General features: G+C 62.8%; 109 protein-coding genes and 2 tRNA genes (2 of these 111 only partly in view). 68 read left to right on the plus strand and 43 right to left on the minus strand.

The features are described 5' to 3' along the window. From ACBG85_RS02200 to ACBG85_RS02235, 8 genes are all read left to right on the plus strand, one after another. Positions 1–1,140, plus strand: partial view of a lipid-transfer protein gene (locus ACBG85_RS02200; protein WP_372026035.1) — the 3' portion only. Its footprint begins 42 nt before the window's first position; only the last 1,140 of its 1,182 coding nucleotides appear in the window; its start codon lies off the left edge, out of view; its stop codon occupies positions 1,138–1,140. A gap of 32 nt (positions 1,141–1,172) precedes the next feature. Continuing rightward, positions 1,173–2,381 (plus strand): DegT/DnrJ/EryC1/StrS aminotransferase family protein, encoded by a 1,209-nt coding sequence (locus tag ACBG85_RS02205; RefSeq protein WP_075831915.1) that lies wholly within the window; start codon positions 1,173–1,175, stop codon positions 2,379–2,381. A gap of 1 nt (position 2,382) precedes the next feature. Beyond that, positions 2,383–3,237 (plus strand): SDR family NAD(P)-dependent oxidoreductase, encoded by an 855-nt coding sequence (locus ACBG85_RS02210; protein ID WP_372026038.1) that lies wholly within the window; start codon positions 2,383–2,385, stop codon positions 3,235–3,237. Beyond that, complete coding sequence (locus ACBG85_RS02215; RefSeq protein ID WP_372026041.1) at positions 3,234–4,364, plus strand: steroid 3-ketoacyl-CoA thiolase; 1,131 nt, start codon at positions 3,234–3,236, stop codon at positions 4,362–4,364. The genes ACBG85_RS02210 and ACBG85_RS02215 overlap by 4 nt, the downstream gene beginning before the upstream one ends. Positions 4,365–4,391: 27 nt before the next feature. Next, on the plus strand, positions 4,392–6,602 hold the full coding sequence (locus ACBG85_RS02220) for an acyl-CoA dehydrogenase (RefSeq protein ID WP_372026044.1): 2,211 nt from the start codon (positions 4,392–4,394) through the stop codon (positions 6,600–6,602). Positions 6,603–6,619: 17 nt separating this feature from the next. After that, positions 6,620–7,825 carry an acyl-CoA dehydrogenase family protein gene (locus ACBG85_RS02225; RefSeq protein WP_047271591.1) on the plus strand — a complete coding sequence of 402 codons (1,206 nt, stop codon included), beginning with the start codon at positions 6,620–6,622 and terminating at the stop codon, positions 7,823–7,825. 1 nt (position 7,826) lies between these two features. Further along, complete coding sequence (locus ACBG85_RS02230) at positions 7,827–8,954, plus strand: acyl-CoA dehydrogenase family protein (RefSeq protein WP_372026047.1); 1,128 nt, start codon at positions 7,827–7,829, stop codon at positions 8,952–8,954. A gap of 66 nt (positions 8,955–9,020) precedes the next feature. Further along, a complete protein-coding gene (locus ACBG85_RS02235; protein WP_047271595.1) occupies positions 9,021–10,184 on the plus strand; it encodes a low temperature requirement protein A in 1,164 nt (387 codons plus the stop codon). A 6-nt stretch (positions 10,185–10,190) separates the two neighbouring features. On the opposite strand, the gene ACBG85_RS02240 is transcribed toward ACBG85_RS02235, so the two are convergent. From ACBG85_RS02240 to ACBG85_RS02250, 3 genes are read right to left on the minus strand one after another with little or no spacing between them, the layout of a single operon-like run. Then, complete coding sequence (locus ACBG85_RS02240) at positions 10,191–10,904, minus strand: type 1 glutamine amidotransferase (protein ID WP_075831925.1); 714 nt, start codon at positions 10,902–10,904, stop codon at positions 10,191–10,193. Continuing rightward, positions 10,897–12,150, minus strand: a complete 1,254-nt coding sequence (locus ACBG85_RS02245; protein ID WP_003943457.1) for a MurT ligase domain-containing protein — start codon at positions 12,148–12,150, stop codon at positions 10,897–10,899. The genes ACBG85_RS02240 and ACBG85_RS02245 overlap by 8 nt, the downstream gene beginning before the upstream one ends. 25 nt (positions 12,151–12,175) lie before the next feature. Next, positions 12,176–13,117: an EamA family transporter gene (locus ACBG85_RS02250; RefSeq protein WP_372026051.1), complete on the minus strand. Its 942-nt coding sequence runs from the start codon at positions 13,115–13,117 to the stop codon at positions 12,176–12,178. Positions 13,118–13,206: 89 nt separating this feature from the next. Here ACBG85_RS02250 and ACBG85_RS02255 point away from each other — a divergent pair, with 89 nt between their 5' ends. After that, positions 13,207–14,100 (plus strand): LysR family transcriptional regulator, encoded by an 894-nt coding sequence (locus ACBG85_RS02255; RefSeq protein ID WP_372027822.1) that lies wholly within the window; start codon positions 13,207–13,209, stop codon positions 14,098–14,100. Between the two features lie 162 nt (positions 14,101–14,262). Here the strand turns inward: ACBG85_RS02255 and ACBG85_RS02260 are convergent, their stop codons facing one another. Both ACBG85_RS02260 and leuA read right to left on the minus strand, forming a co-directional pair. Beyond that, a complete protein-coding gene (locus ACBG85_RS02260) occupies positions 14,263–14,640 on the minus strand; it encodes an SHOCT domain-containing protein (protein ID WP_003943489.1) in 378 nt (125 codons plus the stop codon). A 240-nt stretch (positions 14,641–14,880) separates the two neighbouring features. Continuing rightward, the gene (leuA, locus tag ACBG85_RS02265; RefSeq protein ID WP_003943488.1) at positions 14,881–16,689 is read right to left on the minus strand and encodes a 2-isopropylmalate synthase; all 1,809 of its coding nucleotides are present in this window, start codon (positions 16,687–16,689) and stop codon (positions 14,881–14,883) included. Between the two features lie 270 nt (positions 16,690–16,959). Between leuA and ACBG85_RS02270 the strand changes: the two genes are divergently transcribed. Genes ACBG85_RS02270 through ACBG85_RS02285 form a run of 4 tightly spaced genes read left to right on the plus strand, consistent with a single transcriptional unit; the run spans position 16,960 to position 20,634 of the window. Next, positions 16,960–17,325, plus strand: coding sequence for a hypothetical protein (locus ACBG85_RS02270; RefSeq protein ID WP_042922809.1), 366 nt, complete (start codon positions 16,960–16,962; stop codon positions 17,323–17,325). Continuing rightward, entirely contained in the window at positions 17,325–18,278 is a 954-nt protein-coding gene (locus ACBG85_RS02275) for a hypothetical protein (RefSeq protein WP_007731502.1), read from the plus strand. Before ACBG85_RS02270 ends, ACBG85_RS02275 begins: the two co-directional genes overlap by 1 nt. A gap of 49 nt (positions 18,279–18,327) precedes the next feature. Next, positions 18,328–19,593, plus strand: coding sequence for an aspartate kinase (locus ACBG85_RS02280; RefSeq protein WP_003943494.1), 1,266 nt, complete (start codon positions 18,328–18,330; stop codon positions 19,591–19,593). Between the two features lie 6 nt (positions 19,594–19,599). Beyond that, positions 19,600–20,634: an aspartate-semialdehyde dehydrogenase gene (locus ACBG85_RS02285; protein WP_042447794.1), complete on the plus strand. Its 1,035-nt coding sequence runs from the start codon at positions 19,600–19,602 to the stop codon at positions 20,632–20,634. Positions 20,635–20,696: 62 nt separating this feature from the next. Here the strand turns inward: ACBG85_RS02285 and ACBG85_RS02290 are convergent, their stop codons facing one another. Both ACBG85_RS02290 and ACBG85_RS02295 read right to left on the minus strand, forming a co-directional pair. Next, the gene (locus ACBG85_RS02290; RefSeq protein WP_003943507.1) at positions 20,697–21,038 is read right to left on the minus strand and encodes an Imm51 family immunity protein; all 342 of its coding nucleotides are present in this window, start codon (positions 21,036–21,038) and stop codon (positions 20,697–20,699) included. Between the two features lie 43 nt (positions 21,039–21,081). Further along, a complete protein-coding gene (locus ACBG85_RS02295) occupies positions 21,082–21,732 on the minus strand; it encodes a TetR/AcrR family transcriptional regulator (RefSeq protein WP_007731498.1) in 651 nt (216 codons plus the stop codon). Between the two features lie 149 nt (positions 21,733–21,881). Here ACBG85_RS02295 and ACBG85_RS02300 point away from each other — a divergent pair, with 149 nt between their 5' ends. Both ACBG85_RS02300 and ACBG85_RS02305 read left to right on the plus strand, forming a co-directional pair. Next, the gene (locus ACBG85_RS02300; protein WP_063315199.1) at positions 21,882–23,663 is read left to right on the plus strand and encodes an acyl-CoA dehydrogenase; all 1,782 of its coding nucleotides are present in this window, start codon (positions 21,882–21,884) and stop codon (positions 23,661–23,663) included. Position 23,664: 1 nt separating this feature from the next. Further along, positions 23,665–24,597, plus strand: coding sequence for an oxygenase MpaB family protein (locus ACBG85_RS02305; protein WP_372026056.1), 933 nt, complete (start codon positions 23,665–23,667; stop codon positions 24,595–24,597). Between the two features lie 88 nt (positions 24,598–24,685). Here the strand turns inward: ACBG85_RS02305 and ACBG85_RS02310 are convergent, their stop codons facing one another. Further along, positions 24,686–25,990: an HNH endonuclease signature motif containing protein gene (locus ACBG85_RS02310; protein WP_058038237.1), complete on the minus strand. Its 1,305-nt coding sequence runs from the start codon at positions 25,988–25,990 to the stop codon at positions 24,686–24,688. A 49-nt stretch (positions 25,991–26,039) separates the two neighbouring features. Next, complete coding sequence (locus ACBG85_RS02315) at positions 26,040–26,816, minus strand: TetR/AcrR family transcriptional regulator (RefSeq protein ID WP_058038238.1); 777 nt, start codon at positions 26,814–26,816, stop codon at positions 26,040–26,042. Between the two features lie 65 nt (positions 26,817–26,881). Between ACBG85_RS02315 and ACBG85_RS02320 the strand changes: the two genes are divergently transcribed. Genes ACBG85_RS02320 through ACBG85_RS02335 form a run of 4 tightly spaced genes read left to right on the plus strand, consistent with a single transcriptional unit; the run spans position 26,882 to position 31,708 of the window. After that, a complete protein-coding gene (locus ACBG85_RS02320) occupies positions 26,882–27,721 on the plus strand; it encodes an alpha/beta fold hydrolase (RefSeq protein WP_058038239.1) in 840 nt (279 codons plus the stop codon). Between the two features lie 56 nt (positions 27,722–27,777). Beyond that, a complete protein-coding gene (locus ACBG85_RS02325) occupies positions 27,778–29,544 on the plus strand; it encodes a multicopper oxidase family protein (RefSeq protein WP_058038240.1) in 1,767 nt (588 codons plus the stop codon). Positions 29,545–29,580: 36 nt separating this feature from the next. Further along, positions 29,581–30,795 (plus strand): CoA transferase, encoded by a 1,215-nt coding sequence (locus tag ACBG85_RS02330; protein WP_311094262.1) that lies wholly within the window; start codon positions 29,581–29,583, stop codon positions 30,793–30,795. A gap of 16 nt (positions 30,796–30,811) precedes the next feature. After that, positions 30,812–31,708 (plus strand): hydroxymethylglutaryl-CoA lyase, encoded by an 897-nt coding sequence (locus ACBG85_RS02335; protein WP_372027823.1) that lies wholly within the window; start codon positions 30,812–30,814, stop codon positions 31,706–31,708. Between the two features lie 6 nt (positions 31,709–31,714). Here ACBG85_RS02335 and ACBG85_RS02340 read toward each other — a convergent pair whose 3' ends face one another. From ACBG85_RS02340 to ACBG85_RS02360, 5 genes are all read right to left on the minus strand, one after another. Continuing rightward, complete coding sequence (locus ACBG85_RS02340) at positions 31,715–32,020, minus strand: hypothetical protein (protein ID WP_054187015.1); 306 nt, start codon at positions 32,018–32,020, stop codon at positions 31,715–31,717. After that, a complete protein-coding gene (locus tag ACBG85_RS02345; protein WP_260457148.1) occupies positions 32,021–33,166 on the minus strand; it encodes a hypothetical protein in 1,146 nt (381 codons plus the stop codon). It abuts the gene before it with no gap. Further along, the gene (locus ACBG85_RS02350; RefSeq protein WP_372026061.1) at positions 33,163–34,230 is read right to left on the minus strand and encodes a sensor histidine kinase; all 1,068 of its coding nucleotides are present in this window, start codon (positions 34,228–34,230) and stop codon (positions 33,163–33,165) included. The genes ACBG85_RS02345 and ACBG85_RS02350 overlap by 4 nt, the downstream gene beginning before the upstream one ends. Before the next feature lie 131 nt (positions 34,231–34,361). Beyond that, entirely contained in the window at positions 34,362–34,628 is a 267-nt protein-coding gene (locus tag ACBG85_RS02355) for a response regulator transcription factor (RefSeq protein ID WP_370333094.1), read from the minus strand. Between the two features lie 143 nt (positions 34,629–34,771). After that, positions 34,772–35,482: a LuxR C-terminal-related transcriptional regulator gene (locus tag ACBG85_RS02360; protein WP_372026064.1), complete on the minus strand. Its 711-nt coding sequence runs from the start codon at positions 35,480–35,482 to the stop codon at positions 34,772–34,774. A 183-nt stretch (positions 35,483–35,665) separates the two neighbouring features. Between ACBG85_RS02360 and ACBG85_RS02365 the strand changes: the two genes are divergently transcribed. The 8 genes from ACBG85_RS02365 (at position 35,666) to ACBG85_RS02400 (ending at position 44,290) form a co-directional block, all read left to right on the plus strand. Beyond that, complete coding sequence (locus ACBG85_RS02365) at positions 35,666–36,190, plus strand: TetR/AcrR family transcriptional regulator (RefSeq protein WP_202427151.1); 525 nt, start codon at positions 35,666–35,668, stop codon at positions 36,188–36,190. Beyond that, entirely contained in the window at positions 36,187–37,671 is a 1,485-nt protein-coding gene (locus ACBG85_RS02370) for a flavin-containing monooxygenase (RefSeq protein WP_372026066.1), read from the plus strand. The genes ACBG85_RS02365 and ACBG85_RS02370 overlap by 4 nt, the downstream gene beginning before the upstream one ends. Continuing rightward, positions 37,668–39,383 carry a GMC oxidoreductase gene (locus ACBG85_RS02375; protein ID WP_007732329.1) on the plus strand — a complete coding sequence of 572 codons (1,716 nt, stop codon included), beginning with the start codon at positions 37,668–37,670 and terminating at the stop codon, positions 39,381–39,383. Before ACBG85_RS02370 ends, ACBG85_RS02375 begins: the two co-directional genes overlap by 4 nt. Continuing rightward, positions 39,367–40,014, plus strand: a complete 648-nt coding sequence (locus ACBG85_RS02380) for a hypothetical protein (protein WP_372026069.1) — start codon at positions 39,367–39,369, stop codon at positions 40,012–40,014. Before ACBG85_RS02375 ends, ACBG85_RS02380 begins: the two co-directional genes overlap by 17 nt. A 286-nt stretch (positions 40,015–40,300) precedes the next feature. Continuing rightward, positions 40,301–40,855: a Fur family transcriptional regulator gene (locus ACBG85_RS02385; RefSeq protein WP_003943517.1), complete on the plus strand. Its 555-nt coding sequence runs from the start codon at positions 40,301–40,303 to the stop codon at positions 40,853–40,855. A gap of 31 nt (positions 40,856–40,886) precedes the next feature. Then, positions 40,887–42,338: a catalase gene (locus tag ACBG85_RS02390; RefSeq protein WP_003943483.1), complete on the plus strand. Its 1,452-nt coding sequence runs from the start codon at positions 40,887–40,889 to the stop codon at positions 42,336–42,338. A 269-nt stretch (positions 42,339–42,607) separates the two neighbouring features. Further along, complete coding sequence (locus ACBG85_RS02395; protein ID WP_372026071.1) at positions 42,608–43,294, plus strand: HAD family hydrolase; 687 nt, start codon at positions 42,608–42,610, stop codon at positions 43,292–43,294. 6 nt (positions 43,295–43,300) lie between these two features. Beyond that, positions 43,301–44,290, plus strand: coding sequence for an LLM class F420-dependent oxidoreductase (locus ACBG85_RS02400; protein WP_007732341.1), 990 nt, complete (start codon positions 43,301–43,303; stop codon positions 44,288–44,290). Here ACBG85_RS02400 and ACBG85_RS02405 read toward each other — a convergent pair. Together ACBG85_RS02405 and ACBG85_RS02410 are read right to left on the minus strand one after the other, a co-directional pair. Beyond that, a complete protein-coding gene (locus ACBG85_RS02405; protein ID WP_070160537.1) occupies positions 44,187–45,566 on the minus strand; it encodes a sensor histidine kinase KdpD in 1,380 nt (459 codons plus the stop codon). The two genes, ACBG85_RS02400 and ACBG85_RS02405, sit on opposite strands and share 104 nt — an antisense overlap. Then, a complete protein-coding gene (locus ACBG85_RS02410; protein ID WP_003943475.1) occupies positions 45,563–46,267 on the minus strand; it encodes a response regulator transcription factor in 705 nt (234 codons plus the stop codon). The genes ACBG85_RS02405 and ACBG85_RS02410 overlap by 4 nt, the downstream gene beginning before the upstream one ends. Positions 46,268–46,434: 167 nt before the next feature. On the opposite strand from ACBG85_RS02410, the gene ACBG85_RS02415 reads away from it, so the two are divergent. The 3 genes from ACBG85_RS02415 (at position 46,435) to ACBG85_RS02425 (ending at position 49,787) form a co-directional block, all read left to right on the plus strand. Beyond that, positions 46,435–46,899, plus strand: a complete 465-nt coding sequence (locus ACBG85_RS02415) for a hypothetical protein (protein WP_003943487.1) — start codon at positions 46,435–46,437, stop codon at positions 46,897–46,899. A 220-nt stretch (positions 46,900–47,119) separates the two neighbouring features. Then, positions 47,120–47,923 carry a metal-dependent hydrolase gene (locus tag ACBG85_RS02420; RefSeq protein WP_007732353.1) on the plus strand — a complete coding sequence of 268 codons (804 nt, stop codon included), beginning with the start codon at positions 47,120–47,122 and terminating at the stop codon, positions 47,921–47,923. A gap of 118 nt (positions 47,924–48,041) precedes the next feature. Beyond that, the gene (locus ACBG85_RS02425) at positions 48,042–49,787 is read left to right on the plus strand and encodes a cholesterol oxidase substrate-binding domain-containing protein (protein WP_372026076.1); all 1,746 of its coding nucleotides are present in this window, start codon (positions 48,042–48,044) and stop codon (positions 49,785–49,787) included. A gap of 5 nt (positions 49,788–49,792) precedes the next feature. Here the strand turns inward: ACBG85_RS02425 and ACBG85_RS02430 are convergent, their stop codons facing one another. Both ACBG85_RS02430 and ACBG85_RS02435 read right to left on the minus strand, forming a co-directional pair. Beyond that, entirely contained in the window at positions 49,793–50,506 is a 714-nt protein-coding gene (locus tag ACBG85_RS02430; RefSeq protein ID WP_083059355.1) for a hypothetical protein, read from the minus strand. 29 nt (positions 50,507–50,535) lie between these two features. Further along, entirely contained in the window at positions 50,536–52,152 is a 1,617-nt protein-coding gene (locus ACBG85_RS02435; protein ID WP_058038247.1) for a DHA2 family efflux MFS transporter permease subunit, read from the minus strand. A 120-nt stretch (positions 52,153–52,272) separates the two neighbouring features. Between ACBG85_RS02435 and ACBG85_RS02440 the strand changes: the two genes are divergently transcribed. Next, complete coding sequence (locus tag ACBG85_RS02440; RefSeq protein ID WP_003943458.1) at positions 52,273–52,749, plus strand: MarR family winged helix-turn-helix transcriptional regulator; 477 nt, start codon at positions 52,273–52,275, stop codon at positions 52,747–52,749. 57 nt (positions 52,750–52,806) lie between these two features. Here ACBG85_RS02440 and ACBG85_RS02445 read toward each other — a convergent pair whose 3' ends face one another. After that, positions 52,807–53,838: an ABC transporter substrate-binding protein gene (locus ACBG85_RS02445; protein WP_003943522.1), complete on the minus strand. Its 1,032-nt coding sequence runs from the start codon at positions 53,836–53,838 to the stop codon at positions 52,807–52,809. 189 nt (positions 53,839–54,027) lie between these two features. On the opposite strand from ACBG85_RS02445, the gene ACBG85_RS02450 reads away from it, so the two are divergent. Further along, the gene (locus tag ACBG85_RS02450) at positions 54,028–55,584 is read left to right on the plus strand and encodes an acyl-CoA synthetase (RefSeq protein WP_372026078.1); all 1,557 of its coding nucleotides are present in this window, start codon (positions 54,028–54,030) and stop codon (positions 55,582–55,584) included. Between the two features lies 1 nt (position 55,585). On the opposite strand, the gene ACBG85_RS02455 is transcribed toward ACBG85_RS02450, so the two are convergent. The 4 genes from ACBG85_RS02455 to ACBG85_RS02470 all read right to left on the minus strand — a co-directional run bounded on the left by ACBG85_RS02455 (position 55,586) and on the right by ACBG85_RS02470 (position 57,535). Beyond that, the gene (locus ACBG85_RS02455; protein ID WP_073513339.1) at positions 55,586–55,939 is read right to left on the minus strand and encodes a VOC family protein; all 354 of its coding nucleotides are present in this window, start codon (positions 55,937–55,939) and stop codon (positions 55,586–55,588) included. A 100-nt stretch (positions 55,940–56,039) separates the two neighbouring features. Continuing rightward, positions 56,040–56,363 carry a hypothetical protein gene (locus ACBG85_RS02460; RefSeq protein WP_003943496.1) on the minus strand — a complete coding sequence of 108 codons (324 nt, stop codon included), beginning with the start codon at positions 56,361–56,363 and terminating at the stop codon, positions 56,040–56,042. A gap of 75 nt (positions 56,364–56,438) precedes the next feature. Beyond that, positions 56,439–56,512, minus strand: a tRNA-Pro gene (locus ACBG85_RS02465). A 54-nt stretch (positions 56,513–56,566) separates the two neighbouring features. Continuing rightward, on the minus strand, positions 56,567–57,535 hold the full coding sequence (locus tag ACBG85_RS02470) for a metallophosphoesterase (RefSeq protein ID WP_003943461.1): 969 nt from the start codon (positions 57,533–57,535) through the stop codon (positions 56,567–56,569). A gap of 132 nt (positions 57,536–57,667) precedes the next feature. Between ACBG85_RS02470 and ACBG85_RS02475 the strand changes: the two genes are divergently transcribed. Continuing rightward, the gene (locus ACBG85_RS02475) at positions 57,668–58,144 is read left to right on the plus strand and encodes a GatB/YqeY domain-containing protein (RefSeq protein ID WP_003943491.1); all 477 of its coding nucleotides are present in this window, start codon (positions 57,668–57,670) and stop codon (positions 58,142–58,144) included. A 95-nt stretch (positions 58,145–58,239) separates the two neighbouring features. Here the strand turns inward: ACBG85_RS02475 and ACBG85_RS02480 are convergent, their stop codons facing one another. Further along, on the minus strand, positions 58,240–60,600 hold the full coding sequence (locus ACBG85_RS02480; protein ID WP_047270021.1) for a transglycosylase domain-containing protein: 2,361 nt from the start codon (positions 60,598–60,600) through the stop codon (positions 58,240–58,242). Between the two features lie 291 nt (positions 60,601–60,891). Between ACBG85_RS02480 and ACBG85_RS02485 the strand changes: the two genes are divergently transcribed. Continuing rightward, a complete protein-coding gene (locus ACBG85_RS02485) occupies positions 60,892–61,215 on the plus strand; it encodes a WhiB family transcriptional regulator (RefSeq protein ID WP_007732375.1) in 324 nt (107 codons plus the stop codon). Between the two features lie 18 nt (positions 61,216–61,233). Here ACBG85_RS02485 and ACBG85_RS02490 read toward each other — a convergent pair whose 3' ends face one another. Both ACBG85_RS02490 and ACBG85_RS02495 read right to left on the minus strand, forming a co-directional pair. Further along, the gene (locus tag ACBG85_RS02490) at positions 61,234–62,412 is read right to left on the minus strand and encodes an ArsA family ATPase (RefSeq protein ID WP_007732380.1); all 1,179 of its coding nucleotides are present in this window, start codon (positions 62,410–62,412) and stop codon (positions 61,234–61,236) included. Next, a complete protein-coding gene (locus tag ACBG85_RS02495; RefSeq protein ID WP_037130910.1) occupies positions 62,412–63,425 on the minus strand; it encodes an ArsA-related P-loop ATPase in 1,014 nt (337 codons plus the stop codon). The genes ACBG85_RS02490 and ACBG85_RS02495 overlap by 1 nt, the downstream gene beginning before the upstream one ends. Before the next feature lie 53 nt (positions 63,426–63,478). Here ACBG85_RS02495 and ACBG85_RS02500 point away from each other — a divergent pair, with 53 nt between their 5' ends. From ACBG85_RS02500 to ACBG85_RS02540, 9 genes are all read left to right on the plus strand, one after another. Beyond that, positions 63,479–63,643, plus strand: a complete 165-nt coding sequence (locus ACBG85_RS02500) for a hypothetical protein (RefSeq protein WP_003943454.1) — start codon at positions 63,479–63,481, stop codon at positions 63,641–63,643. Positions 63,644–63,648: 5 nt separating this feature from the next. Further along, positions 63,649–64,119, plus strand: a complete 471-nt coding sequence (locus ACBG85_RS02505) for a RidA family protein (protein ID WP_003943508.1) — start codon at positions 63,649–63,651, stop codon at positions 64,117–64,119. Next, entirely contained in the window at positions 64,119–64,904 is a 786-nt protein-coding gene (locus ACBG85_RS02510) for an MBL fold metallo-hydrolase (RefSeq protein ID WP_007732381.1), read from the plus strand. Before ACBG85_RS02505 ends, ACBG85_RS02510 begins: the two co-directional genes overlap by 1 nt. 126 nt (positions 64,905–65,030) lie before the next feature. Next, complete coding sequence (locus ACBG85_RS02515) at positions 65,031–66,506, plus strand: 2-hydroxymuconic semialdehyde dehydrogenase (protein WP_217018286.1); 1,476 nt, start codon at positions 65,031–65,033, stop codon at positions 66,504–66,506. Positions 66,507–66,548: 42 nt separating this feature from the next. After that, positions 66,549–67,322, plus strand: a complete 774-nt coding sequence (locus ACBG85_RS02520; RefSeq protein ID WP_042446669.1) for a 2-keto-4-pentenoate hydratase — start codon at positions 66,549–66,551, stop codon at positions 67,320–67,322. Further along, the gene (locus tag ACBG85_RS02525) at positions 67,319–67,771 is read left to right on the plus strand and encodes a RidA family protein (protein ID WP_372026085.1); all 453 of its coding nucleotides are present in this window, start codon (positions 67,319–67,321) and stop codon (positions 67,769–67,771) included. Before ACBG85_RS02520 ends, ACBG85_RS02525 begins: the two co-directional genes overlap by 4 nt. Then, positions 67,768–68,289 (plus strand): 3-hydroxyanthranilate 3,4-dioxygenase, encoded by a 522-nt coding sequence (locus ACBG85_RS02530; RefSeq protein ID WP_372026087.1) that lies wholly within the window; start codon positions 67,768–67,770, stop codon positions 68,287–68,289. Before ACBG85_RS02525 ends, ACBG85_RS02530 begins: the two co-directional genes overlap by 4 nt. A gap of 3 nt (positions 68,290–68,292) precedes the next feature. Then, positions 68,293–69,288, plus strand: coding sequence for an amidohydrolase family protein (locus ACBG85_RS02535; RefSeq protein WP_042922846.1), 996 nt, complete (start codon positions 68,293–68,295; stop codon positions 69,286–69,288). 184 nt (positions 69,289–69,472) lie between these two features. After that, positions 69,473–70,831 (plus strand): MFS transporter, encoded by a 1,359-nt coding sequence (locus ACBG85_RS02540; protein WP_042446679.1) that lies wholly within the window; start codon positions 69,473–69,475, stop codon positions 70,829–70,831. 58 nt (positions 70,832–70,889) lie between these two features. Here ACBG85_RS02540 and ACBG85_RS02545 read toward each other — a convergent pair whose 3' ends face one another. The 6 genes from ACBG85_RS02545 to ACBG85_RS02570 form a co-directional block, all read right to left on the minus strand. Continuing rightward, positions 70,890–71,816, minus strand: a complete 927-nt coding sequence (locus ACBG85_RS02545) for a LysR substrate-binding domain-containing protein (protein WP_003943516.1) — start codon at positions 71,814–71,816, stop codon at positions 70,890–70,892. Between the two features lie 50 nt (positions 71,817–71,866). Continuing rightward, complete coding sequence (locus ACBG85_RS02550; protein WP_063315189.1) at positions 71,867–73,159, minus strand: carboxylesterase family protein; 1,293 nt, start codon at positions 73,157–73,159, stop codon at positions 71,867–71,869. An 85-nt stretch (positions 73,160–73,244) separates the two neighbouring features. Beyond that, the gene (locus ACBG85_RS02555) at positions 73,245–73,805 is read right to left on the minus strand and encodes a TetR/AcrR family transcriptional regulator (protein WP_003943459.1); all 561 of its coding nucleotides are present in this window, start codon (positions 73,803–73,805) and stop codon (positions 73,245–73,247) included. Between the two features lie 15 nt (positions 73,806–73,820). Next, positions 73,821–74,291, minus strand: coding sequence for a nuclear transport factor 2 family protein (locus ACBG85_RS02560; protein WP_007732407.1), 471 nt, complete (start codon positions 74,289–74,291; stop codon positions 73,821–73,823). A 129-nt stretch (positions 74,292–74,420) separates the two neighbouring features. Further along, on the minus strand, positions 74,421–75,095 hold the full coding sequence (locus ACBG85_RS02565) for a Crp/Fnr family transcriptional regulator (RefSeq protein WP_003943506.1): 675 nt from the start codon (positions 75,093–75,095) through the stop codon (positions 74,421–74,423). Between the two features lie 255 nt (positions 75,096–75,350). Then, complete coding sequence (locus tag ACBG85_RS02570) at positions 75,351–75,623, minus strand: hypothetical protein (protein ID WP_019746620.1); 273 nt, start codon at positions 75,621–75,623, stop codon at positions 75,351–75,353. A gap of 80 nt (positions 75,624–75,703) precedes the next feature. Between ACBG85_RS02570 and nth the strand changes: the two genes are divergently transcribed. Genes nth through ACBG85_RS02590 form a run of 4 tightly spaced genes read left to right on the plus strand, consistent with a single transcriptional unit; the run spans position 75,704 to position 79,052 of the window. Next, positions 75,704–76,489 carry an endonuclease III gene (nth, locus tag ACBG85_RS02575; protein ID WP_003943471.1) on the plus strand — a complete coding sequence of 262 codons (786 nt, stop codon included), beginning with the start codon at positions 75,704–75,706 and terminating at the stop codon, positions 76,487–76,489. Positions 76,490–76,495: 6 nt separating this feature from the next. Further along, complete coding sequence (locus ACBG85_RS02580) at positions 76,496–77,149, plus strand: TlpA disulfide reductase family protein (protein WP_003943500.1); 654 nt, start codon at positions 76,496–76,498, stop codon at positions 77,147–77,149. Beyond that, positions 77,146–77,865: a CoA pyrophosphatase gene (locus ACBG85_RS02585; RefSeq protein ID WP_058038253.1), complete on the plus strand. Its 720-nt coding sequence runs from the start codon at positions 77,146–77,148 to the stop codon at positions 77,863–77,865. The genes ACBG85_RS02580 and ACBG85_RS02585 overlap by 4 nt, the downstream gene beginning before the upstream one ends. After that, complete coding sequence (locus ACBG85_RS02590; RefSeq protein WP_003946095.1) at positions 77,862–79,052, plus strand: MarP family serine protease; 1,191 nt, start codon at positions 77,862–77,864, stop codon at positions 79,050–79,052. The genes ACBG85_RS02585 and ACBG85_RS02590 overlap by 4 nt, the downstream gene beginning before the upstream one ends. Positions 79,053–79,055: 3 nt before the next feature. On the opposite strand, the gene ACBG85_RS02595 is transcribed toward ACBG85_RS02590, so the two are convergent. Genes ACBG85_RS02595 through nhaA form a run of 3 tightly spaced genes read right to left on the minus strand, consistent with a single transcriptional unit; the run spans position 79,056 to position 81,847 of the window. Beyond that, entirely contained in the window at positions 79,056–79,991 is a 936-nt protein-coding gene (locus tag ACBG85_RS02595; RefSeq protein WP_007732412.1) for an alpha/beta fold hydrolase, read from the minus strand. A 15-nt stretch (positions 79,992–80,006) separates the two neighbouring features. Beyond that, positions 80,007–80,516, minus strand: coding sequence for a phage holin family protein (locus ACBG85_RS02600; protein ID WP_007732413.1), 510 nt, complete (start codon positions 80,514–80,516; stop codon positions 80,007–80,009). Beyond that, positions 80,513–81,847, minus strand: a complete 1,335-nt coding sequence (gene nhaA, locus ACBG85_RS02605) for a Na+/H+ antiporter NhaA (protein ID WP_007732414.1) — start codon at positions 81,845–81,847, stop codon at positions 80,513–80,515. Before nhaA ends, ACBG85_RS02600 begins: the two co-directional genes overlap by 4 nt. Before the next feature lie 173 nt (positions 81,848–82,020). On the opposite strand from nhaA, the gene ACBG85_RS02610 reads away from it, so the two are divergent. Next, entirely contained in the window at positions 82,021–83,412 is a 1,392-nt protein-coding gene (locus ACBG85_RS02610) for an MFS transporter (RefSeq protein ID WP_063315960.1), read from the plus strand. A gap of 55 nt (positions 83,413–83,467) precedes the next feature. On the opposite strand, the gene ACBG85_RS02615 is transcribed toward ACBG85_RS02610, so the two are convergent. From ACBG85_RS02615 to ACBG85_RS02635, 5 genes are all read right to left on the minus strand, one after another. Then, on the minus strand, positions 83,468–85,153 hold the full coding sequence (locus ACBG85_RS02615) for a cytosine permease (RefSeq protein WP_063315186.1): 1,686 nt from the start codon (positions 85,151–85,153) through the stop codon (positions 83,468–83,470). 135 nt (positions 85,154–85,288) lie between these two features. Continuing rightward, positions 85,289–86,347, minus strand: a complete 1,059-nt coding sequence (locus ACBG85_RS02620; RefSeq protein ID WP_063315185.1) for an AAA family ATPase — start codon at positions 86,345–86,347, stop codon at positions 85,289–85,291. 10 nt (positions 86,348–86,357) lie between these two features. Beyond that, the gene (locus tag ACBG85_RS02625) at positions 86,358–87,395 is read right to left on the minus strand and encodes an aliphatic amidase (protein ID WP_372026092.1); all 1,038 of its coding nucleotides are present in this window, start codon (positions 87,393–87,395) and stop codon (positions 86,358–86,360) included. 26 nt (positions 87,396–87,421) lie between these two features. After that, positions 87,422–88,042, minus strand: a complete 621-nt coding sequence (locus ACBG85_RS02630; RefSeq protein ID WP_003946099.1) for an AmiS/UreI family transporter — start codon at positions 88,040–88,042, stop codon at positions 87,422–87,424. A gap of 121 nt (positions 88,043–88,163) precedes the next feature. Next, positions 88,164–89,243 (minus strand): substrate-binding domain-containing protein, encoded by a 1,080-nt coding sequence (locus tag ACBG85_RS02635; protein WP_063315183.1) that lies wholly within the window; start codon positions 89,241–89,243, stop codon positions 88,164–88,166. Between the two features lie 107 nt (positions 89,244–89,350). Between ACBG85_RS02635 and ACBG85_RS02640 the strand changes: the two genes are divergently transcribed. Next, positions 89,351–89,776 (plus strand): MarR family transcriptional regulator, encoded by a 426-nt coding sequence (locus tag ACBG85_RS02640; protein ID WP_063315182.1) that lies wholly within the window; start codon positions 89,351–89,353, stop codon positions 89,774–89,776. A gap of 37 nt (positions 89,777–89,813) precedes the next feature. Here the strand turns inward: ACBG85_RS02640 and acs are convergent, their stop codons facing one another. Further along, positions 89,814–91,745: an acetate--CoA ligase gene (gene acs, locus ACBG85_RS02645; RefSeq protein WP_007732429.1), complete on the minus strand. Its 1,932-nt coding sequence runs from the start codon at positions 91,743–91,745 to the stop codon at positions 89,814–89,816. Between the two features lie 364 nt (positions 91,746–92,109). Here acs and ACBG85_RS02650 point away from each other — a divergent pair, with 364 nt between their 5' ends. From ACBG85_RS02650 to ACBG85_RS02670, 5 genes are all read left to right on the plus strand, one after another. Beyond that, complete coding sequence (locus tag ACBG85_RS02650) at positions 92,110–93,726, plus strand: ABC transporter substrate-binding protein (protein ID WP_007732431.1); 1,617 nt, start codon at positions 92,110–92,112, stop codon at positions 93,724–93,726. A gap of 125 nt (positions 93,727–93,851) precedes the next feature. Further along, positions 93,852–94,778 carry an ABC transporter permease gene (locus ACBG85_RS02655; RefSeq protein ID WP_019746637.1) on the plus strand — a complete coding sequence of 309 codons (927 nt, stop codon included), beginning with the start codon at positions 93,852–93,854 and terminating at the stop codon, positions 94,776–94,778. Beyond that, complete coding sequence (locus ACBG85_RS02660) at positions 94,771–95,727, plus strand: ABC transporter permease (protein ID WP_019746638.1); 957 nt, start codon at positions 94,771–94,773, stop codon at positions 95,725–95,727. Before ACBG85_RS02655 ends, ACBG85_RS02660 begins: the two co-directional genes overlap by 8 nt. Before the next feature lie 5 nt (positions 95,728–95,732). Continuing rightward, positions 95,733–97,457 carry an ABC transporter ATP-binding protein gene (locus ACBG85_RS02665; protein WP_156423165.1) on the plus strand — a complete coding sequence of 575 codons (1,725 nt, stop codon included), beginning with the start codon at positions 95,733–95,735 and terminating at the stop codon, positions 97,455–97,457. 56 nt (positions 97,458–97,513) lie between these two features. Then, positions 97,514–98,263, plus strand: coding sequence for a hypothetical protein (locus tag ACBG85_RS02670; protein WP_003946100.1), 750 nt, complete (start codon positions 97,514–97,516; stop codon positions 98,261–98,263). 391 nt (positions 98,264–98,654) lie between these two features. Here the strand turns inward: ACBG85_RS02670 and ACBG85_RS02675 are convergent, their stop codons facing one another. Next, complete coding sequence (locus tag ACBG85_RS02675) at positions 98,655–99,473, minus strand: HAD-IB family hydrolase (RefSeq protein WP_003946123.1); 819 nt, start codon at positions 99,471–99,473, stop codon at positions 98,655–98,657. 312 nt (positions 99,474–99,785) lie between these two features. On the opposite strand from ACBG85_RS02675, the gene ssd reads away from it, so the two are divergent. The 7 genes from ssd (at position 99,786) to ACBG85_RS02710 (ending at position 104,399) form a co-directional block, all read left to right on the plus strand. After that, complete coding sequence (gene ssd / locus ACBG85_RS02680) at positions 99,786–100,880, plus strand: septum site-determining protein Ssd (protein ID WP_372026099.1); 1,095 nt, start codon at positions 99,786–99,788, stop codon at positions 100,878–100,880. Further along, positions 100,877–102,058, plus strand: coding sequence for a TadA family conjugal transfer-associated ATPase (locus tag ACBG85_RS02685; RefSeq protein ID WP_042446712.1), 1,182 nt, complete (start codon positions 100,877–100,879; stop codon positions 102,056–102,058). The genes ssd and ACBG85_RS02685 overlap by 4 nt, the downstream gene beginning before the upstream one ends. Then, positions 102,055–102,843, plus strand: a complete 789-nt coding sequence (locus ACBG85_RS02690) for a type II secretion system F family protein (protein ID WP_372026102.1) — start codon at positions 102,055–102,057, stop codon at positions 102,841–102,843. Before ACBG85_RS02685 ends, ACBG85_RS02690 begins: the two co-directional genes overlap by 4 nt. Next, positions 102,840–103,424 carry a type II secretion system F family protein gene (locus ACBG85_RS02695; protein WP_372026105.1) on the plus strand — a complete coding sequence of 195 codons (585 nt, stop codon included), beginning with the start codon at positions 102,840–102,842 and terminating at the stop codon, positions 103,422–103,424. Before ACBG85_RS02690 ends, ACBG85_RS02695 begins: the two co-directional genes overlap by 4 nt. Before the next feature lie 65 nt (positions 103,425–103,489). Beyond that, complete coding sequence (locus ACBG85_RS02700) at positions 103,490–103,693, plus strand: DUF4244 domain-containing protein (protein ID WP_042446719.1); 204 nt, start codon at positions 103,490–103,492, stop codon at positions 103,691–103,693. Next, the gene (locus ACBG85_RS02705; RefSeq protein WP_007732449.1) at positions 103,693–104,052 is read left to right on the plus strand and encodes a TadE family type IV pilus minor pilin; all 360 of its coding nucleotides are present in this window, start codon (positions 103,693–103,695) and stop codon (positions 104,050–104,052) included. Before ACBG85_RS02700 ends, ACBG85_RS02705 begins: the two co-directional genes overlap by 1 nt. Next, entirely contained in the window at positions 104,049–104,399 is a 351-nt protein-coding gene (locus ACBG85_RS02710; protein ID WP_064112056.1) for an Rv3654c family TadE-like protein, read from the plus strand. Before ACBG85_RS02705 ends, ACBG85_RS02710 begins: the two co-directional genes overlap by 4 nt. On the opposite strand, the gene ACBG85_RS02715 is transcribed toward ACBG85_RS02710, so the two are convergent. Next, entirely contained in the window at positions 104,392–106,680 is a 2,289-nt protein-coding gene (locus ACBG85_RS02715) for a DEAD/DEAH box helicase (protein ID WP_003946107.1), read from the minus strand. The two genes, ACBG85_RS02710 and ACBG85_RS02715, sit on opposite strands and share 8 nt — an antisense overlap. Before the next feature lie 456 nt (positions 106,681–107,136). Here ACBG85_RS02715 and ACBG85_RS02720 point away from each other — a divergent pair, with 456 nt between their 5' ends. The 7 genes from ACBG85_RS02720 to ACBG85_RS02750 form a co-directional block, all read left to right on the plus strand. Beyond that, positions 107,137–107,340 (plus strand): cold-shock protein, encoded by a 204-nt coding sequence (locus tag ACBG85_RS02720; protein WP_003946117.1) that lies wholly within the window; start codon positions 107,137–107,139, stop codon positions 107,338–107,340. Positions 107,341–107,525: 185 nt separating this feature from the next. After that, positions 107,526–108,110: a hypothetical protein gene (locus ACBG85_RS02725; protein WP_003946106.1), complete on the plus strand. Its 585-nt coding sequence runs from the start codon at positions 107,526–107,528 to the stop codon at positions 108,108–108,110. A 192-nt stretch (positions 108,111–108,302) separates the two neighbouring features. Then, positions 108,303–111,239, plus strand: a complete 2,937-nt coding sequence (topA, locus tag ACBG85_RS02730; protein WP_003946104.1) for a type I DNA topoisomerase — start codon at positions 108,303–108,305, stop codon at positions 111,237–111,239. A 33-nt stretch (positions 111,240–111,272) separates the two neighbouring features. After that, positions 111,273–112,502 carry a DNA polymerase III subunit delta' gene (locus ACBG85_RS02735; RefSeq protein ID WP_019746652.1) on the plus strand — a complete coding sequence of 410 codons (1,230 nt, stop codon included), beginning with the start codon at positions 111,273–111,275 and terminating at the stop codon, positions 112,500–112,502. A gap of 30 nt (positions 112,503–112,532) precedes the next feature. Further along, positions 112,533–112,605 (plus strand) — tRNA-Thr (locus ACBG85_RS02740). Positions 112,606–112,726: 121 nt separating this feature from the next. Further along, positions 112,727–113,296, plus strand: a complete 570-nt coding sequence (locus ACBG85_RS02745) for an RDD family protein (protein ID WP_047270004.1) — start codon at positions 112,727–112,729, stop codon at positions 113,294–113,296. A 30-nt stretch (positions 113,297–113,326) separates the two neighbouring features. Beyond that, positions 113,327–113,627, plus strand: the 5' portion of a protein-coding gene (locus ACBG85_RS02750; RefSeq protein ID WP_007732476.1) for a DUF2752 domain-containing protein. It continues 122 nt past the right edge of the window; only the first 301 of its 423 coding nucleotides appear in the window; its start codon is at positions 113,327–113,329; its stop codon lies off the right edge, out of view.

Genomic DNA, 113,627 nt, shown 5'->3' on the forward strand with positions numbered 1-113,627 from the left:
GGCGCAACCGAGTTCTCCAAGAACTCCGGCCGCAGCGAATGGCAGTTGGCGTGCGAATCCGTGATCGCCGCACTCGACGACGCTCACATCGAGGCAGAAGAGGTGAACGGATTTGCGCTGTTCACCATGGAGAACAATCCCGAGATTGCGGTCGCACGCGCCCTCGGGATCCCGGAACTGACGTTCTTCAGTCGAATTCCACACGGCGGCGGCGGTGCCTGCGCACCGGTTCAACAAGCAGCGCTTGCCGTCTCCAGCGGAGTTGCCGACGTTGTGGTCGTCTACCGCGCCTTCAACGAAAGATCCGGTCACCGATTCGGCGCCGGGCCGCCACCTTTTGCGTACAACGCGTCGACGGACCAGGAGTATCGGAACTGGATCAACCCGTACGGGCTTCTGACCCCGGCGCAGCAGGAAGCCTTCCTCGCCAAGCTGTACATGCACAAGTACGGGGCAACAAGCGCCGACTTCGGCCAGGTCTCGGTCCTCTCACGCAAGCATGCGGCGAACAACCCCAAGGCCTGGTTCTACGAACGCCCGATCACTATCGAGGACCATCAGAACTCACGCATGATCGCTGACCCCATCCGCCTGCTCGACTGCTGCCAGGAAAGTGACGGCGGACAGGCGCTGGTCATCGTCAGTGCGGAGCGCGCCCGCGACCTGCCGCACAAACCTGCGGTCATCAGTGGCGCTGCGCAAGGTGTAGGTCCGCAACAGATTTCGATGAGCAGCTACTACCGCGACGACATCGACAGCATGCCGGAAGTCGAACTCGTGGCGCGCCAACTGTGGGACCAGGCCGGTATCGGGCCGGACGACATCGATGCCGCAATTCTCTACGACGCCTTCACTCCGATGGTTCTGCTTCAACTCGAGGAGTACGGATTCTGCGGTCGGGGCGAGGCAAAAGACTTCATCGCCGACGGCAATCTCGAGCTGGACGGTCGCCTGCCGATCAACACCCACGGCGGTCAACTCGGTGAGGGATACATCCACGGCGTCAACGGTATTGCCGAAGGTGTTCGCCTGATCCGCGGCACCTCCACCAATCAACCGACCAAAACTCTGGACAACGTGCTCGTGACCGGCGGCTCTCCCGTCCCGCACAGTGCGCTCGTCATCTCGGCAGATCGCTGAATCTGCCGCCTATTCGAGAAAGCAGGAACAAGATGAGCGAGCGGATCACCTACGCCAGGGCCACCCACGGCGAGGAAGAAATACAGGCTGTTGTCGACGTCTTGCGCAGCGGGCATCAAGGATTGCGCATCGGCAAGAACGTCTTCGAGATGGAAGAACGTATCGCGGCCTTGGCCGGCAAGAAGTTCGGCGTCATGTGCAACTCGGGATCCTCGGGTTTGTACTTGGCAGTCGAGCTGCTCGGACTGCCTGCCGGCAGTGAGATCATCACGTCGCCGTTGACGTTCTCCACCGACATCGCACCGATCGTGCGTGCCGGTCTGGTGCCGGTGTTCGTGGACGTGGAACCCAACACGTTCAACGTCGACGTCACCAAGATCGAAGCCATGGTCACCGCGAAGACCGGTGCCATCCTGATGCCGAACCTGGCCGGCAACTGCCCAGACTGGGACGTCATCCGTGATATCGCTGATCGCCATGGACTCAAGGTGATCGAGGATTCGTGTGACGCGATCGGCGCCACGCTCCGCGGTACTCCCACCGGGTCTCGGGCGGACATCGTCGTCACCAGTTTCTCGATGGCACACATCATCACGTGCGCGGGAACCGGTGGAATGGTGTGCGTCGACGACGAAGCCAGCCGTGACAAGGCTTTGCTGCTTCGCCGCTGGGGCCGTCGTAGCGAGCCGAACCTGTTCGGCAGTACCAAGTCCGGCCGAGTCTTCCGTGAAGAACTCGACGGCGTCGACTACGACAACGACTTCATCTTCGAGCTCATGTCGTGGAACTTCGAGCCCTCCGAACTCGGCGCAGCTTACGGCGTCGTGCAGCTCGACAAGCTGGAACAGAACTACAAGACGCGTAAGGCAACATTTGCGGCCTTCTCGGCGGCATACGGCGCCCACCCTGAATTCTTCACGACGCCGGTAGAACTCGACGGTCTCGACACGGCGTGGCTGTGTTACCCGGTGATGATCAACGAGAACGCCCCCTTCACGCGCAGCGACCTGCAGGAAGCCATCGAGGCCGACGGCATCGACACCCGAACCGTGTGGAGCGGCAACGTCACTCGTCACCCCATGATGAACAACATCGAATTTCGCCAGCCGGCCGAAGGTTTGCCGGAAGCGGACGCAGTTTTTGCCCGCGGCATGACACTCGGCATGAGCCACGGTTTGCGTGACGACGAAGTTGCTCGGATTGCGGAGAGCATCAATCGCTTCGCCGCGAAGTTCAAATAGCATGACGAGGCGCTTTGACGGCCGCCGAGCGCTTGTCACCGGTTCCAGTCGCGGAATCGGTGCGGGCGTCGCGGAGCGACTGGCAGCGGAAGGTGCCGACGTCGCTCTCGTGGCTCGGACGCTCGGTGCACACGCAACCCTGCCGGGCAGTCTCGAAGAGACTGCGGCTCGAATTGCCAAGTACGGAACCAAAGTCGAGATAGTTGTCGCAGATCTGACGGACGAGCAGCAGCGCGACACCGTTGTGCCGCTGGCGATCGAGAAGCTTGGCGGGACTATAGACATCCTGGTGAACAACGCGGCAGCGGCGATCTATCAGCCGCTCTCGGATTACCCACTGCGGCGGCGACGGTTGATGTTCGAGGCAAATGTCCATGCACCGCTCGATCTGATGCAAGCCGTGGTGCCGGGGATGGTGGCAAACGGACATGGCTGGATCGTGAACGTGTCCAGTGGCACCGTCAAACCGTGGCATGGCCCGCCGTTCACGTGGGTCGAACCGGGAACTGCCATGACCGTGTACGGCGCCTCCAAAGCAGCGCTCAACAGGATGAGCAACGGCATGGGCGTGGAGCTTTACGGCCAGGGGGTTCGCGTCAACACGGTTCAACCGCGGGCAGCGGTGCTCAGTGAGGGCGCCAGGGTCCTGGTCGGTGAGACTATCCGGCCGGATCAGGTCGAATCTATGGAAGAAATGGTGGAAGCGGTCACAGCGCTGTGTGATTGCGACACCGAGTTCACCGCGCGCTCGAGCGTCAGCTTGGACCTGATCGACGAGTGGTCCCTTACCGTGCGTGGTCTGGACGGAACGGCATTACCGGAGAACCCGGCATTACGAACCGAGGAGTTGGCATGAAGCCCGTCATCGTGGACGCAGCACGAACGCCGTTCGGCAAGCGTGAGGGTTGTCTGTCCGGAGTCCACGCGGCGGAACTGTTGGGTTATGCGCAGAAAGGCGTGCTGGATCGGGTGGGCGTGGATCCTGGCGCGGTCGACCAGGTCATCGGCGGCTGTGTGACGCCTCTCGGTGAGCAGTTCGGAAACATCGTGCGTACGTCCTGGATGCATGCGGGCCTTCCGTTGAAAGCGGGCTGCACCACGATCGACGCGCAGTGCGGAACCGCGCAGCAATCGGTGCAGTTGATTGCCGGGCAGATTGCCATCGGTGCAGTCGACGTGGGTGTGGCGTGCGGTGTGGAACTGATGTCCCGCGCTCCGTTGACGTACAAGGTGGGTACCGGCCTCGGAACACCACGTCCGGAGTCGTGGTCACTCGATACCGTCGATCAGTACACCGCGGCCGATCGGATTGCTGTCAAGCGCGGTTTCAGCCGCGAGGATCTCGACTCCTTCGGGCTGCGCTCGCAGCAGCGAGCCGCAGCAGCATGGGAGGCAGGACGCTTCGACTCGCACATCATCGATGTGGTCGCTCCGGGCTCTGACGCTCCGGTCCATCGGGATCAGGGTCTGCGCGAATCGAGTCTCGAAGGACTCGCGAAACTGCGGACCGTTCAAGAGGGCGGATTGCACACCGCTGGAACGTCTTCGCAGGTCTCGGACGGTGCGAGTGCCGCTCTACTGATGTCCGAGGATCGAGCCAGGATGCTCGGCGTGCGGCCGCGGGCAAAGATATTGGCGCAGTGCGTCATCGGCGGAGACATCGAGTTCATGCTCGACGGTCCCGTGGACGCGGCAAACATCGTGCTCGGCCGCACCGGTCTGACGATCGACGACATCGACCTGTTCGAGGTCAACGAGGCATTTGCTTCGGTACCGATGTCGTTCGCGCAGGTTCACGGCGTCGATCCCGAATTGCTGAACGTCAACGGTGGTGCAATCGCACTGGGCCATCCGGCCGGTGCAACCGGAATCAGACTGTTGGCCAATGTCATCGACGAACTGGAGCGCCGGGACAAGTCCATCGCACTGATCGCGATCTGCGCGTCCGCCGCAACCACCTGCCTGATTCTCGAACGCATCTGACAAGAACCGAAGATTGAGGAACCTGCCATGGCACTGCCCCTGCTCGAAGATCACCGTGACCTGGCGGAAGCGGTAGCCGCATTCGCGAACCGCTTCGGTGGAATCGCCGACACGCGCAGCAACGTCAAGCGGTACGCCGCCGGTGATCGGCCGGACTCGTGGGATGGATTGGTCCGTCAGGGACTGCACGCAGTGCACCTGCCGGAGCAGTACGGCGGTGACGGGGCAGGTCTTGCCGAACTGGCGGTGGTAGTCGAGCAATTGGGTGATGCGCTTTACCCGGGACCGTACGTTCCGACGGTCATCGCCAGTGGGATCCTCGCAACAGCTGCCGGCCCGGCTGCGGAATCAATGCTGATCGAATTGGCTGCCGGTGCAACCGGAGCAGTCTGCACCGGCGTGGGATTGCGCGCGGCTCGCAGCGATGCAGGGTGGACCGTGAGCGGTTCTGCCGACCCGGCTCTAGGTCTACCTGGAGCCGATGTCGTTCTCGTGCAAGCGAACAGCGAAGACGGCGAGTTGTGGTTCCGGCTCGAGCAGTCGTCTTCCGCTGCGGTGGAGGTCGAAGACGGAGTGGATCTGACACGCTCGATCGGGACGCTGACGTTGACCGATCACAAGGTCGACGCTGGGCTGATCGTCGAGGGTCTCCAGGCGCACCGAGTCGAACTGATCGTCAACACGGTGTTGGCTGCGGAGGCGAGCGGTATCGCCGGGTGGGCGCTACGCACCGCGGTCGACTACGTGAAGTCCCGGCAGCAGTTCGGCCGTCCGGTCGGAAGCTTCCAGGCAGTTCAGCACAAGGCGGCCATGATGCTGGTCCGCTCCGAGATTGCCTGTGCCGCAGCGTGGGACGCCGCTCGGTCCGAAGAGCACGACGAGGATCAGCACAGACTTGTCTCGGCTCAAGCTGCGTTGGCCGCTTTGCCCGTCGGCATCGAGAACGCCCTCGAATGTGTCACGTTGCTCGGCGGAATCGGATTTACCTGGGAGCATGACGCGCATCTGTACTGGCGCCGGGCAATCAGTATCGCTGCGGTGGCGGGATCCGAGGTGAAGTGGGCACACACGTTGGGAGACCGGTCCGCCGATTCGGAACGGGATTTCTCCTTTGTCGACCCGGACATGCTGCCGGAACTACGAGAGCAGGTTCGCAGGGTTCTGGACGAGGTTGCGCTGCTGCCCGACGACGGAACCACCAGCGCCAGTTGGGCGCCGGCCAAGGGGAGTGCTCGACGCGCCCGATTTGCCGACGCCAAACTGGTAGCCCCACACTATCGGGCGCCGTACGGGCTGGGAGCAGGACCGAGAGAACAGGCCGTCATCGCACACGAATTCGCGATGCGAGGTTGGGCTCAACCGTCCACGGTGATCGGGGAATGGGTGCTGCCCACGATTCTCGAACACGGCAACGCCGAGCAGCAGGACAGGTTCGTCGAGCCTTCGCTGCGCGCCGACATCATCTGGTGCCAGCTGTTCAGTGAGCCGGGCGCGGGATCAGACCTGGCCGGTCTGAGCACGAAAGCGCGCAAGGTCGACGGTGGCTGGGTCCTGTCGGGTCAGAAAGTGTGGAACTCGGGCGCGCACGAGGCCGATTGGGGAGTATGCCTGGCGCGTTCCGACGCCGACGCTCCGAAACATCGTGGGCTGTCGTACTTCCTGGTCGACATGACCTCGAAAGGCATCGACGTACGTCCGCTGAAACAAGCCACCGGTAAGTCGGAGTTCAACGAGGTATTCCTCGACGACGTCTTCGTCCCGGACGACTGCCTGGTGGCGGAGCCGGGGCAAGGGTGGAAGCTTGCTGCGACAACGCTGTCCAACGAACGCCTGAGTATGGGCAGCACGCTGCACCACGGTTCGAGTCGGCTGTTCCGTCAGGTTATTGCCGACGCGAGCCACGACTGCCCTCGCGAAGACGCAGTGGAAGGCCTCGGCCGCAGTATCTCTCGTGAGTTGGCACTGTCCGCGATGAATCTACGCGGGGTGTCGGCGCGACTGGCGGGTCAGGAACCGGGCTCCGAGATCAGCGTGTCGAAGGTGTACAACGCCCTGGCGCAGCGTGAGGGCTCGCGGGATCTGTTGCGACTGCTCGGACCTCGTGCCGCCGTTGTCGACCCGTCGGCGAATTACGCGATAGACCACATCGGACTTCCCTCGATTCTGTTCGGCGGCGGAACCGTCGAAATTCAACTCAACGTCATCGCGCAGCGCGTACTCGGCCTGCCGCGTTCGTAGATCTTAGGAGTTTCACCATGTACTTGGATTTGTCGGAGGAGTCGAAGACTCTGCGCAAGGAATTGCGGGCGTACTTCGCGGAGATCATCAACGACGAAGACCGCCGTGCTCTCGTGGATCAGACCGAAGGCGGCCCCGTCTTCGATCGCATTCTGCGCCGAATGGGTAAAGACGGTTGGTTGGGCTTGGGGTGGCCGGAGGAATTCGGCGGTCGGGGTGAGAACCCCGAAGCTCTGTACGTGTTCTACGACGAAGTGATTCGCGCCAATGCGCCGCTGTCGCTGGTCACGCTGAACACCGTCGGACCCGCTCTGATCAAGCACGGGACGCAAGCTCAGAAGGACTTCTTCCTACGTCCGATCCTGGCGGGCGAGTTGATCTTTGCCATCGGCTACACCGAACCCAATGCGGGCACCGATCTCGCGGCCCTCGAAACACGCGCCCGCATCGAGGGTGACGAGCTTGTCATCAACGGCAACAAGATCTTCACCAGCGCCGGTGTGTTTGCCGACTGGGTCTGGCTTGCCGTTCGCACCGATCCCGACGCGCCTACGCATCAGGGCATTTCCGTGGTCCTGGTACCGACCAGCTCGCCGGGGTTCTCGGTCACCGAAATTCATACCGTGGGCGGAATCAGCACTTCGGCAACCTATTACGAAGATGTTCGGGTGCCGATCACCAATGTCGTCGGTGAGCTCAATCAAGGGTGGAAGCTCATCACCAACCAGCTCAACCACGAACGTGTTGCCCTGGCGGCACGCGGTGGTATAGCCAACGAGCTCTTTGCCGAGGTGGTCGAATGGGCAAAGACCGAACCCGCCGGTGACGGCCACGTCTACGACATCGGCTGGGTACGTGAGAAATTGGCGGAAGTCTACGCGCTGCTCAGTGCTGCCGACCTGATGAACCTACGACTGGTGGCGGACGTCGCCGCCAACACCTTGGGCGGCGGGGATTCGGCCGCGGCCAAGATCTTCGGTACCGAAGCTGTCGTCAGTGCGTACGGCATGCTGCAGGAAGTGCTGGGCGCCAAGGGCTTACTGCGCCCCGGCACACCCGGAGCGGTATTGGAAGGGCGAGTCGAGAACCTGGGTCGACGCGCCCAGAACAACACCTTCGGCGGTGGTACCAACGAAGTGATGCGTGAAATCGTCGCCGCAAAATGTCTGGGCATGGCGCTTGCTGCGCGTCGCCGGCCCGCTGCACAGAACGAAAAGAGCTGACATGGAATTCGAATTCGACGACAACTTGTCCGCCGTGCGGGATCTGAGTGAATCGATCTTCTCGGCGAAGTCCGGAGTGGACCGCCTGCGGGAAGTGGAGGGCGCCGGCGGTTTCGACGCCGAACTGTGGAAGCTCCTCGCCGACTCCGACGTTCTGGGAATTCCTCTGCCAGAGGAAGTCGGGGGAGCGGGACTCGGAATGCTAGGCCTGGCAGCGGTGCTCGAACAACAAGGCCGCCGGGTCGCCCAGGTGCCGCTCTGGTCGGTGATTTCGACGGCAGCGCTGCCGATTGCCGAGTTCGGCAGTACGGAGCAGAAAGCGTCGTGGCTTCCGGGACTGCTCGACGGCTCGGTGATCGTCACCGGCGCCTTCGACACCGGCTACAACGCCGAGACGGCAGTTCGCGCCGAGCCGGCTCCTGACGGCTGGGTTCTGTCGGGCCACGTCGACTCCGTACCGGCCGCCGAGTTCGCTGCCGCACTGGTGGTTCCGGTGACGATGCCGGACGGCAGTGTCACCGTGATGATCGTGCCGACGGACCGGGACGCGCTGGTGCGTACACCGCTTGCGGTGACGAACCGCGAGAGCAACAGCGCTGTGCAGTTCGACGGGGTTGCGGTTACTGCAGCTGACGCACTTCCCGCGGACGGCGCGGTGGTTCGAGACTGGACGTTACGACGTGCGCGGGTCGCTCTGGCGGCCCTGGCTACCGGCGTCTGCGAGGAAGCGCTGGCGATGACGGCGAAATACACCTCCGAGCGAGTGCAATTCGGACGTCCACTCTCGACCAACCAGGCAGTTGCCGTCCGGGCCGCCGACGCGTACCTCGACACCGAGAGCACAAGATTGACCACCCACCGCGCTGCCTGGCTGATGGACAGCGGAGTCGAGAGTGAAGCGGAAGCAACGGCGCTGGTCGCCAAATGGTGGGCGTCGCGCGGCGGTTTGCGCGTGGTGCACGCGACCCAGCACATGCACGGCGGAATCGGCGCGGATGTCGACTATCCGATTCACCGCTATTTCCTGTGGGGACGGCAGATCGCCTTCACTTTGGGGAGCGCGGGGGCGATAGGCGCCGAACTCGCCGATCAGTTGGAGATCCGAGCCCAGATCGGGGCGTCGGCGTGAATATCTGAGACGACAGGTTCCAGTCACGGGCAGCGCGCCGGCAATCATCGCGCTACTCTGCCCTTCGTGAATCGCACCAGTTCGTTCATCAGGCCGTTGGTTCCGCGGGACCCGCACGAGCCGCACCGGGTGGCGACGCCGCTCGAACTGCTCACCGACCTCTGCTTCGTCGTGGCGGTCGCTCAAGCGGCCACCGGCCTGCACCACGCGATCAGCGAAGGGCACGCGGCTTCGGGCGTCGGGCACTTCGCGATGGCGTTTTTCGCGATCTGGTGGACGTGGCTGAATTTCACGTGGTTCACCTCGGCGTACGACAACGACGACGGAATCGCCCGGCTGCTGACCATATTCCAGATCCTCGGATCGCTGGTCCTTGCAGCCGGCATCGTCCGCTTCTTCAACGACGACGCCCTGCTGATCATCGTCGGCTACGTCATCATGCGAATAGCCCTGGTCATCCAATGGCTCAGGGTCTCGCGGAACGACCCCGAACATGCGCTCACGGCGCGTCGATACGCTCTCGGAATCGTGTTGGTCCAGATCGGTTGGATCGGTTTCTACTTCGTGCCGTCCGCCGTTTACGTCCCGACGTTCCTGGTGTTGGTTCTGTGCGAATTCGCGGTACCGATCTGGTCGGAGAAGCCGGGCATGACGCCGTGGCACCCGCATCACATCGCGGAGCGGTACTCGTTGTTCTTCATCATCGTTCTGGGCGAGACGATCCTTTCGACCACCATCGCGATCCAGGACGCGGTCGACGGTGAGCATCCGGCAGCGCAGGTCACCTACGTCGTGATCGGCGGCATTCTGATTGTCTTCAGCCTGTGGTGGTTGTACTTCCAACGCAATGCAGGCGAAGTGATCGGCGGTGACAACGTCTCACCCTTCGTCTGGGGGTTCGGTCACTACTTCATCTTCGCCGCCGCTGCCGCCATCGGTGCGGGGTTGGCCTCGCGCGTCGACTTCTGGACTCATCACGGTGACGGCAGCGCGTTGGTGACGGGTGCTGCCGTCACCGTTCCGGTCGCGGTCATCCTTGCCGCCTTGTGGTTCATCCACATTCGACTACACGACTCCTCGGTACGCACCCTCGTGCCGTTCTCGGTCGCGATAGTCGTCGTGCTCGGTGGTACCTACACCGCGGTGCCCGAGCTGGTCGCGGGACTGGCCTGCGCCGCGCTGTTGGCCGTGGAACTGATTCTGACCGAGGGCAAATCCGAAACCGTCTGAACCTGGTCAGCGAATCGCGAGTCGCTCCTTGCGGAGCCTGTCGACCTCGGGCAGATGCAGGGGTTCAAGCTCGTTCACACCCAAGGCGCGCATGAGCAGGAGGTCCGCGAGTTCGGGGTTGCGAGCCAAAGCGGGTCCGTGCATGTACGTCCCGATCACCGAACCCTGCACGACGCCTTCGAATCCGTCGCCGACGCCGTTTCCGACACCATGGGTGACACGTGCGAATCCAGAGGCTGAGCTACCCAGAGTTGTTCCGCCGCGGTGATTCTCGAAACCTGAGAGGGGCGCGGTGAGTCCGTCGATCAGCGGCTTCGTGATGACTTCGCCGATGGAACGCTTCTCCTGCGGCGAGGTTGTGACGTCGAGCATCGAGACACCGTCGACGCGTTCGCCGCTGGAGGTTTCGTACCAGTTGCCGAGCACCTGAATGGCCGCGCAGATCGCCAGAACCGGTGCGCCACGCTCGGCGGCACGTTGCAGACCAGGGTATTTCGCGAGGTGACGCGTGGCGAGGCGCTGAGCAGAATCCTCGGCGCCACCCAACGTGTACACGTCGAGCGAATCGGGGACCGGATCGCTGAGGGTGATGTCCACGATTTCGGCGTCGTAGCCGCGCATCCGCAGACGCTGACGCAGGATCAGGGCATTGCCGCCGTCGCCGTAGGTGCCCATGACGTCGGGGAGTACCAGACCGATGCGAACTGTCGAGTCAGACATTGCGAGACTCCTTCGCGATGGCAGTGTTGAGGTCACGGAAGGCCGTGTAGTTCGCCAGTACCTCCACACGTCCGGGAGGGCAGGAAGCGATGGCGCGCAACGGGTCCGGGTCGAGAGTGTGCTCGACGCCCGCGTACGTGAGGCGAACTGCCAGATCTGTTCCGCGTTCACCGGCGGCCACTACCTTGACACCTTCGAAGTGCTCGAACTTCACGTCCCACAGCCAGGAGAGGTCCTCGCCGTCCGGCACCTGACCGTTCACCGCGATGACCAGACCGTCCACCGTGGGATCGATCATCGACAGCGCTTCCTGCCAGCCGGCGGGATTCTTCGCGAGCAGCATGTGAACGGAGTGCGGTCCGACCTCGACGGTGCTGTATCGACCTGCGACTTCTTGAACCGTCGATGCGGCGGCAACTGCCCCGACCGGATCTGCACCCAAAGCCGCTGCAGCCGCTACGGCCTGAGCTGCGTTGCCGCGGTTGGCTTTTCCGGGGAGGGTCAACGTCATCGGAATCTTCAGGCCGTCGGGGCCGTAGAGATTGTCGTCGTCGAGCCACCAGGTCGGCTCGGGCCGCGCGAAGTCGGAACCGGTACTGCGCCAGTGCTTTCCCTCCCACACGATGGGTTCGCCGGTGCGCGGGCAGCTGACGGAATCGCCGGCCCAACCGCCGCCGGCAGCAACCCACACGACGTTGGTGGCGTCGTATGCCACGGAGGTGACCAGTACGTCGTCGCAGTTGGCGACGATCACCGCATTCGGATGCGCGTTGACGCACGCGCGCAGTTTCCGTTCGATCATGTTGATCTCGCCGACCCGGTCGAGTTGATCGCGGCTGAGGTTGAGCAGCACGATCACTTCCGGGTTCACGGCGTCGGCTACGTGGGGGACGTGCAGTTCGTCGACCTCGAGTGCCGCCAGCGTCGCATCGGTACGGGCGGCCAGAGCGGCAACGATCCCGGCATCCATGTTGGCGCCGTCGGCCTGGGTCGCGACGTCACCGAGTGTGGCGAGCGCTGCAGCGGTCATACGCGTGGTCGTCGACTTGCCGTTGGTGCCGGTGACCACGACGGTGCGCTTGCCGCGTCCGAGCTGAGTCATGAGCGTCGGGTCGATCTTGAGGGCGATCAGCCCGCCGATCATCGAACCCTTGCCGCGACCGGCCTTCTGCGATGCCCAAGATGCTGCTGCGGCAGCTCGCATGGCGAGCTTTCCGCGCGCTGTGATCGATAGTCCAGTTCCCACGGCCCGAGTTTGGCACAGGGCGTCGTCAGACGCCGAGTCGCGCCGGTGGTGAGGCTGCAGGTGTGTCCGAGAAAACAGTGTTCGCGGGCTTACGTCTCATCTGTGCGGCGCTCGCTCCGGCGATCACGATGACCGCCCCGACCAGTGACAACGGGCTCGGATCCTCGTGCAGGAACAGCCAGGACGCGCCGATTCCCACGACTGGCACCAGCAAGGAGAGCGGCGCCACCACGCCGGCGGGATAGCGGCCCATGAGCATCGTCCAGAGCCCGGATCCGGCGATGGTGCCGAGCAGAATGATGTAGGCCAGTCCGACCAGCGACGGCCAGGCGTCGGCGCTGAATGCGGTGCCGAGTGCGTGCCAGCCGACTGTGGGGCCTTCGACCACGGCTGACAGTGCGAGCATCGGTAACGGCGGGATGACACACATCCACAACATCAAGCGCATCGGTGCAGGCTCGCCGACGGTGTTTGCCGCAGCCAAGCGGCTGCCGAGATTGCCGAACGCCCAGGACAGGCCGCCGAGGAGTGTGAGGACGACGGGCAGCAGTGCCGCGTGGTGCGAGCGGTCCCAGCCGATCAAGGACATCCCGCCAACGGCGACGGCGATACCGGAGACCTGCCAGACGCTGAGCTTCTCGCGGAGCAGGAAAGCGCCGAGTAGGACGGTGAACGGTGCTGACGACTGCAGGACAAGTGATGCAAGGCCCGTCGGCATCCCCGAATGCATCGCCCAGAAGAGGAAGACGAACTGGCCGAATCCGAAACCGAATCCGTAGAGCAGCAGCCAGCGGAGCGGCACCTGTGGACGCGGCACGAAGATGACCACCGGAATCGCGATGATCAGAAACCGCAGCGCTGCGAAGAAGAACGGCGGGAAATGATCCAGGCCGACGCGAATGGCCAGGAAGTTCAGACCCCACAAGACGATCACGGTCAGGCCGAGGAGACGGTCGCGGGGAGTCATGCGTTAATCGTGAGCCGTACGAAGCATCAGAACAAGCGAATATAGATGCACTATCCATGTAGTTTTGCTACATGGATATTCGTCACCGTATGGATGCCACGCGCCTGCGAATCCTCCGCGAGCTCGCCGACCGAGGAACCGTCGGCGCTACTGCTCTCGCCCTCTCGATGACGCCGTCCGCCGTCTCGCAACAACTCAAGATCCTCGGACGAGAAGCGGGGGTCTCGCTCCTCGAACCGGACGGGCGCACGCTGCGCCTCACCGACGCGGGCAGAGCGCTGGTGCTTCGCGCCGACGACGTTTTGGCGGCGCTAGACCGGGCGGCGGACGAGATGGCGTCGTACCGAGGCTCGCCGCGGGGAAAGGTGCGAGTCGCGTTCTTTCCCTCCGGCGCGGCGCTCCTGCTGCCCGGTGTCCTGACGGCGCTGAAGAACTCGGACGTGGACATCGACGCCTACGACGTCGACAAACCGGCGTCGGCCGTCCCTGGGCTGTTGGCCGATCACGATGTGATCCTCACTCACCGTGACGAACGCGGAGCCGAGACGTCGTTTCCCCGGGTCAGCGTGCAACCGCTGATGCGTGAACCGATCGATCTGGTGCTGCGGCCTGATCATCCACTCGCCGAGCAGGATTCGGTCCGGCTGGAACAATTGGCCGACGAGAACTGGATAAGCGTGCGCGGCGGGTTTCCGGTCGACGACGTTCTGCTGTCGGTTGCGTCGGTAACCGGCGTCCAGCCTCGCGTCGCTCATCGGATCAACGATTTCCGCGTCATCGAAGAACTGGTGGCGGCGGGCCACGGCGTGGCTTTGATGCCGCGATACGCGATCACACATCCCGGAGTGTCGAGGAAACCGGTGGCGGGAGTGCGCGCTGCACGAGTTTATGAATTGGCAACTCGGTTACACGCCAACCGCAGTCCGGCTATCGGAGTCGTGCTCGACGCCTTTCGTGACGTCGCGCGTGCTGTCGGTGAATGAAGGCTGTCGGTGAATGAAGGGCCGTTGGTGAATGAACGGCTGTCGGTGAATGGGCAGCTGTTGGTGAATGAACACAAAACGGGAGCGACACGATTAGTGTCGCTCCCGTTTCGGTAGTGCAATCCTCACGGATTAGTGAGAGCCGCTTAGTGAGGGCCGGTATCAGGCGAGAGCCTTGGCCTTCAGTGCTGCGAATTCTTCTTCACTGATGGTGCCGGCGTCGAGAAGTGCCTTTGCATCTGCGATGGATTCGGCCGGGGACTTTCCGGCAACCTCACGAATGTAGCTGTCCTGTGCGTTCTTGACCTGCTGCGCAGCCTCGAGGGACCGCTGTGCCATTCCGTCACTGCGAACGATCAGGTAGACGAGCGAGGTGAGCAGCGGAATGAAGAACAGGAAGACGATCCAGATTGCCTTCACCCAGCCGGAGGTCTTGTGATCGCGGAACAGGTCGGTGATGATCGAGAAGAGCAGGATCAAGTACGCGATGAACGCGAAGCTGATGATGATCAGCCAGAGGAAGTCCCAAAAGGAATCCATTGTCGAGCTCCATTTCACAAGTCGGATTTGTCTGAGCTGACTATCTCACGCGCACGTGGCGTCTGCATCATCCTCGATGGGTGAATTCTTTTTGTTAACTTCGCTAACCGACTCTTTCGGGACCAATGTCATACCGAATCGAAAACATCGACCGAAAATCTTCAGTGCTCTGAAAACGACCCTGGCCCCACCCGAAAATCGGGTGAGACCAGGGATTGTTCACGAGTCAGGAGCTGAGTGTCAGCTGGCGCGGTTCACTGCCGAGACCACAGCGCGCAGCGAGGCCGTCGTGATCGACGTGGCGATACCCACACCCCAGACGACGGTGCTCTGACCCTCCGGGCCCGTCACGGCGCACTCGACGTAGGCCGCGGCCTGGGCGTCGTCACCGGCGGACATGGCGTGCTCGGAGTAGTCGAGGACACGAACGTCGAAGTTGATGCTTCCCAGCGCGTCGACGAAGGCAGCGAGCGGGCCGTTGCCGGTTCCCGAGATCTCCTGCTCCTTGCCGTTCACCTTGACGATTGCGGTGATCGCATCGGTGCCGCCGTCCTCCTCGGACGCGGTGACCTTCTGCTTCATGCGCTCGAGCGGGGTGATGGGAGCGAGGTACTCCTCGTGGAAGACGTCCCACATTTCCTTCGGCGAGACCTCGCCGCCCTCGCCGTCGGTGATCTTCTGGACCGACTGCGAGAACTCGACCTGCAGACGACGCGGCAGCACCAGACCGTGATCGGCCTTCATGATGTATGCGACGCCGCCCTTGCCGGACTGCGAGTTCACACGGATGACGGCCTCGTAGCTGCGGCCGACGTCCTTCGGGTCGATCGGCAGGTAGGGGACCTGCCAGAGAATGTCGTCGACGTCGGAGTTCTGGCTGTCGGCGTCGACCTTCATGGCGTCGAGGCCCTTGTTGATCGCGTCCTGGTGGCTGCCGGAGAACGCGGTGTAGACCAGGTCGCCGCCGTACGGATGACGCTCGTGGACGGGCAGCTGGTTGCAGTACTCGACCGTGCGACGGATCTCGTCGATGTTCGAGAAATCGATCTGCGGGTCGACGCCGCGCGTGAACATGTTCAGAGCGAGAGTGACCAGGCAGACGTTGCCGGTGCGCTCACCGTTGCCGAACAGGCAGCCTTCGATGCGGTCCGCGCCGGCCTGGTAGCCCAGCTCGGCTGCAGCGACACCCGTGCCGCGGTCGTTGTGGGGGTGCAGCGACAGGATGACCGAATCGCGGCGGGCCAGGTTGCGGTGCATCCACTCGATGGAGTCGGCATACACGTTGGGTGTAGCCATCTCGACGGTGGCGGGCAGGTTCAGGATGACCGGGTTGGCCGGCGTCGCACCCAGGGTTTCGGTGACGGCGTCACATACTTCCTTGGCGTACTCGAGCTCGGTGCCGGTGTAGGACTCGGGCGAGTATTCCCAGCGCCAGTTCGTGTCCGGGTACTTCTTCGACTCGGCGAGGACCAGTTCGGCGGCGTCGGTGGCGATCTTCTTGATCGTGTCCTTGTCGGCGCGGAACACGACGCGGCGCTGCAGAATCGAGGTGGAGTTGTAGAAGTGCACGATCGCGTTCTCGGCACCTTCACAGGCCTCGAACGTGCGCTTGATCAGCTCGGGACGCGACTGCGTCAGCACCTGGATGGTGACGTCGGACGGGATGGCGCCGTCCTCGATGATCTCGCGAACGAAATCGAAGTCCGTCTGGCTCGCGGACGGGAAGCCGACCTCGATCTCCTTGTAGCCCATACGAACCAGGAGATCGAACATACGACGCTTGCGCGCCGGGCTCATCGGATCGATCAGCGCCTGGTTGCCGTCGCGCAGGTCAACGGCACACCACTGGGGTGCTCGGTCGATGATCTTGTCCGGCCAGGTGCGGTCGGGCAGCGTGACCGTCTCGACCTCTTCGGCGAACGGGCGGTAGCGGAACGTCGGCATCGACGAGTTCTTCTGCGTGTTCCACGCAGGCTGGTCGGACGGTGCCGGCTTCGTGGGCGGGGTGATGGTGCGAGTGCCGGTGGTGAATGCGTCAGCGGGGGACATGGGTGTGATCTCCAGGATTGTGGACCCGGCCTGTTGACCTGTTGGTCAAGACCATGAGTCCGGAAGGCTTGGTCGACCGGCGCACAAAAACCCCGCGGCGGGAGGCCAGTCTGGATCAGACCCCGTCGCGGCAACCAAGAAGGAGTGCGCGCTGCATGCACAGCACTCTACTCCTGGATTTCGCGAGAAATCGGTGGGGTTCGCCCTCATGTCCAATTTGTCGCCGAATTGTGCTGCCGTTTCGGCCCCGAAAATGGTGGACTGTCGTCCATGGATCCCCGAATCGCCGTGGCGAGGACGTACCTCGACGCGCTCCGCAGTCACGATGGCAGTTCCGTACCGCTGGCTCCGGACGCGGTACGCCACGAGGTCGGGCTCAAGACCGGATTTTCGGGGAATCATTTGCGGCGCAGCCTTTCCGGAGGTCCTCAGTATCGCGTGATCCGCGACATTCGTGAGGTGGAGTGGACGGTCGACGGGGACGACCTGACGGCTGACTACCTCCTCGACGCCGGGTTGTTCGGGCGGAACCTGATGACCGTTCGGGTTACCGAGACCTTCCGGATACCCGCTGACGATCACCGCATTCACCACATCACCGCGAAGATTCGACCGGCGCGCGCCAAGCACACGTGATGCGCTCGATCCGCTGGATCGTCTGTTCACTGCTGATCGTTCTCGCTGGTCTCGGTGCTGCCGGCTCGGTGCTCGCGCTGTTCGTCCACACCCAGGTGAACGACACCGACAGTTACGTCGAGACGGTTGCCCCGTTGGCTTCCGAACCTGCTGTCCAAGCGGCTGTCGTTGATCGGCTGACCGAGGAACTGACGCAGCGGTTGGACCGGTTTCCGCAGGTGGTGACGAGACAAGCCGAGAAACTTGTTCGGGAGGCGGCTCAGTCGTTGGTCTCCAGCGACCAGTTCGCGACGCTCTGGACCGCGGCCAACCGTCAGGCGCACGCGCAACTTGCTGCGATGGTGACCGGCAGAGCCACCGACGGCATCGTTCGGTCCGACGACAGCGGAACAGTCACCTTGTCCCTCGAGCCGATCATGACAGAACTGCGGACGAACCTCCGCGATCGCGGATTCACCGTCGTCGATCGTCTTCCGACGTTCGATCCGCAGTTCGAGATCCTGCAATCCGACGAGCTGGTGCGGGCCCAGGACCTCTCGAACACTCTCGACCGGGCAGCGGCCTGGCTGCCGTGGGTGTCGCTGGCCTGTGCGATCGCGGCCGTCGCAGTTGCGCCGAGGAGAATGCGCGCACTGTCCCTGGTCGGGCTGGCGACGGCGGTGGCGATGATCGCCCTGTTGGTGGCGCTGGCCGTCGTGCGGCGGGTCTATTTACAGAATTCAGACATACCGTCATCTGAGGCGGCAGTCGCGGTGTACGACGCGCTGGCAGTTTCGCTGGTCAGCAGTATCCGCGTGCTTCTCGCCTGCGGAGTTGCCGTCACGGTGGTCGGTTACGTTGCCGGTGGCTCGCGTTCTGCGACGTTGATGCGATCGCGGATCTCGCAACTGATCCCGCGCGGATCTGAGGCGAACAGCAGTACGCATCGGGAAGTCCCAGGACCACCTCGGTAAGCTCGACCTCTGGTATCTGTAAACAATTTCGACCTGGAGGTAGAAACGCGTGGCTCTCGTCGTCCAGAAGTACGGCGGATCCTCGGTGGCAACCGCCGAGCGCATCCGACGAGTCGCTGAACGGATCGTCGAGACCAAGAAGGCCGGCAATGATGTCGTCGTCGTGGTGTCAGCGATGGGCGATACCACCGATGAGCTGCTCGATCTGGCTCAGCAGGTGTGCCCTTCCCCGCCGGCCCGTGAAATGGACATGCTGCTGACCTCGGGTGAGCGCATCTCCAACTCCTTGGTAGCGATGGCAATTCACTCCCTCGGCGCCGAAGCTCGTTCGTTCTCGGGCTCACAAGCCGGAGTCATCACGACCGGCAGCCACGGAAACGCCAAGATCATCGACGTCACGCCGGGCCGTGTTCGCACTGCGCTGGACGAAGGCTCGATCGTTCTGGTCGCCGGATTCCAAGGCGTCAGCCAGGACAGCAAGGACATCACGACGCTCGGACGCGGTGGCTCGGACACCACTGCCGTGGCGTTGGCAGCTGCACTCAACGCCGACGTCTGCGAGATCTACACCGACGTCGACGGCGTTTTCTCCGCCGATCCGCGCATCGTCCCCGACGCTCACCGCCTCGAGACGGTTTCCTTCGAGGAAATGCTCGAACTCGCAGCGTGTGGTGCCAAGGTGCTCATGCTCCGGTGCGTCGAGTACGCCCGTCGTTACAACGTGCCTGTGCACGTCCGTTCGTCATACACCACCAAGCCCGGAACAATCGTGTCCGGATCGATGGAGGACATTCCTGTGGAAGAGGCCCTGATCACCGGAGTCGCGCACGATCGCGGCGAAGCCAAGATCACCGTTGTCGGATTGCCGGACACACCGGGACACGCTGCCAAGGTGTTCCGCGCAGTCTCCGATGCCGAGATCAACATCGACATGGTGCTGCAGAACATCTCCAAGGTGGAGACAAACAAGACGGACATCACCTTCACGCTTCCGACGGCCGACGGCCCCCGCGCCGTCGAGATCCTGACCAAGCGTCAGGAAGACATCGGCTTCACGCAGATCTTGTTCGACGACCACATCGGCAAGGTTTCCCTGGTCGGCGCCGGAATGCGGAGCCACCCGGGCGTCACCGCCACGTTCTGCGAGGCGCTGGCCAAGGCAGACATCAACATCGACCTCATCTCGACCTCTGAGATCCGCATCTCAGTGCTGGTCAAGGACACCGAATTGGACGACGCTGTACGTGTCATCCACGACGCTTTCGGGCTCGGTGGCGAAGAAGAAGCAGTAGTACACGCTGGAACGGGACGGTAATTTCTCATGACGACTATCGCTGTTGTCGGTGCGACCGGTCAGGTCGGCATCGTCATGCGCACTTTGCTCGAAGAGCGGAACTTCCCCGCGGACAAGGTGCGGTTCTTCGCATCTGCACGCTCCGCCGGTAAGAAGCTGCCCTTCCGCGGCGAAGAGATCATCGTCGAGGATGCGGCCGCCACATCGGATGAGGACCTGAAGGGCATCGACATCGCCCTGTTCTCAGCCGGTGCGACGCTCTCGCGCGCCCAGGCTCCTCGCTTCGCTGCTGCCGGCGCGACCGTTGTCGACAACTCTTCGGCATGGCGCAAGGATCCCGAGGTTCCCCTCGTGGTCAGCGAGGTCAACCCGCAGGACACGAAGAACCTGGTCAAGGGCATTATCGCGAACCCCAACTGCACCACCATGGCAGCGATGCCGGTGCTGAAGGTTCTGCACGACGAAGCCGGTCTGCAGCGTCTGATCGTCTCCAGCTACCAGGCCGTGTCCGGTAGCGGCATCGCCGGCGTCGAGGAACTCCTCGGCCAGGTGCGCGCCGTAGTCGGAGACGCGGAGAAGCTGGTTCACGACGGCAGTGCCGTCGACTTCCCGGCCCCGAACAACTACGTCGCCCCCATCGCGTTCAACGTCCTGCCTCTCGCAGGTTCGCTGGTCGACGACGGAAGCGGCGAGACCGACGAGGATCAGAAGCTCCGCAACGAGAGCCGCAAGATCCTCGGACTTCCCGATCTGTTGGTTTCGGGTACGTGCGTGCGCGTTCCCGTCGTGACCGGGCACTCGCTCGCGATCAACGCAGAGTTCGCCAACCCGCTCTCGGTTGCTCGCGCCAAGGAGATCCTCGCCGACGCTCCGGGCGTCGAGCTGGTCGAGGTTCCGACGCCGCTGGCCGCTGCCGGTGGCAACGCGTCGCTGGTCGGTCGTATCCGTCAGGATCCGGGTGTCCCGGAGGGACGCGGACTCGCGCTCTTCGTTTCGGGCGACAACCTGCGTAAGGGTGCCGCGCTCAACACGATTCAGATTGCCGAGCTGTTGGTCGGCTAGATCTTTCGTTCGGTACCGGCCCCGCACCTAGGTGTGGGGCCGGTGTCGTTTCGACAGGCGCTCTAGTCGAGTTCGGAAATGGCGACCAGGCCACCGAGGTACTCGGCATCCGAATACGCTTTGGCGAGTAGCGCTCCGAGCTCACCGAGAGCTCCGTTGTCGCTGCCGTACGCAACAAACATGCCCGCTTCGGGATCGGTGCCGAAGCGGCCCTCCAGATGCGGTGCATCGCGGCCTACCACTGCGTGGGCGACCGACGCCCAGTCGTAACCGGAGCCTTCGAAACCCTCTACCTGCTCGAATATCGATGCCACCTTGCCGAAATGCTGGTCGGTGAGCATCAGTGACCAGTTGCCCGGAGACGTTTCGAAAAGCTGTAGCGGTTCGATCGATGGTGATGTCATGCGTGTATTGAAGCAGATCCGACCGACAGGTTTCAGTCGGCCGCTAACGCCCGACCGATTGTGCGAGAGCCACGGCAAAACTGGAAAGTCGTTCTCGGGTATAGGTTTCGGGATCACTGACGGCCAGTCGTCCGAGCATTTCGGCGAACGACATCATGGTGTGTGCGAGGAGAACCGGATCAAGGCCTTCGAGCTTCGACTCGAGGGCAATCCCGGCGCGGGCCAGTTCTTCGGCGCGGGCGAAGACAGCTCCGCGAGAGAGCTTCAACAAGCCGTGATACTCGCTGGGGGCGTTCTCGACAGACGTCAGAATCAGGCGCCAGCGCGTCGGGTTCTCCAGTACGGCGTCGACGAAGGCGCCGACGGTCCCGGTGTACGACGCCGCTGGGCCGAGTTCGCTCAGATCTGTCGGCATGGTTTCGAGCACCTGAGCGATGGCTCGCTCGTGCTCGCGGCGCAGCAGTGCAGCGACGAGATCGGTCCTGGTATCGAAAATCGTGTAGAGGACGGGCTTGCCGACACCGGCTTCGGCAGCGACGGATTCCATGCTGAGGTTGTGCAGGCCAACGCGGCCGGTGACCTCGAATGCTGCGTCGAGGAGCTGCTCGCGACGTTGCTCCGGCGCCATGCGAGGGGCGTACTTGCGCCGCGGTGTATCCGTTGCGTCAGCTTGTGACCTGGTCATCGTGTGCATCACCTCCGCTCTCACCCTAATCTGCCTGCCACTTCTTCGTGAATAATACGCAACCGTTGTATTCATCGTCTGCAATTGTTACGGTGGCGTTGTATTCGAATGGTGCTCAGTGAGGCGCCTCTGCCGAGATCTCGAGGAGAACAACCGCTATGACAGCGTCGACCTCTTTAGTGCCGAATGATCTGCTGCTCCATCCCTCCACGTACGATCGGCCGGAGTTCGACGCGACCACGCGGAGACTGCTGGGCGCGACCGTCGACTGGTTCGAGGCGCGTGGAAAGAACCGACTCCTGGCCGACTATCACGACAAGATCTTCTACTCCGATTTCCTCGATTTCGCGGCGAAGGAAGGTCTGTTCGCCACATTTCTGACGCCCGCCCGCGACAGTGGTGGCGACTCTGACAAGCGCTGGGATACCAGTCGTATCGCCGCGCTGTCCGAGATCCTCGGCTTCTACGGACTCAACTACTGGTACCCGTGGCAGGTGACCATCCTCGGTCTCGGGCCGGTGTGGCAGAGCGACAACGAGACGGCAAGGGCGCGAGCAGCTTCCGCTTTGGCTTCCGGAGGCGTTGCGGCATTCGGACTGTCCGAGAAAGAGCATGGCGCGGACGTCTACTCCACGGACATGGTCTTGACGCCCAACGGCAGCGGCGGGTACCTGGCCAGCGGTTCGAAGTACTACATCGGAAATGGCAACTGCGCCAACACGGTCTCTGTCTTCGGCCGTGTCGACGGAGTGGAGGGCACTGATCAGTACGTCTTCTTTTACGCCGACTCGGACCATCCGGCATTCACCGTGGTGAAGAACATCGTTCCGGCCCAGATGTACGTAGCGGAGTTCTCACTCGTCGACTATCCCGTTGCGGCAGAGGATATCCTGCATACCGGCGAGGCAGCATTCAGTGCCGCACTCAACACCGTGAACATCGGAAAGTTCAACCTGTGCTTCGGCGGAATCGGTATGTCGACTCATACCTTGTACGAGACGATTACCCACGCGCACAATCGAATCCTGTTCGGCAATCCCGTCACGGCGTTCCCACACGTACGACGTGAATTCGTCGACGCGTACGCGCGCCTGCTGGCGATGAGGCTCTTCTCGGATCGTGCGGTGGACTACTTCCGCACCGCATCGCCCGAGGACCGCCGCTACCTCTTGTTCAATCCCGTCACCAAGATGAAGGTGACAACCGAGGCACAGAAGGTGATCGGACTGCTCTCCGACATCGCTGCGGCAAAGGGCTTCGAGAAGGACAGCTACCTCGCGGTGGCCAAGATGGATGTCGACGGGCTGCCCAAGCTCGAGGGGACCGTCGCCGTCAATCTCGCCCTGATCGCCAAGTTCATGCCGGCGTACCTCTTTGCCCCCGAGTCATTTCCGGCGATTCCGACGCGCAACGATGCAGCCGACGACGAGTTCCTGTTCCGTCAGGGCCCGGCACGGGGGTTGTCGAAGGTTCGATTCGACGACTGGCGAGCGGTGTACGCGAAGTTCGCGGATGTTCCCAACGTTGCACTGTTCATGGAGCAGGCAGAAGCGCTCGTGACCCTTTTGGCCGAAGCTGCACCGGATGCGGCGCAGCAGGTCGACTTGGACTTCGGCCTGGCGATCACCGAACTCTTCACCCTCGTCGTCTACGGCCAGTTGATCCTCGAACAAGCCGAGATCTTGGGATTGGACGAGGGGCAGCGGAGCGGTGGGGTGCTGGATCAGATCTTCGATGTCCTGGTCCGCGACTTCAGTGCTGCAGCGGTGGAGTTGTACGGAAAACCCAGCGCCAGTGAAGATCAGCAACGGTTGGCACTGGCATCTATTCGGCGCCCCACGTTCGCGGCGGAGCGATTCGAGTACGTCTGGCAGCAAGTAGTCGCCTTGTCTGGTGCCTACGAAATGAACGGTGCCGGCTCAACGAACGGGGAGGAATGAAATGTCTGAACTGACGATGAATCGACCGCGTGAGGATTACGGCTTCTTCGGCCCAGGATCACCCAGTTGGAAGATCTGGGCCGCGCCGACAGCGCTGATCGGGTTCCAGCGGTCGGTGGTGCTCGAGCACTTCGACCCCTTCTTGGCTGCCGCAGTGGCAGACATGAGCGGGATTTACAGCGATCCGGCCGGGCGACTCGACCGAACCTTGGCGTACTTCCTGACCGTCGCCACTGCCGACGGGCGGACAGCACTGGCGCTGTCCGACCACCTCATGACAGTTCATGCTCAGGCTACGGGCGTTGAACCGATCACCGGAACTCGTTACAGCGCAAACAATCCGGCCTCACAACTCTGGATCCACGTGACGGGTTGGCATTCGGTGCTCAAGTGCTACGAGATGTATGGGCCGGGCCCGCTTTCAGCTGTCGAAGAGCAGCGGTACTGGGAAGAATGCGTGATCGCTGCCGAACTACAGACATGCAAGACCTCCGACGTTCCACGCTCCCGAGACGAGGTACGTGAGTACTTCGCTGAAGTCAGGCCCAGATTGTGTACCTCCGAGCGTGCCAACCGGGCGATGCACTACTTGTTGAGAACACCGAGAGCGCAGGGGAAGACGAAGTTCGCGACATTCAGCCGATTGGTCGCGCCGGCCACTATCTCGACTTTGCCCGGCTGGATGCGAACGATGGGTGGGTTCGATCAGCCAGCGTTGTTGGACAGAGCAATTGCGCCCGCGGTGCGAACGGCAGTCCGGTTGGGTAGTTCACCGAAGAACATGACCACTGCTCTGAAAGTCATTGCGCCGATGACGGGCAAGGTGTTGGAGCGCCACCTGCGTGACGAGCAACCCCTGGACCCGAGAGTTGTCACGCCAGCGGAGATTCGGGAGCGATTCCCGCGAGCCGCCAAGGTTGCGCAGGCCGTCTGACGGGTTCGCCACGGCCTGTTGGCACCGCATCGGGGGGATCCCTTCGATGCGGTGCTCGGCCGTGTTCTGTTGTGCCTGAGGTTCGTTCTCAGGTTTTGAATGTGGTGTTCGCTGGGCGCGGTTGCTGCCCGGGGTCGATCGAGGGCGGCGGGATGAACCAGGGTTTGTTGTCGACTCCTATTCGGATTTCCCATTTCCCGACGAACCCGGATTTGCGGTGCATCAGCCGGTGATGTGAACGGCACAGCAGGACCAGGTTGTTCATCACCGTCGGGCCACCGTTTGCCCAGTGCCGGATATGGTGCGCATCCGTCCAGGCGGGCACGCATGTGCAGCCCGGGAAGGCGCAGCCTTTGTCTCGGGCGATGAGGGCGACGCGTTGTTCGGCGGTGACCAACCTCTTCCCTGGTTGCGCATCCAAGGGCGCGCCGTGATCGTCGAGCAGAACGGTCGACAGGAAACAATCACACCCGAGAAGCCTGGTCTGCGACACCGAGAGTGGCCCGAGCCAGGGCATGTGCCCGACATCAAGATCCGACAGAGACTCTTCACCATCAGCAGTGGAGGGTGTGGCGGCGCAGTCTCGATGCTCAGCGAGATCATGGGCATTGATGTGCACGTTCACGTGCGGACGTTGGCCACCGTCTTTGCCGGTTTTGGCGCAGTCGAGGTACCGGCGGATCAGTTCGGTGAACCCGTCCGCGGTCCGCTTCGCTGCCGACCGGGCGTCGGGGGTTCCGTCCGGTGCCGGGGTGGGCATCGTCAGATTCGACAACGCGGAGAGCAGCATTTCGCCGGTGAGGGCGTCGAAATCGCCGCGCACCACCACCCGACCGTTCAATGTCGAGGCGATCCGCAACTCGTTCCGGTCGACATCTTCGGCGGGCGGGATCTCATCGGATTCGAACAACCGCTCCAAGGTCGCGATCACGTTCCGCACCTTCGTCGTCGTCGCCTCCACACCCGACGCAGCAGCGAGCAACAAATCGATGCACTTCGGGAGCGCCTCCTCCGGCATCCCCTTCGGTGGTGATTCACAGAACGCCACGATCAACACGGCATGATCGAAGGAGCAATCCCCGCCATCGAACCGAGCCGCCACCGCCGGAAACGGCCGCAAAGCCGCACCCAACGCGGCGATCTTCTTCCCGTCCCGAACCTGCAGCATCGTGTTGGCCGCCAACCAGGACCCCACACCGCGGCTGGCAATCACCTGATCATCCGGGCGCAACGACAACTCGTCCACCACCGTCACACGAACGGCTTCCAGGCGCAGAATCTCCGCACTCGCCGACACCGCAGCCGCACGTAACTCGGCAGCAGTCAACTGCCACAACCGTCCGCGTAACCCCACCGCAGAACCAGACACCACGTCCGACAACAAGACACTCATTGAACCCCCCCGATCCCCTCCCCAAATCATACTCGAACATGCGTTCGAGTCAAGAGTGTTTTCGAATCCTCGATTCGATACCGTCAAGGAGGATCTGTAGGCCCTGAGTAAATGACTCTTCGGTTTCTCGTTCGAGATAGAAGTCGCCGCCCGGTACCGGTGGGGCCTCCCGACCCAACTGCATCGTGTGGGGGAAGTCGTCCGCGAAATCCGGTGCAGCATCGGCCAGTGCAGCAGAAGACTCTGCCCACCAATGAGATTCGGAATCTCCGATGGTCGAGGCGCTCCGGATCTCAGCTAAGGTCCGCGCGGACCCCCGGATGAAATGGAAAAGCATGCTCACCGATCTGCGGATGGTCGGAGCATCGAGACTTGTGGAGTAGAGAATGGACAGGAGTGATTCGAGTCCTGCCTGCTCGTGCGGACCTAGGACGGGGCGCGCCAACGAGACATCCAATGTCCACGGATGGCGTGTATTTAGGGCGAAGAGTGCGGCGGCCCAGTCGGAGAGTGCCATGCGCCAGTCGCCGGTGTCTGCGATCGGCGGTAGCTCGGCATGCACCCGGTCGTACATCAGGTCCAGCAGTTCGTCCTTTCCCGGTATGTAGGTGTACAACGACATCGCAGTGCGGCCGAGGTGGTCGCCGATCATGCGCATCGACAACGGTGTCGTGGGGTTGGCGTCGGCGACTTCGATCGCGGCGTCAACGACTGTGTCAGTGGACAGCGCGGGCTTCGGTCCTCGGCGGCCGGAAGGCGCCTCGGGTTGACGCCACAGAAGTGAAATCGTGCGTGCGATATCGCGTCGGCCTGCCTGTTTGTTCATCCTGTCGCTTTCGTGGAGTCGCGCTATTCTTAATTACTTTACAGTGTAAAGATTTGGGAGTGGGCATGGTTGAGGCAAGACTTCACGACGGGACAACTATCGAGGTCGAGGTTCTCGGACATGGCCCCGCCGTGCTGATACCCGTGAATCCGATTTCGGCTACCGGCATCAAGGCGGACGAACTTCGTGCCTGGGGCGTTGACCCCTCGCTCGGTCGAACATTCATGGAAGGGTTGGCGTCGAACTTCACTGTGGTTGCCTTCGACTACGAAGGGCACCGGATGGCGTCGCCCGCTCCGGACACGCTCACTCCCGACAACATCGCGTCCGACATTCTGGCTGTGGCGAATTCGGCTGGGATCGACCAGTTCGCCTACTACGGATACTCCTGGCTGGCACTGTGCGGATTGCAGTTGGCGCTGCGCACCGATCGTCTGACCGCACTGGTCATGGGTGGTTTCCCGCCGGTGGATGGGCCGTACAAGGCGATGCTCCAGGTTACCGAAGCTACACACCGCATGGCGAGTGAACCGCCCCAGCGCACATCACAGCCCACAGCATCATCAGACGAATTCGATTGGAACTCCATCGACATTGCGTTGACCGGAGCGCAGACCCGGCAGTTCGTGACGCTGTACCGCGCACTTGGTGAATTCGACGATCGAACGATTCAAGGGCGCATCCTTTGTCCGCGAATGTGTTTCGTCGGTTCGCGAGACGTCATCGAATACGGTGACCGATGGGGTGGGGTACGGGTCGCGCCGGCCGATCTCGACCTCGACGCCGTTCGGTCGGCAGGGTGGGATATCGAGGTACTCGACGGTCTGGATCACACGCAGGCAATGCAACCGACTCATGTTCTACCCATTCTCAAACCCTGGTTGGAGAAGGTGGTCGGTGTTTGACCGTGCGGGCACACGGGTAACCCGCTCCGGATGCCGTCAGCGTGAGGGGGCCGTGAGTGGACGAGTCACACAAGATCCGTCGCCGATCGTTTGTTCAAGGGCTTGGCCTGCTGGCCGGTCTGAGCGCGTTGTCCGCTGGATCAGCGACGGCTCGACCACCTGATGTCGATCCACTGCGCCCGTTCCAACTTCCGTCACCCCGGCTGGAACCGTTTCGGGAGACCCTTCCTGTCCTGCCGGGCATTTCGGGTGGCAACCTGGAGCTTCGCGCGGCTTCGTCGATGCACCGTTTCCATCCGGACCTACCGTCGTCGCCGTCGCTGGGTTACGGCGGAATGGATTATCTCGGCCCCACCATCGAAGCTCACGTCGATCAGCTCGTCACAGTCCGATATGCCAACGACATTTCTGCGTATCCGCTTGCCGCGGATGTCGATCCGGGTCTGCACGGCGTCAGCAACCTCGACCGCACACAGGTCCCCACCTCGCTTCACCTGCACGGGGGAGTTACTGCACCGCAGTTCGACGGGCATCCGGAGCTGATCCAGCGTCCGGGCGAAGGTTTGGTTCACGAGTACACGAATGGTCGTGCAGCCGGCAATCTTTGGTATCACGATCACGCCATGGGAATGACGCGCCTCAACGTCTACGCCGGGCTGGTCGGGATGTATTTTCTCCGTGACGACGCAGATACAGGCACCACCGGGAATTCTCTCGGCTTGCCGTCCGGCGAATTCGAGCTTCCGATGATTCTGCAGGACAAGGTCTTCACCTCCGACGGTCAACAGAGTGTCCGTTCCACGTGGCTCACTCCGCAGGGTTCCTGGGATCCGGCGACTCCCGGTGACGTGGGTGTAGTGAACGGCGTCGTATGGCCGAAAGTGGAGGTGGCTCGCGGACTGTACCGATTGCGACTGCTCAATGCCGCAACCTATTCGGTGTGGAATCTGCACTTCGCAAATCGTATGCGGTTCTGGGTGATCGGTTCCGAAGGAGGATTTTTGGCCGCTCCTGCGCCGACGGATCACGTCCGGCTGAGTCCGGGTGAACGCGCTGATCTGCTTGTCGACTTCAGTATGCTCGAGCCGGGCACGACGGTGGAATTGCGCAACGACGAACCGGTACCCCTTGCGGTGGCGCAACGCGGCACGCAGGTGATGCCGGTCTTCTGTCGGTTCGACGTGGGCAGCGCAAAGGGATTCACCGGCTCGATCCCGCAGCAGCTGAATTCCGTTGCTGCCGAACCGGCGTCCCCGGATGTGGTGCGAAATCTCACGATCATGCAGCTGTCGCGTCCCTCGGATTACCCGTCGATCACTATGTCGCTCAACAATTTGCGGTTCACTGATTCGGATATCGAACTGCCGCGTCAGGGAACCATCGAGCAATGGAATCTGATCAACATCACCACGGAACCACATCCGATTCATCTGCACCTGGTGGCGTTCCGCGTTGTGGGACGCCAAAGCCTCGACACTGCAGCACTGATGCAGCGGTATCCGGTGCCTGACTTGGGGGTCCGGTGGACGCCGTCGGCAGAGGAATTCGTGACCTCTTCGCTGCGGCCTCCCGAAGTGTGGGAAACGGGGGAGAAGGACACTGTCATCGTGGATGCCAACTCGATCACCCGCGTGATCGTGCGCTTTCCGACGGCCGACGAGTTGGGCTTCGATCCGGATGCAACTTTCGCGAGAGGTTCCATGGCAGACCACTCGGCACACGGAGAAGCCGGTATGGGGGACCTGCAGGGGTACGTCTGGCACTGCCACATGCTCGATCACGAAGACCACGACATGATGTTGCGATATCGGGTGGTGACGTAGCCTTCAAGGGGAGAAAAGTTCCCAGAGGAGGCAGCTGTGTCGGAAGGTGCGCCCACCGGGCCCCTGGACGGATATCGGGTGATTGAACTCGGAACCTTGATCGCCGGGCCCTTCGCCGGGAAACTGCTCGGCGACATGGGCGCCGACGTGATCAAGATCGAATCGCCGGACCGCCCGGACCCGCTTCGTACCTGGGGTCAGGCCGAGCAGGACGGTCATCGATTCTTCTGGACGGTTCACGCCCGCAACAAGCGGTGTGTGACGTTGGACCTTCGCGTCGACGCGGGACGAGACCTGTTTCTGAATCTGATCGAACATGCCGATGTGGTGGTCGAGAACTTCCGGCCGGGCACCCTCGAGAAGTGGGGCCTGGGATTCGACGTTCTCAGTGCGCGCAATCCGAAGTTGGTGTTGGCCAGGGTATCCGGTTACGGGCAGAGCGGACCGCAAGCCAAGAGCGCCGGCTACGCCTCGGTTGCCGAAGCGGTCAGCGGATTTCGGCATCTGAACGGTTATCCAGGGCAGGCGCCTCCGCGTATTGCCCTTTCGCTCGGAGATTCTCTCGGCGGGATGTTCGCCGTTCAGGGAGTGCTGGCGGCGTTGCTCTCACGAGAGCGGACCGGCCGTGGTCAGGTGGTCGACGTTGCCCTCACGGAATCCTGTCTGGCGGTGCAGGAATCCACGATCCCGGATTACGATCGGGGCGGGATCATCCGGCAGCCCTCGGGAACGAGATTGGAGGGTATTGCGCCGTCCAACATCTATCAGACCTCTGAAGGAAACTGGGTGGTGATAGCAGCCAATCAGGACACGCTCTTCGTGCGTCTGTGCACCATCATGGGGCGACCGGAACTAGCGCATGACGACCGCTTCTCCAATCATGTTGCGCGTGGCAAACATCAGGACGAGCTCGACGAACTGATCAGTGCCTGGGTCGCGCTCCAAGATCCCACCAGCCTGGTGGAACGCCTCACCGAAGTGGGAGTTGTTGCCGGGCCGATCAATACGGTTGAAGATGTCGTCAAGGATCCGCAGCTGATCGAGCGGGGGATGCTCGTCGACCACTACGACGAGCGGATCGGTGAAAACGTCCTCGGCCTGGGCGTCGTGCCTACCTTCAGTGAGACACCCGGATCCGTGCGCAACGCGGGAGCGTCGGCGCCGGGTCACGACAACTCCTCGGTGTGGGGCGGGCTCCTCGGACTCTCGGACAACGAGCAGGCAGAACTGAAGATGAAGGGCGTGATCTGACATGTCGGTACCTGGCGTGGGTATTCCAGCAGTCAGTATTCGTGAAGTCGGACCACGGGACGGGTTGCAGATCGAAGACCCGGTGTCGCTGGCGGAGAAACTTCGTCTTGTCGATGCTCTGGCTGCGACGGGTGTTTCGCGTATCGAGGCGACGTCGTTCGTCTCACCGCGCGCTGTGCCGGCGTTGGCCGACGCGGAATTGTTGGCAGCAGAACTGCACCAGTGGCCCGGCATCGAGTTCTCGGCATTGGTCGCCGGAATCGGTGGAGCGAAACGGGCCGTCGCCGCAGGAGTGAAAACCGTCGAATATGTTGTGTCGGCATCGAATGGCCACAGCGAGGCCAACACTCGGTCGACGACGGAGCAAGCGACCGAACGTATCGGAGAGGTCGTCCGGATCGTCCACGACGCCGGAGGACGGGTGGAGGTCATCGTGGCCACAGCCTGGGACTGTCCGTTCGACGGTCCAACCGACCCGGATCGTGTTCTGCGGATTGCGGAGCAGGCCAAGGAGTTCGGTGCTGATCAGTTCTCGATCGCAGATACCATCGGCACTGCCACGCCGGGACGTGTCGGACGATTGATCGACGCTGTGGGCGAAAGAGTAGGTGACTTCGGCTTGGGTGCGCACTTCCACAACACGCGTGGCGCTGGTCTTGCGTGCGCGTTTGCGGCTGTGCAGCACGGTGTTCGAAACCTCGACGCGTCCACCGGAGGTCTCGGTGGTTGTCCGTTCGCTCCCGGTGCCAGTGGCAACATCGCGACGGAGGAACTGGTCTACATGCTCGAAGACATGGGCATTGCGACGGGTATCGACCTGGATGCGAGCATTCGTGCCGCTGCCGTTGCAGAGGAGATAGTGGGCCATACGGTTCCCAGTAATCTTCTCCGCGCCGGCGATCGGAAGCGGTAGGGACCTTTACCCTTCTCGGTTGGGTGATGCCAGCTGCAGTTTGACCAGCTGCTCGTGCGCCGCGGCCGGCCAACCGATGCGCTGCTTCTCCAGATACCAGGCACCGGCGGCAAATGCGATCGCGAGGACGATCCAGATCGCGACGCTTCCGATCTGAGAGCCCAGGTCGCTCGACGAGGACACTTCGCCTGTGCTGTAGTCGTATTCCGTTGTCGTGGTGATTCCCTCTACTGCGAAGGTCCACAGAATCGGAAGGGCACACAATGCGGCGAGGGCACGCGCGACATGCGCTGGACGCAGTTCGAAGATCATTCATTTCTCCTGGTGATCGACCCGGTGAATCTCACTCTCCTCGAAAGCTATTCGGGTTCGACGGGCGCTGTCTGTAGTCGAATCGGCGGACATGGACGAGGTGCCGAGCTCTCCCCGGTCCCCCTGCCGTAGCAGCTGCATTCCGTTGTGATCGAACTCGATTCGTCGAACGTCTTCAGTGTCGACCAGCATCGTGGCCATAGCGGTACGCCGAGGTGGAAGGATCCGTATGGTCACTTTTCCTCGCGTGATCGCGGTGAGTTCCCGGACGATGCTCGAGTGGATTCGGTCGCGCACGTCGGGGTTCGCGCCATCCATTCCGTGGTCGTCGAGCAGGACCACTTCGACGCCGCGGTTTCGAGCGGCACGCACAGCATCGATGACATCTGTTTGTTGTAAGCCTGTCGCCCTCAGTGAATCTCGGAGTTGCGCCTCGAGGAGTTCGCATTCTTGCCGCTCGGTGGTTGTCAGTGGAACCCCGGAAGCGACCCGTTCGAGGAGCGGGCGTGCAAGGACATCGAGCCTGTCGAGTTGCGCGTCGCGTTCCTCGAGAATCGCAGCACTGGCGGATGCGGAGGCAATTCGTTGGGTGGACTGCTCACGAAGTTCGTAGATAACCCTGGCTTGAGGACGGATGGTGTATGCGAAGAAGGTCGACATCAGAACAGGGCCCGCGTTGATGACCGTCAACGACACTCCGTACATGGCCCCCTGGCCGGTGGTGGAGGACCAGATGGCGGTCACCAACACCATGAGTCCAAGCCCGAGCCACGCGAGTGCTGTACGCCCACGAACGCACATGAAGGTGAAGACTGCCGTCGACATCCCGAACATCCAGAGTTGAGTCATGTCGTTGACGGGGACGGGAACCACTGACAACACCAGGCCGCTCGTGACGGCGCCGGTCAGAGACACCAGAACGCTCTGCCCCAGCGGCATCGGGTCGCCTCTGCTCAGTACGAGTGTGAAAGCCGCAGTCGAGCACACGATAATTGCCAAGATCATCGGCCAGACTGCGCGGACGTCGGAGGATGTGTAGGCGACCGAGATCACGCAGGTGAGCGCGAAGCATGCAGCCATGAATCGAGCAGCACGGCTGTGCATGCCGAGAAGATCGCGGACATCTCGTCCGTCCGGCCTGGTCATGTCATCACCGCTACGGGCAAGCTCAACGTCAGAGTCACCGAAGTGCCGCGGCCGGGTGACGATCGAATGGTTGCCGATCCGCCGTCGAGTTGACGCATTCTGCCGCGGATGCTGACAGTGATTCCGAGGCGATGCGTCTCGACGGAGCTCGGATCGAAGCCGACGCCGTCGTCGGTGACGACTACTTCGAGGTGGGTGGCGGTTGCCGTGACCGTGACCGAACGCCGTGCACTGCTTCCGGCGTGTTTGACGCTGTTGCGCAGTGCCTCGGCCATCGCACCGGCCATCGCACGAATCGAGTCGGGTGCGTATCCGCTCGGATCAGACCCGTCGGAGAGGGCGGTCTCGAACGTGATGTTTTCGTCCACTTCCGAAGCGGCTGAACGCAACTGAGCGAGGATTCCGTCGAAGTCGAAACTCGTCTCGTGGTCGGTTCCGGAGCGCAGTTCGTCGAGTCTTGCCACCGTCCTTCGCGCCTGAGCGACGACCGAGGGATCGGCATCGTTTCTCGAAGCAGCGAGCAGAGTCGACATCACGGTGTCGTGGATGAGTGCGTCGAATCTCTCGCGTTCGACGGATTTGGCCTCGGCCGCGGCGGCGCCGGCGGCAGCGGCATGAGTGGTGGCGATGGTCGCATCCAGTACTCGTCCGGTTCGCAAGGCCATGACGGCCGCTGCTACGAAAACCGCGCAGAATGTCCAGGCGAAGGCGAGGTCGGGAACCAACAGGTGCGTCGTGGGACTCGTCCGGATTATGTGATTGGTCAACTGTGCGGGTGTTGCCACTACGAAAAGGTGCACGACGGCAGCGGCCGGTCGCCAAGCTGCAGCGGCAGCAAGGCTGGCGACGCCGGGGAAATTGGAAATCCACAAGGTGAAATCTGTGACGTGGTCACCATTCCACGCCGGCCACCACAGGAGGATGACCACGACGTAGAGAACCGCATTTGCGCTCGCAGTTCGTTTCACCCATCGGGTGTCGGCGTGGAACGTCGATGCTCCCAGCGCCAGCCCACTACCGAAAGTCGCGACCACCGCCAGTGGAGTCCACCACGACGCAGACATCGTGGTGGCTTCTGCAATCGCAGGGGCAAGCAATATCAGATAGCAGACATAGCCGGCGCCGATGAAACGGCCGAAGAGCCTCAGAATTTCGTCAGAAGCACTGGCTGTTTTGTCGAAAGCAACTCTGTCGATCAGAGTTCGTCGATCGTCACTATCTGATCTTGTATCGCTCGCACGAGTAATTCGCATTTCGTCGGTGCGTTCCTTCCAACGTCGGCATACTTCTCGCGAATCCGCGACAGGTGGGTCCCCACCGTTCCCACGCTGATGTAGAGGTTTTGAGCGACGCGTGACTTCGAATCACTCAGTAGCCATTCCCTGAGAACCTCGATTTCGCGCTCCGAAAGGTGCGGTCCTACGGGATCCTGTGCCATGCAGTTTTCCACAGTGACTGTCATGAGTTTCGTCCTTACTTCTCTGTAGCGGAATGACAGACCCCCGACAGTGCCGTCTTCATGTCAGATGAATGTAATTCGAAGAGGGAAATTTTTCCCAGACATCAATTCCTCTGCCCATATTTTCAGGGGCAGCGCTGTGAGAGTTATTGTTGCCGAACCTCATTGTTAGTCAAAGTCAGCTTTTTTCCGGAAGTAGGCCGTTCAGGAATTGGTAACACCCCGTCTTCGACCGCGCGTTTGTACAAATCCGTTTTTGTCGGTGCGGGTCGTCCGACAGCCGCATATTTCTGCCTGATGCGCTGGAGGTAGTCGTTAACCGTCTGCGGCGCCAAACCGGTGAGTCGCGCAACTCGATCCGCCTTCTCTCCGGATGCGTAAAGTTCGAGGACCTCGAGTTGTCGAGGGCTCAGACCCACTTCGTCGAGACCTGGATCCCCGTCGATTGCGGCAGCCCACTCTGTCGTCACCACCTGCCTTCCCGACGCGGCGGCGCGTATCGCATCAACCACGACGGCAGTCGGTTCGGACTTGCGTACAACACCCAGCACGCCGGCACGGGCGGCCGAGCGAACGAGGTACGGGTTTTCCGCCCCGGTGAAGATCAATGTCTCGAGCCCGGCGGACCGCAGTTGCTCGACATTGCTCTTGGGCGATGACCCGTCGGCCAGTCGGAGGTCGAGGATTGCCAGATCCAAGGCGACGTTCTGAGCGAGCATCTCGGACACAGTGGTCGTGATGCACACCAATTCGAGGTCCGGCTCGTCCTCGAGCATCACGGACACGCCGATTGCTACCGACTCGTGGTCTTCCACCAACCCGACACGGCGGTGTGGAAATGCTGTTTGCTCTGGCATAGCGATTGTTTCCCTCCGCTCGATGCGAGGACGTTATCAGGCAGAGCTGACTGACCGGTATGTTACGTGTCAAGATTTGAAGTCAGCCTGGACTGTTTTACGTTTCGGCTCTACAGTTGTCTTGTGACCGAGACCACTTCCGATGCGAAAGTAAGCCGTACCCAGGCCGAACGTACAGCGGCGATGCGTGGGCGCCTCCTCGACGCCGCCGTCGAATCGTTGGTCGAGCTGGGCTACGCACGGACCAGCACGCAAGAGATCGCCCGCCGCGCAGGCGTCTCGCGGGGTACGCAACTGCATCATTTTCCGACCAAGGAATCGCTGGTCGTCGCGGCCGTCGAGTATCTGGTCGACAAGCGGCTGGAAGAAATCCTCACCGCTGAAGTGGATCGTGGTCGAGGCCTCGAGGTCCTGTCGGACGCGTTCTCCGGGCCGCTGTTCTATGCCGCCCTCGAATTGTGGGTCGCGGCGCGGACCGATCCCGTTCTGCATGCGGCGACGGTGCCCCTCGAACGCAAGGTGAGTGAGGCGCTCGAGTTCGGCAGCGCCGAGTTGTTCGGTGATCGGTTCGATTCCGAGTCGGTCGAACTCACCATCGAACTCGTTCGTGGGCTTGCCGTCTCAGCCCTGTTTCGTACATCCGAAGCCGACGACGCGCTCAGAGCGCGACTGTTGCCGGCCTGGCAATCCCGAGTGGAGAAGAAGTGAAGCTTCCCGAACATGTCGAAACGCTGATCGTCGGTGCCGGATTTGCCGGTATGGGCTTGGCGGCCAGAATGCTTCGCGACAATCGCGCTGCAGACGTCGTGTTGATCGAGCGTGGAGCTGACATCGGCGGCACTTGGCGCGACAACACCTATCCAGGCTGTGCCTGTGACGTGCCGACGGCGTTGTACTCGTATTCTTTTGCGCCGAGCGCCGATTGGAGTCATACCTTTGCTCGTCAACCCGAGATCTACAACTATCTGCAGAAGGTGGCCGCAGACACCGGCATCGTGGAACGCGTAGTCCTGAACTGCGAACTCGAAGCTGCTGTGTGGGACGAGGATGCGGCGCTGTGGCGTATTCGGACATCTCGAGGGTCGTTGACGGCCAAAGCTCTGGTCGCCGCGACCGGAGCGTTGTCGACGCCCAAGATCCCGGATTTTCCCGGTCTCGACCAATTCTCCGGGACCACTTTCCATTCGGCGACGTGGAACCACGAACACGAACTGCGCGGCGAGCGCGTAGCCGTGATCGGAACGGGAGCGTCGGCGGTTCAGTTCGTTCCCGAAATTGCCGACCCTGCTGCCCATGTCACCGTGTTCCAGCGAACTCCGGCCTGGGTGATTCCGCGGATGGATCGCACCCTGCCTGCCGCACAGAAGGCCATGTACTCGCGGATTCCGGTTACACAGAAGGTGATTCGAGGGTGGGTTTACGGCTTCCGCGAGCTACTCGGTGCCGCGATGTCGCACGCGACGTGGGTGCTGCCTGCCTTCGAGGCGGCCGCACGCCTTCATCTGCGCAGACAGGTGAAAGATCCGGAGTTGCGCCGGAAACTGACTCCCGATTTCACGATCGGTTGCAAGCGCATGCTTCTGTCCAACGACTGGTTGCGCACCCTTGACCGCGCGGACGTGAGTCTGGTCGACAGTGGGCTCGTCTCGGTCACCGAAAACGGAGTGGTCGACGGACGCGGAGTCGAGCACAAGGTCGACACCATCATCTTCGCCACGGGATTCACGCCGACGGAACCGCCTGTTGCGCATCTGATCACCGGAAAACGTGGCGAGACGCTGGCCGCACATTGGAACGGTAGTCCCAACGCGTACAAGGGTACTGCGGTCAGCGGGTTCCCGAATCTGTTCCTCATGTACGGTCCGAACACCAACCTCGGACACAGTTCGATCGTGTACATGCTCGAGTCCCAGGCCGAGTACGTCAACGACGCCGTGAACACCATGAAGCGAGAGCGGATCGATGCCCTCGACGTGAACGAGACGGTGCAGGTGCACTACAACAAGGGAATTCAGCACGAGTTGCAGCACACGGTGTGGAACAAGGGCGGATGCTCGAGTTGGTACATCGATCCGGAGGGGCGCAACTCGGTGCAGTGGCCGACGTTCACTTTCAAATTCCGTTCGCTGCTGGAGCATTTCGATCGGGAGAACTACTCCGCTCGCAAGATCGAAAGCGTCGAGGCATGACCGCGACGCACTACGACGTGGTGGTTATCGGTTCGGGATTCGGTGGCAGTGTCGCCGCTCTTCGCCTGACGGAGAAGGGCTACCGCGTCGGGGTGCTCGAAGCCGGTCGACGGTTTGCCGACGACGAGTTGCCCGAAACCAGTTGGAGACTTCGAAAGTACCTGTGGGCGCCGTGGATCGGATGTTATGGGGTTCAGCGCATCCATCTTCTTCCGGATGTGCTCGTTATGGCGGGGGCCGGCGTCGGAGGTGGGTCGTTGAACTACGCCAACACGTTGTATCAGCCACCCAATCGGTTCTTCGAAGACCGTCAGTGGGCGCACATCACTGACTGGCACGACGAACTGGCGCCGTACTACGACCAGGCCAAACGGATGTTGGGTGTTCGCACCAATCCGTCCTTCACTCCTGCCGATGCGGTGATGAAGGACGTAGCCGAAGAGATGGGCGTGGGGGAGACCTTCACGTCCACCCCCGTCGGGGTTTTCTTCGGGGAGGCAGGAGTTTCCGTGCCGGACCCGTTCTTCGGCGGAAAAGGACCCGAACGCACAGGTTGCACGGAATGCGGGGGATGTATGACCGGGTGCCGAGTCGGTGCGAAGAACACGCTGGTCAAGAACTACCTCCATCTCGCCGAGCAAGCGGGCGCCAGGGTTCATCCGCTCACGACCGTCACCGACCTTCGGCCGGCGGCAAGCGGTGGTTACCGCCTGCTCGCGAGGCGAACGGACGGCGTCCGCCGGCGAGAAGTTCGGTTCACCGCCGATCAGGTGGTGGTTGCCGCCGGAACGTACGGAACGGCGAGACTGCTGCTCGGTATGAAGGAATCCGGTGCCCTGCCGGGCCTGTCGGACACTCTCGGCACCGTCGTACGTACCAATTCCGAAGCCGTACTGGCCGCAACGTCGAAGTCGCGTCGACGGAACTTCACGCAGGGCGTAGCCATCACGTCGTCCTTTCACCCGGATGATCACACGCACATCGAGCCGGTGCGATACGGCAAGGGCAGCAATGCAATAGGACTTCTGCAGACCGTCCTGAGTGACGGCGGTGGGCGAACTCCCCGGGTGCTGAAGACTCTGGCAGTCGCGGCCCGGCACCCAGGAGCGTTCTTGCGATCGTTGTCGGTACGGAACTGGTCCGAGCGAACCGTCATCGCGCTGGTGATGCAGACCGATGACAACTCCCTCGAACTTTCCAAGAACACCAAACGATTCGGGCGCTCCCTCACCAGTAGACCGGGACCGGGCGATCCACCTCCTCAGTGGATTCCGCAGGGTCATACAGCCATTCGCAAGGTCGCCGAGAAGATCGATGGCGACCCGGGTGGTTCCATCGCCGAGATCGTGAACATCCCGATGACGGCACACTTTCTGGGTGGCTGCGCTATCGGTGACAGCGCGTCGAGTGGCGTCGTCGATCCGTATCTGCGTGCATACGGTCATGAGGGACTGCACGTCATGGACGGTTCGGTGGTGAGCGCAAATCTCGGAGTGAATCCTTCCCTGACCATCACTGCGCAGGCGGAACGAGCGTGCGCGATGTGGCCGAACAAGGGTGGCGCGGACGCCCGCCCGAAGACCGGCGAGCCATACGTACGTATCGATCCGACTTTGCCGTCCGATCCGGTGGTGCCGACGCATGCACCAGGCGCTTTGCGGCTTCCCCTGACCATTCGAGCTGAGAAGGTGTCCGATGTGGAGCGTGCCTGAATCGACAAGTGACCGCGTCGACTGGCCGGTGAGTGATCCGCCGCCGTGGCCGGCTCGCGTTCGCGCGACACTGTGGTGGCACCGCAGTACGTCGGCGGCGCGGGAGCTCGGCCCGGATGGTCGAACGATTCCGATGACGGTGGCCATGATGGTGGACTACCTCGATTCGCCGGTCGGCCCGTATCGCGAGATCCTCGCCAGTCCGGTCTTGCATGCGCCAGGGAAACGGATCGGGCCTATGCCGCGGATGGCGGTCCCTTTCATCGCGGTGGATTCGGAACCGTCGGTGCACGGTGGGCGAGTCCACTGGCAACTACCCAAGGTTCTGGCCGAGTTCGACGGAGACGTGCAGCAGAAATTCACTGCAACCGGCGACGGATGGCGGGTGCGTTCGGATACGCGGATGCTCGGGCCGCGTCTGCCGATTGCCGGGGCGTTGGGATTTGCGCAGCCGGAGTCCGGTGGAGGTCTGGCGATCGCGTCGGCAAGGCTGACGGGATCGTTCCGATACGCGCGCGTGAGCGTCGAGGCAGAGGGGCGGACCCTGCCGGACTGGTTGGCTGTGGGCACCCATCACGGCGTCGTGATTCTGGGCGGAAAAATGACTACGGGAGCGGCCAGGCGTCGGTAACGAGGGTTTGACCTGCGAAAAAGCGACCAAGGCCGCCCGTCAGTGACCGGGCGGCCTTGGTCGTGTGGTGTGAAAGTCAGGTGTCGACGTCCCACAGGCGCCTCTCGGCGGGTGGTCGCTCGCAGCGACAAAAGGGGTGGGGCCCGGGGCTTGTTCGGACGCCGACAGGGTGTTCAACGGCGGTCTCCCCGGATTTGTTCCCGTCCTCGATATGTGACACCGGTCTCGATTCAACTTAGGCAATCCTTTTCTTGACTAATTCCAGAAAAGCGGCATACTGGGAAACATGCGAGACGGAGAGCATGACTTCGACCCCCGAGCGCAACTGCGCGCCGTCGGGTTGAGGGTCACTGCTCCGCGCCTCGCCGTGCTGGATGCGGTTACAGCCCAACCGCATTCAGACGCCGATTCTGTTGCAGCACTCGTGCGGCAGCAGCTCGGATCGGTATCCACACAGGCCGTTTACGACGTGCTGAAGGCATGCGTGAACGCAGGATTGCTGCGACGCATCGAGCCGGCGGGTTCGCCCGCACGGTTCGAGACGAGGACTGGTGACAACCACCATCACCTCGTCTGTCGCGGCTGCGGCAAGGTCGTCGACGTCGATTGTGTTGTCGGCCAAGCTCCCTGCCTCGAACCTTCCGATAATCACGGCTTCGAAATCGACGAAGCCGAGGTCGTGTTCTGGGGCCGTTGCGAAGATTGCCTGAAGAATTCTGCCGAATCCGACACCGAGTCGGACGCGGTCTCGCAGAATCGAATTGATGCGTCCAGAACCTCCGAGTCAGCCACCTCGCATGCAGCCCATGCGTTCGACTCGGATGCAGCCCCGCTCCTCTGACGCCCAGCCCACAACGCTAGGAGGCTTCGCCATGACCAAGCCCACCACCAACAATTTCGGTATCGCGGTCGCAAGTGATGACGAATCGCTGACCGCGGGTATTCAGGGGCCGGTGCTCCTTCACGACCACTACCTGATCGAGAAGCTCGCGCAGTTCAACCGCGAGCGTGTCCCGGAGCGCATCGTCCACGCCAAGGGCGGCGGCGCTTTCGGTGAACTCGTCATCACACACGACGTCAGCAAGTACACCAAGGCCGCGTTCCTGCAGCCGGGTAAGAAGACCGAGTCCCTCGTCCGCTTCTCCACCGTCGCCGGTGAGCAGGGCAGCCCGGACACCTGGCGCGATCCGCGCGGTTTCGCGATGAAGTTCTACACCGAAGAGGGAAACTACGACCTCGTCGGCAACAACACCCCGGTGTTCTTCATCAAGGACGCCATCAAGTTCCCCGACTTCATTCGTTCGCAGAAGCGACTGCCCGGCTCCGGTCTTCGTGACCACGACATGCAGTGGGACTTCTGGACTCTGCGTCCCGAGACCGCTCACCAGGTGACCTGGCTGATGGGTGACCGCGGTATCCCGAAGACCTGGCGCAACATGGACGGCTTCGGATCGCACACCTACCAGTGGGTCAACGCTGCGGGTGAACGCTTCTGGGTGAAGTACCACTTCAAGACCGATCAGGGCATCGAGTTCCTGACGCAGGCCGAAGCAGACAGCCTCGCCGGTAGCGATCCCGACTACCACCGCGCGGATCTGTACAACGCCATCGAGGCCGGTAATTTCCCGAGCTGGACACTCAAGGTTCAGATCATGCCGGTCGACGAGGCCGAAGGCTACCGCTTCAACCCGTTCGACCTCACCAAGGTCTGGTCCCAGAAGGACTACCCACTGATCGAGGTCGGCAAGTGGACGCTGAACCGCAATCCGGAGAACTTCTTCGCGCAGATCGAGCAGGCATCCTTCGAGCCGTCGAACGTGGTGCCCGGCATCGGATTCAGCCCGGACAAGATGCTTCTCGGCCGCGTCTTCTCCTACGCCGACGCACATCGTTACCGCATCGGCACCAACTACGCCGACCTGCCGGTCAATGCCCCGAAGAACGAGGTGAACTCCTACTCCAAGGAGGGCGCCATGCGTTACAGCTTCAATTCCCCGTCGACGCCGGTGTACGCACCGAACTCGTACGGCGGACCGCATGCCGATCCGTCGGTTGCCGGTGACGAAGGACTGTGGGCGTTCGACGGCAAGGCAGTGCGCGCCGGATACATCGAGCACGCCGAGGACGGCGACTTCACGCAGGCCGGAACGCTGGTCCGTGAAGTTCTCGACGACGCAGCTCGTGAGCGCCTGGTGAGCAACATCGTCGGCCACGCCCTTGCCGGCGTCAGTGAGGAAGTTCTGTTGCGTGTCTTCGAGTACTGGAAGAACGTCGACGCAGATTTGGGCAAGCGCGTCGAAGAAGGTGTACGCGCAGGTCAGTGACCCGCTGACATGAGCATCGCTTAGGTCTACCGAATGCGGACCGCTGCAAGGGAAATCACTTCCCGGCAGCGGTCCGTTTCCGTCTACCCAACTACAGAAGCGCAAACCAATAGGCGAAGCATGCGAGAAGGAATACAACGACTGACTCCATGACGACACCCCTGTTCGACGTGCACTTCTGCTGTTCGCACTCTCCATGATCCGCTTCTCGAGCTGAGAATGCTCGGGGCACAAGTTTCGCGAACCGAGGTGTTGGGCAGTCAATTCCCATGGCAATAGGTGCGGTACTCTTCGACATCGACGGAACGCTCGTCGATTCCAACTATCTGCACGTAGAAGCGTGGTCGCGAGCTTTCTTCGAGGTAGGTCGCCCGGTCGACGCGTGGCGGGTACACCGCAGCATCGGCATGGACGGAGACCAACTACTGGAGTCCTTGCTCGGCGAAGACATCGACGGGTGCGGACCGCGAGCCAAAGAACTTCACACCACGTACTACCGGCAGTCGGCCGACCGTCTCCGAGTACTGCCGGGAGCGCGCGAGTTGATCCGCCGAGTTCACTCGCTCGGACTGCACGTGGTGCTCGCTACCTCGGCGCCGGACGACGAACTGAAGTTGCTACGCCGGACGCTCGACATCGACGAAATGATCTACGCCGCAACCTCTTCGGAATCCGTCGACGAGGCCAAACCTGATCCGGACCTGATCGAGGTCGCGCTCGCGAAGGCAGGTGTCGACGCGGGCAATGCGGTCATGGTCGGGGATGCCGTCTGGGACATGAAGGCGGCGACATGGGCGGGCGTTGTGGCTGTGGGAGTGCGCAGCGGCGGCATATCGACCGACGAACTCGAAGGTGCGGGTGCGGCTGCCGTGTACGACGACGCCCGCGACCTCCTCGACCACCTCGACGGCAGTGTGATTTCCGAACTCGTTTCAGGCCTAGATACCGGGAGTTGATCAGTGATGGCACGATTCGGCTACACCTTGATGACGGAGCAGGCAGGTCCGAAAGAACTGGTTCGCCATGCAGTTCGGGCCGAAGAAGTCGGCTTCGACTTCGAAGTGATGAGTGATCACTACTCGCCGTGGCTGACCGAGCAGGGGCATGCACCCTACGCCTGGTCGGTGCTGGGGGCAGTCGCCCACGCCACCGAGCGAGTCGGTTTGATGACGTACGTGACTTGTCCGACCGTGAGGTACCACCCCGCCGTCGTCGCTCAGAAAGCTGCGACGATCCAGATCCTCGCGGACGGACGCTTCACCCTGGGATTGGGAAGTGGCGAGAGCCTGAACGAGCATGTGGTCGGCGAGGGTTGGCCGTCCATCGACACCCGCCAGGACATGCTGCAGGAGGCGGTGAGCATCATTCGCGCACTGCTCGCCGGAGATCTGGTGAGCTGGAAGGGGGAGTACTTCGACGTCCAGTCCGCCAGGATCTGGGATCTCCCCGAGAACCCGGTTCCGCTGGCGCTGGCCATGTCCGGAGACAAGTCCGTCGAGCGTTTCGGTCCGATGGCCGACGATCTGATTGCCGTGCAACCGGATTCGGAGCTAGTGCACTTGTGGAAGCACGTGCACGGCCGAGCATACGGATTGGCTCCCGCAGGCCGGACCATCGGTCAGATTCCGATCTCGTGGGACCCTGATCGCGACACGGCAATTGCACGAGCTCATCAGCAGTTCCGGTGGTTCGGCGGAGGGTGGTCCGTGAACTCCGAACTGCCGACGCCGGCGAGCTTCTCGGGTGCGACTCAGTTCGTGCGCAAAGAGGATGTAGCTGAAAGCATTCCGTGTGGTCCCGATCTCGATGTGATCGTCGAAGCGGTCAAGGCATACACGGACGCCGGATTCACCGATGTGGCACTGGTACAGATCGGTGGAGATACCCAAGACCGATTCTTCGACGAGGCGGCCAAGCCGCTGCTCGAGGCTCTGCACGTCGAATTGGGTTGATCGAGAAGATCAATCGAGTTCCGCCGAGTGGGCTCTTGTCGAGTCGCGCGCTACCGCCGTGCAGCCTCGCCTGCTGCGCGACGAGGGCCAGCCCCAAACCGCTTCCGGCGTCGCCCGCACCGGTACCACGAACGAATCTCTCGAACATCGCTTCGCGTTCCGAAGGCGCGATCACGGTGCCGTTGTCGTCGACGAATACCGTCGCCGAACCCGTCGCAGCCCCTGATCGGACGGTGATCTCGACTTCGTCGGCATTGCCGTGCCGAACGGAATTGGTGACGGCGTTGGTCAGCACCAGACGGATACCCGCGGGAAAGGCCTGAACCGAAAGTTCTTCCGGTGCTTTCAAACGAACGTCGACCTGCGGGTGCAGACGGCCGGCGTCAGCGACGGCGCGATCGGCAACCTCGACGAGATCGACGTCGGCACAATCCTCGGGATCGGCCACGTCACCCAGGGCTAGAGTCTCGAGGTCGGTCAGGGTGCGCTCGATCTGGCGCTGCGCTTCCAACAATTCGCCGGACAGTTCGCGCCGTTGGCTTTCCGTGAGATCGAGTGTTGCGAGAACTTCGAGATCGGTACGCATCGACGTGAGAGGTGTGCGCAGTTCGTGGGCGGAGACGCGAGCGAAATCGCGTGCCGACTCCAACGCCTCCTCGGTGCGGCTTCGATCGCTTTCGATGCGACTGAGCATGCTGTGGATTGCCTCCGACAGTTCTTCGGCTTCTCGCGTTCCACGTACCGACGGTGCCCGGTGCGAGAGTCCGTCGACGTCGAGGTTGTTGCCGATCGAACTGGTGGTCTCGGTCAATTGCTGTAGTGGCCGGACGGCTCGGCCGGTGAGGAACCAACCGAGCCCGGCCGCGGCAAGGATGGCGACCACTGCTGCAGCGGCCACTTGGAACTGCTGCTCACGGATTGCCTGGGTCAGTGGGTCTTCGGGGATGCTGACGGCCAGTGCGGCGCCGCTGTCGCCGGGCACCAGAACATCACGACTGCGAACATCGGTGGTAGCCAAGGCGCTGACGGTCGCGGCGTTGAATCCGGGGCTGACCACGGATGGTTCTGTTGTTGCAGTTGGTGTTTCGATGAATAGCGGGCTCGGCGCACTCGCCGCGACGCCCAGGGTGACGGAATCGAGAGTGCGTTCGAGTTGTTCGGATCCGTTGACACGCAGAAAGACCGCGAACGCAATTCCGATCGCGGCAATCACGATTCCGGCGGCCAGGCCCGAGGCGATGGCTACGCGAGTCTGAAGTGACAGCGGCCGCTTCATCGTTCGGCCCTCAGGACGAAGCCCACCCCACGCACTGTGTGGATCACGCGGGGCGCTCCGTCGACTTCGAGTTTCTTGCGTAGGTAGGTGACAAAGACGTCGACGACATTGGTGTCGGCGGCGAAGTCGTAACCCCAGACGAGTCGCAGGAGTTGTGCGCGACTGAGTACGACACCGGCGTGCTCGGCGAGTACCGACAACAGGTCGAATTCTCTTTTGGTGAGTTCGATTCGCCTACCGTCGATGTGCGCTCGATGGCCACGGAGATCGACCGTCAGCGGTCCCACCGTGATCGGATGGTCGACCGACGGGGTGGCTCGCGTCGTGCGTCGAAGCAATGCGCGGAGTCTGGCGACGAGCTCGGCCAACTCGAAGGGCTTGGTGAGGTAGTCGTCGGCGCCCGCCTCCAGCCCCGCGATGCGATCACCCACGGAACTTCGGGCGCTGAGCACGCAGATCGGAACCTCGTTGCCGATCGCGCGCAGGGCGGTCACCACCCCGACGCCGTCGAGGCCGGGCATGTTGACGTCGAGAACGAGCGCGGCCGGGCATTGCTTGTTCACCGATGACAAGGCCGATCGTCCGTCGACGGCAGTTGCCGTGTCGAAGCCCGACAATCGGAGTCCACGTTCGAGCGAATTCAGAACCTTCGCGTCGTCGTCAACGATCAGGATGCGCTCGCGTGTACTCACCCCAGCCATGGTGCCATCGGATCAAGGCCTGGGGCCTCGCTCGGAGCGAGGGCCGTCGCATTCTCATCAACTCCTAAGAAACCGACAACAGATCTGCAGTGTTGGCTTCATAACCTCGGGTTTCTCGGATGCGACCGCGCCGAGAACTCGAGAACGTTCGATCAAGGAGAACAACGATGACGCGATTGAAAGTGAACGGCAAGCGGGCCCGCCGGACCGGTGTGGTGGTGGCGTCCGTGGCGGTCCTCGGTATGGCAGTGGCGCCGGGAATCGCCTGGGCTTCCAACCCGATTTCCGACGGGTCACCGGTGGCGGTGCGGTCGATCGCGACCGCTCCAGCCGAGTTGGGTGTGGCTCCCGAAGTAGCGTGTGGTGTCGCGGCGCCGATTTCCGACGAGGAGCTGCAGAAGCTCATCGACGAGGGGAAGGTCGTGCGCGCGGAGGAGGCCGGTACGGCCGCAGTCACTATCGAAGTGCCGAGCGAAGCTGCGACATTCGTTGCGCGTGAAGGGGTGCCGGCGTTGCCGACCGTCGAATGGGCTCCGACCACCGAAGGTGTTCCGGCAGAGGTGCTCGACATGGCCGGTGTCGCTCCGCTGGAGGAAGGCGTTGCCCTGTCATGCACGGTTGCCGCGGGCTGACGAGCGAAAAAAGCTCCGCATGAACCGCTTTGACCTGGAACGGTACGGCCGTACTCAACTGGGTCTGGAGGTTGGTCAAGCCTGTCGGTAGCACTTGCTACGTTCGGGGCGGTCTCGGCGAGCATGCCGGGGCCGTCGCCGACGGCGTCATGTGTGTGGTGTCTTGCAGAGGGTGCGGTACGGCCTGATGCGGGGCGCGTTTCGAAAGGTGTTGTGTTTCATGGTCATGGGCCCCACCCACGCGATGTCCGGTGCTGCTGTGGGGTTGGTGGTTGCGGAGTTGTTGCCTCTAGACTGGGGAGGGCCCACATCCACTGCGGAAACTTTGACCTTTGCCGGAGTGTGTGCCGGAGCCGCCTTGCTTCCCGACCTCGATACCGGTCAGTCGACGGTTTCGCGATCATTCGGTCCGCTCAGCAAGGCTCTGGCCAAAGGCATCGACGCAATTTCGGTGACCTTCTACCGCATCACCAAAGGCAAGAAGGACGGCAAGCGTCGTGGTGGGCATCGGACGCTCACGCACACCGCGCTGTTCGCCGCCGGGTTGGGTGCCGGGGTCTCGGCGCTGGTTGTTCAGTTCGGGAAGCCAGCCATCATCATCACCCTGTTCTTCTGCCTCGGGTTGGCCATCCGTGGATTGGCGGGTGAATTGGCCAAGGAGAAGGGTTGGCTCGCGGTCTCCGCCGTTGCGTTGGTGCTCTCTGCCCTCACCTGGCAGTGGTATCCGAGTGAGGCTGGATCCACGGGGCTAGGTGTTGCGGTGGCCTTGGGCTGCGCCACGCACTGTCTCGGCGATGCGATCACCAAGGAAGGGGTGCCGTTTCTCGCGCCCCTGATTCCGCTCGGCGGCAAACGATGGTGGGAACAACGGCTGCCGTCATTCCTGTCCATCCGTGCAGGTGGGAACCTCGAGAAGATCCTGATCGGGCCGGCGTTGACGGTTCTGACTGCCTGGTTGATCATCAGTGCGTTCGACGGTGCCCCGGAAGCGATCTACGCGGTCTTCGCTCCGATGGTGCAGTGAGCTTCGGAAAACTTTTATTACGGAACCACTGGCATCGTAATCATATTTGTTCTACGTTCGTCCCTGACATGAACCGAGTCGGCTGACGGAGTGAGCAGTGGTGCATCAAGCAGAGCGCATGGCAGAGCACAGCTCGAGCGAAGACGGTGTGAGCCGGCGCGGATTTCTCGCAGCGAGTGCCGGCGCAGCTGCTCTCGCGGGCATTTCCTGGGCGCCGGCTGGAGCAGTTCCCTGGGGTTCGGCATCGACCATCGCGCCACCGCCCGGATTTCCGTCGGACATTCCGTTGTCACAGCAGGCGTACGCGAACTGGTCGCGAGAAATCATGCTCGACAGCGTGTGGACGGCCACGGCACGTCACAGCGACGACGTGGTCACCCTCGCCAACTGGGCGTTCGACAACGGGTACACAGTGCGTGCGAAGGGAACGATGCACGGGTGGAGTCCGTTGACGGTGGTGCCCGGCGCACCTTCGGATCGAGTTCTGCTGGTCGATACGATGGCCAAACTGAATTCGGTTGTGGTGCAGCACGGCACGCCCGCAACGGTCACGGCGGGCGCCGGCGCCAGTATCGAAGCGATTCTGACAGCGCTCGAGCGAGAAGGGCTCGGCTGGGCCAACTCTCCGGCGATCGGTGAGCTGTCCATCGCCGGCGCGCTGGCGATCGGTGCTCACGGGGCAACCTATCCGGCTGTGGGGGAGACGATCACCCCTGGTCAATCGTATGGTTCGCTGAGCAACCTGATCACCGAGATCACGGTGGTGGCGTGGGACGAAGGCATCAATCGGTACGCACTGAAGACATTTCACCGATCGGACGTCGAGAGCACCGCCTTCCTGGCCCATCTGGGTCGAACCTTCGTCACCTCCGTGACGCTGCAAGCCGGGGAGAATTATCGGCTGCGGTGCCAGAGTTTCACCGACATTCCGTGGCAAGAACTCTTTGCTGCTCCCGGGTCGCCAGGGCGTACCTACGAGAGTTTCGTCGAGAAATCCGGACGGGTGGAAGCAATCTGGTTCCCGTTCACGCAAACACCGTGGCTCAAGGTCTGGACACCGACCCCGGTCAAACCGCCGGAGTCCCGAGAGGTGAGCGGGCCGTACAACTACTTCTTCTCCGACGCGATTCCCGAAGAAGTCACCACCCCGTTGGGGATGGTGGCACAGGGTCTCCAAGGTGCGACACCGCTGTTCGGCGCCTCTCAGTTCGGCGCTGTAGCAGCAGGATTGGTGCTGACCGACACCGACGATCTCTGGGGCTGGTCGAAAGACGTTCTGTTCTACCTCCGGCATACGACCTTGCGCGTCGTAGCCGGGGGCGGAGCCGTGATCACCAAGCGGTCCAACATCGGCCGAGTGGTCCACGAGATGACGAGTTGGCTGAACGAACGAATGACGCACTACGCGTCGTTGGGGCAGTATCCCGTCAACATGCCGTTCGAAGTGCGTCTCTGCGGTGTCGACGATGACGGCGAGGTGTTGGTCGACAGCGCCGGAGTGCCGGACCTGTCAGCGGTGCGGCCGCGGGCGGATCGTCAGGACTGGGACACAGCGATCTGGATGAACGTGGTCTCGATTCCCGGCACCGCGGGATTGCCTGCGTTCCTTCGCGAAATGGAACGGTGGATGGTCGCGAACTACTCCGGCGATTACGCGACCTTCCGTCCGGAGTGGTCCAAGGGGTGGGCATTCACCGATCAGGCGGCGTACCAGGACGACGAATTCCTCACCAGCACAGTGCCTGCCACCTTTCGTGCCGGTGGCGACGGGAATTGGGACTTCGCTCTCGCCACTCTCGACGAACACGACCCGCACCGCGTATTCAGCAATACGTTCCTCGACCGCGTATTGCCACCCAGCTGAATCTCCTACTGCGGAAGCGGTTTGCGCCAACATACGTCGGTGACACGGATACGCTGATTGTTGTCACCGTTCCAATCGACGCTCAGCCCCTGAGTTCGGAGTGCGTCGGCTACCTGGCGCCCGACGGTCTGATCGGTGTGCGCGATCATGTGTGCCTTGGCGGTTTCGTCGCCGCCGAAGGCAGCGGCGACCAGCGCGGGATCGAGATCGTGGGCCGGACGGAACGCACTGTAGGACAAGTAGAGATCGGACGGCTCGTCGCCGAGACGCTCCGCATCTTGCATGTGGAAGAACGTGTACGCCCACTGAGCAAAGGGATACCCGTTCTCGTCGGGTTCGGACGGCGTGCGTTCGTCGTCGATTTCGGTAGTGCCGCACTGCATGCAGCAGGTGAAGTTCATCCGGGCCACGATGCCGTTGCGTTCGAGTTCGGCGAAGGCTGCGGAGAGGCGCTCGAAGTCTCCGGGAGCCGTCCACTGGGTCTGCTCCTCGACTCTTCGGTCCCAGACCTCACGCACTACTGCGTCGATCTGTCTGCCGAGTTCGTCGTTCTCGAAGCCGCCCTCGACACAGTCTCGGGCGGCTTCGCAGATTTCGTCGAACGTAGCGAAACCTGGGACTACCAGTTCGCGTGCTTGCTCACGTACGGCGACGATGTCGGCCTCACTGAGCCCCGGTGCTGACCGTGACTGTGATGACCGTGACCAGGGCAATCGCATACCGGCACCGTACTGCACCGATCCGACCGTCAGGCGACGTCGGCTGCTGCTTTCGTTTCCTCCTCGTTTGACGGGGCAGGCTTGTTCGGGATGAGCGCCGTGGCGATCAGGCCCACCACGACAAATCCGGCCGCAAGGTATCCGCCGAGTGTGATGCCGTGAGTCATCGCAGATTGGGCAGCGTCGGCGACGAAGGCAGTGTTCGGTGAACCGGCCAGCGAGTCGATGGCGGCGCCTGCGCTGTCGGTGACTGCCCGCGTCAACTGATCAGCCTGAGCTTGGTCGATACCGGATCCGGTGAGGTCGTTGTTCAGCGTCGAATTGAGAGTGCTGAAGAAGACCGTGGTGAGGACAGCGATGCCCAGTGCGGATCCGAGTTGGCGGAACGCGCTCTGAATGCCGGAGCCTTGACCGGCGCTCTGCTCGGGAATCTCCTCGAGCACGACGTTGGTCACCTGGGCAGTCGCAAAACCGACGCCGATTCCGTAGAAGAACAGCACTGCGGCGATAGTCCACCAGGGGCTGTCTGTCGCAGCGATGAATCCGAGGCCGGCGAGACCGAGCGCTTCGAGAGCCAGGCCGATACGGACCAAGCCCAACGGCGAGACCTTCGATGCCAGCCCGAAGCTCGCACCACTGGCGACAAAGCTGCCGATGGCAATGGGAACCAGCGCGAGCCCTGCCTGGAGGGCGCTGTATCCGAGCGTGAACTGGAGCCAGAGAGGAAGCACCGCAACGATTCCGAACTCGCCGAGTCCGATGATCAGCGTCGCGATGTTGCCGTTGCGGAACGACGAGATGGAGAACAACCGTACGTCCATCAGTGCCCGCGACGGATCGGCGCTGCGGGTGAGCATGGTTTGACGGTAGGCGAACGCACCGAGCGACAGAACGGCGAGAACCAGCGCCACCAGAACCGGCGACGGGCCGCTGGACCATGACAGACCGAATAGATCGAAGGGTTCCTTCGTCGTCAGCCACCCGTACGTTCGTCCCTCGACGAGTCCGAAGGCCAGCAGGCCCAGGCCGGCGATGGACAGTGCCGCTCCGGTGGCGTCGACGCGCCCAGCGGTGCGCGGGGAGGGAGCGATGAACAGCACTGCGCCGATGAGAATGAGCGCAGCAAGCGGAATGTTGATCCCGAATGCCCAACGCCATGAGGCATGTTCGGCAAGCCAGCCGCCGAGCAATGGACCGAGGGCGGATGCAGCGCCGATGGTGGAGCCCCAGACCGCGAAGGCCTGGCCGCGCGCCTTTCCGGTGAACATCGCGTTCAGAAGCGACAGTGACGTGGGCAGGATCATGGCCGCGCCGGCGCCCTGCAGGAAGCGCGCCAGGATGAGCAGACCGCCGTTCGGCGCCAGTCCGGCCAGCAGGCTCGTTGCGCCGAACACGACGACACCGGCGATGAAGATACGACGGGCGCCGACCAGGTCGGCAACTCTGCCGACCAGAAGCAGGAGTGCCGCGAACACGATTGCGTAGGACTCTTGGATCCATTGAGCCTGAACGGAATTGATCCCGAGATCTTCGATGATCGAGGGAACTATGACGTTGACGATCGTGGTGTCGACGACGATCAGTGCCACGCCGAGTGCAATGGCGATCAGGCCCAACCACTTGCGGGTGGTGGGTGAGATGTTCACGAATAAACCTCCATTGTGAAGTAACTTTATTATGAAGGTATATTTGAGGCGGTAAGTTGTCAACGTGCGCGCTGGGCTCGACCGGCCGCCGTCTGGCACAGGAAAGGTGGGATCACCGAGGTGGAGGCACCGCGCGACATCTCCGTGGAGCGGGAGCGGCTGATGGACGAATTCCGCGCGTACGGTGGCACGTTCACCGAATTCAGCCATCGATTCGCGTCGTGGCTCGGCCTGCATTCCACCGACGCGACTGCCTTGATGGAAATCACCGCTGCCGAGGAGAAGGGGACGCCGCTCTCACCCGCCCGCCTCGGAGAGCGGATCTCGCTGACGTCGGGTGCAACCACCGCGTTGCTCAACCGCCTGGAGAAGGCGGGACATATCGTCCGGACCCGAGAGAATGCCGACCGGCGAGTGGTCACGCTGCACAGCAGTGCGCATGTGCAGGACCTGGCGGACGAGTTCTTCGGGCCCCTTGCCGTGCGACTCGACGCCATGATGGCGAAGTACCCGCCCGAACTGCTCAGTCGATTCGAGGAATTTCTCGTCGACCTTCACTCGACGATGAACGAACACCTCGAGCAGGACAACCGCTGAACAAAGAACGCCGCTCGACTCCGGAGAGTCGGGCGGCGTTCTTTGTGTCGGTGACGGCTACTTGCCGAGCTTGGCTTGCAGGTCGTCGAGAACCAGGCCGGCACCTGTCGGGCCGAGGCCCAGGAACCAGGTCTCGTCGCTCACCTCGGTGGCGCGTCCTTCCTTGACTGCGTCCATGCTGGCCCACAGCGGTCCGGCAACAACCGTGGTCTGGCCCGTGTCGGCGGGATTTCCGTAGCTGGAGTAGAAGATTCGGTCACCCTCCGCCTCGGTGATCGTTTCGGGGCTGACCTCGACGGCCAGTTCGTCGATGTCCTGGATCGCCGGGCGGGGCAGGCCGACGTCCTTCAAGATGACGCCGATGAACGACAGATTGCCGTACAGGCGCAGCTTCCCGGACATGAAACGAACCAGTGAAACGGTCGGGGAGCCGTCGATCGACTCACGTACCTTGTCGGCGTGCTCTTGGTAGTCGTTGAGAACCTGCTCAGCCTTGGTCTCCTCGCCGAGTGCGTCACCGGCAAGGAGGAAGTTCTCCTTCCACGGAAAGCCGGGGCGGATGCTGAAGACCGTCGGAGCGATTGCCGCGAGTTGCGGGTAAAGCTTGTCCTGGCGCAGCTTGCTGCCGAGGATCAGATCGGGCTGCAGTGCGGTGATCGCCTCGAGGTTGAGGTTGTTGGTCGTGCCGACATCGGGGACACCGACCAACTTGTCCGCCAGGTACGACGGCTGACCGGCGGCGCTTTCCGGGCTGGCGATGCCGACCGGGGTGATCCCGAGCGAGAGAACCTCGTCGAGTTCACCGCTGTCGAGGACGACGACGCGGGTCGGCTTGGCCTCGAGGGTGGTCTCGCCCAGGGCATGGGTGATGGTGCGAGGGAACTCGCCTGGCGCGGCATCGCTGCCGAGCTTCGCGGTTTCCGTGTCGGCGGTGCTGAACAGCTTGCCGCCGGTCGCGACATCGGTGTTGCCGTTCGCGTTGCCGCCGGCGTCGGAAGAGCCGCAGGCCGTAGCGGCAAAAACAGTCGCCAAGGCAACCATGGCGACCCGGACCGACGTGCGGCTCCGGAGAGTGGTGCGTGAGTGCATTAGGCTACCCTACCTTTAGGCTATCGGGCTTGCTCAGGGAGGTATCCGCACCGTTGACGCCAGGTGAGCGGCGCGTCAGGTCTCGCTCAGCGGGACCGCTACGCAATTCGGACTACAGGGTGCGACCAACGTGTTAGCTTCGCGAAAGACCTGTACTGGTAAGCGAAGACGCGTGTAGTGAGGATTTCGATGACCCTGAACATTGCCGATCTGTTCGAGGCCGTTGCCGATGCGATCCCCGATCGAGTTCCCTTGATTCTGGAAGACGTGCGATTGAGCTACGCCGAACTCGAACTGCGATCGAACCGACTCGCTCATCACCTGCAGTCGGTGGGCGTCGAGCCTGGGCAGCACGTCGGTATTCACATGCGTAACTGCGTCGAGTACGTCGAAGCGCTCCTGGCTTGCTTGAAGATCAGAGCGGTACCGATCAACGTCAACTTCCGCTATACCGATGCAGAACTCCTGTACATCTACACCAACTCTCAAATGGTGGCACTGCTGGTCGAAGAGGAATTCGCGCCGACGGCATTGGCCGTGGTTCCGCAGTGTCCGGAGATCACCCACGTGCTGATCGTCGGCGAAGACTACGAGAACGCCCTTGCCGCGCAGACTGATGCCCGCGACTTCGGCCCTCGCAGCAACGACGACCATTTCATCATCTACACCGGCGGCACAACCGGAATGCCCAAGGGTGTGGTGTGGCGGCACGAGGACTTCTTCTTCGCCGCGCTGTCCGGAGCGAACCTCAGCGGGCCGCCGCGTCGGAGTCTCGAAGGGGTTGTGGATGCAGCTGTAGCGAACACCAATCCAACTGTGCTGCTACTCATCCCGCCGCTCATGCATGGAGCCGCAATCTATTCACTGCTCACGGCATTCCTCATGGGAGCGCCCCGAGTACTGACCCGCAGCTTCGATCCGATGGAAGTGCTGCGACTGGTCGAGGCCGAGAAGATCGCCGGAATCACCGTCGTCGGCGACGCGATTGCTCGGCCGATCGCCGACGCCATCACCGCAAGCGAAGGGCGCTACGACCTTTCGACTCTCCAACTGATCGGGTCTGGTGGCGCGTTGTTCTCCCCGAACCTGAAGGCAGAACTGACAACCCGACTACCGGGGTTGGTGATCAAGGATGCATTCGGTGCTTCGGAATCCGGCAACGACGGCGTCGTCGAATTCGGTGTGGACGGTTCCAAACGAATTCGATCCAACCCCAACATGATTCTTGTCGACGACGAATTCCGTCGCATCGAAACAGGCTCGGACACAGTCGGTTTCATCGCCCGGGCCGGCCATGTTCCCGTTGCCTACTTCGGCGACCCGGCCAAGACTGCTGCAACTTTTCCTGTCGTCGACGGGGTTCGTCTGGCGGTACTCGGGGACATGGGCACGATGGAAGCCGACGGAACCATCGTGCTGCTCGGGCGCGGTTCGATGTGTATCAACTCCGGCGGCGAGAAGGTCTACCCCGAAGAAGTGGAGCAGGCACTCAAAACTCACCCGGCAGTTTTCGACGCCTTGGTAGCGGGCGCGCCCGACGCACGATTCGGCGAGAAGGTCGCCGCGGTGGTGCAGGTTCGACCGGGATTCGAAGATGTTGCGACGGAATCATTGTCGGAGCATTGCCGCACCCACGTCGCCGGGTACAAGATCCCCCGCTCGATCGTGCTCGTACCAACCATCCTCCGCTCGCCCAGCGGTAAGGCCGACTACCGTTGGGCTCGCGAAACCGTAGCGGGAGCGTAAATCACCTCCCGGCACTTCGGACGACGCACCACTCGTTTCCCTCGGGATCCAGCAGCACCTGAAAGGTGCCGGCCGGGTCCTCCTGGACAGTGCCGACCCGAGTTGCGCCGAGGCGCTCGGCAGCTTCGGTCGCAGCGACGACGTCATCCACACTGACGTCGATGTGTAGACGATTCTTCGTCAGCTTGGATTCCGGTACACGTTGGAAGGCGAGGCGAGTCCATCCTGGAGGGTCGACAAACGCCCACTCCGCGCTCCGCTCCACCGGCTGCCCACCGAGGATTCCGGCCCAGAAGGTCGCCAACTGGGCTGGTGCGGAGCAATCCACAACTACTTCATCGACCTGCCCGATCACCGCTTTACAGCTCCGCTGAATTCGGCTGTCACAGCTGCACTCAATTCGGCTGTCACAGCTGCACTCAATTCGGCTGTCACACCTGCGCTGAATTCGGCTGTCACAGCCAGGGCTCGATCGGCTTCTTCACCCACATGATCTTCTCGTCGGGATGCTCACGCCGAGCTTCGGGACGGTCTGGGTTGGCTGCTGCCCACACGGCTTTCTCGTCGAGCAGTCCGGCCGCGATCGTCCAGGTCTCCCGCGTGCTCGGCGGATTGGCGCCCGCCGCCCGCGCAAGCTTGCGCAGCCGATCGTCGGGCATGTCGAGCAACTCTGCACTACTGATATCGCGATCCCAGGCGAACTTGGCAAGACCGACAGCTTTCTCACGTCGGCTACGGCTCGCCATGTCGTTGTGCGCGAAGTCTGGTTCGGATGCCACGGCTTCACCTTATCGTCAACGAAATCGAGGCCCTCCCGCGTAAAGCGGAAGGGCCTCGATTTCTGTTCTTCACTGTCGGGGTGGCGGGATTTGAACCCACGACCTCTTCGTCCCGAACGAAGCGCGCTACCAAGCTGCGCCACACCCCGTGTCGAACCTCGGTTAGCTTACATTACCGAGTCGACTGACATTAAATCCGCAGGTCAGTTGCGTAGAACCGACGCTGGAGACTCTGCGGAACTGTGTGCGGAGACATGCTCCGGTTCGCGCCTGGTCGCCGGAACCAAAGTCAGCAGAGTTGCCTCGGGGCGGCAGCAGAAGCGTGCCGGAGCCCACGGCGAAGTGCCGATGCCCGCTGAGACGTGCAGCTGGGTGTGCGCGCCCCACTTCGACGGTCCCTTGACCCGGGATCGGTCGATCTGGCAGTTGGTGACCAGCGCGCCGTAGAACGGAAGGCACAGCTGACCACCGTGCGTGTGGCCAGCGAGCACCAGGTCGTAGCCGTCGTCGGCGAACCGGTCGAGAACTCGAGGTTCGGGCGAGTGCGTCAGGCCGAGCTTGAGCTGGGCGACGGGATTCGGTGTTCCGGCGACGGTGTCGTAGCGATCGCGCTTCAGGTGCGGATCATCGACGCCGGCGGCAGCAATGCGAATACCGGCCACTTCGAGTTCGCGGCGCACGTGGGTCATGTCCAGCCATCCACGTTCGGTGAACGCGGCCCGCAGATCGCCCCAGGGGAGGGGATCCCCGGTGATGCGCTTGTCCTTGTTGAAGATGTAGCTCAGTGGATTCTTCGGTTTCGGAGCGAAGTAGTCGTTGCTGCCGAAGACGAACAGACCCGGCCGAGCCAACAGATCGCCGAGCGCCTGGACCACTGCCGGGACGCTGCGCTGATGCGACAAGTTGTCTCCGGTGTTGACCACGAGGTCGGGGTCGAGGCCTTCGAGCTCACGCAACCAATTCTGTTTCAACCGTTGGTTCGGCATCATGTGCAGGTCGCTGAGATGGAGGACCCGCAGCGACGACGAACCGGGCGCCAGGACTGGCATCGTCACCTCACGCAGTGCAAATGCATTGCGTTCGATGCCGGATGCGTACCCGATCCCTAGTGCAGCGGCGCCCGCGGCACCAAGTGCGGTGCGGGTCAGATTGGTGCGGAACTGGGAAGACACCTCTCAAGGATACGGGTGTGGCGTTCTTCTGCGTCGCTCTCGCCGCCTTTTACAGCTATTCCACAGAGAATTGTGTCCGGGCGGAGGTAACTATCGGCACGCTCGAAACGCCGAGCGCGTAGCGTTTCCACCATGTCCGACACGACACCATCGCTCAAAGCCACCCTCCGAACCGACATGGTTGCATCCATGAAGGCGAAGGATCCGCTACGTACAGCCACCCTTCGGATGCTCATGGCAGCCATCCAGACCGAAGAGGTTGCCGGTAAGGAAGCACGGGTCCTCACCGACGAAGAAATCATCAAAGTCCTTGCAAAGGAATCGAAGAAGCGCGGCGAATCGGCCGAGATCTACACCGAGAACGGCCGCGGTGAACTTGCCGCGAAAGAGCGCGCCGAAGCTCAGATCATCGACGAGTACCTGCCGACGCCGTTGACCGACGCCGAACTCGTCGACGTCGTCGACACCGCCCTCGCTCAGGTGTCCGAGGAGCTCGGTGAGCGTCCGGGTATGCGTCAGATGGGCCAGGTCATCAAGGCCGCCAGCGCGCTGGCCAAGGGCAAGGCCGATGGCGCACGTATCTCTGCAGCAGTGAAGTCCCGCCTGTAGAAGCGCGCCACCGGAAACCGAAAACGGCCGCGAACTCCGAGTCACTCGGAGATCGCGGCCGTTCTTGTTTTCAGGGCCGTCAGTTTTCAGGGCCGTCAGTTCGGTGGGGTCCCCGCAGGCGGTGCGGGTTCGCCTCCCGGCGGAGTCGCATCCGGGGGAGTCGCGCCCGGTGCCGGAGCTGCTGGAGATGCGGGTGCTGCCGGAGCCCTTACGGACCCGTCACTGATGTAGATCGTGACGGTCGAACCCGGGATCGCGGACCCGGACGGCGAAACTCCGGTGACCGTTCCCGCCCGTGCTCCGGATGCCGTGGTCACGGAATTGACCGTGAAGCCGGACGCCTGCAACCTCGACGTCGCCGCCGACTGGCTCAGGCCGACAACCTCGGGAACCTGGCCGTTCTGTGATCCCCGTGCGTACTTCTCGTCGATCGGGGGCAGCGAGGTGGGCCCGAAGTTGTTGGCGACCGGGTTCATTGCCGCGAACCAGGATCTCGCCGGTTCGGTACCGCCGTACAGGTTGCCGCTGTAGCAGGGGCGTAGCGGGCTCGAGCAGATCTCGCCGGGTGTCGGGGAGTCGCCGAAGATGTAGACGGCCGCAGCGAGGTTGTTGGTGAAACCGAGGAACGCCGAGGACTTGTGGGTCTCGGTGGTACCCGTCTTGCCCGACATCGGCAGGCTCCATCCGGCGCTGCTCGCGGCACCGGCAGACGTACCGGCGCCGACGTCGTCACGGCTCATGGCGTTGGCGAGTGTGTCTGCCAAGCCGGGCTCGACGACCTGCTCACAGCCCTGCTCGGTGACGGCCACCGGCTTGCCGTAGCGGTCGAAGACCGAATCGATGGGACTCGGCGGGCACCACTTGCCGTGCGAGGCGAGAGTGGCCGCGACGTTGGAGAGTTCGAGCGGGTTGATCCAGGTGGGGCCGAGGGTGAACGAACCGAGGTTTTGTTCCTTCTGGAAGTCGGCCATGCTGCGCTCGTCGAAGCCCGAGGTGTTGGGATCGGCGTACGAGCGCATGCCGAGACGGACAGCCATGTCGACGGTCGGCGTGACGCCGGTCGCCTCGATGAGCTTGACGAAAGCGGTGTTTGGGGACTGTGCCAGGGCGTCGGTCACGGACAGCGTCGGCGGATAGTTGCCGGCGTTCTCCACGCAGTACGTCGAGACCGGGCAGCCTGCCGCACCACCGCTACCCATGCCCTTGGCTTCGAAGCGCTTGGGCACGTCGAGGGTCGCGTTGATGCCGAGGCCCTTCTCCATCGCCGCAGCGGTCGTGAAGATCTTGAAGACGGAACCCGCACCGTCACCGGCAAGGGAGTACGGCTGCGCCTGGACGGTTTCGTCGGCGTCGGCATTGAGTCCGTACGTGCGACTGCTGGCCATCGCGATGACCTTGTGTGAATCCTGGCCCGGCCTGATCACGTTCATCACGTTCGCGATGCCGTCGAGGTTGGCGCTCGCGTTCGCGTTCAGTCCGGCCTTGGTGGACGCCTGGACCTGCGGATCGAGAGTGGTCTTGATGAGGTAACCACCCTCGTTGATCTGGTCGCGGGTGATTCCGGCATCCGAGAGGTACTTCAGTGCGTAATCACAGAAGAATCCGCGATCGCCTGCAGCGATGCAGCCGCGCGGCAAGTTGTTGGGGGTTTCGAGGACGCCGAGGGGCTCTTCCTTGGCTGCACGGAACTCGTCGGCACGATCCGGAATGTTCGTGATCATGGTGTCGAGCACGGTGTTACGACGCTCGGTCACGCCCTCGACGTTCGTGTACGGGTTCAGCGCGGAGCTGGACTGAACCATGCCGGCCAGCATCGCGGACTGCGGAACGGTCAGATCTGCGGCGTCGACGCCGAAGTAGGTCTGAGCCGCGTCCTGAATGCCGAAGGATCCGTTGCCGAACGGTACGAGGTTGAGGTACCGGGTGAGGATCTCGTCTTTCGTGAGTTCCTTGTCCAGCGTCAGCGCCATCCGGATCTCGCGGATCTTTCGGGCCGGGGTGGTCTCGATGGCAGCGCGGCGCTCGGCATCCGTCTTGGCCACGACCAACAGTTGGTAGTTCTTCACATACTGCTGATCGAGTGTCGACGCGCCCTGCTGCACTTCACCGGTCGTCGTGTTGGTGAGGAAGGCGCGCAGCGTTCCCTGCCAGTCGACGCCCTTGTGGTCGGGGAACCGGCGGTCCTCGATGGAGACGATCGCCAACTTCATGTTGTTGGAGATCTTCTCGCTCGGGACTTCGAAGCGTCGTTGGTCGTACAGCCAGGCAATGGGATTGCCTGCCGCATCGACCATGGTGGACACCGCGGGGACCGTGCCTTCGACCAGTTCGGCCGAGACGTTGTCGACGGTATCGGCAGCGCGATTGGACGCGAATCCGAATCCGCCGGCCACCGGGAACATCACCCCTGCGACCAGGACACCCGCCAATGCGGAGCTTCCGGCGAGCTTCGCCACTGTTTTTGCAATCGACACGATCTACAGAGTACGTGTGCCCACCCATTGGAACCGGTTTCAGTGTTTTGCGGGTGTTCAAAACCTCCTGAACACGCGCTTTGTACTGCCGTACCAAAAAATGCTCCCGACCGTCTTGCGTTAGGGGCGTTCTTTACCTAAATTGTGATCAGTGTGATCGACGTAACACTCGATCACGAATGTGTCTCAGCTTTCACGTGCTACCGCGAGACGGCTGAGATGGTGCGCTGCTCGCCTCATGGCGACGGTCAGACTTTGTAGAGGGGACCCAGAATGTACACAGCCACCCCGAGTAGCCGTTTGGACATCGAGCAGGCCGAGGCACGAATTGCCTGGGTAACTCAGGCGCGATGCCGCGAGGTCGATCCCGACCAACTTTTTGTTCGTGGCGCCGCACAGCGCAAGGCAGCCACCATCTGCCGTCACTGCCCGGTCCTCATGCAGTGCGGAGCAGATGCTCTCGACAACCGTGTCGAGTTCGGTGTGTGGGGCGGAATGACCGAACGTCAGCGCCGTGCACTGCTCAAGCAGCACCCCGACGTCGACTCCTGGTCCGAGTTCTTCGAAGACCAGCGCCAGCATCACTCAGCAGTCTGATCCAGGTCGATCGGGGGATCAGCCCTTACGAGTGAGCTGATCTCCCACCGCGCGCAGCGCCTCGAGGTCCGAGACCTCGAACGGTAGCGACGGAACACCGATCAGCGGCACCCTCGGGTGAGCTGCGGTGAATCGACTCAGCAAGGCGATTTCTCGCTTCGCGATCACTGCCCGATGGGCATGGATGCGGAGAACGGCTGCGGTGAGGGCCTCGGCCTCGGTCGCATTTTCCTTCGCTTCCAGTTTGTCGGCGGCGGTCACCGCATGATCGGCAGGCAGAGCCGTCAACGTCGGGTGAGTGCGGTTGAGAACCAGACCGGCCAACGGCATCGAGTCACCCGCAAGGCGATCGACGAAGAACGCCGCCTCACGGAGAGCGTCGGGCTCGGCCGCTGCGATCACCAGGAAATGAGTCCCCGGCTGACGCAGCAACTCGTAGGTCTTCGTGGCGCGTTCACGGAAACCGCCGAACATCGAGTCGAGCGACTGCACGAATGCCGATGCATCCGAAAGCATTTGGCTTCCCACGATGGTCGAGACACCCTTCAGGGCCAATCCCATCGCGCCGGCCACGAGCCTGGTCAGGCCACGGCCGGGTGCCGAGAGCAGCCGGATCATCCGTCCGTCGAGGAATGTTCCGAGCCTCTGTGGAGCGTCGAGGAAGTCGAGCGCATTGCGCGACGGCGGGGTATCGACGATCACCAGATCCCACGCGTCGTTCGACGCCAGCTGCCCCAACTTCTCCATCGCCATGTACTCCTGCGTTCCGGAGAACGATGTGGCAACGGTTTGGTAAAAGGGATTCGCCAGGATCTGCTCGGCCTTCTCAGGGCTCGAATGCTCGATGACCATCTCGTCGAAAGTCCGACGCATGTTCAGCATCATCGCGTGGAGTTCGCCCGTGGCCTCGGGACCCAGCTTCACCGGCTGCGGAGTGTTGTCGAGTTCGGCCACACCCAAGGCCTGTGCGAGGCGACGGGCCGGATCGATGGTGAGGACGACTACGCGTCGGCCCTCTTCGGCTGCCCGCAACGCCAGCGACGCAGCCGTCGTGGTCTTGCCGACGCCACCTGCGCCGCAACACACCACGATCCGGGCCGTCGGGTCCTTGATGATCGCCGAAATATCGAGGGCAGGAGCTGCGCGTCGGCCGGTCCTGGAACTGCCGACCGTCACGTTCTCGGTGGTCTCGGTCATCACACGCCCTGTTCCGTGAGGTATTCGGCCAGCTCGTAGAGCCCACCGAGATCGACGCCGTCGGCGAGTGCGGGAAGTTGCACCCGCGCGCCGTCGATCTCGCGGAGCTTCTCCGCACTGGATTCTTGAGCTTCGAGCACCGACGCGTGCTCGATCGTCTCGGTGAGCAGGCCGGCGAAGTCGTCGTCGGACAGATCGATGCCGACATCGGAGAGCGTCGACCGGATCGAAGCTGCATCGATGTTGCCGGCTGCAGCACCGGAGAGTTGGTCTTCGGGCAAGAACCTCGGGCTGGCGCGGTTGACGATGATGGCACCGAGGTTGAGGTCGTCACGCGCCAGTTCTGCGGCGGCGTCGGCGGTTTCCTGAACGGGCAGCGCTTCGAGAAGCGCAACAAGATGTACGACGGTCTCCGGCGAGTGCAGCAGCCGAACGACGCCTTCACTCTGCGAATGCACCGGGCCGCCCTTGGCGAGGTCGGCCATCGCCTTGGTGACGTCGAGGAAGCTGCCGATCCGCCCGGTCGGGGGAGCATCGACGACAACGGCGTCGTACACGCGTTTGCCGGTTCGATCGGTGCGGATGACGCACTCCTTGATCTTGCCGGTGAGCAGAACGTCGCGAAGGCCTGGAGCGATTGTGGTGGCGAATTCGATGGCGCCGAACTTACGCATCGCCCGGCCGGCGAAGCCGAGGTTGTAGAACATTTCGAGGTATTCGAGGAACGCGGTCTCGATGTCGACGGCCAGAGCCATCACTTCACCGCCACCTTCGGCGGCCGCGACCTTGGTCTCCTGCGGTGGAAGCGGTGGTACGTCGAAGAGCTGCGCGATTCCCTGGCGGCCCTCGACCTCCACGAGGAGAACGCGCTTGCCGCCTTCGGCCAACGCGAGCGCCAACGCGGCGGCAACCGTGGACTTACCGGTTCCGCCTTTACCTGACACAAAGTGCAGGCGGGCCTTCGTCGCAGACTCGGGCCAGGTCCTGCTCAGCTCATCTTGGGATGCAACCACACCGCGAGCCTATAAGTCTGGGGCCGAAGATGTACGCGGGATAGGCTCACCGCATGAGCGAAATAACTTCCTGGGAATACACCGTGACTCCGTTGCTGGTCCACAATCCGAAGGCAATTCTCGACAACTGGGGTGTCGACGGCTGGGAACTCGTCGCCGTCCTGCCGAGCGCGTCGGGCGAGCAGCACGTCGCGTACATGAAGCGTCCGAAGGGCTGAATCACATGGCAGAGGCAACACAGACCTGGTCGGAGCGTCTCGCCGAACTGGGCATTGCACTTCCCGCCGTCGCGGCACCCGTCGCTGCTTACGTTCCCGCGGTTCGCAGCGGCAACCACGTGTACACGTCGGGTCAGCTCCCGTTCGTCGACGGAAAACTGGCGCTGACCGGCAAGCTCGGCGCGGGCGTGTCGGATGAGGACGCCAAGGCCGCGGCTCGCACCTGCGCGCTCAACGCTCTCGCTGCCATCGACGCCCTGGTCGGCATCGACAACGTCGTCCGTGTCGTCAAGGTTGTCGGCTTCGTGGCATCCGCCGAAGGATTCACCGGTCAGCCCGGCGTGATCAACGGCGCATCCGAGTTCCTCGGTGAGGTGCTCGGCGACGCCGGTATCCACGCCCGTTCGGCAGTCGGCGTGGCAGAACTTCCCCTCGGCTCTCCGGTCGAGGTGGAACTGATCGTCGAAGTTCGCTGATGTCGACTGTCCATCCCGCCTACGCGCAGCTTCGCCGCGTCACCGACATCGCTTCGGTCTTGCTCGAGAACAATCCGGGCATGATGACGCTGGACGGTACGAACACCTGGATTCTGCATGCTCCCGGCAGCGTCGAGTGTGTAGTCGTCGATCCAGGCGACAACGACGAGGAACACCTGCAACGTGTCGCTGGTATCGGTCCGGTTGCGCTGACCTTGATCACGCACCGGCACTACGACCACACCGGCGGGGTGGACCGTTTCCACGAATTGACTTCGGCTCCAGTGCGTTCCGTCGACCCAACTTTTCTTCGCGGGGGCGCTTCGGCGCTTGTCGACGGTGAAGTGATCGAGGTAGCGGGCCTGAAGTTGCGGATCCTCGCGACGCCGGGCCATACCGCGGATTCGGTGTCGATAGTCATCGAGAACGATGCGAGCGTGCTGACGGGCGACACCATTCTCGGCCGCGGCACGGCAGTTCTCGACGACTCCGACGGCGATCTGGGGGACTACCTCACCTCGCTGCGATCGCTGGCCGCACTCGGCGAAGGACTGACGGTTCTTCCCGGGCACGGTCCGGACCTACCCGATCTGCAGGCGATTTCGCAGCAGTACCTCGCCCACCGCGAGGAGCGTCTGGATCAGGTGCGGGCCGCTCTGTCGACGTTGGGGGAGTCGGCCTCGGTGCGCGACGTAGTCGAGCACGTCTACTCCGACGTCGACCCGAAGCTGTGGCCGGTGGCGGAGAAATCCGTCAACGTGCAGTTGGCGTATCTGCGCCGCTGAGGCGCTCGGCGCCGACACGAAGAGCTGAGTTGTGTAGCCGAACTGCCGCCATCTATGCCGATCGAGGTATAGCTGGCGGCAGTTTTTGCATTTGTTTGATATGGGTCACGGGCCAATAGTTAGTCCATGACCTCACAATGCGACGGATGGATCCGCAATTACGTGGACGGCTCCTATGTCGAACCCGACGAGTCGTCGAGCTTCGATCAGGTCGACCCAGCAACGGGCCGTGTTCTCGCCCGGGTCCACGAGGCCGACAAGGCCCTGGTCGATCGGGCCGTGACCTCTGCCAGACGTGCTCTGGACAACGGTTGGGCCGATACGCCGGTTCGAGAGCGGACGGCTCTGCTGCGACGCGCCGCCGACCGGATCGAGGAGCGATTCGAAGAGTTCGTCGCCGCAGAGATGGCGGACACCGGCAAGCCGATCACGCAGGCACGCGAACTCGACGTCGCGCGCGCCCTGACGAACTTCCGCACCTTCGCCGACATCGTCGCCGCGGCGGGACAGGAATCGTTTGTCACGGATCTCGCAGGCGGCAAGCAGGCGCTGAACTACGCGATCCGCAAGCCGCTCGGCGTCGTCGCCGTGATCGTTCCGTGGAACCTGCCGCTGCTTCTCCTGACCTGGAAGGTTGCGCCCGCGCTCGCGTGCGGAAACTCCGTGGTGGTCAAACCTTCCGAGGAGACCCCGGCGACTGCGTCGTTGCTGGCCGAGGTGCTCGAAGAGGTCGGCCTGCCTGCCGGCGTCTACAACGTCGTCCATGGATTCGGTGCGAACTCGGCCGGCGAGTTCCTCACCACGCACCCCGGTATCGACGGGGTCACCTTCACCGGATCTTCGGCAACGGGTTCGCATGTCATGAAAACCGTTGCGCCGCGAGTCCGTCCGGTCTCGTTCGAGCTCGGCGGCAAGAACGCCGCGATCGTCTTCGACGACGTCGACATCGACGAAGCCCTGACGGGCCTGACCAAATCGGTGTTCACCAATACCGGCCAGGTCTGCCTGTGCACCGAGCGGGTGTACGTGCACCGCAGCATTTTCGAAAACATCGCCGGTGGACTCGTCGAGCGGGCAGCAGGATTGCGTCTGGGCGACCCGACGCTCGATGCAACGACGACCGGACCGCTCATTTCGCAGGCACACCGGAAGAAGGTACTCGACTACTTCGAGATCGCCGAGCAGGAAGGCGCGAAAGTGCTGACCGGCGGCGGTATTCCGGACCTCGGACAGGAACTGTCGGGCGGATCCTGGATCGAACCCACCCTGTGGACAGGCTTGACCAACAAGGATCGCGCCGTGCGCGAGGAGATCTTCGGACCCGTCGCAGCACTCATTCCGTTCGAGACCGAAGCCGAAGCGATCGCCCTCGCAAACGACACCGAGTACGGCCTTGCTGCCTCCGTGTGGACCAACGACCTGCGCCGCGGGCACCGCGTCGCGCAGAAGATGAACGTCGGAATCTCCTGGGTCAACACGTGGTTCACCCGCGAACTGCGATCTCCCTTCGGCGGCATGGGCCTGTCCGGCATCGGACGTGAGGGCGGCGAGTCCTCGCTGCACTTCTACACCGAACCGACGAATGTATGTGTGCAACTGTGAACATCGAAACCGCAAAAGATTTCCAGAAATGAGCGAGGCGTGATGACAGCCCCCGAAGACACCGTATCCGCGCTCGCGCGTCGCCTCGACGACGCTGCGCAGACGCGCACCGACACGCCGAGCCTCGCCGACGAACACACCATCGACATCGACCAGGCCTACCGGATCCAGAACGAACTCCTCGAACGGCGCACCAGCCGTGGTGAATCGATTGTGGGCATCAAGCTCGGCTTCACGAGCAAAGCGAAGATGGCGCAGATGGGTGTCTCCGAAGTGATCGTCGGTCAGTTGACCGACGCGATGTGCGTGAGCAACGGCGGCGAAGTCGACCTGAGGACGTTCATTCATCCCAAGATCGAACCCGAAGTGGCATACCGCCTGTCGAAGGACGTCGATCTCGACGATCCGAACGTCGACATCGAAACCTGCGTCGACGCACTGGCTCCCGCAATGGAGATCATCGACTCGCGGTACCGCGACTTCCGCTTCACCTACACCGACGTCGTCGCTGACAACACCAGCGCTGCCGGGTACGTGATCGGGAGGTGGCTGCCGCTACAGAACGTCGAAGACCGTTCCGTACGTATGGAAGTCGGCGGCGAGACGGTAGTCGGTTCCACGTCGGCCATTCTCGGCGATCCGGCGCGCGCTTTGCATGCACTGCTCGACATCGCCCGCCGACGCCGAATTCCGTTGCGCGCCGGTCAGGTAATTCTGGCCGGTGCCGCCACAGCAGCTGTGCGACTCGACGAGGGCGTCGCACAGTGCACTATCGACGGACTCGGAACCGTCACGGTGAAAGGTGTGAAGCGATGAGTGGGGCGCAGGTCATCGAGAAGCTGGCGAAGCCGCGCGGAAAGTTCCCCCACGTCAAGGTGGTCGGCGATTTCGTCTATGTCTCCGGGACCAGTTCGCGTCGACCCGACAACACGTTTGTCGGCGTCGAGGTCGATGAGATGGGGACGACGGCGCTCGACATTCGGGCGCAGACGCGTGCCGTCATCGAAAACATCGCGGCAATCCTCGCCGAAGTGGGTGGAGAACTCAGTGATCTGGTTCAGGTCACCTCCTACCTGGTGTCGATGAACGACTTCGGTGGATACAACGAGGTGTACGCCGAACTGTTCGACGAAAACGGTCCGACGAGAACGACTGTGGCTGTTCACCAGCTGCCCCACCCTCACCTGCTCATCGAACTTTCCGGCGTGGCGTACGTGCCCGCCTCCCGACGCACGGCGTCCGAAGATACGGAGAATGCATCATGACCACGATTCCTCCCGTCATCGACTTCAAGAAGTGGATCGACGACAACCGCCACCTCCTGCAGCCGCCCGTCAACAATCAGACGATGGCGCTCGGAGACGATTTCATCGTGCAGGTCGTCGGCGGCCCCAACCAGCGGACCGACTACCACCTCGATCCGTACGAGGAGTGGTTCTACCAGCTCGAAGGCGACATCCACGTCAATGTCATGACCGAAGACGGTCCTCAGCGCGTCGACATTCGCGAGGGTGAAACTTGGTTGCTGCCAAGAGACATTCCGCATTCGCCGCAGCGTCCCACCGCGGGCTCGATCGGCCTGGTCATCGAACGCGTCCGCAAGGAAGGCACGCTCGAGAAGTTCCAGTGGTACTGCCTCGAATGTGATCACAAGATTCACGAGGTCGAACTTCAGGTGCGCGACATCGTGGCCGACCTTCCGCCGGTGTTCGTCAAGTTCTACGAGAGCGAAGAAGCCCGCACGTGTGACAAGTGCGGCACGCTCCATCCCGGCAAGGGCTGAGCTATGAGCAACCTGATCGACATCCACACCCACTACGTGCCCAACGGGTGGCCGGATCTGACCGAAGACGCGGGGCCGCAAGCGCCGTGGCTGAAGGTCGAGTCGGAAACCGAAGCAATGATCATGATGGGCACCAAGGAGTTCCGCCGCATCCAGTCCGATGCCTGGGACGCCGAGGTGCGGCTTCGGGACATGGATGCCGACGGCGTGCAGACGCAGGTCGTCTCACCTACTCCGGCGTTCTTCAACTACGGCCGGAGCGGTGAGCAGGCAAGTCGCATTGCACGGATCTTCAACGACCTCGCACTCGAGATCGTGGAGCCGGCGAAGGATCGTTTGATTCCCTTCTGCCAGGTGCCTCTGCAAGACACCGACGCGGCGTGCCGTGAGTTGGAGCGGTGCATCGCGAACGGGCACCGCGGTGTCGAGATCGGCAATCATGTCGGCGATCTGGACCTCGACAGCGAGGGCGTGGTGACGTTCCTGCAGCACTGCGCGTCGCTGGACGTGCCGGTATTCGTGCACCCGTGGGACATGGCCAACTCTCCGCGCCTCGATCGCTGGATGGCGCAGTGGCTCACTGCGATGCCGGCCGAAACGCACCTGTCGATACTCGCACTGATTCTCGGTGGGGTGTTCGACAAGATCGACGATCGTCTCAAGATCGGATTTGCGCACGGTGGTGGATCTTTCGCGTTCTGGTTGGGACGGATGGAAAACGCCTGGCACGGCCGCAACGACATCATCGGTACGTCGCAGTTCCCGCCGTCGCACTACCTGGGAAGGTTCTACGTGGATTCCGTCGTCTTCGACGAGCGTGCGCTGCGACTGTTGGTGGACACGGTGGGGGTGGACCGTGTGATGGTGGGTAGTGATTACCCGTACCCCTTGGGGGAGCGTCCGGTCGGTGAGGTGGTTCGCAAGAGTGAGTTCTTGGACGATACTGCGCGCCAACTGATTTCGCGGGGGAATGCCGAACGCTTCCTGGGTCTCGTCTGAGGCCCCGGCTATACCTTTTCCGGTATGGCGGACGGTGAATTCGGCATTTGTGAGTCATGTCTCGAGCGAGCACAATTCCAAACACAACGATCGACGACGCTCGTGATACCGACAATCCCGAAGACGGGGTCGGTGACTACAGACTTCATCGTCCGCCTGCCCCATCCAATCGATAGGTTCCGCGATGTCAGACAAGATATCCAACAGCACTACGAGCGACGGAAAGCCGTTGCCGGAGAAAGCGGCCCGTAGCCGAGTTGCCATGGCAACCCTGGCCGGCACAACTCTCGAATGGTACGACTTCTTCCTCTACGGCACAGCCGCCGCGTTGATCTTCAACAAACAATTCTTCCCGAGCCTGAGCCCCACGGCCGGCACGCTGGCTGCCTTCAGCACCTTCGCCGTCGGGTTCATTGCACGGCCGGTGGGTGGACTCGTGTTCGGGCACTTCGGTGACCGGATCGGGCGCAAGGCCACGCTCGTGGTCTCATTGGTGATGATGGGCATCGGGTCCACACTCATCGGCCTCATCCCGAACTACGACTCCATCGGTTTCTGGGCGCCCGTCCTCCTGGTGGCGATGCGCGTCGTTCAGGGCATCGGTCTGGGCGGTGAAGGCGCCGGCGCGACACTTATGTCGATGGAGCACGCGCCGGCGGGGCAGAAGAATCTCTATGCAGGTTTCCCTCAGATGGGCACACCCGCCGGACTGGTTCTCGCCAACGGCATCTTCCTGACGACCAACGCCGTGATGTCGGACTCGGCATTCGCTTCGTGGGGTTGGCGAATCCCGTTCCTGCTCAGCTTCGTTCTGGTGGCGATCGGTCTGGTGATTCGCCTGCGCGTCACCGAGTCGCCGTCATTCGCCGGGATCATGGAGAAGGGCGAAATAGTCCGCTTCCCGCTGCGTGAGTCGCTCAAGGTCGGCTTCCCCCGTTTGTCTCTCACGCTTGCCGCGTGCTTGGCGAACTCCGCCGTGGCGTACGCCTTCATGGTGTTCACCCTGTCGTACGGAACTCAACATCTGGGCTACGACAAGCAATTCCTGGTGCTCAGCGTGACCGCGGCAGCAGTCCTGTGGTTCCTTTCCATCCCGTTCTGGACAAAGATCGCCGACAAGTACGGGCGTCGGCACATGTTCATCGGCGGATCTGCCGCAATCCTGTTGTGGTGCATCGTGTTCTTCCCGCTCCTCAACACCGAGAACAAAATGGTCGCCGTCATCGCGTTCCTGGGCATGGGCCTGATCGTTCCGGTCACACATTGTGTCCAGGGCAGCATCATCGCCGATACCTTCCCGGCCAAGGTCCGCTATTCCGGCTCGTCTCTGATCCTCCAGAGCGGTGCAATTCTCGGCGGTGGACTGGCACCGATGATCGCCACGGCTCTGCTCGACGCCACCGGATCTTCGGTCGGTGTGACCTGGTATCTCGCCGGGGTGTGCACGATCAGCCTGGTCGGCGCCATCGCACTGTTCAAGATTGTCCCCGATTCGTCGCGGGGCTTGGAGCACGAGGAGATTCGCGTCTCCGAAAACGCCTGAGTCCTGGTTGATCCGACATCGGCCCGTTCCCTCTGGAGGGAACGGGCCGATCGGCGTTTCACGGTCGCATGAGCTCAGTTGCAAAGGACTCCAGCGTCGCGATCAGGGCCTGCGCGGACGGACTCGACGTGCGAGTCGCCGACGAGGTGATGCCGACGCTGTGCCCGATCGGATCGAGTGTGATGGACAGGGTGGTCAAGCGCGCATCGTCGCGGGGGATGAGGCTCGGTAGTACCGCGATCATGTCGGTCTCGACCAGTAGCTGACGCACGGTGAGGAAAGAGGTTGCCTCGACCCGATTTTCGGGCAACGGCAAGCCGTTGCGGGCGAAGAACTCCTCGAGTTCGCGGCGGAGCACTGTCTCGACCCCGGGAAGGATCCAGGGGAAGCCGCGTAGTTCTTCGAGTTGGACGTCCTCGCGGTGAGCGAGCGGGTGATCTACGCGGGTGACGAGTTCGACGGATTCGGCGTAGAGGTTCCGTCTTGTCGCGGTGTCATCGGTAGGTGAGGTGAGCCGGCCGACGATCAGGTCGATTCGGCCCGCTTCCAGATCGGTGAGCAACTGCTCTGGCGTACCTTCGCGCACGACGACGGTGAGCAACGGGTGGTGAACCTTCAGGCGCGCGATAGCGCCGGGAAGCAGCACGTTGGATCCGGCGAGATGTGTTCCCACGATGACGGTTCCGCGATTGGCGTCGGCAAGTTCGACGACGTGTCGCCCGGCTTCGGTCAGCTGCGCGATCACGGCCCGTGCATGAGTTGTGAAGGCCTCGCCGAAAATGGTCGGGGTGATGCCGCGAGGGCCGCGGTCGAAGAGCGAGACGCCGAGAATGGACTCGATGTCGTGCAGACTCCGAGTCGCGACAGGTTGCGTGATGTGAAGTGCGGCAGCGGCGCCGACCACACTGCCCTGACGGCTCAATGCGTCGACGAGCAGGAGATGGCGGAGTTTGAGTCGCCCGTCGAGGAGCTTGGGCATGTCCATGGAGCAATCCTAGACGGGATTTCTCCGGGTGGGTAGGCGCCCGAAGTTGCTCAGGAGAAGGTGATTCCGATCGATTGGGACGAGGTGTACTTCTCCCAGGTTTCGCTGCTGTCCGGACTTCCCGTGTGCGCAAACGACGTCCAGTGCCGGCGTATCCGACGGCCCAGTGCGTCGATGCTCTGCCAGTCGCTGCTGCCCAGCATCGGTGAGCCCTGCCAGGACTGCTCGGTTCCCAACACGAAGGGTAGTTCTATGCAGTGAGTTGCTCCGAAGACGTCGTCCGTCGGTGCCCAGTCGAAGCGGTACGTGTACACCGACGCGCCGGCCGCTGTGAAGGTCTCGGCCAGCTCCATTGCCGGTTCGGCAAACATGTTCTGTGTCAGTGCCTTTTCGGCGACGTGTTCGGGATCGGGTACTCCCGCTACGTCGCGCACGAAAGCAGATCCCTCCTCTCGGGTGTATCCCACGATGACGTCAGGCGCTGTTTCGAAAGTTCGGATCACCGGTTCCAGTTCGGAGATCGGCGCGAAGGGCGGTTGCACGACATTGGGGGACCGCCGGCTGAACTCGACAGCCGTGCCGCGGAATGCGTCGAGAATGTGGGAGAGCGGTGCGGTCCGAGGATCTCCGTCGAGCAGTCGGGCAAACGTCTCCCCGTTCTCGATCGCGGCAGCCTGCGTGAAGTTGAGGTCCGGCCGTGGGGTGCTCTGCAGAATTGCTCGATGGAACAGGGTTCGAGAGTTGTTACTGCTCAACAGATTCACAATGGAATGGGCGCCGGCCGACTGCCCGAATACGGTGACCGAGTCTGGGTCGCCGCCGAATGCCTCGATGTTCTCGCGCACCCACTCGAGCGCCGCGATCTGATCGTGTACCCCGAGATTGCCTTCGCTGACGCCGTCGAGGAGGAGGTATCCGAGCACGCCGACGCGATAGTTGACCGACACCACGACGACGTCGCCCTCGGCTGACAAAGCGCCGCCGTCGTACCAGGGGAGTGAGCCGCCGCCACTGGAGTACCCGCCACCGTGAAGCCACACCATCACCGGGCGATGACCGGTCAGCGACGGGGTTGTGACGGTGACGGTGAAGCTGTCCTCGCTGTGCCCCGGTTCGGGGAGCGGTGGCCCCATGATGCGTTCGAGTCGTGAAGGTGGTTGGGGGAAGACCGTTCCAAGCGCTGTGGCGTCGAAGACGTCGGAGAACGGTTCCACCGGTCGCGGCTTCTCGAAGCGCGGTGCGCTGGCGTAGGGGATCGCACCGAAGTAGTAGGAACCGTCACGCTTTCGGCCGCGGACCTTCCCCGAAGGGGTGGATGCGATCACCGTCTCGAACGAGGGCATGGGTTCCTTTCTTCTTGTGCATGCTTTTTCGAGCATGCCAGGTGGATGCCGCGGCACAAATGCCTTTGTGGTCGTGCGGTATGCGTTACGGCGTGAGTGCCTGTACCAGTCGATCTTCGAGTCGCGTCGTCACTCGGCTGTATACGGAACCGTCGTCCAGGGCCCGGGACATCACGATCGCCCCTTGGATCCCGGCCACGGCTTCTTCGGCGAGTCCGATGGAATCTTCGGCACCGACGAGTGCCGCCTCGAGAGCCGCTGTCCATTCGTCGAAGTATGTTCGCACCCTGGCGCCGAAGCGGTTTCGCTCTTCACCGAGTGCAAATGCGCCGAACAGGCAAATGCGTTGCCCTGACCGAAAGTAGTCGCCCGCGGTAGCGAACATGCTCTGGATGCGCTGCCTCGGTGGAACCGATTCTGCTCGAAGAGGTTCGAAGACTTCGCTGCGAAACCATCCGTCGACCTCGTCGAGCACCGCCTCGGCCATCTCTTCCTTCCCGCGCGGAAAGAAGTTGTAGAGACTGCCTTTGCCCAAACCGGTGTGTTCGGTGATGACGGCCAGGCTTGCTCCGTCGAACCCGTAGGTTCGAAACACGTTCGCGAGAGCGGGAATCGTGTCCGAGCGTTCAGCTACCTGTCTGGCCATGGATTCATCCTTTCATCACAGACCCAACTCGCTCAGGCCCGGATGATCGTGCGGGCGTGGTCCGGTCGGATCCCAGAAGAACTTTCGCTCGGACTCCTCGATGGGAACGTCGTTGATGCTGGCATGACGGTGGTGCATGAGTCCGTCGGCGTCGAATTCCCAGTTCTCGTTGCCGTAGGAGCGGAACCACTGCCCGTCGTGATCGTGCCACTCGTACGCGAATCGCACTGCGATGCGGTCGTCGCTGTGTGCCCACAACTCTTTGATCAACCGGTAGTCCAGTTCGCGGGTCCACTTCTCGGTCAGAAGTTCGACGATCTCGGATCGGCCGGTCACGAACGTCGACCGATTACGCCACCAACTGTCCGGCGTGTAGGCCAGTGACACCTTGTGCGGGTCGCGGGAGTTCCATCCGTCCTCGGCGAGGCGGACCTTCTGGACGGCAGTTTCGTGAGTGAAGGGCGGAATCGGTGCTCGGACGGTCATTGCGGGGCCTCTCGATCAGATATGTACCTATCGGTACAGACTTTACCGATAGGTACAACAAGAGTTCAGTGAACGACTTCGGCCGCCCCCACAGAAGCGGGAGCGGCCGAAAGAGTCGAACAGGAAGAGCTAGCGCGCGCGACGAGCGAGGCGCTCGGAATCCGAGATCAGGACGCTCTTGCCTTCGAGGCGAAGCCATCCGCGGTGTGCGAAATCGGCGAGCGCCTTGTTGACGGTCTCGCGGGAAGCGCCGACGAGCTGGGCGATCTCTTCCTGCGTGAGGTCGTGAGTGACGCGCAGGGCGCCACCTTCCTGAGTGCCGAAGCGCTGCGCGAGCTGCAGGAGCGCCTTGGCGACACGGCCGGGAACGTCCGTGAAGATCAGGTCGGCCAGGGTGTTGTTGGTACGACGCAGACGGCGGGCGAGAACGCGCAGAAGCTGCTCGGCGATCTCGGGGCGCTGCTGGATCCATGCCTTGAGAGCGTCGCGGTCCATGCTCACGGCGCGAACCTCGGTGACGGTCGTAGCCGTCGAGGTGCGGGGGCCGGGGTCGAAGATGGACAGTTCGCCGAACATGTCGGACGGGCCCATGATCGTCAGCAGATTCTCGCGACCGTCGGGTGAGCGTCGACCGATCTTCACCTTGCCGGACACGATGATGTACAGGCGGTCACCGGGTTCACCTTCGTTGAAGATGACATGTCCACGGGGGAAGTCGACGGGCTGCAGCTGCTTTGTCAGCGCCGCTACCGCTGAGGGCTCGACTCCTTGGAAGATGCCGGCTCTTGCCAGGACGTCGTCCACGTGCGCTCCTTGTTGGGATTTGTTCGTTTGTGGTGTCATTTTTGCGCTATCTATCTTTGTACCCTCGCTGTGCACAAACCGTCGTACACAGGCTCAGCCCTCATGAGTGAGACACTGTGTCCAATGCAATCTGTGTTCAATGCAACAGGTACGGCATCGAAGTCTACGTCCCGTTAGCTCGCGACGAGTGATTGATGCCACGTAAGAGCCGAAAATTCTTCCGGAATCCGCTGCGGTGACTACTTTGTATGGCCGTCAACTTGCCCGTTGTGTCCGGATTTCGCCCAGGCTGGCGCTCTCGGGAGCCTCCGACTGACGGCCCTTACGCTTCCGGTGGAAGCGGGCGAACGCATGGGGAAACCCATCGCTTGCCAGGCGGGCGACGTCGTCGTGACTTGCCTGGTCGAGGAAGTCTTCTACTTCATGCTCTTGGACCGAGAGCCGACGCAATCGCCCTTCGACTCGTTCCATCGCCAGGGCAAAGAGCATAAGCAGTAGCGGAAAGAGAATTACTGCGAGTCCTTGCATAGGGGGAAGTAAACACGTCGAAGGTCTCAGAATCGACACGACGGAGTCTCCACTCATGTCGTATCCGTACAGTTGTCTGAGTGCAGACCACCCCGACAGGCAGTTCAGAGCAGCGGAAGAAACCGCGTTCGGGGGGTGCGCGGAAGGAAGAATCACACCTCGGATTGGTACGCCGGGCGCGTCGGATGAATCGTGAGCTCGCTGTGGCTTTCCCACACGTGTACTGCGAACTCGACTTCACGACTCCGTTGGAACTGGCAGTGGCGACAATCCTGTCGGCGCAATGCACCGACGTCCGCGTCAACATGGTCACGCCGGCACTCTTCGCCCGTTATCCCGACGCAAAGGCATACGCGGAAGCCGATCGGACCGAACTCGAGGAGTACATCCGCTCCACCGGCTTCTACCGGAACAAGACGACGTCGCTGATCGGACTCGGTCAGGCGCTACTCGAACGCCACGACGGGCAGGTCCCGAACAAGCTCGAAGATCTGGTGAAACTCCCAGGCATCGGACGCAAGACCGCGAACGTCGTGCTGGGCAATGCCTTCGACATTCCGGGAATCACCGTCGACACCCACTTCGGTCGGCTCGTGCGTCGGTGGAAGTGGACCGAGGAAGAAGATGCCGTCAAGGTGGAACACGCCGTCGGGGCACTGATCGAACGTAAGGAATGGACTCTGCTCTCGCATCGCGTGATCTTTCACGGCCGACGGGTCTGCCACGCGCGCAAGCCCGCATGCGGTGTGTGTGTTCTGGCCAAGGACTGCCCGTCGTACGGTCTCGGCCCGACCGACAAAACCGAGGCCGCGGCCCTGGTGAAAGGCCCCGAGACCGATCATCTGCTCGCCCTGGCAGGGTTGTGATCACCGATGACAAGTGCCGGAAGATGGTCTCTCGCTGCGCTCGTGGTCGTCGCGGCTCTCGTCGTGGCGATCTGGCCGCGCGGAGGAGACGACACGACGCCCACCTCGACGGGCCCGTCCTCGTCCGCGTATCAGCCGCCGACGTTCACTCCGTCGTCGGAATCGCTCGATCAACTCCGTAGCCAGGCGGCTCTGGCCTCCTGCCCGACTCCGACCGGCGAAGCGCCTGCCGGCTCGGCTCTCGCCGGAATCACCCTCGACTGCGTCTCCGACGGAGCGCCCGTCGACCTTGCCGCAGCGGTGGGCGGAAAGCCGACTCTGCTCAATCTGTGGGCGTACTGGTGCGCGCCATGCGCCGAAGAGCTTCCGTACCTTCAGGAATTCGCGGAGCGCGCCGACGGCAGCATCAACGTGCTGACCGTGCATTCGGATCCGAATCAGGAGAACGCTTTGACGCGACTCATCGACTACTCGGTGCGTTTGCCCGGCGTCCAGGACGGTGACGGCAAGGTACGGATCGCAGTGGGCGCACCGCCGGTGCTGCCGGTGTCGGTGCTCGTGCGCGCGGATGGAACAGTCGCCAAGGTCTTGCCCCAACCCTTCCGCAGTGCGGACGAGATCGCCGCCGCTGCGGCGCAATATCTGGGAGTCGTCGTATGAGCACACCGGTTCCCGAGTGGTTGCGCGCTGTCGCCAGCACCCAGCCCACCGATCCCCATCGGATCAACCCCGTCCTCGAGCGTCGCGCGCCGCGCGGCACCGTGACGCGTCCGGCCGCGGTGCTCGTGCTCTTCGGCGGACCGCGTGAGGCCGACCCTCTCGCCGTCGGCGGCTTGCCGGAGGGCGCAGACGTCCTGCTGACCCAACGGGCGTCGACGATGCGTCAGCACAGCGGACAGGTCGCATTCCCCGGCGGTGCCGCCGATCCGGGCGACGACGGCCCCATCGGCACCGCGCTGCGTGAAGCGCAGGAGGAGACCGGGCTCGATCCGAGCGGAGTTCAGCCGCTCACCGTGCTGCCGGAGATCTTCATCCCGCCGTCGGGTTTCGACGTGACGCCGGTGCTCGGCTACTGGGAGCAGCCGACGACGGTGGGCATTCAGGACGAGGGCGAGGTCGGACGGGTGGCCCGGGTGCCGCTGCGCACGTTGCTCGACCCAGACAACCGGTTTCAGGTTCGACATCCCCTCGGATACCAGGGCCCGGCGTTCCGCGCCGACGGCATGCTGGTCTGGGGGTTCACAGCAGGAATCCTCGCGGCGCTGTTCACGGTGTCGGGCTGGGAGATTCCGTGGAATTACGAGGACGTGAGAGACCTGGACACAGCGCTGTCCGAGTTCGGTGAAGGTGTCGAGGATTCGGCGGTGCCGCGATGACAGGTTCTCGTTGGGTGGACATCGCCATCGTTCTGGTCGCCCTCATCGCGGCCACGTCCGGATGGCGTCAGGGCGCGGTGGCGTCGGCGCTGGCGTTCGTCGGCGTGATCCTCGGTGCCGTCGCCGGGATTCTGTTGGCGCCGCACCTGCTCGTGCACGTCACCGAAGGCAAGCTGCGCATCCTCGCGGGCATCTCGCTGATCGTCGTGTTGGTCATCATCGGCGAGGTCGCCGGCATGGTGCTCGGACGCGCGGCGCGCAGCGGAATGCACAGTCCGACGGCGCGATCCGTCGACAGCGTCATCGGTGCGGGTCTACAGGCGGTGGCTGTCGTGGTCGCGGCGTGGTTGCTCGCGATTCCGCTCACTTCCTCGTCGCAGCCGAATATTGCCGCCGCTGTTCGTGGTTCGGACGTTCTCGCCAGCGTGGACGAAGTGGCGCCGCAGTGGCTGCGCCGCATCCCGACCGAGTTCTCGGCGCTGCTCGACACCTCCGGCCTGCCTGACGTCATCGGCCCGTTCGGGCGCACGCCCATCACCGAGGTCGAAGCACCCGACGCGAGCGTTCTCGCCAGTCCGTTGGCGGCGCAGTTGCGTCCGAGTGTTCTCCGCATCAACGGCGTCGCACCGAGTTGCCAGCGCGCGCTCGAGGGATCCGGATTCATCGTCGCCCCCGAACGCGTCATGACCAACGCCCACGTGGTTGCCGGAACCGAGAGCATCACCGTGGACACCATGGAGGGCGCACTGCCCGCGCAGGTGGTGCTCTTCGACTCCGCCGTGGACATCGCGATTCTGGCGGTTCCCGGATTGGACGCGCCGGTGCTGCCGTTCGCTCCGGAGCAGGCTCGGACCGGTGACAACGCGTTGGTGCTCGGTTACCCCGGCGGTGGTCCGTACACGGCCAGCGCAGCCCGCGTTCGTGAGGTCCTCAACCTGAACGGGCCGGACATCTACAAGGCCGGAACCACCCAGCGTGAGGTCTACACCGTGCGCGGATCCATCCGGCAGGGCAACTCGGGTGGACCGATGGTCGATGATCAGGGGCGGGTCCTCGGCGTCGTGTTCGGTGCTGCCGTCGACGACAGTGACACCGGATTCGTCCTCACCGCGCAGGAAGTCTCGCGCCAGTTGAACGCGGCTGCCTCGGCATCGACGCCCGTACCGACGGGCGCGTGCATCCTGTAGCGGTCACTTCTCCGTAAGGAGGAAGTCCCCGAGTTCGCGATTGACGCGCTCGGGGGCTTCCTGATGCGCGTAATGACCGACTCCGGCAATGGTGCGCAGTTTCTCGCCGGGAGCCCAGTGCTTGTCGCGACGCACGGTACGGGTGAGCACGTACGGGTCGAGTTCGCCGTGAATCTGGACGATCGGAATGCGAAGAACCTGATCCATCAAACGCATGAAACGTCGGCCCTCGGGGCGGAGCTGGCTGCGGAAGGCCCAACGCTGGTACTCCAAGGTGGAATGCGCGACGCCCGGGATCCGGATCGCGGACCGCATCTTGCTCATGACGTCTGCGAATTCGGGTTGCTGCGGCCAGGTGGGGCCCGACCGCGAGCGAACCAGACGCTCCACTTCGGCGCCGTTGTCGGCCGTCAACCGACGTTCCGGGCGTAGCGGTACCTGATAGGCCAGGAACGAGGGCAAAAGCGCGCGGCGCTGATAGGGGTCGCGGACGACTGCTTTCTTGAGCGCCATCGGGTGTGGAGACGAGATCAGCGCTATCGACCGCACCAGGCGTGGATGCAGGAGCGCGGTCGCCCAGCACACCAACCCGCCGTCGGCATGACCGATCAGCGTGGCCTTGCCGTAACCCATCGCACGAATGAGGCCGGCTACGTCACCGGCGAGCGTCCAACCGTCGTAGCCACGAGGGGGCTTGTCGGAGTCGCCGTACCCACGAAGGTCCATCGCGACGACGCGGAAGCCCTGCTCGGACAGTGCCGTCAATTGATGGCGCCAGGACCACCAGAAGTCGGCGAATCCGTGCAGAAGCACCACCAACGGAGCATCCGGCTCCGCGTCGCCTACCTCGACGACGTGAAACCGGATGCCGTTGGCGTGAATGTCCCGGTGAATCCAGGGGCCGTCGAACCTGACGGTGGATGGATCTGGGGCTGCCACTTTCGATCAGACTCGCTACCGGCGCGCGTTGAAATCGACCGACGGCTTTGCGTCGTCATGGCTGCCGGGGATGACGTTCTTGGCCTGCTTGAGCGATTCGATCGTCTTCTCCGGAGCCCTCAACTTGCGCACGCGCAGATAACCGAGCAGCGCCAGAATCGCGGTGGTCACCACCATGATCAGGAAGACGATGAGGAACGCCAGCCAGCGCGGCACCCAGGTGTCGAGCATCTCGGCCAGGAAGAAAAAGAAGAAGAACGAGCTGAACAGCAGAACCGTGAAGGCCAGGATGAAGAAGACGCTGCCCTGCAGACCCTTCTTGACCTCGCCCGTCACCTCGGCCTTGGCAAGTTCGACCTCGGCGCGCACGAGGGTGGAGACCTGTGCGGTCGCGTCCTTGACGAGGGCCCCGATGGTGGCCTCGCCCGGCGTGCGGGCGTCCACATCGGTGAGAGGGATGGAAGAGACCGTGTTCGGTACTCCATCTCCGGTGAAGCGCTGGCTCTCTCCGTTGGTCAAGCTCACTTGTCGACCTCTCCAGGTAGTTCTCTCGCGTCCGTGGCAATGGCGGTGGAAGCGTCGTCTCGAGCCGCATGAACTCGTCCACGTCGCCACAGCAGCGCTGATCCGATCAGCGATGCCACCAACGATGTCACGAGAACTGCGGCCTTCGCTATCTCGGCCTCGCTGCCATCGCCGACCCCGTCCAATGCGAGGTCTGCTACAAGCAGGCTAACGGTGAACCCGATGCCACCGAGAACTGAGAGGGCAAACATGTCTCTCAATTCCAGTGTCTTGGGTTTGGTTGCTATCCCCAATTTGATCGCGAGCAGGGAAATTCCGAAGATTCCGACGGTTTTGCCGACCAGAAGACCGACGACGACCGATTGCCCTACTGGGTCGGTGAAAATGTCGCCGAGTACCGCCGCGTTGATCGGAACACCGGAGGCGAACAGTGCGAAGACGGGGACACAGAAGCCTGCGGAGTAAGGCTGAATGCGGTGCTCGAGACGGCTACCGGGCGCGTACTCCTCGTCCGGATCGCGCCTCACCCGGGTGAGTAAGCCGAGCGCGACGCCCGCGAGTGTGGCGTGAATCCCCGCTTCGTGCATCGCGTACCAGGTCAGTAGTGCCAGCGGGACGTAGAGGAACGGCGTCGTGATGCGTTTGTGTTGGGCGTAGGCGTAGGCAGCCAGGGCTGCGGCCGCGGTCAGCAGCCACAACATCGCGAGGGAACCGGTGAACAGTACGGCGATGAGGATGATCGCGAGCAGATCGTCGACGACGGCCAGGCTGAGCAGGAAAACTCGGGCGCTCGCCGGGATCTTCGAGCCGGTCAGCGCGAGCACGCCGAGGGCAAAAGCGATGTCCGTCGCGACGGGAATGGCCCAGCCCTTGTCCATGCCGGGCGTGCCGAAACCGATGGACGCCGCGATGATCGCGGGAACCAGGACGCCGCCGCACGCCGCGATGATCGGGAGCATCGCGGCTTTGCGGTCCGCGAGTTCGCCGACCACCAGTTCACGTTTGAGTTCGAGGCCGGCGACGAAGAAGAAGACGGCAAGCAGTCCGTCCTGCGCCCACGTGCCCAAGCTGAGGTCGAGATGGAGTGCGGACGGACCGATCTGGAAGTCACGTAGTGCGATGTAACTCTCACCGAAAGGAGAGTTCACCCAGATCAGAGCGAGGGCGGCAGCGATCAGGAGGATCGATCCGCCCACCGTTTCGGTGCGGAGGTAGCGGGACAGTTCGGAACGCAGGGTGGAGATCACGCGTGGGGACGACCTTTGTTCGTGCAACCGAATTCGGATGCAACAGACATGAACGTGATCGACGTTGTGACGCATCGAATGCACGTGCCGACCAGACTTCCCGGCTCACCTTTACGGAATTTTATCGCGGATTGCCCGCTGAGCCGAATTCGCGAACCGAATTTGCGTCGGAAAACCCCGCGGGTGTTCAATTCCTACTGATTGGGACACTATCCCACCAATTGGACATCTTTCGTATAACGGCGCAGGAGCATGTTTTGAGTACGTCAGTCAGTGAGAATCCACCCAAGCCGGAGGGCGGCGACGCAGATACCGTCGCCGGAGTGCCGCGCAGCCGAATCGTGGTCGCCAGCATGGTGGGTACGTCCATCGAGTTCTACGACTTCTACATCTATGCAACAGCGGCAGTATCGGTGTTCCCGCACCTGTTCTTCCCGAAGGGCAACGACACCACCGCGCTTCTCGCGTCGTTGGCGACGTTCGGACTCGCGTTCGTCGCCCGTCCCCTCGGTTCGATTCTCTTCGGACACTTCGGTGACCGCGTCGGACGCAAGGCAACTCTGGTCGGCTCGCTGCTGACGATGGGCATCGCGACCTTCCTCATCGGACTGCTGCCCACTTATCACCAGATCGGACTGCTGGCCCCGGCGTTGTTGGCGCTCATGCGTTTCTGCCAGGGTCTCGGGCTCGGCGGCGAATGGTCGGGTGCGGCGCTGCTCGCGACCGAGACAGCCAAGGAAGGCAAGCGGGCCTGGGCGGCGATGTGGCCGCAACTCGGTGCGCCCATCGGCTTCTTCATGGCCAACGGACTGTTCCTGATCATCACGTTGTTCATGAACCACGACAATTCCAGCCCGGACCTCGAGGGCGCCTTCCTGAGCTGGGGATGGCGAATTCCGTTCCTGCTCAGCGCAATCATGGTGATGATCGGCCTGTACGTCCGGCTCAAGCTCGAGGAAACCCCGGTGTTCGCGCGTGCAGTCGAGCGCGGCGAGAAGGTCAAGACTCCGGTCGCCGAGGTATTCAAGACCAGCTGGCGTCAGCTGATCGTCGGTACGTTCGTGATGCTCGCGACGTACACGCTGTTCTACATCATGACCACCTGGGTTCTCAGCCACGGAACCGGCAAGACGCCGGCCGACGGTGGAACCGGTGCGGGCTTCAAGTACACCGATTTCCTTGTCCTGCAGTTGATCGCAGTCGTGTTCTTCGCTGCCGCCGTGCCGGTCTCGGGTTGGCTCGCCGACCGTTACGGGCGTCGTATCACCTTGCTGATCATCACCGGTCTGATCATGGTGTTCGGCTTGACCTTCGGTGTCTTCCTCGAACCGGACGGAATGAACGACGGTCGCATGTTGGCGTTCCTCATCGTGGGCATGCTGCTCATGGGCCTGACCTTCGGCCCGATGAGTGCCGTTCTCCCGGAACTCTTCCCGACCAACGTCCGCTACACGGGCTCGGGAATCGCGTACAACACGGCCAGCATTCTGGGCGCAGCGGTGGCGCCGTTCATCGCCGTCTACCTCGCGAAGAACTACGGCGTCGGTTGGGTCGGCATCTATCTTCTCGTAGCGGCGACGCTGACTTTTGTCGCGCTGCTGGTCATGCGTGAGACGAAGGGTGAGTCGCTCGACGATGTAGGGGCATAACCCTGCTGTGCGCCTTTATTAACCCCCGGCGGTTAATAAAGGCGCACAGCAGTTGTCAGGGAAGCTGAGCAGGCAGGACGTGCTCACCGGTCTTGTCGGTGCTCAAGGCCAGGGAGCTGATGTACTGCTTCTCGCCGTTCGGACCGGGCACGTTCGACGCGAGCATGTCGGGACGCTCGAATTCGATTCCGCTGACGCAGCACAGAAGCGTTTCACCGGAGGGGTTCCCGTACTCGTCGAACATCGGCAGATCGATGCCGTCGTCGGTGCGTCGTAGGTAGTACTTTCCCTTGGTGGCGACGGCCAGGACCGGCGGCATCACCAGCGCGATGACGATTGCGACGATCGGGGAGAACGGCTTGATCGCCGAACCGAAAGCACCGAAGAACACCAGGATCGAAATGCCCGCGGCCAGCAGCATCGACACGAAGCCGACGGGGTTGACGTCGTAGAGCATCCCGCGTCGGAACTCGGGGACTTTCGGGGAGAGCTTCAACCAGTACTTGTTGATCGCGATGTCCGAGGCGACGACCACGACCCAGGCGATACCGCAGTTGGCGTAGAAGCCCAGGATCGTGTTGAGGAAGTCGAACATGTTGGCTTCCATCAAGATCAGTGCGATCGCCAGGTTGACCAGAACGAAGACCATGCGTCCGGGGTAGGTCTTGGTGACGCGGGTGTACGAGTTGGTCCAGGCCAGTGAGCCGGAGTACGCGTTGGTGACGTTGATCTTGATCTGGCTGATGACAACGAGGATCACGGCCAGCGTCATGGCCAGCCAGTGCGGCATCATGTCCTGGTAGATCTCGAGGAACTGGTGCACGGGTTGGTTGGCGATCGAAGATCCGTCGACGACGTTCGCGATGATGTACACAGCGAGGAACAGTCCGACGATCTGCTTGAACGCGCCGAAGATGACCCAGCCGGGCCCCGCGAGAATTACTGCAGCCCACCAACGACGGGTGTTCTCCGGCGTCTTGGGCGGCATGAAGCGTAGGTAGTCGATCTGCTCGGCGATCTGTGCGATCAGCGACAAGCAGACACCCGCGGCCAGCATCACCGATCCGAAGTTGACGCCCTTGCCGTTTGCGCCGTCCTCACCGCCGAAGGCGAAGAACGCGCTCACCGAATCAGGGTGCTTGAACAGCAGATACAGGAACGGCAGCACCATCATGGCGAGCCACAGAGGCGTCGTCCACACTTGGAGCTTTGCCAGAGCCTTCATTCCGTAGATGACCAGTGGAATGACCATCAGGGTCGAGACCGCGTAGCCGATCGAGAGTGGGATCCCGAGCCCCAGTTTCAAACCCTGGGCCATGATGGAACCCTCGAGCGCGAAGAAGATGAAGGTGAACGTCGCGAAGATGACGTTGGTGACCACCGAGCCGTAGTAGCCGAAACCGCTTCCGCGAGTGATCAAATCGAGGTCGATATTGTATCGCGCGGCATAGTAGGCGAGTGGGAAGCCGGTCGCCATGATGACGACGGCAAACACGGCGATGCCCAGAAGTGCGTTACCGGTGCCGTACGAGATGCCGATGTTGGCGCCGATCGAGAAGTCTGCGAGATACGCGATTCCGCCGAGCGCGGAGGTCGCGACGACGCCGGTTCCCCATTTGCGGTAGCTGCGTGGCGCAAATCGGAGGGTGTAGTCCTCCAGCGTCTCCTTCAGTGCGGCGTTCTCACCGAGATCTGCCCTGTCCGGTGCGCCGGCGGACACCTGCTCGTTCACTGCTGTCATGACGTCACTTCCCCTGGGTGCCTGTGCATGTGCACTTTGTGGTGCAGGCACCCAACCTAGGGAGGTGGCGTTACGCGGACATGTTTGAAATGTGTCGCCCACGTTGCGGATTCGATCCGCAACGTGAGCGAGCACTCATGGGACTTTCTTTACCTGTATCTGATCACCAACTGCCCGCGCCTGCAAGGCGAGTGGTTGCGTCCCGACCGGCCGAAGGTCGAGAACGGCGGCGGCCACCGGGTCGGCCAAGACGTTCCGGATGGTGCGGCGCAGGCCACGTGCTCCGTACACCGGGTCGAACCCGCGCCGTTGCAACAGGGCGACGGCGCAGTCCTCCACCTCGACGTCGATGCCTCTCCTGGCCAACCGAGTCGTGATCAGTTCGATCTCGAGACGGGTCACTTGTTCCGCGGTCTGTTCGTCGAACTCGTCGAGGATCACGGTTTCGTCGATGCGGTTGAAGAATTCGGGGTCGAAGAACTTCTCCAACGCGCGTTGCACCAGATGATGACCATGGCGCGGTCGATCGATCCGGACGCGATCGGCGAGCTGCCGCAGGTGGGATCGCCGACGTTCTGCCACCGCAGCAGAGCCGAGATTCGAGGTCAGGAACACGTAGCTGTTGCGGAACGAGATCTTCTGCTGACCGTTCGCCAACCGGAGTTCGCCGTTGTCGAGGACCTGCAGGAGCGCACGCAGCACGGTGGGGTCGGCCTTCTCCACTTCGTCGAACAGGACGATTCCGGGGGTGTACGGATCGCCCTCGACGGTGTTCTTGTCGAACAGCGTGAAGGACTCCTTGCTACCGGCATATCCAGGTGGAGCCCCGGAGAACGACGCCGCATAATGCTCTTGCGCAAGAGCATTCATGTCGATGCGGCACAGATCATCGGGTCCTGACCGTAGTTCTGCGGCCACGCGCCGCACCAATTCCGTCTTGCCGACGCCGGTCGGGCCAACGAGAAGGATGTTGGCGAGCGGACGCGTCGGATCCGTGGCACCGACATGCGCGATCGAAATCGCACGAACCACTGCGTCGACGGCGGCCTGTTGTCCGACGATCTTGGAACTCAGGGCTTTCGAGAGCTTGCGAGCGTCGAAGGCCCCGACCGGTACGGGTTCGGTTCGTTCCTCGGCCGGCGGTGGTGCTGCTGCACTGTTCCGGTCATGGAGCATGTCGGTGATATAAGGCACAGTGAGATCCTTACGCTTCGAGTGTCTTCTCGACCGGCAGGTTTCCGACGCGACAATCCGCTACACCCACTGTGTCTCGGGTGATGGCCTCGACGCGTTCCTGAGCCTTCTGGGCGTCGGTGACCCACAGCTTGTAGAACTCGAACGGGCAGTCCGCGACGCCCTTGTCTCCGTCACCTGCTGCGTGGACACCGGAGTAGCCGCGATGGAGGAGTTTGAAGATGTGGTTCTGGGACTGATCGTTCTCGCGTGCGTCGCGAATGGCTGAGACGGAAAGCTGCGCGTACTGGATTCCGTATTCTTCTTCGCCGGTTTCACCCAGCGTCCGGCCGTCGAATCCGATGATCGCGGAGTGTCCGAAGTAGGAGTAGACGCCGTCGAATCCGGCCGCATTGGCAACTGCCACATAACAATTGTTGGCCCAGGCCATTGCCTTGGACATCATCACCTGCTGGTCCTTGGCGGGGTACATGTACCCCTGGCAACGGACGATCAGTTCTGCACCCTTCATCGCGCAGTCGCGCCAGATCTCCGGGTAGTTGCCGTCGTCGCAGATGATGAGCGAGATCTTCAGCCCCTTCGGGCCTTCGGTGACATACGTCGTGTCTCCCGGGTACCACCCTTCGATGGGGCACCAGGGCAGGATCTTTCGGTACCTCTGAACGATCTCGCCCTTGTTGTCGATGAGGATCAACGTGTTGTACGGGGGCTTGTTCGGGTGGTCTTCGTGCTGTTCGCCGGTGATGGAGAAGATTCCCCACGTGTCGGCTTCGCGGCACGCTGCGGAGAAGATCGCGGTCTCGTCGCCCGGGATGGTGGCTGCTGTCGCGTACATCTCCTCCTCGTTGTACATGATTCCCTGCGTGGAGTATTCGGGGAAGACCACCAGATCCATTCCGGGGAGGCCGGTCTTCATGCCGATCATCATGTCGGCGATCTTGCGCGCGTTCTCGAGGACACCGGCGCGATCGTGCAGGCGGGGCATCTTGTAGTTGACCACTGCTACGCCGACCGTGTCGTTGCTCGAGGAGATGTCACCGTGTCGCATTGTCTTTCACTCCTTGGTTGTGTCGATCAGTTGAAGACTGGACGGGATTGGGGTACTGCGGTTTTGGGTGCAGCGAGGATCTTGGCCAGGCCCAGGAGAACCAGAAGCGCTCCGGCCCAACCGGCCGCGACGGCGGGTGTGGTGTGGAAGTTGTCGGTCAGGATCAGAAATGCGGGGACCGTGCACGTGGGCTGGCTCAGAAGGACCGCTGCCCAGCCGGTGAAGCGACTGAGATTCTCGCGGCCGAGCCCGAGTACCAGGAAGAACAGCGTCCACAGCGCTGCCCATGCGAGCCAGATGACCCCGAAGACTGGGTCGTTGCTCACTGTGAAAGAGAGGAAGGAGTACACGAGCGCGGCGCACGCGACGAACAGCGAGAACCACCCGATTCCTTCCGGCTCGAAGCCGGCGAGATTGCTGATGCCCACGTAGAGATAGGTGAATCCGAACAGGTAGAGCCCTGAGGCCGCCAGGACGGCACTCGAATCTCCCTGAGCCTGAATCAACATGACGGTGGGGACGACGCATTGAAGTGCGCCGACGAAGAGGTTGAGGACCGAGGCGGATCGAACGGGAACTGTGCCGAGCAGCATCAGTCCGTTGACGAAGAGGACGGCTCCCACGTAAAGCAAACCAACACTGCCCATCGGGCACCTCCGGTTACTTCGGGACGGTTACTTCGGGACGGTTACTTTCAAATGAAATGATTCCAAATGAAACTAAGTGATGCGCGCCACAGAAGTCAAGAGGGAGATCTCAGGGAAAATCTCAGAGCGTTGCGATGATCGAGAAGTCGAGTCCGTCGGCGACGGCGAGCTGAATCTTCTGCCGTGCAACACGATCACGAAACTCGACGGTTCCGCGAGGCCCGTCGTACGCGGCACCCTCGACGACGGCGTCCAGGTCACGCGGATGTGTGCTGTCGGCGCGTCGAACCAGGGCCGAAAGGGTATGTATCCCTTCGTAACACGACTCGGCAGCGTTGTTCAGTGCCGGAGCGTGCGCGCCGTGCAGTGCGATGTAGCGCCCGAGCAGGTCCATGGAGTTACCGTCGACCATCGAGCGGAAGTACGCCGCCGAGGCAAACAGGTTCCGGGTTGCGCGGGGGCCGCTCGCGAGCAGCATGTTTTCTTCCATCAACGGGCTGAACCGGATCATCGACTCGTCGAGGCCTCGGCGGGCGAAGGCTCGGTTGAAGTCGACGGCGTCCTGCCCGACGAGGAGCATGATCACGCCGTCGCAACCGGAGTTCGAGACGGTCTCGACCAACTGCTTCATGTTTCCGCGCCCGAGGTCGACAAACGAACCGCCGACCAGGCTGAGATCGAGTTCGGTGGCGAATTGCCTCACGGCTCCGAGAGAGCTGTGCGGCCAGATGTAGTCGTCCCCGACGACAAACCACTTACGCGCTCCGACGTTGTCGCGCAGCCACTTCAGCGCCGGCGCGATCTGCTGACGTGGTGTCTCACCCGAGCAGTAGATGCCGGGCCTGACCTCGCCGCCCTCGTAGAGCGAGGTGTACGAGTACGGAATACGGCCTGCGACCACCGGTGCGAGTGCGTGGCGGACCGAGGAGATGTGCCAACCGCTGACGGCGTCGATGTCACCGGCGTCGAGTAGTTGTCCCACGCGGGCGGCGACGACGCTCGGCGAAGCGCCGCCGTCGATCACTTCGATCTGGACTTCGCGTCCCAGCACGCCACCGGAGTTGTTGAGGTCGCGGGCGGCCAACTCGCTGATTGCTTCGCAGGAGGGGCCGAACAGTCCGGCCGGCCCCTGAAGGGGAACCACCATGCCCAGGCGCCACACCGCGCTGCGCGCGCGTTCGAGCGCGCCGGTAGCGCTCATGCGTCGCCGCCGGAATCGGGAGTCAGCGGCCTGGCCTGGGTTACTATCATTTCATTTGAAAGTATTGCCCGAGAAGTGTGAACTGCGCAACAGCGGGGGAGCGATCAGTGGGAAAAAGTGACTCCGGAATTCTTGATGCGTCGCTGACGACTGCGCTGGTCCGAGCAGCTCGAATGGCCGCGGCAGCGGCGGAGAAGGCGCTGGCGGCAGAGAATCTCACTCTTGATCACTGGATGACGCTCGAAGCCCTGGCGTCGACCGAGGGGCTGACGATGGCTGAGCTGCGCGATCGAACGGGAACACCGGCTCCGACGCTGACGCGAGTTGCGGACAAGTTGGTCTCGCTCGCGCTCATCTACCGCGAAGTCGGGGAGGACGACCGTCGGAAGATACGCGTGTTTCTCTCCTCGCGCGGAAAGTCCTTGCACAAGAGGGTTGCCGCAGACATCCGCGTAGCCGAGGAGTCCTGGCTGACGTCGAAAGAGGAAGTGAAGTTGCGAGAGGGGCTTCGCCCCTGTGTGCCTTTCCGGTAGTGGGGACTACCAAAAAGGCGCACAGGGGCCGAAGGCCCTACTTGCCGCGGATGGCGTCGAATACCTTGGGGTCGACCAGGGTCGAGGTGTCTCCGAGGTCGCGGCCTTCGGCGACGTCGCGCAGGAGGCGGCGCATGATCTTGCCGGACCGGGTCTTCGGCAGTTCCGGCACGATCGTGATCTGACGGGGCTTGGCGATGGGGCTGATGTCGGTGGAGACCTGAGCCTTGAGTTCGGCGATGAGGACGTCGCCGGTGTTCTCGACGCCTTCACGGAGGATGACGAACGCGACGATGCCCTGTCCGGTGGTCTCGTCGGCGGCACCGACGACGGCGGCTTCGGCGACTCCGTGATGGTTCACCAGTGCTGATTCCACTTCGGAGGTGGAGATGCGGTGACCGGAGACGTTCATGACGTCGTCGACGCGGCCGAGGACCCAGAGTGCGCCGTCGTCGTCGTACTTGGCGCCGTCACCGGCGAAGTACCAGCCTTCTTCGGCGTAGCGGGACCAGTAGGTGTCGCGGTAGCGGTCCATGTCGCCCCAGATGCCGCGGAGCATCGCCGGCCACGGCTCGTCGAGGACGAGGTAACCGTTGCCGCCGGGGCCGAGGGGCTTGGCGTCGTCGTCGACGATCTTCGCGGAAATCCCCGGCAGCGGTGCCATCGCGGATCCGGGCTTGGTGGCGGTGATACCGGGCAGCGGGGAGATCATGATCGCGCCGGTCTCGGTCTGCCACCAGGTGTCGACGATGGGGGCTTTGTTGCCGCCGATGACCTCTCGGAACCAGCGCCACGCTTCGGGGTTGATGGGCTCGCCCACAGATCCGAGGAGGCGGATCGAGGACAGGTCATGGGCGTCGGGGATCTCGCGGCCCCACTTCATGAACGTCCGCACGAGGGTGGGTGCGGTGTAGTAGATGGAGACGCCGTACTTCTCGATGATGTCGAAGTGGCGGTGCTCGTTCGGGGAGTTGGGGGTGCCTTCGTAGACGACCTGGGTGACGCCGTTCGAGAGGGGTCCGTAGACGATGTAGGAGTGTCCGGTGACCCAGCCGATGTCGGCGGTGCACCAGTAGACGTCTTGTCCCGCTTTGTGATCGAAGACGTTGTGGTGGGTGTACGAGGCTTGGGTGAGGTAGCCGCCGGAGGTGTGGATGATGCCCTTGGGCTTTCCGGTGGTGCCGGAGGTGTAGAGAATGAACAGGGGATGTTCGGCGTCGAAGGCCTGCGCCTCGTGCTCGGGTGAGGCCTGTGCGACGGTTTCGTGCCACCACAGGTCGCGGCCGTCGGTCCAGTCGACGTCGATGCCGGTCCGGTTGACCACCAACACGTTCTGGACGGATTCGGCGCCGGCGACGGATTCGTCGACCGCTGTTTTGATGGGTGCTGCTGCGCCGCGTCGCCACTGCCCGTCGACGGTGACGACGAGTTTGGCTTGGGCGTCGTCGATGCGCGAGCGTAGGGCGGTGGCGGAGAATCCGGCGAAGACGACCGAGTGGGTCAGGCCGAGGCGGGCGCAGGCGAGCATGGTGACGATCGCTTCGGGGATCATCGGCATGTAGATCGCGACGCGGTCACCGGCGACGAGGCCGAGGTCGGTGAAAGTGTTTGCGGCGCGGCTGACTTCGGCGAGGAGGTCGTTGTAGGTCAGGTCGCGGGAATCGCCTGGTTCGCCTTCGAAGTGGATGGCGACGCGGTCGCCGTTGCCGGCGAGGACGTGGCGGTCGACGCAGTTGTAGGCGACGTTGAGTTTTCCGCCGACGAACCACTTGGCGACGGGGGCGTCGGTCCAGTCGAGGACGTCGGTCCATTTCTCGTGCCAGTGAAGGCGCTCAGCCTGATTCGCCCAGAAAGCGAGGCGGTCGGTATCTGCGGCAGCCTGCAACTCCGGTCCCGCGTTGGCGGCCGCAGCGAACTCTGCGCTCGGCGGATATGCCTGGGGGACGTCTGTTTCGGCTGCGCTTGTCATGGCTGACGGCCTTCTTTCCACTTTGATCGACACTTTTCTGACTCCGTGTGAGGGTAGTCACAAGCTCGCGTAAACGCACCGTTGCATCACGTTGCAACCCGTTGTCCTGCGACGATCGGTCGAATTGATGCGACGGGTGGTCGCTTCCGCCGACGAGTGAATGGGCGCGGACAGATTTCCCTCGGAATTGCGGACAATGGGTGCGATGCGCGCCCCGCGTCGGATGTGTCTATTGTCAAACCATTATTCGACCACAACTCGAAGTCACGTTCACTTTCAGTTGTAGGCGACACGACGCCGGCAGTTACGGCTGTCGGCAGGCCGCGAGCATGCTCGGGGTCACTTAGATGTGGAAGGAATTCCTTTGCGTATCTCACGCATAGCGACGGGCGCGGTCGCGCTCGGAATGACGGCAGTGCTGATCACGGCATGTTCGTCCGGCGATTCGTCGGGCGGATCGTCCAGTGGCGTCGTCAACGCCTGGGCGGGCGAGCCTCAGAACCCGTTGATCCCCACGAACACGAGTGAGAACATGGGCGGCCGCGTCCTCGACTCGCTGTTCTCCGGTCTCGTTTCGTACACCGCAGACGGCGGTACGGAGAACGAGGTTGCCGAGTCCATCGAGAGCACCGACGGTCAGAACTTCACCGTCAAGCTCAAGGACGGTTGGACCTTCACGGACGGCACCCCCGTCACCGCGAAGTCGTTCGTCGACGCGTGGAACTACGGCGCCCTCTCCACCAACGCTCAGCTTCAGGCATCGTTCTTCGATCCGATCAAGGGCTACGACGAAGTTGCCGCCGAGGTTCCGACGGCACAGACCATGTCGGGTCTGAAGGTTGTGGACGACTCCACCTTCACCATCGAACTCAAGCAGCCCGAGTCGGCGTTCCCCGATCGCCTCGGCTTCACGGCGTACTACCCGCTGCCCGAGGTCGCGTTCAAGGACATGACCGCCTTCGGTGAGAACCCGATCGGCAACGGCCCGTACAAGCTCGACGGAACCGGCGCGTGGCAGCACAACGTCCGCATCGACACCGTCGTGAACCCGGACTACAACGGCAACCGTAAGCCGAAGAACGCCGGCGTCGACTTCATCATGTACAACAGCCTCGACACGGCGTACACCGATCTCCTGGCCAACAACGTCGACGTTCTCGACCAGGTTCCGCCGAGCGCCGTCACGACCTTCGAGTCGGACCTGCCCGGACGCACCGTCAACCAGCCGTCGGCAACCATCGAGACGTTCACGATCCCGGGTCGCCTGCCGCACTTCAGCGGCGAAGAGGGCATGCTCCGCCGTCAGGCGATCTCGATGGCGATCAACCGCGATCAGATCACCCAGCAGATCTTCAACAAGACCAGGACGCCTGCACTCGACTTCACCAGCCCCGCAATCAAGGGCTGGAACGACTCGCTGACCGGTAACAGCAACGTGAAGTTCGATCCCGAGGCGGCCAAGGCTGCTTGGGCCAAGGCCGACGCCATCGCACCGTGGTCCGGCAGCTTCGAGATCGCCTACAACTCCGACGGCGGACACCAGGAATGGGTCGATGCCACGGCGAACAGCATCCGCAACACCCTCGGTATCGACGCAAAGGGCAAGCAGTACGCCACCTTCGCTCAGATCCGCACCGAAGCCACCGACCGCACCATCCAGAGCTCTTTCCGCTCCGGTTGGCAGGGCGACTACCCGCAGCAGTACGGCTTCCTGGCGCAGAACTACCAGACCGGCGGCAGCTCCAACGACGGTGAGTACTCCAACCCCGAGTTCGACCGCCTCCTGCGCGAATCGGCCGGCCAGACCGATCAGGCGAAGGCTCAGGAACTGCTCGATCAGGCCCAGGAAGTCCTGCTCAAGGACCTGCCCGCAGTGCCGACGTGGTACCGCAACGCTGCCAGTGGATGGTCGGAGAACGTTTCCAACGTGACCATCAGCTGGAACGGTGTTCCGGTCTACGAAGACATCGAAAAGAACTGACGCGTAGAACGATCCGCATCTGAAACGTGAGTTCGGGGCGGCAGGCGCCCTGCCTGCCGTCCCGAACTCGTGTTCACACCGGACTGTCCGCTGACGTACACGATCATCGACAAGGAGGTGATCCGATGCTCTGGTACATCGGTCGCCGAGTGCTTCAAATGATCCCGGTTTTTCTCGGGGCCACTCTTCTGATCTACGCCATGGTCTTCCTGCTTCCCGGTGATCCGATTGCCGCGTTGGCGGGCGACAAGGCGCTCAGTCCGGCTGTGGCAGCACAGCTTCGGGAGCGCTACCACCTCGATCTCCCCTTCTATCAGCAGTACCTGCTGTACCTGAAGGGCATCTTCACGCTGGACTTCGGCACGTCGTTCTCCGGACGACCTGTCAGTGAAGTTCTGGCACAGGCATTTCCGATCACGATGAAACTTGCCTTCATGGCACTGATCGTCGAGACCGTCTTCGGTGTCGGCTTCGGCCTCATCGCCGGCCTGCGTAAGGGCGGATTCTTCGACAGCACCGTCCTGCTGTTCAGCCTCGTTCTCATCGCCATCCCGATCTTCGTGATCGGCTTCCTGGCTCAGTTCTTCATCGGCGTCAAATGGGGCATCGTCCCGCCGACGGTCGGTGGCAACACCAGCTTCACCAATCTCCTGCTCCCTGCCCTGGTTCTGGGTTCGGTCTCGTTTGCGTACGTACTGCGACTGACCCGAACGTCCGTGGCGGAGAATCTGACTGCCGATTACGTCCGCACCGCTACCGCCAAGGGACTTTCCCGTGGACGAGTGGTTCGCGTGCACGTGTTGCGCAACTCGCTGATCCCCGTGGTCACGTTCCTGGGTGCCGACCTCGCAACGTTGATGGGCGGCGCCATCGTCACCGAGGGCATCTTCAACATCAACGGCGTCGGCGGCACGATCTACCAGGCCGTGACCAGAGGTGAAGCGCCGACGGTGGTTTCGTTCGTCACCATCCTGATCGTGATCTACCTGATCGCGAATCTGCTCGTCGACCTCTTGTACGCCGCGCTCGATCCGAGGATCCGCTATGTCTGAGACCGTGAAGACCGGACGCGCAGTCCGGCAAAGTCATTTCGTGGCACCGCCCGAAGTTGCGGCACCCGGGGAGACGGACGCCGTCAAACTCGATCAGGCGCCGACCAGCATGTGGACCGATGCGTGGCGCGACCTACGCAAGCGCCCCCTGTTCATCATCTCGACGATCATCATCCTCGCGGTCATCGTCATCGCAGCGTTTCCGAGCTTGTTCACGAGCACCGATCCGCGGTTCTGCGACCTGACCTACAGCATGCAGGGGCCGACCTCAGGGCACTGGTTTGGTTTTGACCGCCAGGGCTGTGACGTGTACTCGCGCACCATCTACGGTGCTCGCGCATCCGTACTCGTGGGCGTCGGCGTCACGGCGTCGGTGCTGGTGATCGGCGTGATCTTCGGTGCGCTGTCCGGTTTCTACGGCGGATGGACCGATTCGATCCTCTCCCGTGTCGCCGACATCTTCTTCGGCATCCCGCTGATCCTGGCTGCCATCGTCCTGATGCAGCTGTTCACCGATCGCACCATCTGGACCGTCGTCGGCGTCCTGGCACTCTTCGGTTGGCCGCAGATGGCACGAATTGCTCGAGGCGCGGTGATCTCGGCGAAGAACAACGACTACGTCATGGCTTCGGAAGCGTTGGGTGTCTCGAAGCTCAAGACACTGATCCGCCACGTCATCCCGAACTCGTTGGCGCCCATCATCGTGGTGGCCACCATCTCGCTCGGCACGTACATCGTCGCCGAGGCGACGCTGTCCTTCCTCGGTATCGGACTTCCGTCCACCGAGGTTTCGTGGGGCGGCGACATCAGCAACGCTCAGGTGACGCTGCGTCAGGGATCGACCATTCTGTTCTACCCGGCAACGGCTTTGGCGATCACCGTCCTCGGATTCATCATGATGGGTGACGCTCTGCGCGACGCCCTCGATCCCAAGTCGCGGAAGCGGTGAGCACGATGACCACCAAGGAAACTCTCACCTCGGAGGAAACTCCGTTGCTCGAGATTCGTGATCTCGAGGTGTCGTTCCAGTCCAATTCCGGTCCGGTTCCGGCAGTTCGAGGCGTCAGCCTGACCGTCTACCCGGGTCAGACGGTCGCGATCGTCGGCGAATCGGGTTCGGGTAAGTCCACCACCGCCCACTCGATCATCAATCTGCTTCCCGGCACCGGCAAGGTGACGGCAGGCGAGATCATCTTCGACGGCAAGGACATCTCGAAGGTCTCGGAGAAGGACTTCGTCCACATCCGGGGAAGCCAGATCGGTTTGGTTCCGCAGGACCCGATGTCGAATCTGAATCCCGTGTGGAAAGTGGGCTTCCAGATCGAGGAAGCACTGGCCGCCAACGGGATCGCCAAGGGCAAGGCAGCCAAGGTTCGGGCCGCCGAACTGCTCGAGGAGGCAGGACTCGCCGAAGCCGAGAGCCGGTTGGGGCAGTACCCGCACGAGTTCTCGGGCGGTATGCGTCAGCGCGCACTCATCGCGATCGGGTTGTCCGCTCGTCCGAAACTCCTGATCGCGGACGAGCCGACGTCGGCACTCGACGTCACCGTCCAGCGTCAGATCCTCGACCACCTCGACGGTCTGACTACGGAACTCGGCACCGCCGTTCTGCTCATCACTCACGATCTTGGCCTGGCCGCCGAGCGCGCCGAGCATCTGATCGTGATGAGCAAGGGTCGTATCGTCGAATCCGGTCCGGCACTGGAGATTCTGAAGCGCCCGCAGCATCCGTACACGCAGAAGCTGGTCGCGGCTGCGCCGTCGTTGGCGTCGAAGCGGCTCAGCTCGTCGGTGGCGCGCGCCGAGATTCGCGAACAGGCGGAAGAGGTCGCCGAAGCGGTCAAGGCCGAGGAAAGTGCGGCAGAGTCCTTCGGCAAGGTGACCGACGACGTTCTTGTCGTCGATCATCTGACCAAGGTGTTCAAGCTGCGCAAGGGTTTCCGCAAGACCACCGACTTCACAGCCGTGAACGACGTGTCCTTCAAGGTCCGCCGCGGAACCACGACTGCAATCGTCGGCGAATCGGGTTCCGGTAAGTCGACGGTCGCACAGATGGTCCTCGGTCTGCTCGAGCCCACTGCAGGCAACGTGGTCTTCGACGGTCAGGACGTGGCGAATCTCGGTGCGAAGGAAACATTTGCGTTCCGTCGACGAGTGCAGCCGATCTTCCAGAACCCCTACGGCACACTCGACCCGATGTACTCGATCTACCGCACGATCGAGGAGCCGCTGCGTACCCACAAGGTCGGGACCAAAGCCGAGCGTGAGGCTCGCGTCCGCGAACTTCTCGACAAGGTGGGTCTACCGCAGTCGGTCATGCGTCGGTTCCCGAACGAACTCTCCGGTGGACAGCGTCAGCGCGTCGCCATCGCGCGAGCACTGGCCTTGCAACCGGAGGTCGTGATCTGCGACGAGGCGGTCTCCGCTCTCGACGTGCTCGTGCAAGATCAGATCTTGACCCTGCTCAACGACCTGCAGGCAGAGTTCGGGTTGACGTACCTCTTCATCACGCACGACCTGGCCGTGGTTCGTCAGATCGCGGACAACGTGTTGGTGATGTCGCGTGGCTCGATCGTCGAATCGGCACCGATCGACGACGTGTTCGGTAATCCGCAACAGGACTACACCCGCAAGTTGCTCGACGCGATACCCGGTGGGTCCATCAAGCTGGGAAGCTGACGCAACAGGTAGGTAGGCAAGTCCGCAGAGGGGCTGCAAGGGTACCGTCGTTGATCGTGACGGACCCCTTGCAGCCCCTCGTCGATCTTCCAGGCGTACGCGCCGCCGCCGATCATGCGCGCGATGCTCTGGGTGAGGTTCATCGGCACAAGACCAACCGTCGCGGTTGGCCCACCACTGCCGCCGAAGCCGCGGTTCGTGCCGCGCGCGCTTCCGCATCGCTCGCCGGTGGCACCACCGAATTGCCGACCGAGGGCATGGCCGGTGATCCGATTCTCGCGGGTGCTCTGCGCGTGGCTCAGGCTCTCGACGGCGACAGCCTTCCGCTCATGGAGTCGACGTGGAAGCGCGCCCCACTTCAGGCTCTGGCCCGGCTGCACCTGTTGGCCGCGGCGGATCTCGTCGAGGACGCAGATCAACTGGGGCGGCCACGGTCGGATCGCGGAGTGGGGGAGCGGTTGGACGCTCTCGCCCAACTCGTTACAGGCGGAACCAGTGCACCGGCACCTGTTCTGGCGGCCGTCGTACACGGAGAACTCTTGGCGCTGAGCCCGTTCGGCACCGCTGACGGCATCGTCGCCCGCGCGGCCTCGCGTCTGGTTGCGGTCTCGTCGGGACTGGATCCGCACAATCTCGGGGTCCCCGAGGTCAGTTGGCTTCGGCGGCCACAGGCGTACACGGACGGCGCGGCAGGATTCGCTTCGGGAAATCCGGCGGGCGTCGGCAGCTGGGTGATTCTGTGCTGTGGTGCTCTCGAAGCCGGTGCGCGAGAGGCGACTTCGATTGCCGACGCCGCTACCGGATAGTCCGGCAAATTGCGCCTGTCGGAACATAACGAACGGGCGGCGCTGCCGATAAATCGACTTCGCCGCCCGTCAGCACGGACTACTCGTTACCAAGCGTGCTCGGTGGGTTGTGTGGGTGGCCTCGGCGAGGGATCGCGCTTTCTGAGGTCGTCCCCGCAACCTGTGCGGGGTCCTCGCTCAAATTGAACGAATCTCGCAGGCCCACAACGCTTCTGCCCTTATAGTGGCTTGTGCTCCGCGTGGGTGCCCTAGTGCCCGTGCTAGGAATTTCGGTTGGGGAAACGGTCCTTCTCTTCCGAGCCGTTCCTGGCCTTCCGTTCTTCCGTAACTCCTTTGTACCCTGTGTCCGGGCTCACAGCAAGTACCAATTTTTGTTTGTGGGCCTTGGATTTCAGCGTTTCCGGCGCAGTAGCCCGAAGGTCATGGCGCCGGCCACCAGAGCTGCGATTCCCACCGCAGCGGTAGTAGCCACCGTGGTCGTGGACTGGGCCGACAATCGGGCACGAAGTGAGACCGGATTCGAGAAAGTCAGTATGGGCCAACCGTTTACGGCCGCTTCCTTGCGCAACGCTCGATCGGGGTTGACTGCGGTCGGATGTCCGACAGCCTCGAGCATGGGTAAATCCGTCACCGAGTCGGAGTAGGCGTAACTGGCGGCGAGGTCGTAACCGTACTCCGCGGCGAGTTTTTCCATGGCTTCGACCTTGCCGGGGCCGTAGCAGTAGAAGTCCACCTCGCCGGTGTAGTGGCCGTCTTCCTCCCTCATCGACGTCGCGACGGAATGGGTGGCGCCGAGGGCGCGGGCGATCGGTGCGACGATCTCTTCCCCCGAAGCAGACACGACGATGACGTCGTGTCCACGCAGCTTGTGATCTGCGATCAGATCGGCCGCCTCGGCGAAGACGAGTGGATCGACGATGTCGTGCAGAGTCTCCGCGACGACGGCCTTCACCTGTTCCACGTCCCAGCCCGCACACATCGCCGTCAGATGCTCGCGCATGCGCTCCATCTGATCGTGATCGGCGCCGGACAGTAAAAACAGGAATTGCGCATAGCTGCTCTTGAGAACCGAGCGTCGATTGATCAGACCCTGTGCGAAGAATGGCTTGCTGAACGCCAGGGTGCTCGACTTCGCGATGATCGTTTTGTCCAAATCGAAGAAAGCGGCTGTCCGCCCGGTATTCAGTCCGTTCGCAGGCTTGTCGGTCACAGGATTGAGGATAGTCCGACAGGCGGTTCGTGTGCTCTTCGGCAAGCGTCCTCTTTCGGCGAAAAACAGCAGTTCAGTGCAGCTCAGGCTTGCATTTCTCGCCGATGGCGGGTGTAAGATCGTTGCTGTTCGATTCGTTCGAACTTGTTCAGCCCGACCCCCCGGGGCTGAACTCAGACGGCCCCCGCCTCCTCCCCCCATTGGCGGGGGTCGTCCTCTGTCTCAGGCCTGTTTCTCCCCAACCTCCCAGTTGTCCACAGGGTTGTTCGGCCCACTGTTTTCGGTGCCGGTGCTCGTTCAGGCTCTGCAGTCATGAACACGACGATCAGCTCTCAGGAAACCGGGGCTCCCATTCTGGTTCTCGTCGACGACGCGAAAATCCTCGCGAGCGTGCGACGCGTCGCTGCCGCGGTGGACCGCCGGCTGGACGAGGCCGAGCATCCCGTGTCCCGGCAACAGTGGAACCGGGCCTCGGCGGTGGTACTGGACGCGTCGGCGGCGCGAGATGCTCTGGCTCGTTCCCCCAAGCGAACGCGAGTGTTCCTCGTGTGCGACGGAACACCGACCGTCGACGATTGGAAGAGCGCCACCGCGATCGGAGCCGACAGCGTTCTGTCCTTGCCCGAGGAAGAGAACGCGCTGGTCGCAGTTCTGGCCGATCACGTAGACGTCAGTGGTGACGGCACCGTCGTGAGCGTGGTGGGTGGTTGTGGTGGCGGCGGAGCCTCGGCAACTGCTGCGGCTGTCGCGTTGACGTCGGCGGCACGTCACGTCCCGACGCTGTTGGTGGACGTCGACGCACTCGGTTCCGGCGCCGACGTGCTGTTGGGTATCGAGATTGCTCCCGGATTACGTTGGGGTGCACTGACCGTCGAGGGCGGGCGGTTGTCCCCGGATGCGCTGCGCGATGCACTGCCGGCAAAGGGAAAGTTTCTGAGGGTTCTGGCGAGCAGTCGCCGGGAGATCGACGGTCCGACAGTGACCGCCGTTCGCGCCGTGCTTGACGCAGGTCGCAGTTCCGGCGGGCTCGTGGTCTGCGACGTGCCACGTCATCCCAGCGAGGTAGGTCAGGCCGTGTTGGAGATGTCGGATTCGGTGCTCGTGGTGGTTCCGGCCACCGTGGCCGCATGCGTCGCGGCCGAGAAGGTCGGAGCCTGGGTGGTGCGACACAACTCCAACGTCGGGCTCGTCGTGCGTGGGCCGGCACCGGGAGGCCTACGCGGCACCGATGTGGCAGACATGCTCGGCCTGCCCCTGACGGCCGTGATGCGCGGCCACCGATCGCTGGCGCCGATGCTCGAGCGTGGTGGCCTCGAATTGACCCGCGGTTGTCCGTTGAGTGTGGCGGCAACAGCGGTACTCGACGCCGTCGAATCCGGCGCACGCCCGCGCAGGGCTGCGGCATGAGTGCGTTGGTCACGGCCGAACTGCTCGACCGAGTTCGCGAGCGATTGACGGCGTCGTCGGTCGGCGAGCCGACGGCGGCCACCGTTGCCGATGCCGTGCGAGCCGAGTCCTCGGGCGTTCTGGCGGACACGGATCTGTTGGAGGTCGTCAGGGTGCTCCAGACGGAACTGACAGGCGCGGGGCCGCTCGAACCTCTGCTGCACGAACCCGGGGTCGCCGACGTACTGGTGACCGCGCCGGATCAGGTCTGGGTGGACCGCGGGGTCGGCCTCGAAAGGTCAGGGGTGCGGTTCACCGACGAGGCAGCTGTGCGTCGATTGGCGCAGCGGTTGGCACTGTCGGCAGGTCGACGCCTCGACGACGCCCAACCGTGGGTCGACGGCCGCCTGCGGGGCGTCGGCGACGGGCACTTCGGGGTACGACTTCATGCCGTACTCGCACCCGTGGCCCAGGGTGGAACCTGCGTGTCACTGCGAGTGTTGCGGCCCGCGACCCAGGGTCTCGACGCGCTGTCCGCCCACGGCGCCGTGGAACCGGACGCGCGGGAGCTCCTCAATCGCATCATTTCTTGTCGCTTGGCTTTTCTGGTGATCGGCGGGACCGGTGCGGGAAAGACCACGTTGTTGTCCGCCATGCTCGGCGCGGTCGACCCGCGCGAGCGAATCGTCTGTGTCGAGGACGCGGCCGAACTGGCGCCGCCGCATCCACACGTCGTCCGCCTCGTCGCCAGAGCTCCCAACGTCGAGGGCGTCGGAGAGGTGACGGTGCGCGATCTGGTTCGGCAGGCACTACGAATGCGTCCCGATCGCATCGTCGTCGGTGAGGTCCGCGGCGCAGAGGTGACTGATCTGCTCACGGCGATGAACACCGGCCACGACGGCGGCGCCGGCACCGTTCACGCCAATTCGCCCGAAGAGGTGCCGGCCAGACTCGAGGCGTTGGCGGCGCTCGGCGGTATGGATCGCCACGCGTTGCACAGTCAACTTGCCGCGGCAGTTCAAGTGATCCTGCACGTGCACAGATTGGCTGACGGATCGAGGCGTCTCGAACAGATCGGTGTCATCGACCGCGGTGCGGACGGGTATGTACGAATCATGCAGGCGTGGCCGGACGGCGGTTCGGGTCGTGAGCGGCTCGAGCGGATGTTCCGGCTTCGCAATCGAGAGGTCGGGACGTGACGGTTTCCCTCTTGGCCTTCGCGTTGGCGGTCTCGATTGCGCCGGTGCGGGATTCACGTGCTCGGCTCGCCACGTACACCCCGAGCGTCCGCAAGTCCTCCCGGCAGATTCCGTGGCAGTTCGTCGCCGCATTTCTCGCGATTTCGGCCGCGTGGATCCTCGGAGGTCTTCCGGCAGGGTGTGCGGCTGTCGTCCTCGCCGGGACCCTGATCCTCCGTGGCCGACGCGCGAATGCAGCCGAAACCCGGGATCTCTCACAGAAGATGCTGCTCTCCGGTCTGGAGGTGCTGATCGCCGAGCTGAGCGTCGGCGCGCATCCTGCAGCGGCCAGTTCTGTTGCAGGCGAGGAATGTACCGGAGAAGTGAGTGCCGTATTCCGTTCCGCTGGGGCCAGGGCGCGTCTCGGTGGTTCTGCCGCAGCGGCCTTCGCGGTACCGGATTCGTGCATCGAGCGTGAGTTCTCCCGCATCGGATCCGTCTGGCGGGTCGCCGACCAACACGGGCTGGCACTGGCGGAACTACTCGGCGTCGTCCGGACGGACATGTTGGGACGTAGACGCTTTCGTCAGCGTACCGAGGCCGGGTTGGCGGGCGCTCGGGCGACCGCTGCGGTGTTGGCCTTTCTCCCGCTGTTGGGGATCGGTCTCGGGCAATTGATGGGTGCTTCGCCGCTGCGCGTGCTGTTCGGAGGTGGGCTCGGCGGCGTGCTCCTGGTGATCGGAACCGCTTGTGTCTCAGCTGGTCTGCTCTGGACCGACCGGATAACTGCGAAGGTCACGTCGTGAGTTGGGCATCCGTGGCGATGATGGCGTTGGCGCTCGCGATCATTCCCGATCGGCGCGGTGCTTCGGCCAGGGCGGCAGAAATTCTCTTCGCGGACACAACAACAGAAAATTCGGTCTCAGTCCCGGACAAGCCGGATCCACTCGCAGTTGCCGCAAGTCTCGACCTTCTCGGGGCCTGCCTACGAGCGGGGCTTCCCGTCTCCGCCGCGATCACAGCGATGGCGTCGACGGCACCGAAACCGATGGCCGACTCGCTTCGTCGCGTCGCCGACCTTCTGGCGCTCGGTGCCGATCCGGACGTCGCGTGGAGCGAGGCCGCTCTCGATCCCGATACCGAGGCGCTCGCCAGAATGGCTCGGCGTTCCGCCCGTTCGGGTTCGTCGCTGTCCTCGTCCATGGCCGAACTCGCCGAGCGCAGTCGAGGTGACGCCGAGGATCTTGCTGCCGCCGCAGCCGAACGCGCGGGAGTGCTGATCAGCGGTCCACTCGGGCTGTGTTTCCTGCCGGCGTTCATCGCCTTGGGCATCGTCCCGGTGGTGATCGGGCTTGCCACGACTGTGCTCGGTAACGGCCTGCTGTGAGCCGGATCCGAGTGAAAGCTCCTGCGGCAGAAGTGCTGCCACAGGTTTCGATTGAAGGGGGAGAAATGATTTCGAAGACGTTGAGGACGGTGTCGGCCAGATTTGCGCTGTTGGTAACGGAGGACGACGGTATGTCCACCGCGGAGTATGCGATCGGCACGATTGCGGCTGCCGCATTCGGTGCCGTCCTGTACACGGTTGTCACTGGCGACTCCATTGTCTCGGCGCTGACAGGCATCATCGACAAGGCTCTCAAGACAGCTGTGTGATGTTGTCCACGAGAGGTATTCGGCAAGCCGACGACGGCGCCGTGACGGTGGAGGCCGCGATTGCTCTGGCTTCGATCGTCACGGTGGTCGTGCTGTGTGTCGGTGGAGTCCTGGCGGTGTCGATGCAGGTTCGGTGTGTCGACGCCGCTCGTGAGGCCGCGCGGTTGGTGGCACGTGGTGATCGTGAGTCTGCGGTCACCACGGCCCGTCGGATCGCACCCGAAGATGCGTCGATCTCGGTGGAGATCGTGGACGGCTTTGCGGTGGCCGTTGTCAGCGCCGAGAGTGCGTTGCTGCCGTTGGTCGACATTTCTTCCGAGGCGGTGGCAGCAGTGGAGTCGGGAGTGGAGGAGGGGTGAACCTACGTGACGACGAAGGTGTTGCCACGGTTCTGGCGTGCTGCGTTCTGGCGGCGATCGTGATGGTGACCGGCGGGATGCTGCATGTCGGTTCCGCAGTGGTGGCTCGGCACACGGCTCAGTCGGCCGCTGATCTTTCGGCTCTCGGCGGTGCGGGCGCCTTGGACGGCGGCGACGAGTCGGCGTGTGAGATGTCGGCGGTGATCGCGGAGCGGATGCGTACGGTGCTCGCGGAGTGCGAGGTGCAGGGATGGGATGTAGTCGTCGAGATACGCGCACCGGTGTTGTTGTCGGGCTTCGGGATCGGAGATGCGCAGGCTTACGCGCGTGCGGGTCCGGTCAGCTGATCGTGTCGATCACGGCGGTCAGAACCTTGACCGCGCCGTCTTTGTCGAGTGGGTCGTTTCCGTTGCCGCACTTGGGTGAATAGACGCAGGACGGGCAACCGTGAGCGCACTCGCAGGACAGTATGGCGTCGCGCGTCGCGGTGAGCCATCGGGACAGTTCGCTGTGCCCTCGGTCGGCGAACCCGGCGCCGCCGGCATGACCGTCGTAGACGAAGACGGTCGGGAGTCCGGTGTCCGCGTGCATCGCGGTGGACACTCCGCCGATGTCTCCGCGGTCGCAGATCGCCACCAGTGGCAGCAGGCCGATTGCGGCATGTTCGGCGGCATGCAGTGATCCGGGGAACCGTTCGGGCGGGACCCCGATTGATTCGAGGAGTTCCGGCGTGACCGTGTACATCACTGCCCTGGTGGGCAAAGTGTGTGCGGGCATGTCGAGTTCGATCGAGTCGAGGACTTCACCCGAAGTCAACCGTCGTAGGTATCCGACGACTTGATGTGTCACCTCGACCTGGACGAGAGCGACGGCGATGTCGCCGTAGTTCTTGTGCTCGAGTTGTTCGGTGATCGTGATTTCGGTGGTCTCGCGAGCCGAGGTGGTCCAGTCCGGATTCTCGGTGTGCACCAGTGCGAGTCCGACGTCGAGGTCCAGTTCGTCGACGACGTAGGTCTCGCCTTGATGGATGTGCACGGCGCCGGGATGAACTGTGGCCGGAGCGCGGCCCGCGTCGACAGTGCCCAGCATCCGGCCGGATTCACCGTCGACAATGGCCACCTGAGTTCCGATGCCGCCGCGAATGTCCAAAGAGCCGTGGGGGTTCGAATCGGCGGTGACGAACCATCCGTGCTTTCGGCGCCGGATCTTGCCTTCCTCGGACAGTCTCGTCAGAACCTCGAGAGCCCCGAACGCGTCCACCTCGGCATCGGAAAGTGGGAGTTCCATTGCAGCGCAGAGAAGTTGTGGTCCCAGGACGTACGGATTTCCGGGATCTGTCACCGTCGCCTCGACGGGTTTGTCGAGTACCGCTGACGGATGGTGAACGAGGTAGGTGTCGAGTGGATCGTCGCGGGCGATCAACACGACGAGTGAACCCTCACCGCGTCGCCCGGAGCGACCCGCTTGCTGCCAGAACGAGGCGACGGTGCCCGGGAAGCCTGCCACGACAACGGCGTCGAGGCCTGCGATGTCGACGCCGAGCTCCAGTGCGTTGGTGGTGGCTGCGCCCAGCAGTGTGCCGTCGGCGAGTGCAGCTTCCAGTTCGCGTCGGTCCTCGGCCAGATATCCGGCGCGATACGACGCGACTCGCTCGGCGAGGTCCGGGTCCACCTCGGCGAGTAGACGTTTGGTGGCCATCGCGGTCAGTTCGGCGCCGCGGCGGGAGCGGACGAAGGTGAGAGTGCGGGCGCCTTCGATCATGAGGTCGGCCATGATCCGCGCGGCTTCCGCGCCCGCGGGACGTCGTACCGGGCTACCGTTTTCGCCGGTCAATGCCTCCAGTAGCGGTGGTTCCCACAGCGCGACGGTGCGTGGGCCGTGCGGCGATCCGTCTTCCGTGACCTCGGTGCAGTGTGCGCCTATGAGCCGCGAGGCCGCCGCGCCGGGATCTGCTGTGGTCGCGCTGGCCAGAATGAAGGTGGGTTCGGCGCCGTAACGGGCTGCAATTCTGCGTAATCGCCGGATCACGAGCGCGACGTTGGATCCGAAGACTCCCCTGTAGGAGTGGCATTCGTCGATGATCACGTATTTCAGGTTGCGGAAGAAGTGTGCCCATCGCTGATGGGTTCTGAGCAGAGAAATGTGGATCATGTCGGGGTTGGTGAAGAGCCAGCGTGAGTTCTCACGTGCCCAAGTGCGGAGTTCCTGAGAGGTGTCGCCGTCGTACGCACTGGCGTTCGTGCTGCGAAGTTCGACGTCGAAGTCGGTGAGGGACAGCACTGCTCGCAGTTGATCGGAGCCCAGCGCTTTGGTGGGGGAGAGGTACAGGGCTGTTGCGAGCGGATCGGTCGCCATGGCCGTCAGCACCGGGAGTTGGTACGCCAGTGACTTACCCGACGCCGTACCGGTGGCCACGACCACGTGTTTTCCGGCGTAAGCGAGGTCGGCGGCCTCACTCTGGTGGATCCACGGGGACCGCACGCTGTGCTCGGCGAGCGCACGTACGACGCTGGGGTGCACCCACTCCGGCCATTCGGTGAACTCGGCTACGCGAGCAGGTAACTGCGCGGTGAACATCAGTGGTTTTTCGCTTCCACTGACCCCGGCGACGACCCGATCGAGCAGCATCTGCCCGTAGGTCTCGCCAGGCTTCCCTCCCGGGGCGGGGATCGGGGAAGGTGCGTTCACGTGACTCTCCGGGCTCGGCGTTGGGGTGTGGCGGCAATCGGAAACTGTCGCTACCTGCAGTTTTGATGATACGCAACGGTCGGCGGTCTTGGTGGAACCGGGTGCTCGGCGCGCGCGCGGGAAACCACGATCGTGGGCTGTTTTTCTCGTAGCGAACTTTTAACGTTTTTAGTTCCCTTTTCGACTGTTGTGCACGCGGAGAACATGGTTGACTGACAATCGGTCGCAGCTTCTGTGTTCGTAGGCTTGAGAAAGTGCACGCTCGCAGGATCGTTGTTGCGGGCGCGGTGCTCTGCCTTTCCTGAGGGGGAAATAAAGACGTACAGCGGTCGGAACCGGCCCGGTGGACTGTAAGGGCTGTTCACCGAATCCGGTGTTAGAAAGAGAAGGAAAAGCATGGCACAGGGCACTGTGAAGTGGTTCAACGCTGAAAAGGGCTTCGGCTTCATCGCTCCCGAAGACGGTTCCGCAGACGTCTTCGTTCACTACTCCGAAATTCAGGGCAACGGCTTCCGTACCCTCGAGGAGAACCAGCGTGTGGAGTTCGAGGTCGGCCAGGGCACCAAGGGTCCCCAGGCTACCGGCGTTCGCGCGGTCTGATTTTTCCGCTCACTTGCTGAGCGAATAGTTCGGACAGTATTTGTCCCCCATCGCATCCGTGCGGTGGGGGACAAATCTTTTCGGGCTGAGTTAGTACTTTCCCTGTCCGAGGTGAATGCACGCAGCTGTTCGGCCACGGCCGGTCGTCTATGCCGTCGATACCTTCGTGGCTTACGTTTCACTCTGTGAGCCAACTGTCCTTTTTCTCTGCCGAGTCGATTCCACCTGCCGTGACGGACCTTGCCGGAATGCTGGCCGGACCGGGGCAGGTCGTGACCTCGGAGGATCGCGCGCGGATCTCGATCGTCGTGGATCGGGACTGGAGAGCGCAGGCCGTTGCCGAGTTGATCGCGCAGTGCGGACTCGGGGCCGAGGTGACGCGTAGTGAAGAAGGCAGCCCATTGGTCCGCACTCAGTCGACGCCCGCACTCCTTCCGCTGTCCGTGCAGTGGACCAAGGGAGCTGTGAAGGCGGTGCCGGTCGGTTGGGTACCGAACTCCCGCCAACTCCGGGTGTGGGCCGTCGCGGCCGGCAGGCTCGAAGAAGGCGGCGAGCGATTCGTGTTCGGCCTCGACCCTCATGCCAAGGAGACGCACGCACCGCTGGCTCAGGCCTTGATGCGGGTTGGTATCGCGCCGACTCAACTGGGTAACCGGACACCGGGCCCGGGGCTCCGTGTGTCGGGAAAGAAGAGACTGACAAAGCTCGTCGAATACCTCGGTGAGGCGCCGAAACACGTCGACACCTCTGTCGCCTGGCCACACGTCTGACAGTGCTGATGCCGCGTGTCCGCCGGTGCTGATGCCGCGTGTCCGACGGAGCCCATACTGTACTGATCTGCACGAATGTCTTGCGGGTATGTCACTCTGTAAAGAGAGACACGGGGTATAACTTGCTCCACACGTCTAGTTCTGAAGATCTGCCGACGGCAGTGAACGTCCAAAGGAAGGCTCGGGCAGCAGGTGGCTAAAGCGGACAACGGCAGCGGTCAGGGAGCGTCCGGTAACCCTCGTCGCCTCGTGATCGTCGAGTCACCGACCAAGGCGCGCAAAATCGCTCCCTACCTCGGTAAGGACTACGTCGTCGAGGCATCGGTCGGTCACATTCGCGACCTCCCGCGCGGCGCAGCGGACGTTCCGGCCAAGTACAAGGGCGAGTCGTGGGCCCGTCTCGGCGTCAACGTCGATCACGACTTCGAGCCGCTCTATGTCGTGAGCCCGGAAAAGAAGGGCAAGGTCGCCGAACTCAAGTCTCTGTTGAAGGACGCCGACGAGCTCTTCCTCGCAACTGACCCCGACCGCGAGGGCGAGGCAATCGCCTGGCATCTCCTCGAGACTCTCAAGCCCAAGATTCCGGTTCGTCGAATGGTCTTCCACGAGATCACCGAGCCGGCAATCCGTGCTGCCGCCGAAGACACCCGCGAACTCGACACCGACCTCGTCGATGCTCAGGAAACCCGCCGCATCCTCGACCGTCTCTACGGCTACGAGGTCAGCCCGGTTCTCTGGAAGAAGGTCATGCCGAAGCTCTCGGCCGGCCGCGTCCAATCGGTGGCCACTCGCGTCATCGTCCAGCGTGAACGCGAGCGCATGGCGTTCAAGTCGGCGTCGTACTGGGACATTTCCGCGACGCTCGACGCCGGTGCAGAGGCCAGCCCGCGTAGTTTCGGTGCTCGCCTGGTCTCCGTCGACGGTTCGCGTGTCGCCTCCGGCCGTGATTTCGGAGCTGACGGAAAGCTCAAGGGCAGCGCGGTCACCGTGCTCGACGAGGCGTACGCGCGTCGTCTCGCGGAAGCATTGCAGGGCGTCGACCTCACGGTTTCCTCCGCCGAGGACAAGCCGTACACCCGCAAGCCTTACCCGCCGTTCATGACGTCGACGCTCCAGCAGGAAGCCGGACGCAAACTTCGTTTCACGTCCGAGCGTGCAATGCGCATCGCACAGCGTCTGTACGAAAACGGCTACATCACCTACATGCGTACCGACTCGACGACTCTCTCGGAGTCGGCGATCGCTGCCGCTCGTGCGCAGGCCACCGAGTTGTACGGTCCGGAATACGTGCATCCGACGCCGCGTCAGTACACCCGCAAGGTCAAGAACGCGCAGGAAGCCCACGAGGCGATCCGCCCCGCCGGCGACGTGTTCCAGACCCCGGGTCAGCTGCACTCCAAGCTCGATTCCGACGAGTTCAAGCTGTACGAACTGATCTGGCAGCGGACCGTCGCTTCGCAGATGGCCGACGCCCGCGGTACGACGTTGACGCTTCGCATCTCCGGCACGGCAGGCACCGGCGAGGACTGCACGTTCTCCGCTTCGGGTCGCACCATCGTGTTCGCCGGCTTCCTCAAGGCTTACGTCGAGAGCGTCGACGAAGAGGCCGGCGGTCAGTCCGACGACGCCGAATCCAGGCTTCCGGTGCTGGTCAAGGGTCAGGAAGTCACGGCCACCAAGCTCGATCCGGACGGGCACAGCACCAACCCGCCCGCTCGCTACACAGAAGCCAGCCTGATCAAGACGCTCGAAGAACTCGGCATCGGCCGTCCTTCGACCTACTCGTCGATCATCAAGACCATCCTCGATCGCGGATACGTCTACAAACGTGGCAGCGCGCTGGTTCCGTCCTGGGTGGCGTTTGCCGTCATCGGACTGCTCGAGGTGCACTTCGGCCGGCTGGTCGACTTCGACTTCACGGCAGGAATGGAAGACGATCTCGACGCGATCGCCGGCGGCCGTGAGCAGCGCGGCAACTGGCTGAGCAGCTTCTACTTCGGCGGCGAGACAGGCGCCGAAGGTTCGGTCGCCCGCGAGGGCGGGCTGAAGAAGATGGTCGGAGTCAACCTGGAGGAGATCGACGCTCGCGAGGTCAACTCCATTCGTCTCTTCGACGACGCCGAGGGCCGCGAGGTTCATGTGCGCGTCGGCCGGTTCGGGCCGTATCTCGAGCGCATGGTTCAGAATCCGGACGATCCCGAAGGCGATCTGATCTCGCAGCGGGCAAATCTTCCCGATGACCTGCCACCGGACGAGCTCACTCCCGAGTACGCCGAGAAGTTGTTCTCGACACCTCAAGAGGGCCGCAAGCTGGGCGTCGACCCACTGACGGGCCACGAGATCGTCGCGAAGGAAGGCCGCTTCGGTCCCTACGTGACCGAGATCCTGCCCGAACCGCCGGCCGAGCCGGAACCGGACATCGTTCCCGTCACCGCTCCCGAGCCGGAAGAAATCAGTTCGGGCAGCACCAAGACTGCGGTGAAGAAGGCCGCTGCCAAGAAGGCGCCTGCGAAGAAGGCTGCCAAGAAGGTCGCGGGCCCGAAGCCTCGGACCGGATCGCTGCTCAAGTCCATGGATTTGGCGACGATCACCTTGGAAGATGCGCTGCGTCTGCTGTCGCTTCCGCGCGTCGTGGGTGTCGACCCCGAATCGAAGGAAGAGATCACCGCGCAGAACGGCCGTTACGGTCCGTACCTGAAGAAGGGCACGGACTCACGCTCGCTCGCCAACGAAGAGCAGATGTTCACCGTCACGCTCGACGAGGCGCTCAAGATCTACGCCGAGCCGAAGCGTCGTGGGCGTCAGGCGTCTGCAACGCCTCCGTTGCGTGAGTTGGGCGTCGATCCGGTCAGCGAGAAGCCGATGGTGATCAAGGACGGCCGTTTCGGTCCGTACGTCACCGACGGCGAGACCAACGCCAGCCTTCGCAAGGACGACGACGTCGAATCCATTTCCGATGCTCGTGCATCGGAGTTGCTGGCTGATCGTCGTGCGCGCGGCCCGGTCAAGAAGAAGGCAGCGGCCAAGAAGGCTCCGGCAAAGAAGGCCGCTGCCAAGAAAACAGCCGCAAAGAAGGCCCCGGCAAAGAAGGCCGCCGCCAAGAAGGCTCCGGCGAAGAAGGACTCGTAAGGCTTCGTCGGTGCCGACGGTTAGGGTTTTTGCATGAGTACTGAAGTGGCCGAACGAGGTGTGTTCGGTCGGCTGGTGGGTCAGCACGACGTCGAGCAGAGCCTGCGTGATGCTGCACTGTCGGCTCGTGGCGATTCCAGCGGCTCGGAGATGACCCACGCGTGGCTCTTCACCGGGCCACCCGGCTCAGGTCGTTCGGTGGCTGCTCTCTGCTTCGCCGCTGCCCTGCAGTGCACCTCCGACGGTGCACCAGGGTGCGGTGAGTGTCATGCGTGTACGACGACGATGGGTGGAACCCACGGTGACGTACGACGGATCATCCCCGACGGCCTGAGCATCAGCGTCAAAGGCATGCGCGAGATAGTCAACATCGCTTCGCGTCGACCGACGACGGGGCGGTGGCAGGTGATCGTGGTCGAGGATGCCGATCGTTTGACCGAAGGCGCAGCCAACGCCCTCCTGAAGGTTGTCGAGGAGCCGCCGGACCGCACGGTCATCCTGCTCTGCGCGCCGACGACCGATCCGGAAGACATGTCTGTCACCCTCCGATCGCGGTGTAGGCACATGCCGTTGGTGACGCCGTCCGTCGAATCGATCGCCCAGGTACTGATCGACCGCGACGGGCTGGATCCGGAACGGGCGAGAATCGCCGCATCGATCAGCGGCGGACATGTCGGCCGGGCTCGGCGTCTCGCCACCGACGAGAGCGCGCGCGACGAGCGTCAGCGTTCGCTTCGACTAGCCGCCGACGCGATCGGGGCTTCGACGGCGTACAAGGCCGCAGAGAACTTGGTGAAGTCGATCGAGGCTGACACCAAGGCGTTCTACGCCGAACTCAAGGAACAGGAGCTCGAGGAGCTCAAGGTTTCCTTGGGTGGTGGTGGAACCGGCAAGGGAACAGCCGGGACTCTGCGCGGATCGGCTGGTCTGATCAAGGACCTCGAAGCGCGTCAGAAATCGCGCGACACCCGGGCCCGCCGCGATCTTCTCGACCGGACGCTGATCGACCTGGCCGGCATGTACCGGGACGCGCTTTCCTATTCGCTGGGGTCGACGTCGACGGCGACCCATCCCGACATGGCTCGGCAGGCCGCCGAGTTGGCTGCACGAACGTCCCCGGAGGGGTTGCTCAAATGCATCGAAGCGGTGCTCGAATGCCGCGAGGCCGTCGACTTCAACGTCAAGTTGCAGTGGGCGCTCGATGCGATGGTTGCCTCCATCGGAGCCGCTTTCCGACCCCCGTTTTCGCGATCCGGGGGTTGACCAGATAGACTCGCCACCGCCGAAAGGCACGCTGCCTTAGCTCAGTCGGTAGAGCATTTCACTCGTAATGAAAAGGTCGAGAGTTCGATTCTCTCAGGCAGCTCAGCCAAGAGCCCCACACCCGGAAATCCGGATGTGGGGCTCTTGTCGTTAGTTCCCAATTCTTGCGTATGTGCGGTTTATCCTGAGTTCGGCGAACACGTGCCTGAACAGGGGAGACCTCGATGTCGGATCAGAACTGGGGACCAGGTCAACCATCGCAGAATCAGCCGCCGTACGGGCAGATGCCGCCGATGCCGCCGCAGGGTTATCAGCCGCCGACGCCCGCCTATCCGTACGCAAGCTGGATCTCGCGGGTGTTCGCGTCAATCCTCGACGGCTTTGTCGTTCCGCTCCCGGGCGTCATCCTCGCGATCATCGGGGCGGTGATCGCGTTCTCCGGATCCGAAGTGACCACATACGACGACGGCAGCGTGAGCGCTGAAGGCGGCAATCCGGTCGGCGTGATCGTCATGGTCGTCGGCATACTGGCGATCTTCTTGATCGAGGTATGGAACCTCGTCTTCAGACAAGGGAACACCGGACAGACGCTCGGCAAGAAGTGGCTGGGAATTTCGGTGATTCGGGAGTCCGACGGTGTACCGCTCGGCCCGGTGATGGCGCTGCTTCGTTGGATCATGATGGCGATCCTGGGTGGGGCATGCTTCCTCAACTATCTCTGGCCGCTCTGGGACTCGAAGCACCAGTGCTGGCACGACATGGTGGTCCGGTCGGTAGTCGTTCGCGCCCGCTAGTCGCTGCCGGGGTCTCTTACAGTGGGTGCCATGGAGTTGGAAGCGGTCACAAGTCGACGACGCTCGCTGGCCGCACCCGTCGGTGTTGCTGCAGTGGCCGTGACGGCCGCCGCGGTACTCCACTTCCGTGATCCCCACAGCGCGGGTAGTTACGGCGTTTGTCCGATGTACGCGTTGACGGGATTGTGGTGCCCGGCGTGTGGTGGCCTTCGTGCGGTCAATGACCTGACTAATCTGGATATTGGCGCCGCAGTGTCCAGCAATGCCTTGATCGTGCCGTTTATCGCGGTGTTGGTGATCGCGTGGATCGGTTGGACAGTGCGCCGTTGGA

The sequence above is a fragment of the Rhodococcus sp. NyZ502 genome (assembly GCF_041464245.1).
Lineage (GTDB): Bacteria > Actinomycetota > Actinomycetes > Mycobacteriales > Mycobacteriaceae > Rhodococcus_F > Rhodococcus_F qingshengii.

Coding starts and splice junctions, on each gene's coding strand:
- ACBG85_RS02205 (WP_075831915.1), top strand. CDS start 1,173: ATGAGCGAGCGGATCACCTACGCCAGGGCCACCCACGGCGAGGAAGAA.
- ACBG85_RS02210 (WP_372026038.1), top strand. CDS start 2,383: ATGACGAGGCGCTTTGACGGCCGCCGAGCGCTTGTCACCGGTTCCAGT.
- ACBG85_RS02215 (WP_372026041.1), top strand. CDS start 3,234: ATGAAGCCCGTCATCGTGGACGCAGCACGAACGCCGTTCGGCAAGCGT.
- ACBG85_RS02220 (WP_372026044.1), top strand. CDS start 4,392: ATGGCACTGCCCCTGCTCGAAGATCACCGTGACCTGGCGGAAGCGGTA.
- ACBG85_RS02225 (WP_047271591.1), top strand. CDS start 6,620: ATGTACTTGGATTTGTCGGAGGAGTCGAAGACTCTGCGCAAGGAATTG.
- ACBG85_RS02230 (WP_372026047.1), top strand. CDS start 7,827: ATGGAATTCGAATTCGACGACAACTTGTCCGCCGTGCGGGATCTGAGT.
- ACBG85_RS02240 (WP_075831925.1), bottom strand. CDS start 10,904: ATGTCTGACTCGACAGTTCGCATCGGTCTGGTACTCCCCGACGTCATG.
- ACBG85_RS02250 (WP_372026051.1), bottom strand. CDS start 13,117: ATGACTCCCCGCGACCGTCTCCTCGGCCTGACCGTGATCGTCTTGTGG.
- ACBG85_RS02255 (WP_372027822.1), top strand. CDS start 13,207: ATGGATGCCACGCGCCTGCGAATCCTCCGCGAGCTCGCCGACCGAGGA.
- ACBG85_RS02260 (WP_003943489.1), bottom strand. CDS start 14,640: ATGGATTCCTTTTGGGACTTCCTCTGGCTGATCATCATCAGCTTCGCG.
- leuA (WP_003943488.1), bottom strand. CDS start 16,689: ATGTCCCCCGCTGACGCATTCACCACCGGCACTCGCACCATCACCCCG.
- ACBG85_RS02270 (WP_042922809.1), top strand. CDS start 16,960: ATGGATCCCCGAATCGCCGTGGCGAGGACGTACCTCGACGCGCTCCGC.
- ACBG85_RS02275 (WP_007731502.1), top strand. CDS start 17,325: ATGCGCTCGATCCGCTGGATCGTCTGTTCACTGCTGATCGTTCTCGCT.
- ACBG85_RS02285 (WP_042447794.1), top strand. CDS start 19,600: ATGACGACTATCGCTGTTGTCGGTGCGACCGGTCAGGTCGGCATCGTC.
- ACBG85_RS02290 (WP_003943507.1), bottom strand. CDS start 21,038: ATGACATCACCATCGATCGAACCGCTACAGCTTTTCGAAACGTCTCCG.
- ACBG85_RS02295 (WP_007731498.1), bottom strand. CDS start 21,732: ATGCACACGATGACCAGGTCACAAGCTGACGCAACGGATACACCGCGG.
- ACBG85_RS02300 (WP_063315199.1), top strand. CDS start 21,882: ATGACAGCGTCGACCTCTTTAGTGCCGAATGATCTGCTGCTCCATCCC.
- ACBG85_RS02305 (WP_372026056.1), top strand. CDS start 23,665: ATGTCTGAACTGACGATGAATCGACCGCGTGAGGATTACGGCTTCTTC.
- ACBG85_RS02310 (WP_058038237.1), bottom strand. CDS start 25,990: ATGAGTGTCTTGTTGTCGGACGTGGTGTCTGGTTCTGCGGTGGGGTTA.
- ACBG85_RS02315 (WP_058038238.1), bottom strand. CDS start 26,816: ATGAACAAACAGGCAGGCCGACGCGATATCGCACGCACGATTTCACTT.
- ACBG85_RS02320 (WP_058038239.1), top strand. CDS start 26,882: ATGGTTGAGGCAAGACTTCACGACGGGACAACTATCGAGGTCGAGGTT.
- ACBG85_RS02340 (WP_054187015.1), bottom strand. CDS start 32,020: ATGATCTTCGAACTGCGTCCAGCGCATGTCGCGCGTGCCCTCGCCGCA.
- ACBG85_RS02345 (WP_260457148.1), bottom strand. CDS start 33,166: ATGACCAGGCCGGACGGACGAGATGTCCGCGATCTTCTCGGCATGCAC.
- ACBG85_RS02350 (WP_372026061.1), bottom strand. CDS start 34,230: ATGTCTGCGTCGTGGTGGACTCCACTGGCGGTGGTCGCGACTTTCGGT.
- ACBG85_RS02355 (WP_370333094.1), bottom strand. CDS start 34,628: ATGACAGTCACTGTGGAAAACTGCATGGCACAGGATCCCGTAGGACCG.
- ACBG85_RS02360 (WP_372026064.1), bottom strand. CDS start 35,482: ATGCCAGAGCAAACAGCATTTCCACACCGCCGTGTCGGGTTGGTGGAA.
- ACBG85_RS02365 (WP_202427151.1), top strand. CDS start 35,666: ATGCGTGGGCGCCTCCTCGACGCCGCCGTCGAATCGTTGGTCGAGCTG.
- ACBG85_RS02375 (WP_007732329.1), top strand. CDS start 37,668: ATGACCGCGACGCACTACGACGTGGTGGTTATCGGTTCGGGATTCGGT.
- ACBG85_RS02380 (WP_372026069.1), top strand. CDS start 39,367: ATGTGGAGCGTGCCTGAATCGACAAGTGACCGCGTCGACTGGCCGGTG.
- ACBG85_RS02385 (WP_003943517.1), top strand. CDS start 40,301: ATGCGAGACGGAGAGCATGACTTCGACCCCCGAGCGCAACTGCGCGCC.
- ACBG85_RS02390 (WP_003943483.1), top strand. CDS start 40,887: ATGACCAAGCCCACCACCAACAATTTCGGTATCGCGGTCGCAAGTGAT.
- ACBG85_RS02395 (WP_372026071.1), top strand. CDS start 42,608: ATGGCAATAGGTGCGGTACTCTTCGACATCGACGGAACGCTCGTCGAT.
- ACBG85_RS02400 (WP_007732341.1), top strand. CDS start 43,301: ATGGCACGATTCGGCTACACCTTGATGACGGAGCAGGCAGGTCCGAAA.
- ACBG85_RS02405 (WP_070160537.1), bottom strand. CDS start 45,566: ATGAAGCGGCCGCTGTCACTTCAGACTCGCGTAGCCATCGCCTCGGGC.
- ACBG85_RS02410 (WP_003943475.1), bottom strand. CDS start 46,267: ATGGCTGGGGTGAGTACACGCGAGCGCATCCTGATCGTTGACGACGAC.
- ACBG85_RS02415 (WP_003943487.1), top strand. CDS start 46,435: ATGACGCGATTGAAAGTGAACGGCAAGCGGGCCCGCCGGACCGGTGTG.
- ACBG85_RS02420 (WP_007732353.1), top strand. CDS start 47,120: ATGGTCATGGGCCCCACCCACGCGATGTCCGGTGCTGCTGTGGGGTTG.
- ACBG85_RS02425 (WP_372026076.1), top strand. CDS start 48,042: ATGGCAGAGCACAGCTCGAGCGAAGACGGTGTGAGCCGGCGCGGATTT.
- ACBG85_RS02430 (WP_083059355.1), bottom strand. CDS start 50,506: ATGCGATTGCCCTGGTCACGGTCATCACAGTCACGGTCAGCACCGGGG.
- ACBG85_RS02445 (WP_003943522.1), bottom strand. CDS start 53,838: ATGCACTCACGCACCACTCTCCGGAGCCGCACGTCGGTCCGGGTCGCC.
- ACBG85_RS02450 (WP_372026078.1), top strand. CDS start 54,028: ATGACCCTGAACATTGCCGATCTGTTCGAGGCCGTTGCCGATGCGATC.
- ACBG85_RS02475 (WP_003943491.1), top strand. CDS start 57,668: ATGTCCGACACGACACCATCGCTCAAAGCCACCCTCCGAACCGACATG.
- ACBG85_RS02485 (WP_007732375.1), top strand. CDS start 60,892: ATGTACACAGCCACCCCGAGTAGCCGTTTGGACATCGAGCAGGCCGAG.
- ACBG85_RS02490 (WP_007732380.1), bottom strand. CDS start 62,412: ATGACCGAGACCACCGAGAACGTGACGGTCGGCAGTTCCAGGACCGGC.
- ACBG85_RS02500 (WP_003943454.1), top strand. CDS start 63,479: ATGAGCGAAATAACTTCCTGGGAATACACCGTGACTCCGTTGCTGGTC.
- ACBG85_RS02505 (WP_003943508.1), top strand. CDS start 63,649: ATGGCAGAGGCAACACAGACCTGGTCGGAGCGTCTCGCCGAACTGGGC.
- ACBG85_RS02510 (WP_007732381.1), top strand. CDS start 64,119: ATGTCGACTGTCCATCCCGCCTACGCGCAGCTTCGCCGCGTCACCGAC.
- ACBG85_RS02515 (WP_217018286.1), top strand. CDS start 65,031: ATGACCTCACAATGCGACGGATGGATCCGCAATTACGTGGACGGCTCC.
- ACBG85_RS02520 (WP_042446669.1), top strand. CDS start 66,549: ATGACAGCCCCCGAAGACACCGTATCCGCGCTCGCGCGTCGCCTCGAC.
- ACBG85_RS02525 (WP_372026085.1), top strand. CDS start 67,319: ATGAGTGGGGCGCAGGTCATCGAGAAGCTGGCGAAGCCGCGCGGAAAG.
- ACBG85_RS02530 (WP_372026087.1), top strand. CDS start 67,768: ATGACCACGATTCCTCCCGTCATCGACTTCAAGAAGTGGATCGACGAC.
- ACBG85_RS02535 (WP_042922846.1), top strand. CDS start 68,293: ATGAGCAACCTGATCGACATCCACACCCACTACGTGCCCAACGGGTGG.
- ACBG85_RS02540 (WP_042446679.1), top strand. CDS start 69,473: ATGTCAGACAAGATATCCAACAGCACTACGAGCGACGGAAAGCCGTTG.
- ACBG85_RS02545 (WP_003943516.1), bottom strand. CDS start 71,816: ATGGACATGCCCAAGCTCCTCGACGGGCGACTCAAACTCCGCCATCTC.
- ACBG85_RS02550 (WP_063315189.1), bottom strand. CDS start 73,159: ATGCCCTCGTTCGAGACGGTGATCGCATCCACCCCTTCGGGGAAGGTC.
- ACBG85_RS02555 (WP_003943459.1), bottom strand. CDS start 73,805: ATGGCCAGACAGGTAGCTGAACGCTCGGACACGATTCCCGCTCTCGCG.
- ACBG85_RS02560 (WP_007732407.1), bottom strand. CDS start 74,291: ATGACCGTCCGAGCACCGATTCCGCCCTTCACTCACGAAACTGCCGTC.
- ACBG85_RS02570 (WP_019746620.1), bottom strand. CDS start 75,623: ATGCAAGGACTCGCAGTAATTCTCTTTCCGCTACTGCTTATGCTCTTT.
- ACBG85_RS02580 (WP_003943500.1), top strand. CDS start 76,496: ATGACAAGTGCCGGAAGATGGTCTCTCGCTGCGCTCGTGGTCGTCGCG.
- ACBG85_RS02585 (WP_058038253.1), top strand. CDS start 77,146: ATGAGCACACCGGTTCCCGAGTGGTTGCGCGCTGTCGCCAGCACCCAG.
- ACBG85_RS02590 (WP_003946095.1), top strand. CDS start 77,862: ATGACAGGTTCTCGTTGGGTGGACATCGCCATCGTTCTGGTCGCCCTC.
- ACBG85_RS02615 (WP_063315186.1), bottom strand. CDS start 85,153: ATGACAGCAGTGAACGAGCAGGTGTCCGCCGGCGCACCGGACAGGGCA.
- ACBG85_RS02625 (WP_372026092.1), bottom strand. CDS start 87,395: ATGCGACACGGTGACATCTCCTCGAGCAACGACACGGTCGGCGTAGCA.
- ACBG85_RS02630 (WP_003946099.1), bottom strand. CDS start 88,042: ATGGGCAGTGTTGGTTTGCTTTACGTGGGAGCCGTCCTCTTCGTCAAC.
- ACBG85_RS02635 (WP_063315183.1), bottom strand. CDS start 89,243: ATGAGCGCTACCGGCGCGCTCGAACGCGCGCGCAGCGCGGTGTGGCGC.
- acs (WP_007732429.1), bottom strand. CDS start 91,745: ATGACAAGCGCAGCCGAAACAGACGTCCCCCAGGCATATCCGCCGAGC.
- ACBG85_RS02655 (WP_019746637.1), top strand. CDS start 93,852: ATGCTCTGGTACATCGGTCGCCGAGTGCTTCAAATGATCCCGGTTTTT.
- ACBG85_RS02660 (WP_019746638.1), top strand. CDS start 94,771: ATGTCTGAGACCGTGAAGACCGGACGCGCAGTCCGGCAAAGTCATTTC.
- ACBG85_RS02665 (WP_156423165.1), top strand. CDS start 95,733: ATGACCACCAAGGAAACTCTCACCTCGGAGGAAACTCCGTTGCTCGAG.
- ssd (WP_372026099.1), top strand. CDS start 99,786: ATGAACACGACGATCAGCTCTCAGGAAACCGGGGCTCCCATTCTGGTT.
- ACBG85_RS02685 (WP_042446712.1), top strand. CDS start 100,877: ATGAGTGCGTTGGTCACGGCCGAACTGCTCGACCGAGTTCGCGAGCGA.
- ACBG85_RS02700 (WP_042446719.1), top strand. CDS start 103,490: ATGATTTCGAAGACGTTGAGGACGGTGTCGGCCAGATTTGCGCTGTTG.
- ACBG85_RS02705 (WP_007732449.1), top strand. CDS start 103,693: ATGTTGTCCACGAGAGGTATTCGGCAAGCCGACGACGGCGCCGTGACG.
- ACBG85_RS02715 (WP_003946107.1), bottom strand. CDS start 106,680: ATGCTGCTCGATCGGGTCGTCGCCGGGGTCAGTGGAAGCGAAAAACCA.
- ACBG85_RS02720 (WP_003946117.1), top strand. CDS start 107,137: ATGGCACAGGGCACTGTGAAGTGGTTCAACGCTGAAAAGGGCTTCGGC.
- ACBG85_RS02735 (WP_019746652.1), top strand. CDS start 111,273: ATGAGTACTGAAGTGGCCGAACGAGGTGTGTTCGGTCGGCTGGTGGGT.
- ACBG85_RS02745 (WP_047270004.1), top strand. CDS start 112,727: ATGTCGGATCAGAACTGGGGACCAGGTCAACCATCGCAGAATCAGCCG.